Here is a 115,343-nt window from a genome sequence, read left to right on the forward strand (position 1 = left end):
GGGTGGTTTCCGTGGTGGGGACCGTCGTGAGGGTGGTTTCCGTGGTGGCGACCGGGACGGCTCGCGTCCCAGTGGCCCGCGCGAGGGTGGTTTCCGTGGCGGTGACCGCGACGGTGGCTTCCGCGGCGGTGACCGTCGTGAGGGTGGTTTCCGTGGTGGGGACCGGCCGAGTGGACCGCGTGACGGCGGCGCGCCCCGCGAGGGTGGCTTCCGCGGTGGGGACCGCGACGGTGGTTTCCGTGGTGGGGACCGTCGTGAGGGTGGTTTCCGTGGTGGCGACCGGGACGGCTCGCGTCCCAGTGGCCCGCGCGAGGGTGGTTTCCGCGGCGGTGACCGCGACGGTGGCTTCCGCGGCGGTGACCGCGACGGTGGCTTCCGCGGCGGGGACCGCCGTGAGGGTGGTTTCCGTGGTGGCGACCGGCCGAGTGGACCGCGTGACGGCGGCGCGCCCCGCGAGGGTGGCTTCCGCGGCGGGGACCGCGACGCTGGTTTCCGTGGCGGGGACCGTCGTGAGGGTGGTTTCCGCGGTGGTGACCGCGAGGGTGGTTTCCGGGGCGGTGACCGTCGTGAAGGCGGGGCGCCTCGCGAAGGCGGCTTCCGTGGCGCGCCTCGCGAGGGTGGCTTCCGTGGCGGCGACCGGGACAACTCTCGGCCGAGTGGGCCGCGTGCGGGCGGTGGCTTCCGTGGCGGTGACCGCGAGGGTGGCTACCGTGGCGGCGACCGGGCGGGTGCTTCCCGGGCCGACGAGCGGCCGCGTCGCGAGGGCGAGTTCCGCCGCGACGACCGCGCTGGCGGCTCGGAGTCGTTCGAGGGCGGGCGTATCTCTGCCCCGGCCCTGCCGGACGACATCCTCGCGACCGACCTCGACAAGGACGTTCGCGCTGAGCTGCTCTCGCTGAACAAGCCGGTCGCCGAGACGGTGGCCCGGCACCTGGTCGCGACCGGTCAGCTGATCGACGAGGACCCGGCCGAGGCGTTGGCGCACGCGCTGGCCGCCCGGCGGCTCGCGTCGCGCATCTCCGCGGTCCGTGAAGCGGTGGGTCTTGCCGCGTACCACGCCGGGGAGTGGCAGTCGGCGATCGCCGAGCTGCGCACGTACCACCGGATGAGTGGTCTGCAGAGCCACCTGGCCGTGCTCGCGGACTGTGAGCGGGCGCTCGGCCGGCCGGAGCGGGCCATCGACCTGTTCCGCGGCGCTGACCGGGAGAAGTTGGACCCGGCCGTCGCGATCGAGCTGCTCATCGTCGCCGCGGGCGCCCGGGGTGACCTCGGGCAGAAGGACGCCGCGGTCGCGATGCTCCAGGTCCCGGACCTCACCAGTGAGGCCACGGTGCCGTGGACAGCTCGGCTGCGGTACGCGTACGCCGACGCGCTGCTGGCCGTGGGTCGACGCGAGGAGGCCCGCGAGTGGTTCTCCCGTGCCGCTGACGTGGACACCGAGGGCGAGACCGACGCCGCCGAGCGGCTGCTGGAACTCGACGGCGTGGTCATCGAAGGCGACGACGAGGACGAGGCCGCCGAGGAGATCGCCGCGGGACCGGGTGCTCCCGGCGCGGTTCCGGCCCAGCCGGACGCCGACCTGACCGGCGACGAGGACAACGACGACCGCGACGACGAAGACGAAGACGAAGACGACGAAGACCGCGACGACGAAGACGAAGACGACGAGGACTTCGACGACGACGAGCGGGACGGTGCTGTCGGCCGCCCTGGCGACGACGAGGACTCCGTCGACGAGGACGAGGACTTCGACGACGACGAGACCGGCACCGCCACGGCGGACACCGTCGCCGGCGGCGTGACGTCCGGCGACGCGGCGAATGGCGACGCGGCGAATGGCGACGCGGCGAATGGCGACGAAACCGCCCCCACCCGGGGCGACGAGTCCGAGCCGACGCAGCGGTGAACGCGGGCGCGGGGGAGCGGCTGGTCGACGGGTACACGCTTGTCGTCTTCGACCTGGACGGTGTGATCTACCTGATCGACCGGCCGATCCCCGGTGCCGTCGAGGCGGTGGCTCGGCTGCACGACGAGGGGCGGGCGGTGGCGTACGCCACCAACAACGCCTCCCGCCGGTCCAGTGAGGTCGCCGACCTGCTGACGGGGATGGGTGTGCCGGCTCGGCCGGAGGAGGTGCTCACCTCCGCCGCCGCCTCGGCCGAGCTGTTGCGGGACCGGCTGCCCGTCGGCGCACCGGTGCTGGTGGTCGGGGCGGAGGCCCTGCGCGCCGAGCTGCGCGCGGTCGGCCTGACCCCGGTCAGCAAGGCCGACGAGAGTCCGGCCGCGGTGGTGCAGGGGTACGGGCCGCAGGTCGGCTGGGCCGAGCTGGCCGAAGCGTCGATCGCGGTGCGGGGCGGAGCGCTCTGGATCGCCACCAACACCGACCGGACCCTGCCCAGTGGGCGAGGACCGTTGCCGGGTAACGGTTCGCTGGTCGCGGTGCTGCGCACGGCGCTGGAGCGGGACCCGGACGTGGTGGTCGGCAAGCCGGAGTCGGCGCTGTTCGAGACCGCCGCTCGGCGCGCCGACGGTGGCCGGAGCCTGGTGGTGGGCGATCGGTTGGACACCGACATCGAGGGTGCCCGCCGAGCCGGGCTGGACAGCCTGCTGGTGCTCACCGGCGTCCACGGCGTACCGGAGCTGCTGGCCGCCGAACCGCGGCGGCGTCCCACGTACGTCGCGAGGGACCTGACGGGGCTCTTCGACCCGGCTGCCGCGGTGCGAGTCCCGGCCCCGGCGGACGCCGGCGGCTGGTCCGTGACCGACCGCGACGGCACCCTGGAGCTGGCCGGCTCGGGTCGGCCACTGGACGCGTTGGCCGCGCTCTGCGCGGTGGCCTGGTCGGCACCGGAGCCGGCGCTGCCGTCGATCCGCCCGATCGGCCCGGACGCGGCCCACGCGCTGGAGAGCTTCGGTCTGACCGCCGCCGCCTGACCGGGGTGGTCAGAGAAGCTTGCGGAGCTTCAGCAGGTCGAACGGGTTGGCTTTGATCGACACCCGGCGGGAGGTCACCGCGTTGGTGACGTCCAGGTCGCCGCGGACCAGGGCGAGCAGGTCGTCGCTGGACGTGCTCAGCGCGATCTTGGCCTTGGGGTCGTCGCCGTCGGTCAACTCGACAAGTCGACCGCCGGTGATCCGGCCGTGGAAGGCAGTGTCCAGGTCGGTGATCCGGCAGGCCAGCGTGCGGTCCAGGTCGATCCGTTCGCGCACCGTCTCGGCGTTGCGATCCAGCCGGGCGGCCAGCTCCTGCAATGCCTGCCGGCACTCGTCCACGCTGGCCACATCTCCCCCTCGCTGATCGCCACGCCGTCCTCGGCACCGTACCGCACGGCACGGTCCGGGGTGCCCGGTAGCGTGACACCTGCACACCTCGCCCCGTGGAAGGACTCAGGCATGCAGGACGCGTGGCGCGCCTACCTCGAGCTGGCCATGGGCCTGACGGAGGCGCCCCGGAAGAAGGCCCAGGACGCGGCACGTCGCCTCGTCGGCTCCGGCGGCGCGACCGCCGCCCAACTCCAGGCCCTCGGCGAGGAGCTGGTCACCACCGGCGCCGCCAACCGAGAGGCGTTGACCAAGCTGGTCCGGTTCGAGGTCGACCGGGCCCTCGGCGCGGTCGGGTTGGCCACCGCAGACGAGGTGGCCGAGCTGACCCGACGGGTGCGCGACCTGGAACGGCAGCTACGCGAGGCGCGTGCCGCCGAGCCGACGCACGCACCGACCGCCGGCCCCCGGGAGCAACCCGATCCGACCCTCGCCGCGCCGCCCGGTGACCGTCTCGTGCCGTCCGACGGCCCGGCCGGTGCCCCGGTCTCCGCGCCGACGACCGAGAAGGCCGTGGCGAAGAAGGCTGTGGCAAAGAAGGCTGTGGCGAAGAAGGCGATCGCCAAGAAGGCCGTCGCGAAGAAGCCGGCAGCGACGATCAGCCGGACCGACGACGACACCCCGACCCCGGCGGTCATGCCGGCCAAGAAGGCGGCCCGTCCGCAGCCGCCGGACGCCGCCGAATGAGCCAGCCCCATCCGCCGGCTGGTGGGTCGTTCCCGGCCCGGCCCGGTCCGCCGGCTGGCGGGTCGATCGCCGCCCGGCCCGGCCCTCCCGCAGGCGCCCGGCCCGGCCCTCCCGCAGGTGCCCGCCCCGGGCCGCGGCTGGACGTCGGGGACGACGCGGCGCGGCACCCGGCGGTGGACGCCGCGGTGCGGGCCATGGCCAACGCGGCGACGCTGGCCCCGGCCGACCAGATCGCCCAGTACGAGGCGGCCTACGAGACGTTGCGGGAGACCCTCGCCACCATCGACCAGACCTGAGTGGAACGACCAGGCCTGAGCAGACCGGAGAACCACCCATGGCACGTCGTAACCGGCTGGACGCCGAACTCGTCCGCCGCGGTCTGGCCCGCTCCCGGGAGCAGGCCGCCGCGCTGGTCGAGGCCGGCCGCGTCCAGCTGCGTGGGGTCGTCGCGCGCAAGGCCGCCGCGATGGTCGACCCCGCCGACCCGCTGCTGGTCACCGGCGAGGACCCGACCGAGGAGTACGTCTCCCGGGGCGGGCACAAGCTCGCCGGCGCGCTGGCCGCGTTCCGGGCCGGTGGGCTGCGTGTCGCCGGCCGGCGCTGCCTGGACGCCGGCGCGTCGACAGGTGGCTTCACCGACGTGCTGCTGCGCGCCGACGCCGCCGAGGTGGTGGCCGTGGACGTCGGCTACGGGCAGCTCGCCTGGCCGCTGCGCACGAATGAGCGGGTTCGTGTCCTGGAGCGCACCAATGTCCGTACCCTCGATCCGGACGCGATCGGCGGGCCGGTCGACCTCACGGTGGCCGACCTGTCGTTCATCTCGCTGCGGCTGGTGCTGCCGGCGTTGGCCGGCTGCACCCGCGACGACGGTGACCTGGCGTTGATGGTCAAGCCGCAGTTCGAGGTCGGCAAGGACCGGGTCGGCGCCGGCGGTGTGGTCCGCGACCCGGAGCTGCGTGCCGAGGCGGTGCTGGACGTGGCGGCGGCGGCCGCGCGCCTCGGCCTCGGGCTGGCCGACGTGGCGGCCAGTCCGCTGCCCGGGCCCAGCGGCAACGTGGAGTTCTTCGTATGGTTGCGCCGGGGCGCCGCACCAGCCGACCCGCAGCGGGTGCGGGCCGTGGTGGCGGCCGGGCCGGACGGTCCGACGACGGCCGGCGACGTGCCGGGCGTGGCGGCGGCGGAGGAGGTCGCAGGGTGAACACGCGTAGCGAGGGCACGGGCACGACACGCGGTGGTGCCGGTGCGACGGTGGCGCATCGCCGCCCGGTCGGGCGGGTGGCCCGATGAGCCGGACCGCTCTGCTGGTGACCCACACCGGGCGTCGGCGCAGCACCGAGCACGCCCGGTCGGTCGCGGCCGACCTGATCGCGGCGGGTTTCGAGGTACGGGTGGTGGCCGACGAGGCCGACGACCTCGACCTGCCCGGCGTGGTGCCGGTCGCCGGCCCGCAGGCCGCCGAGGGCGCCGAGATCGTCTTCGCGCTCGGCGGGGACGGCACCTTCCTGCGTGCCGCCGAGCTGGCCCGGCCGGCGAAGGCGCCGCTGCTCGGCATCAACCTGGGCAAGGTGGGCTTCCTGGCCGAGGCCGAGATCGACGACCTGGACAGCGCGGTGCGGGACGTCGTCGATCGCAACTACAGCGTCCACGAGCGGCTGACCCTGGACGTGACCGCCGAGTTCGACGGCGGGCCGACCATCGAGTCCTGGGCGCTCAACGAGATCAGCATCGAGAAGGGCGAGCGGGCGCAGATGCTCGAACTGCTCGTCGACGTGGACGGGCGACCACTGTCCCGCTACGGCTGCGACGGTGTCGTGTGCGCCACCCCCACCGGCTCCACCGCGTACGCGTTCTCCGGTGGCGGCCCGGTGGTCTGGCCGGAGGTGGAGGCGCTGCTCCTGGTGCCGATCAGCGCGCACGCGTTGTTCAGCCGTCCGTTGGTCACCGCCCCGACGTCCACCTTCGTGATCACCGTCGACCCGTTCACCACCCTCGCGGTGCTCTCCTGCGACGGGCGGCGCGTCTACGACCTCCCGCCCGGCGCCCGGGTGACGGTGCGTCGGGGTGCGCTGCCGGTGCGCATCGTGCGGCTGCGGGCCCGCCCGTTCACCGACCGGCTGGTCGCCAAGTTCGGCCTTCCCGTGCACGGTTGGCGTGGCAGCCGCCGGTGACCGCGGCGCACACGCTCGGTGGACGGCGGCTGTCCACCTGACGACATGTCGCCGCTACGGCGGCTGGCGACTAGTGACCTGGTGACAGGCTCCGTCGCAGACTCCGATCGGCCCTCGTCCACGGATGGCGGGCCTGGAGGAGTAGAGGAGCACATCGCATGCACTGGTCCCCACGCTGGCTCGCCGTCGGCGCGGTCGGCGCGTTGGTGGTCGGCCTCGCCACACCGGCGTCCGCCGACCCGCCCGCCCGGCCCACCGGCCCGAGGGCGGGCACGCCCGTCCCCGGCGCCGCGCCCGTTCGTCTCACGCTGATCACCGGCGACCAGGTCGACCTGGTACAGGCCGCACCTGGTCGGGTCGCCGCCACCGTCCGCCCGGGACCCGGGCGCGAGCGGATCGTCTTTCAGACCAGGCAGGTCGACGGCGCGCTGCGGGTGCTGCCCAGCGACGCCCTGCCCTACGTCTCCAGCGGGGTGCTCGACGGCAACCTGTTCGACGTGCAGGAGTTGGCCGCCGACGGCTACGGCGACGCCGCGCAGGGCAACCTGCCGTTGATCGTGCGCTACCAGGAGCCGGCCGCCGGTCGGGTCCGGCCGCTCGCCGGCGCCACCGACGCCCGACCCCTGGAGAGCATCAACGGCGCGGCGCTGCGGGTCGGCAAGGGTGACCTCGGCGGCCTGTGGAGCGCGCTCGCCGGCACGCCGACGACCCGGGCCACGGCCGGCGCGCCGCGGCTGGGCGGCGGCATCGCCCGGATCTGGCTGGACGGGCGGGTCCGCCCGACGCTGGAGCACAGCGTGCCGCAGATCGGCGCCCCGCAGGCCTGGGCGGCCGGGCGCGACGGCAGTGGCGTGACGGTGGCCGTCCTGGACACCGGTGTCGACGCCACCCACCCCGACCTGGGCGGACGGATCACCGAGGCGCGGGACTTCTCCAACAGTGGCAGCGCCCGGGACGGTCACGGCCACGGCACGCACGTCGCGGCCACCATCGCCGGCAGTGGCGCCGCGTCCGCGGGGCTGCGCAAGGGCGTCGCGCCCGGCGCGCGGCTGCTGGTCGGCAAGGTGCTCGACGACGGTGGCTCCGGCTACGACTCGTCCATCATCGCCGGCATGGAGTGGGCCGCCCACTCCGGCGCGAAGGTCGTCAGCATGAGCCTCGGCGGCGACCCGACCGACGGCACCGACCCGATGAGCCAGGCGGTCAACGACCTGACCGCCGAGACCGGCGCGCTCTTCGTGGTCGCCGCCGGTAACGCGGGCGCGGCGCGTACCGTCGGCTCGCCGGGCGCGGCCGCGGCGGCGCTCACCGTCGGCGCGGTGGACCGCGACGACAACCTGGCGGAGTTCTCCAGCCGGGGCCCGCGGCTCGGTGACAACGGCCTCAAGCCGGAGATCACCGCCCCGGGCGTCGGCATCGTCGCCGCGCGGGCCGCCGGGACCACCATGGGTACGCCGGTGGGCGACGCCTACACGACCGCGTCCGGGACCTCGATGGCCACCCCGCACGTGGCCGGCGCGGCGGCGATCCTCGCCCAGGAACACCCGGACTGGGCTGCCGGGACACTCAAGGACGCGCTGGTGAGCACCACGAAGGCCAACCCGGCGCTCACCGTCTTCGAGCAGGGTGGCGGCCGGGTCGACGTGGCTCGGGCGCTCAAGCAGCAGGTGTACGCCTCGGCCACCGTCGACTTCGGACGCATCAGCACCGGCACGGCGCCGGTCGAGCGGACCGTGACGTACACCAACGGCACGTCTGTCGCGCAGACCCTGCGGCCGGCCCTGGAGCTGCGCAACCTGGACAGCGGCGCGGCCGAGACCGACGGGGTCGCCGTCAGCTCCGGCGCGGTGACCGTGCCGGCGGGCGGAAGCGTCGCCGTGGCGCTGCGTGCCGACCCGGCGAAGCTGGCCCGTGGCCCGCACGGCGGCTGGCTGGTGGCGACCGGTTCCGACGGCGTGGTCGTACGCACGCCGGTCGGGCTCACCGTCAACGGCCCCCTGCACCAGGTCACCATCAAGGTGTTGGACCGGCAGGGCCAGCTGACTCTCTCGCCGGGGTTGACCCTCTTCGGTGAGCAGACCGAGTCGGACTACTGGGGCTGGTGGCCGGGCGAGGGCACCCTGCAGGTCGAGGAGGGCACCTACCTGCTCACCGCGATGATCGAGCACGGCGCTCCCCTGGACGAGCAGTTGACCGAGGCCGTCGAGCCGGAGCTGGTCGTCGACCGGGACCTGACCGTGGTGCTCGACGCGCGCAGGGGCACACCGGTGCGGATCGAGACGCCGAAGCCCAGCGAGCAGCAGGCCACCCTCAGCTACTACGTGCACCGGGTGTTGGCCAACGGCCGGCAGATCGACCACGGCGTGATGGCCTACAGCACCGTCGGGCAGGTCAACGTCACGCCGACCCGCCAGGTGCGCCAGGGTGAGTTCGAGTTCGCCTCGCGCTGGCAGCTCGTCGCCCCGATGGTGGACGCGACGGTCAGCGGGGTGTCCGGCCCGTCGGACATAAACCTGCTGGGCACCTCACCGGCGCCGACCGGCCGGCGCAAGCTGCCGCTGGTCTGGGCCGGTGTCGGGACCCCCGCCGAGCTGACCCGGGTGCGGGGCGCCGCCGCGCTGCTCAGCACCGACCCGAACCGTTCCGAGGAGGAGCAGATCGCCGCGGCCGCGGCAGCCGGCGCCGCCGTGGTGCTGATCGTTCGGCCGGCGGACATCTCCGCGTGGACGGTGTGGCGCCCGATCGGGGACCGGCTGCCGATCCCGTCGATGGCTGTCGCGTACGACGACGGGCAGCGGCTGATCGCGGCGGCCCGCAGGGGCCGGGCGACGCTCGACCTGACGCTCACCGTGGACAGCCCCTACCTGTACGACGTGTGGCAGGTGTCGAAGGGCCGGGTGCCGGAGCGCATCGTGCACACCGTGACCGCGCAGAACACCGCCGAGGTGACGGCGAGCTACGGCGACACGGGTGCCGGCTGGGCCACCGAGGAGCGGTTCGGCTGGCGTCCGTGGCAGGAGTACTCCTGGAACGACGACCAGCGCATGGTCCGCAACGGCACCACCCGCAAGGAGTACGTCAGCGCCGGGGACAACTGGTGGCAGCACCGGGTCCAGCACAAGCTCATGTTCCTGCAGTGGGGGCAGCTGGCCGGCGGCCTGACCGAGGCACCCCGGCGGTACGCCGCGGACGACCGGGAGACCGAGACCTGGCACGCCCCGGTGCTCCGGCCGGCCGTACCGGCCAGCGGTGCTCCGGTGCCCACCCGCACCGGTGACAGCCTGGACCTGCGGGTGCCGGAGTTCGTCGACGCAGGCGGCCACTACAGCGTCGCCGGCAACAGTGAGGAGTCGGACACCGTCGAGGCGCGGGTCAGCCGGGACGGCACGCCGATCGCCGACCTGTCCGCAGGGTGGGCCCCGGTGCCCACCACGGCGCAGCGGGCCCGCTACCGGCTGGACCTGACCACCAGGCGGTCCTCGGCCGAGTGGCGCTACGGCACCCGGACCGACACGGCCTGGGAGTTCACCTCGGCCCGGCCGGCGGGTGCCGCCGCCACGCCGTTGTCGCTGCTCCAGGTGGACTACCGGGTGCCGGCCGACCTGCTCGGCACGGTCCGCGGCAACCGGCCGCACGAGCTGGGGCTGACCCTGCGTCAGCCCGCCGGGGTGCCCGCGCCGAGGGGCACCAGCGTCCGTGTGCAGGTCTCCTTCGACGGGGGCGTCACCTGGCGCGCCGCGCCGACCAGGGGATCGGGTACCCGGTACACCGCGACCGTGCCGGCCGGGCGCGGAACGGTGTCGCTGCGGGTGCACGCCGCCGACCGGGCCGGGAACACCGTCGACCAGACGGTGCTCCAGGCGTACGGGCTGCGCTGATCGGCTGGGGGTCCGCCGTCGACCGACGGCGGACCCCCCACGGCGTCAGAGCCAGCCGCGTCGGGCGACCTGGAACGCCAATCCGGGCCGGGTGTCCACACCGGCGGCGGCCATCAGGTCGGCGATGCGCCGCTGCACGGTACGCCGACTCACCCCGAGCTGGGAGGCGATGGACTTGTCCGGTACGCCGGCCACGAACAGCGACAGCAGCCGCGCCTCGTCGGCGTCCGGCTGATAACCGTCGCCCGGCTGATCCGGTGGATCCGGACGTCGGCCGTCGGTCGTCGCGACGACGAACGGATCGTCGAGCCGCAACGGGGTGGCCACCCGCCAGTGGCTCTCGAAGAGGGCGAGCAGCGCGTCGAGCAGTTGGCTGCGGCCGATCACGGCGGCGCTCGGTTCGCCGCCGTGGCGGTCGGGCACCAGCGGGCAGATGGCGATGCGGGCGTCCACGATGGCCAGCCGGACCGGCAGTCGGTCCAGGACCCGGGCCTGCTCTCCGGCGGCGACGCCCTTGCCCAGGTCGGCGAGCGCGCCCGGTTCCAACAGCAGGTCACGCTCGTAGATCGCCCGGTAGCGCACCCCGCGGGCCAGCGCGTCGAACTCCTCGACGTTCTCCGGGCCGGCCATCGCCAGGGGGTGGGCGCGGCAGAACCAGAGCACCTCGGCGCGTGCCGCATTCTGCAGATCGCGCAGACGGTCCCGCAGCACCCGACCGCCGGTGATCACCTCGACGAGGTGGTCGACGTGGTGCCGGCGCAGCCCGGACCGGTACTCCTCGGCCAGTTGGGTGACCCGTCGGCGGGCCGCCTCCAGGTCCTCCTGGCGACGCAGCAGCGTCGCGCCGAGGGCGACGTCCGGGGCGGTCGGGCGCAGCGGAGCGTCCGGGTCGTTGTCGGTGGGCTGCACCAGGCCCTTGCCGCGCAGCGCCTCGACCTGGGCGACGACCTGCTCACGGGGCCGACGCAGACGACTGACCAGCTCGTCGATGCGGGCCGTGGTGAGCTGGAGCAGGCAGCGGTAGAGCTCCTCCTCAGCCGAGGTCAGGCCGATCACGTCCAACACGGGGCAGAACTGTACGTCGGCTGGGTACCGGGCGCACCCGGGCCCGTCGGCTGGTCAACTGTCGGGCCTCGCGTCTACTGTCGGTGGCTGTGCTGGAAGAGCTGCGCATCACCGGACTGGGCGTCATCGAGGACACCACGCTGCCGTTGGCCGGCGGCATGAACGTCATCACCGGCGAGACCGGTGCGGGCAAGACGATGGTGGTGACCGGCCTCGGCCTGCTCTTCGGCGGCCGGGCCGACGCCGGGCGGGTCCGTGCCCAGCCGGGCCGGGCGGTGGTGGAGGGGCGGTTGCGCCTGCGCGGGCGGGTCGCCGACGCCGTGCACGCGCGGATCACCGAGGCCGGTGGCGAGCCCGACGAGGACGGCTCGGTGCTGCTGAGCCGCACGGTGACCGTGGAGGGGCGCTCGCGCGCCCACGTCGGCGGCCGGAGCATGCCGGTGTCGATGCTCGGTGAGGTCGGCGAGCAGGCCGTGGCCGTGCACGGCCAGTCCGACCAGCTGCGGCTGCTGCGCCCGGCCGAGCAACGCGCCGCCCTGGACCGGTTCGCCGGCCCCGCGCACGAGAAGCTGCTCGACGCGCTGCGCGAGGCGTACACCGGGTGGCGGCGGGTGGTCGACGACCTGGCCGACCGGCGGCGCAACGCCCGCGAACGCAACCAGGAGGCCGACCTGTTGCGCCTCGGCCTCGACGAGATCACCCGGGTCGATCCGCAGCCCGGTGAGGACGACGAGCTGAAGACCGAGGCGCAGCGGTTGGAGCACGCCGAGGGGCTGCGCACGGCCGCGCAGATCGCCCAGCAGTGCGTGGCGGGCGGTGCGGAGGCCGCCGACGAGACCCCGGACGCGGCGGCGTTGCTCGGCACCGCCCGGCGGACGTTGGAGGCGCAGTCCGGCACCGACCCGGCGCTCGGTGAGTTGGCGGCCCGCCTGGAGGAGGCGGCCACGCTCGTCACCGACGTGTCGGCGGAGCTGTCGGCGTACCTTGCGACGCTCGACGCGGACCCGGCCCGCCTGCAGCACGTCTACGAGCGGCGGGCGGCGCTGCGCGCGCTGACCCGCAAGTACGCCGACGACGTGGACGGCGTGATCGCCTGGGCCGATCGGGCGCGCACCCGACTGTCCGACCTGGACATGTCCGACGACCTGCTCGACGAGTTGGAGCGCGAGGGTCAGCGGCTCGCCGTGGAGGTGGCCGACCTGGCCGGGCGGGTGTCGGCCTCCCGGCAGGAGGCGGCGATCCGCTTCGCCGAGCAGGTCACCGTCGAGCTGGCCGGTCTGGCCATGCCACACGCGCGGATCGAGGTGGCGGTGCTGCCGCGCCCGGCCGGTCGTGCCGAGCCGACGCTGGCGGTCAACGGCGTCGAGGTGGGTGTCACGCCGGACGGTGGTGACGAGGTGGAGCTGCGGTTGCTGGCCCACCCGGGAGCGCCGTCGTTGCCGTTGCAGCGGGGTGCCTCCGGCGGTGAGTTGTCCCGGGTGATGCTCGCCATCGAGGTGGTCTTTGCCGGCTCGGGCGGGCCGCCCACGCTGGTCTTCGACGAGGTCGACGCGGGCGTCGGCGGGCAGGCGGCGGTGGAGATCGGCCGCCGGTTGGCGCGGTTGGCCCGCAGCCACCAGGTGCTCGTCGTCACGCACCTGCCGCAGGTGGCCGCGTTCGCCGACCGGCACCTGGTGGTGGCGAAGGACACCGGCGGGGCGGTGACGACAAGCGGGGTGCGGGTGGTGGAGGACACCGAGCGGGCCCGGGAGTTGGCCCGGATGCTGGCAGGTTTGCCCGATTCGGATCTGGGTATCGCCCACGCCGAGGAGCTTTTGGCCGTGGCCGCCAAGGAAAGGCGGCTGTGACGCCGCGTATTGTGAGCGCAAGCACACCGGCTTGTGCCGACGTGTGCTTCCCTGGGTAGGCGGCCCTGCTCAGGCATGTCGCGACAGAAAAGCCTGCCTCACATGCCAGGATGGTCACGATGCGTCTACCCACGTTGCGCCGAAACCGAAACTCCGACCCGGGCAAGGTCCTCGGCACCGCGCGCCTTGATCGCCGAACGAAACGCCTGGTCGGTCGGCTGCGCCCCGGTGACATCGCGATCATCGACCACGTCGACCTGGATCGGGTCGCGGCCGATTCGCTCGTCGCGGTCGGGGTCGGCGCGGTGCTCAACGCCAAGCCCTCGGTCTCCGGCCGTTACCCGAACCTCGGGCCGGAGGTGCTGGTCGCCGCCGGCATCCCGCTGCTCGACGACCTCGGTGAGGGCGTCTTCGAGCAGATCCGCGAGGGCGACCAGGTGCGCATCGAGGGCAACACGGTTTTTTCCGGCGACGAGCCGGTGGCCCACGGCAGCCTGCAGGACGCCGAGTCGGTCGCCAAGGCGATGGCCGACGCCCGGGAGGGTCTGTCGGTGCAGTTGGAGGCGTTCGCCGCCAACACGATGGACTACCTCCGCCAGGAGCGTGACCTGCTGCTCGACGGCGTCGGCGTGCCGGACATCGAGACGCAGATCCAGGGGCGACACTGCCTGATCGTGGTCCGTGGCTACGACTACAAGGCCGACCTGGACGTGCTGCGCCCCTACATCCGGGAGTTCAAGCCGGTGCTCATCGGCGTCGACGGCGGCGCGGACGCGCTCGTCGAGGCCGGGTACACCCCCGACATGATCATCGGGGACATGGATTCGGTCACCGACGACGTGCTGCGCTGCGGTGCCGAGGTGATCGTGCACGCGTACCCGGACGGGCGGGCGCCCGGCCTGCCCCGGGTCAACGGCCTCGGCGTGCCGGCGATCACCTTCCCGGCCGCGGCGACAAGCGAGGACCTGGCCATGCTGCTCGCCGACGAGAAGGGCGCCTCGCTGCTGGTCGCGGTCGGCACCCACGCCACGCTCGTCGAGTTCCTCGACAAGGGGCGCGGCGGGATGGCCTCGACCTTCCTGACCCGCCTGAAGGTCGGCGGCAAGCTTGTCGACGCCAAGGGCGTGAGCAGGCTCTACCGGCAGAGCATCTCCGGGTCGTCGCTGCTGCTGCTGGTGCTGTCGGCGATCGCGGCGATGGCGTCCGCGGTGGCTGTCTCGACCGTCGGGAAGGCGTACCTGGGCGTGGTCGCCGAGTGGTGGGACAATTTCGTGTTCCAGCTGTACCGGCTCTTCTAGTTCCCGACCGATCAAGAGGCTGCAAGCGTGATCAACTTCCGCTACCACGTGGTGTCCCTCACCGCGGTGTTCCTGGCTCTGGCGATCGGCCTGGTGGTCGGCACGGCCGCCCTCAACGGCCCGGTCGCCGATTCGCTCGAGGGGCAGGTCACCGGGCTGCGCAAGGACAACCAGTACTGGCGCCAGCAGGTCAACAACATGGAGAAGCAGCTCGGGCTGGAAGAGGAGTTCGCCGAGGAGATGTCCCAGGTCGTCCTCCCGGGCGCACTGACCGGGCGGCGCGTGCTGGTGCTCACCCTGCCCAACGGGCGCGACCACACCGAGGGTGTGCTCAAGAAGCTCCAGCTCGCCGGGGCCACCATCACCGGCCGGGTCGATCTGCAGGACAAGCTCGTCAACCCGGACAACAACTCCAACCTGCTGGAGTTGGCCGTCACCGCGGCCCGCCCGACCGCGCAGACCACCGGCCTGCCCGGCAACGGGCACGGCGTGGAGACCTCCAGCGCGCTGCTGGCCAGCGTCCTGCTGGACCGGGCTCAGGGCGTCGCGCCGGTCAGCGACGCCGACCGGCGGGCGGTGCTCGCCGCGTACAACAACGCCGGCTACCTGACCACCGACAACAACAAGGTCACCGGCTCGGCGGAGGCGGTCGTCGTGGTCAGCGGCCAGCCGTACGTCGACAAGGACTCCGACAAGCGGGACGAGTCGGTCGTCAAGATCGCCGAGCAGTTCGACCGGACCGGCGCGATCGTGGTGGCCGGCAACGGCTCCGCCGGCGGCAACCTGGTCTCGGTGGTCCGCGGTGACCCGGTGCTCTCGCAGACCATCTCCACGGTCGACAACGCCAACACCGTGCAGGGCCAGTTGGTCACCAGCCTCGCCCTGGTGCAGCAGCTCACCGAGAAGAAGGCCGGCCAGTACGGCGTCGGCGACAACGCCGCCTCCGGCCTGTTGCCTAGACTGCCCCAGTGAGCGAACGACGTACCCCCGTGTCCGTAACCGACGAGGCGGACGGAAGGGCAGCGGCATGAGCATCCTGGGTCGGCTGCTGATCGCCGGTGCCGGTGCCGCCGCCGCGCGCTACGCGCTGCGCGAGGTGCGCACCTCCCCGGCCGGACCGGCACTGGAGCGCACCAACTTCCGGGGCCGCACGGTGACCCTCGCTGCCGGGCCGGCGCTCGCCGCCGGGGCGAGCGCCGTCGGCGCGTTCGGTGCCACCAGCGGCGCCTCCGGTGGGGCCGCCCTGGTCGCCGGCCTCGGTGCCGGTGGCGTCGGTCTCTACGACGACGTGGTCGGCGCACGGCCGGAGCAGAAGGCGGCCAAGGGTTTCGCCGGTCACCTCGCCGCGCTGCGCGAGGGTCGGGTCACCGCGGGCCTGGTCAAGGTCGTCGGGGTGGGTGCCGCCGGGCTGGGTGCCGCCGCGCTGCTCGCCGCCGACCCCCGCGTCGCCGCCCACCCGCGCCGGCAGCGCCACGGCGCCGTCGGCCGCGGCGTCGACGTGCTGCTCGGCGCCGGTGTGATCGCCGGCACGGCCAACCTGCTCAACCTGCTCGACCTGCGGCCGGGCCGGGCCCTCAAGGCCGGGCTGCTGCTCGCCGCGCCGCTGACCGGCGGCCCGCACGGCGGGATCGCCGCCGGCGCGGCCGGTGCCGCCGCCGGCCTGCTCCGCGACGACCTGGCCGAGGACGTGATGCTCGGCGACAGCGGCGCGAACGCCCTCGGTGCGCTGCTCGGCGTCGCGCTCGCCGCCCGGACCGGCCCGCTCGGCCGGGCCGCTCTGCTCGCCGTGCTCGCCGGTCTCACCGCCACCAGTGAGAAGGTCAGCTTCACCGCCGTGATCCAGCGGACCCGGGGGCTGCGCGAGCTCGACGCACTGGGCCGGCGCGCCGACTGACGTGATCAGACCGGCTCCCCTCGCCGGCGCCGGCCGGTTGGCCGGGGCAGCCGCGCTCATCGCCGTCCTCACCGTGGCCAGCCGGCTCGCCGGCTTCGGCCGCACCGCCGTGTTCACCCTGGGCCTGGGGCACACCGACCTCGGTGGCACCTACGTGGTGGCCAACGCGGTACCCAACTTCATCTTCGAGATCGTCGCCGGGGGAGCGCTGGCCAGCCTCGTCGTACCGCTGCTGGCCGGCGCGGTCGCGGCGGGCGACCGGACGGCCGTCGCCCGGACCACCGGGGCGCTGCTGACCTGGACGTTGGCCCTGCTGGTCCCGCTCGCGCTGCTCGTGGTGCTCGCCGCCGGGCCGGTGATCGGGCTGCTCGGCGACGGGCTGACCGCCGCCCAACAGCAGAGCGGCATCCGGATGCTGCGGGTCTTCGCGCCACAACTGCCGCTGTACGGGGTCGGCATCGTGCTCGCCGGGGTGCTGCAGGCCCACCGCCGCTTCGCCTGGCCGGTGCTCGCCCCGTTGCTGTCCAGTCTGACCGTCATCGTCGTCTACCTCGTGTTCGGGGCCACCCAGGGCCGCTACGCCACCGTCGCGGGGGTCAGCGCCGGTGGCGAGTTGCTGCTCTCCGCCGGCACCACCCTCGGTGTGCTGGTGCTGTCGCTGTCCCTGCTGATCCCGGTCCGCCGGCTCCACCTGGGGTTGCGGCCCGGCTTCGGGTTCCCCGCCGACGTGCGGGCGCGGGTCGGCGGGTTGGCGGTGGCCGGCGCGGTCACCGTCGCCACCCAGCAGATCGCCCTGATCGTCAGCCTCAACCAGGTCACCTACGGCGCGGCGACGAATCCCGCCGTCTACAACCTGGCGCAGACCGTCTACCTGCTGCCGTGGGCGGTGCTGGCGGTGCCGCTGGCCATCGCGGCGTACCCGACCCTGGCGGCGGCGCGGGCAGCCGGCGACGAGGACACCTACCGGTCGACCCTGGCGCCGGCCGTGCGCGGGGTGCTCCTGTTCAGTTGTCTCGGCACGGCCGCGCTGATCGGGACGGCCGGACCGGTCGGGCACTTCTTCTTTCCCGCGGCCACCGCCGCGTCCGCCACCGCCGCGATCACCGGGTACGCCCCGGGCCTGATCGGTTACGGCCTCTTCGCGGTGCTCACCCGGGCGCTCTACGCCCGGGGGGAGACCCGGGCGGCCACTGTCGCCACCGCCGTCGGCTTCCTGGTGGTGCCGGCCGTCGCCCTTCCACTGGGTGCGTTGCTGCCGCTGCGGGACCGGGTGCTCGCGGTGACGTCCGCGAACTCGGTGGGGATGCTGGTCCTCGGGGCGCTTCTGCTCCTGGCGGTGGCGCGCAGCGCCGGCCGTCCGGCGTTGGCCGGTGCGGCCCGTGCCGGGGCGGCCGGTGGCCTCGCCGGAGTGCTCGCCGCGCTCGCCGGGCTGGGCGTCACCCGATGGCTCGACACGCCGGGCGGCGGCACCCCGACGACGGCCGTGGCACTCGGTCAGGGCATGCTGTCCGGGGTTCTGGTTGGGGCGGTGTTCCTCGCGGTGCTCTGGTTCGTCGACCGGCGAGACGTGCAACCGCTGCTCGCCGGGGTGCTGCGGCGTCTGGGTCGGCGGGGGCCACGGGGCGACGGGCCGACGCCGGTCTCCCCGGAGCGGGGCGACGGGAAGGAGACGGCAGCGCGATGACTGAGCCACCTCAGCCTGCCGACTGGTCGGGCAGCGTCGCGTTGGTGCTCGCGTCCAGCACCGGCGGGGTCGGCCAGCACGTCCGGTCGGTGGCCCGTGGCCTCGTCGCGGGCGGCACCACAGTCCTGGTCTGCGGGCCCGCCGCCACCCAGGAGCAGTTCGACTTCACCGGCGTCGGTGCGCGGTTCGAGCCGGTGGAGATCCCGGCCAGCCCGACGCCGGCCGACGCGCGGGCGGTGCTCGCGCTGCGCCGGGTGCTCACCGCCGCCGGGGTCGACGTGGTGCACGCGCACGGCCTGCGGGCCGGCCTGGTCGCCGTGCTGGCCCGTCCGGCCGCCCCGCTGATCGTCACCTGGCACAACGCGGTGCTCGCGGGAGGACTGCGGGGCGGGGTGTCCCGGCTCGTCGAACGGGTGGTGGCCCGGGGCGTCCGGGTGGCGCTGGGCGCTTCCGCGGACCTGGTGCGACGGGCCGCCGAGGTGGGCGCCGCCGACGCCCGGCTCGCCCCGGTCGCCGCGCCGACGCTGCCCGCGCCGCGTCGCCGTCCAGCGGCGGTACGCGCCGAGTTCGGCGTCCGCCCGGACCAGCCGTTGATCCTCTCGGTCGGCCGGCTGCACCCGCAGAAACGCTACGACGTGCTGATCGACGCGGCGGCCCGCTGGCGTACGCGTACCCCGCCGCCGGTCGTGGTGATCGCGGGCAGTGGGCCGGCGTATCTGCCGCTTGCCGCACGGACGTCGGCGGCCCGCGCACCGGTGACCCTGCTGGGGCACCGCACCGACGTGGCCGACCTGCTCGCCGGCGCGGATCTCGCGGTGGTGACAAGCGACTGGGAGGCCCGACAACTCTTCGCCCAGGAGGCGCTGCGTGCCGGCGTACCGCTGGTGGCCACCGCGGTCGGCGGGCTCCCGGACCTGGTCGGCGACGCCGCCACGCTGATCCCCGCGGGCGATGTGGACGCGGTCGACGCGGCGGTGCGGGCGTTGCTGGACGATCCGGCGGCACGCGCCGAGTTGGGCCGGCGGGGCGCCGAACGGGCGGCGACGTGGCCGACCGAGACGGACACCGTGCGCACGCTTGCCGCCCTCTACGCCGAGCTGGCCCCGGACCGCACCGGTCCGGCGGCCTCCCCGGACTCCGACGCCCCGAGAACGGGACACCGGTGATGCTGCGCCGAATCGCCCCCGCCCTGTTGACCGTGCTCGTGGTGGCGCTCGGTGTCACCGCGCTGGCCGCCCGCCCACCCCAGGGCATCCCGCGACGCACCGCCGACTTCGTGGTGCTCGCCGGGATCGCCGGGCTGCGCTGGGAGGACGTCGATCCGCAGAGCACCCCGACGCTGTGGCGGATGGCCCGCGACGGGTCGATCGGCTCGCTGTCGGTGCGTTCCGCGCACCGCCCCACCTGCCCGGTGGACGGCTGGCTGACCCTGGGCGCGGGCAGCTTCGCCGCGTGGAACGGCAGCCGGCCGCCCGACGGTTGCCCGCCGGCCGGGGTGGTCGTGGAACAACCCGACGGCATCGGCGCGAACCTGCCCGACCAGGAGAGCGTGGTGCAGCACAACCAGCAGCGACTGTCCTGGGGTGCCATGCCCGGATCGCTGTCGGAGTCGGTCCGCTGCTCCGTCGCGGTGGGCCCGGGTGCGGCGGTGGCGGCGGCCCGACCGTTCGGCCGCGTCGACAGGTACGCCGCGGCGCTGCCGACCGATCCGCGGACGCTGCTCGGTTCGTGCGTGCTGAGCATCGTCGACCTCGGCACCGTCGAGGGGGACGACCCGGCGGCGCGCGCGTCGCAGGCCCGCGCGGCGGACGCCCAACTGGCCCGGGTGCTGGCCGCACGGCCACCGCGGTCGTTGGTGCTGGTCGCGGGGATCTCCGACACCGCCCAGCCGTCGCGGCTGCACGTGGCGGTCGCCGACGGTCCGGGCTGGGAACGGGGGTGGCTCACCTCGGCCAGCACCGGCCGCGACGGGTACCTGCAACTCGTCGACCTCGCGCCGACCGCGCTCGCCGCGCTGGGCCGGCCGATGCCGGAGCGGCTCTTCCTCGGGCGTCCGGCGGTCAGCACCGACGGTCGACCGGCCGACCTCGCCGACGCGATAAGCGCCCCGGCGGACGCCGATCAGGAGGCGGCCGCCCAGCGGACCGTCTCCGGCCGGTTCTTCACGCTGCTCGCCTGCGTGCAGGTGTTCCTGGCGCTGGCGATCCTGCCGCTGCTGCGCCGTGCCCGCCCGCACGCCGGGCCGACCGGCCCGACCCCCGGGCGGATCGTGGCGGTGGCGGAGCTGCTGCTTGTCGCCGCCGCGTTGACGGTGCCGGCGGCGCTGCTGGCCGACGCGGTGCCCTGGTGGCGGGGCGACCACCCCGGCTGGCTCTTCGCCGGGATCACCGCGCTGCTGGTGGCCGCCGGCACCGCGGCGGTCCGGTTCGTCCCCGGGTACGCGGGCACTCTCGGCCCCCTCGGCGCGGTGGCCGGCCTCACCACGCTCGTCGTCGGCATGGACGTGCTCACCGGGGCCCGACTCCAGCTCAACGGTGTGGTCGGCTACTCCGCGTTGCAGGGCGGCCGGTACGCCGGGCTGAGCACGGTGGGGCTGGGAGTTTTCCTCGCCGGTGCGTTGCTCGCCGGGGGATGGTTCGCCCAACGGGTGCACCGAGGCTGGCGGCCCGCGGTGATGGTGGCCGTGGGCGGTCTCGCCGTGGTGGTGGTCGGCAGCCCGTACCTGGGCGCCGATCCGGTCGGCGCGATCGCGCTCACCGCCGGGGTGAGCGTCGCCGCCGTGATCAGCGCCGGCGGCTGGTTGACGGTCAGCCGGCTGGCCTGGGCCGCCATGGCCGCCCTCGCGGTCGGCATCGGGTTCGCCGTGGTGGACCTGCGGCGTTCGGCGGCCGAGCGGGGCAGCCTGGGCAGGTTCCTCTCCGCGCTCGGCGACGGCACCGGCGGGTTCACCGTGCACCGGTCCAGCACGGAGAACTTCGAGACGTTGGTCAACAGCCCGCTGACCGTGCTGGCTCTTGTCGGTGGGCTGCTCGTGTGGTTCGCCCTGCTGCAGCCGTGGGGCGGGCTGATGCGGTTGTTCGGCATCTACCCGGCGGTCCGGGCCGCGATGGCCGGCACCGTGGTCGCCGCGGTGCTCGGTGGTGTGCTCGACGGCGCGGCGTTTGACGTGCTGGGCGCCGCCGCCTCGCTCGTGGTGCCGATGGCCGCCCTGGCGTCGTTGCGGGTTCTCGGACATGCCGCCGACCGGACCCGCCCGCTGCCGGGCCGCTCCCGCGCGGACGGCGTCGACGAGTCCGGGTCCGGCGGGGCCGGGCCGACCGGCGGGGTCGGTCCGACCGGTGGGGGTGACGGCCCGACCGGTGGCGGCGGGCCGCTGGGCGCGGTCCATCCCCGTCCGATCAGCGGCCCACCCTCGGGCTCGGTGACGGCTGCCGCGCCGCCGGAGACCCCGGACGACTCCACGACCGACGCCGACGACCCGGCGGCACCGACCGCGAGCGGGTCGACGCCGGACGCCGCGCCAACGGTGCCCGTGCCGCCCCGGCAGGTCAACAGGTCATCGACCGAGGTTGCCGCTTCCTGAGCGCGGGCCTGTTCGCGGACGACCCGGTGGTGTCGCAGCCGGGGTGCGGCCTGCGGGTCCCCGCCCGGGAGGTGTTACCGTCGAGTCCCGTGGATCGCGATCACTGAGCTGATCAAGCACGGCGGTCTGCATGACCGCGACGGACGACACGGGAGCAGGCCTTGGCCCCATCAGCACGGACGACCAGGCACATTTTCGTCACCGGGGGCGTCGCCTCCTCGCTGGGTAAGGGCCTCACCGCCTCCAGCCTCGGCAACCTGCTGACCGCGCGCGGGCTGCGCGTGGTGATGCAGAAGCTCGACCCCTACCTCAACGTCGACCCGGGGACGATGAACCCGTTCCAGCACGGCGAGGTCTTCGTCACCGAGGACGGCGCCGAGACCGACCTCGACGTCGGGCACTACGAGCGCTTCCTGGACCGGGCGCTGTCCGGTAAGGCGAACGTCACCACCGGCCAGATCTACTCCGACGTGATCGCCAAGGAGCGGCGCGGGGAATACCTGGGCGACACCGTCCAGGTCATCCCGCACATCACCAACGAGATCAAGTCGCGGATCCTGGCGATGGCCGACCCGGACGAGGACGGCCAACTCCCCGACGTGGTGATCACCGAGGTCGGCGGCACGGTCGGCGACATCGAGTCGCTGCCGTTCCTGGAGGCGATCCGCCAGGTCCGCCACGACCTGGGCCGGGACAACTGCTTCTACCTGCACGTCTCGCTGGTGCCGTACCTGGCGCCGTCGGGTGAGCTGAAGACCAAGCCGACCCAGCACTCGGTGGCGCAGCTGCGCAACATCGGTATCCAGCCGGACGCGATCGTGCTGCGGTGCGACCGGGAGATCCCGGTGAAGCTCAAGGAGAAGCTGTCGCTCTACTGCGACGTGGACACCGAGGCGGTCGTCGCCGCCCCGGACGCCCCGAGCATCTACGACATCCCGAAGGTGCTGCACCGCGAGGGCCTGGACGCTTACGTGGTGCGTCGGCTCGGGCTCTCCTTCCGCGACGTGGACTGGGCCAGCTGGGACGACCTGCTGGAGCGGGTGCACCGCCCCCGGCACACGGTCACCGTCGCGGTGGTCGGCAAGTACGTCGACCTGCCCGACGCGTACCTGTCGGTGAGCGAGGCGATCCGCGCGGCCGGGTTCGGCCACCGGGCCCGGGTGCAGCTGCGCTGGGTGCCCAGCGACGAGTGCGTCACCCCGGCCGGTGCCGCGGCGGCGTTGGCCGGTGTGGACGGCATCCTCATCCCCGGTGGCTTCGGCGTCCGCGGCATCGAGGGCAAGATCGGCACCGCCCGGTACGCCCGCGAGACCGGCATCCCGCTGCTCGGACTCTGCCTCGGCCTGCAGTGCATGACCATCGAGGTGGCCCGGCACCTGGCCGACCTGGACGGCGCCAACTCGCTGGAGTTCGACGAGCAGGCCGCGCACCCGGTCATCGCCACCATGGCCGACCAGGAGGACATCGTTGCCGGCAAGGGTGACCTGGGCGGCACCATGCGGCTCGGGGCGTACCCGGCGACGCTGACCGAGGGGTCGATCGTCGCCGAGGCGTACGGCAGCACCGAGATCAGCGAGCGGCACCGGCACCGGTACGAGGTGAACAACGCCTACCGGGACGCGCTGACCAAGGCGGGTCTGCACATCTCCGGCACCTCGCCGGACGGCCGGCTCGTCGAGTTCGTCGAGCTGGACCGCAGCCTGCACCCGTTCTTCGTGGCCACCCAGGCGCACCCGGAGCTGAAGAGCCGCCCCACCCGCCCGCACCCGCTGTTCGCCTCGTTCGTCAAGGCAGCGGTCACATACTCGCAGGCCGACCAACTGCCTGTCGACCTGGACGGGGCGACGGAGGCCCTGACGACGCGCAAGGCCGCCCGCAACGGCGCCGCGACCAAGGCGTCGTCGGCCTCGTGAGCGAGCGCAGCGAGCGAACCAGCAGGCTCAGTAGCGGGGCGTCTCACGCCGTGGCCGAGCGCAGCGAGGCGACGGCGTGAGCGAGCGCAGCGAGCGAACCAGCAGGCTCAGTAGCGGGGCGCCTCGCGCCGTCGTCGAGCGCAGCGAGGCGGCGGCGTGAGCAACCTGGAGCACCGCTACGAGGTGCGGTCCCGCGAGGAGCGGTACCGGGGGCGGATCTTCGACGTGGTCACCGAGGAGGTGACCATGCCCGGCGGCGGGACCGGGGTGCGTGACCTGGTCCGGCACGTCGGGGCGGTGGCCGTGGTGGCGCTCGACGACGCCGGTCAGGTGGTGCTGATCCGGCAGTACCGGCACCCGGTCGGGCGGCACCTGTGGGAGCTGCCCGCCGGGCTGATGGACGTCTCCGGCGAGGAGTTGCCGGCGGCCGCGCTGCGGGAGCTGGCCGAGGAGGCGGACCTCACCGCCGGGCAGGTCGACGTGCTTGTCGACCTGCACAGCTCGCCCGGGTTCACCAACGAGTTGGTCCGGGTCTTCCTGGCCCGGGACCTCGCCGAGGTGCCGGCCGACGAGCGCCACGAGCGCCGCGACGAGGAGGCCGACCTCCAGATCGTCCGGCTCGACCTGGACGAGGCGGTGGCCATGGTCCTGGCCGGTGAGATCACCAACGCGTCCGCGGTGGCCGGGCTGCTGGCCACGGCCCGCGCCCGGGACACCGGCTGGTCGGCGCTGCGCCGGGCGGACGCGCCGCTGCCCCGCTGAGCGCCGCCGCCGGTCCATCCCGGCGAGGGAGTACGCGCGACGGGGTCCCGCGGTCAGCCGCGGGGCCCCTCGCCGCCGGTCCGCAGCGGCATGCGGCAGATGGGGCGATAATGGCCGAACCCTGTTCCGACGGCGGAGGTGACTGAGCACCGGCGAATCCGCCAGGTGCCCTGACACTCCGTCAGGACACCCGGGCACCGGATGCCACTGTGCTGGCTCACGGCGGCATCGGGCGCGCCTAGACTGCCGCCGGCGGGACCGGTGGACCGTGGTGGCAAAGGGGCCGCCGCGGCACCGAGCAGTCGGGGGAGCGCAGCCCCGAAGAGAGGTGTCTGCATCGTGAAGGTCGGAATCCCACGCGAGGTCAAGAACCACGAGTACCGCGTGGCGATCACGCCAGCGGGCGTCAACGAGTTCACCCGCAGCGGTCACCAGGTCTTCGTCGAGTCCGGTGCCGGTGTCGGCTCCAGCATCACCGACGAGGAGTTCACCGCCGCCGGCGCGACGATCCTCGCCACCGCCGACGAGGTGTGGGAGACCGCCGAGCTGGTGCTCAAGGTCAAGGAGCCGATCGCCGAGGAGTACCACCGGATGCGCGAGGGGCAGGTGCTCTTCACCTACCTGCACCTGGCCGCCTCCAAGGACTGCACCGACGCGCTGATCGACCGCCGGGTCACCGGCATCGCGTACGAGACGGTCGAGCTGCCCGACCGGTCGCTGCCGCTGCTCGCCCCGATGTCCGAGGTGGCCGGCCGGCTCGCCCCGCAGGTGGGCGCCTTCTACATGATGCGTACCGGCGGCGGGCGCGGTGTGCTGCCCGGCGGTGTCTCCGGCGTGTACGCGGCCAAGACCGTCGTCATCGGCGCCGGCGTGTCCGGCATGAACGCCGCCGCGATCGCGCTGGGCCTGCAGTCCGAGGTGCTGCTGTTGGACAAGAACGTCGCCCGGCTGCGGTCGGCCGACGCCATCTACCGTGGCCACCTGCAGACCATCGCCTCCAACGCCTACGAGGTCGAGCGGGCGGTGCTCGACGCCGACCTGGTCATCGGCGCGGTGCTGGTGCCCGGCGCGAAGGCGCCGACGCTGATCTCCAACGAGCTGGTCTCCCGGATGAAGCCGGGCAGCGTGCTCGTCGACATCGCGATCGACCAGGGCGGCTGCTTCGAGGACTCGCGCCCGACCACCCACGCCGACCCGGTCTACAAGGTGCACGAGTCGATCTTCTACTGCGTGGCGAACATGCCCGGCGCGGTCCCGAACACCAGCACGTACGCCCTGACCAACGTCACCCTGCCGTACGCCCTGGAGCTGGCCAACCACGGCTGGCGCGAGGCGCTGCGCCGCGACCCGGCCCTGGCGCTGGGCCTGAACACCCACGACGGCCAGGTCACCTACGGCCCGGTCGCCGAGGCGCACGGCATGGACGTGCTCGCGCTGACCGACGCGCTGGCCTGAGCGGTGGCGGGCTGACCGGCGGCACCGACTCCGGCGCCGGCGTGGGCACACCGCCCACGCCGGCCCTGCGTCGTGCCGTGCGCGGCTACCTCGACCACCTCACCGTCGAGCGTGGACTGTCGGCGAACACGCTCTCCTCGTACCGTCGGGATCTGGACCGCTATCTCGCGACCCTGGCCGACGCCGGCGTCACCGACCTCGCGTCGGTCGGCGCCGGGCTCGTCGAGTCGCACCTGGCGCGGCTGCGCGCGGGCGACGACGCGCACCCTCCGCTGGCGGTCTCCTCCGCCGCCCGCGCCGCCAGCGCGGTCCGCGGCCTGCACCGCTTCGCGCTGCGCGAAGGGCTGGCCGGCGCCGACCCCAGCCGCGACGTCCGCCCACCCACGCCGCCCCGCCGGCTGCCCCGGGCACTCGGAGTCGACGACGTGATCCGGCTGTTGGAGACCGCCGGCCCGGTCACCGCGACCGGCGCGGACGCCCCGCTCGCGCTGCGTGACCGGGCGCTGCTGGAGTTCCTGTACGGCACCGGCGCGCGCATCTCCGAGGCGGTCGGCGCCGCCGTGGACGACCTGGACACCGACGAGGGCACCGTGCTGCTGCGCGGCAAGGGCGGCCGGGTGCGGCTGGTGCCGATCGGCGGGTACGCCGTCGACGCGGTACGCGCCTACCTGGTCCGGGCCCGCCCCGGCCTGGCCGCCGCCGGTCGGGGCACCCCGATGGTCTTCCTCAACGCCCGCGGCGGCGCGCTGACCCGCCAGGGCGCCTGGGGCATCCTGCGCGGCGCCGCCGGTCGGGCCGGGCTGCCCGTCGACGGCCCCGCCGCCGTCTCCCCGCACACCCTGCGCCACTCGTACGCCACCCACCTGCTCGACGGCGGCGCCGACGTCCGGGTGGTCCAGGAGTTGCTCGGCCACGCGTCGGTGACCACGACGCAGGTCTACACGTTGGTCACCGTGGAGCGGCTGCGCGAGGTCTACGCCACCGCCCATCCGCGCGCCCGGGACTGAACCCGGTCGCGGTCGGCTCCGACACGCCGGGCCGGTGCCGAACCCCCTGCTGGTCGGTGGCGTACAGTCGGCATCGGCGCGGACCTCCTGGAGCGACACGACCGGGGTGCGCAGCGGCGCCGCGAAGGACGTCGGACGGCTCCGACGCCGGGTGGGTCGTCGGGAGGGGGCAACGAGCACATGGCTGGCAACGGTGACCGTGCCGAGACCTGGACGTCGGAGCTCCGCGAGCAGCAGGCCACGCTCGGCGCGGACCTGGGTCCCGCGGACCCGGCTGCCTACACGATGCGCAAGCCCATCCCCGAGCCGATGCCCACCGACCGGCACGGGCCGGCGCGCATCATCGCGATGGCCAACCAGAAGGGTGGCGTCGGAAAGACGACCACCACCATCAACCTGGGCGCGGCCCTCGCGGAGTACGGCCGCAAGGTGCTGCTGGTCGACTTCGACCCGCAGGGCGCCCTCTCGGTGGGGCTGGGAGTCAACCCGCACAACCTCGACCTGTCCATCTACAACCTGCTCATGCAGGACGACATCATCGCCGAGGACGTCGTCATCAAGACCGACGTGGCCGGCCTGCACCTGTTGCCGGCCAACATCGACCTCTCCGCCGCCGAGATCCAGCTCGTCAACGAGGTCGCCCGGGAGATGGCCCTGGCCCGGGTCCTGCGCACGGTCCGCAAGGAGTACGACTACATCCTGATCGACTGCCAGCCGTCGCTCGGCCTGCTGGCGATCAACGCGCTGACCGTCGCCCACGGCGTGCTCATCCCGCTCGAGTGCGAGTTCTTCAGCCTGCGCGGGGTGGCCCTGCTGCTGGACACCATCGACAAGGTGCGCGAACGGCTCAACTTCGACCTGGAGCTCGAAGGCATCCTCGCCACCATGTACGACAGCCGCACCACGCACTGCCGTCAGGTCCTGCAGCGGGTGGTCGAGGCGTTCGGCGACAAGGTCTACCAGACGGTCATCACCAAGACGGTGAAGTTCCCCGAGTCCACGGTGGCCGGTGCCCCCATCACGACGATGGACCCGGCGTCCTCCGGGGCACGCAACTACCGTCAGCTGGCCCGCGAGGTGATCGCCGCCCAGTCGGAGCGGTAGCCGGAACGTCAGGTGCCCACCTCGTGGACTACGGTCGTGCGGTGACCGCGCCACCCCTGGACCCGCCCGAGACCGCCGCCACGGCGGTGGTCGACGGTGTGCCGCCCGCGGACCTGGCTGCCGACCTGCCTGCCGAGTCGGCTGCGACCGGCTTCACGGTCCGGCTGGCCAACTTCACCGGCCCGTTCGACCTGCTGCTGCAACTGATCGGCAAGCACAAGCTCGACGTCACCGAGGTGGCGCTGCACACGGTCACCGACGAGTTCATCGCCTACATCAGGGCGATGGGCGACGACTGGGACCTCGACGAGGCCAGCGAGTTCCTGCTCATCGCCGCGACCCTGCTCGACCTGAAGGCCGCCCGGCTGCTGCCCTCCGCCGAGGTCGAGGACGAGGCCGACCTCGCCCTGCTGGAAGCCCGGGACCTGCTCTTCGCCCGGCTGCTGCAGTACAAGGCGTACAAGGAGGCGGCGGCACACATCGCCGAGTTGGAGGCGGTCGGCGGCCGACGGTATCCGCGGGCGGTCAGCCTGGAGGCCCGCTACGCCGACGCGCTGCCCGACCTGGTGCTCGGCATCGGCCCGCAGCGGCTGCTGAAGCTGGCCGTGAAGGCGATGACCCCGAAACCGGTGCCGGAGGTCTCCATCGCCCACGTGCACATGGTCCGGGTCAGTGTCCGAGAACACGCGGCGATCCTCACCGCCCGGCTGCGCCGGGCCGGCACGGCCACGTTCTCGCTGCTCTGCGCCGACTGCGAGGCCACCCTGGAGGTGGTGGCCCGGTTCCTCGCGCTGCTGGAGCTGTACCGGGAGGGCCTGGTGTCCTTCGTGCAGGAGCAGGCCCTGGAGGAGCTGACCGTGCGCTGGACCGGCCCGGCCGACGGCGACACCGAGCTGCACGTCGACGAGTACGCGGGCACCCCGGCCGACCCGGAGTCGTCCGCGCTTGGGCCTGAGCCCGCGGGGGTTGGGCCTGCGTTGGTGGGGGCTGAGTCGGCGGCGGTTGGGGCTGAGTCGGTTGGGGCTGAGCCTGCGTCGGTGCGGGTTGGGCCCGAGTCGGTGCGGGAGGCCGGCGGGCCGGACGGGACGGGAATGACGGAGGGTGCGCGGGATGAGTGACGAGGAACGCAGGGACTCGCTGGCCGACCAGGCTGCCGCCTGGGTCCCCCCGTGGGACCGCCCTCGCCCGCCCGCCGCCGCGAACACCCCCGACAACACCGACGCCCCGCCAGACGAGCCAACCCCACCGCCAGACGAGTCAGCTCCGCTGTCGGTCGAGTCGGCCACGCCTCCGTTGTCAGATCAGGGAGATCTTGGAGGGAAAGCGCCCCTCCAGGGGCCGAAATCTTCCAAGATCTTCGCCGAGCCGAGCGCGAACGCGTCGGGCTCGGAGTCGGGCTCGGAGTCGACGGAGTCGGGCTCGGGTTCGGTGGCGGGGACCGGTTCGGCGGTGGGGGAGTTGGGTGGGGTTCGGGGCGTACCCCGTCGGGAGGGTGTGGGACGGCGGCGGGTGCCGGTCGCGCCGGAGCCCGCGCCGGAATTGTCCGACGCCGAGCTGCGCGGCGCGTTGGAGGCGATCCTGCTGGTGGTCGACGAGCCGGTCAGCGAGTTGGTCCTGGCGCAGGTGCTCGAGCAGCCCGCCGAACGGGTCGGGCCGATGCTCGACGAGATCGCCGCCGGCTACACCGCGGCCGGGCACGGGTTCGAGCTGCGGCGGGCGGCCGGCGGGTGGCGGCTCTACACCCGGCCGGAATACGCTACGTACGTCGAACGGTTCGTGTTGGACGGGCAATCGGTGCGGCTGACCCAGGCGGCGTTGGAGACGCTCGCCGTGGTCGCCTACAAGCAGCCGGTGACCCGTTCGCGAATCTCAGCCATCCGGGGTGTGAACTGCGACGGGGTCATCCGTACGCTGGTCACCCGCGGCCTCGTCGAGGAGTGCGGCACCGAACAGGACAGCGGGGCGTTCCTCTACCGGACCACCACGTTGTTCCTGGAAAAGCTCGGGCTGAACACCGTCGACGAGCTGCCGCCCCTCGCACCCTTCCTGCCCGACGACGTAGAAGAGCTTGCTGATGCGACCCGATAACCGTTCCCCGAAACCCAACGCGCCCGTCTACGAGGGGGCTGAGCGCCTGCAGAAGGTGCTCGCCGCCGCCGGCGTGGGTTCCCGGCGCGCCTGCGAGGACCTGATCTTCCGCCGCCGGGTCACCGTGGACGGGCGGGTCGCCAAACTCGGTGACAAGGTCGACCCGGCCACCGCGGTGATCCACGTGGACGGGGAGCGCCTCCAGGTCGACATCCGCCTGGTCTACGTGGCGATGAACAAGCCGCGCGGGGTGGTGACCACCATGGCGGACGACAAGGGCCGCAACGAGCTGGCCGAGTTCATCGGCAATCGGGTCGAGCAGCGGGTCTACCACGTCGGGCGGCTCGATGCGGACAGCGAGGGCCTGCTGCTGCTCACCAACGACGGCACCCTCGCGCACCGGCTCATGCACCCCTCGTACGAGGTGCTGAAGACGTACCTCGCCGAGGTGGTTGGGCCGATCCCGCGCAACCTGGGCAAGCGGCTGCTGGCCGGCGTCGAGCTGGAGGACGGGCCGGTCAAGGTCGACTCGTTCAAGGTGGTGGACACTCTGGGTAAGAGCGCCCAGGTCGAGCTGAGCCTGCACGAGGGCCGCAAACACATCGTTCGGCGGCTGATGGAGGAGGTCGGGCACCCGGTCACCCGGCTGGTGCGTACCTCCATCGGGCCCATCCGGCTCGGTGACCTGCGCACCGGGCGGATCCGGCGGTTGACAAACGCCGAGGTCGCCGCCCTGTTCAACGCGGTGGGTGACTGACCCCGGGGGTTGCGGGTACGGCTGCCGGTAGGCTCCACCGACGGCCGGGACGCGGCAGTCGGAGGTGGCGTGGATCGCCTCCGGCGGCGTCGCGCGCGGGTCCGCCACGGACCGCGGGCATGATTGATGACGATTGACGAACCGCTTGCGGCGCCACTCACCGGGCGATCCGTGAGGTACGGGCTGAGGAGGACACGGTGCAGGAAAACGTACGGACCGGGCGATGTGTGGTCGCTGTGGACGGGCCGTCCGGTTCGGGTAAGTCGACCGTGTCGCGGCGCCTCGCCGTTGTCATCGGTGCGCGCTACCTGGACACCGGGGCGATGTACCGGGCGATCACGTGGGCCGTGCTGCGCTCCGGCGTGGACCTCACCGACACCGCGTCGGTGGCGAAGGTCGCCGGCGAGGTCAAGCTGCACATCGGCACCCACCCGCAGGGGTACGCCGTGACCGTCGACGGCGTGGGCGTGGACGCGGATATCCGGGGCCCGGAGGTGACCGGCGCGGTTTCCGCCGTCGCCGCGGTGCCGGCGGTCCGCGAGCTGATGGTCGCCCGGCAACGCGAGATGATCGCCAACGCGGGCCGGATGGTCGCCGAGGGTCGTGACATCGGCTCGGTCGTCGCCCCGGATGCGGACCTGAAGGTCTTCCTGACCGCCTCCGAGGCGGCCCGTGCGGCCCGACGCAGCGCCGAGGACGCCGCCGACGTGGCGGCCACCGCCGCGGACCTGGCGCGCCGGGACCGTCTCGACTCGACCCGCAAGGTCAACCCGCTGACCCAGGCACCCGGCGCGGTGGTGCTGGACACCACCGAGTTGGGCATCGACGAGGTCGTGGCGCGGCTGCGTCACCTGCTCACCGAGCGGGGTGTGGCATGAGCGAGCGTGGCGAGCGAATCATCAGGCTCAGTGCGGTTGTGCCTCATGGCGGTCCGGAGCGAAGCGGAGGAGCGGCATGAGCGAGCGTGGCGAGCGAATCATCAGGCTCAGTGCGGTTGTGCCTCATGGCGGTCCGGAGCGAAGCGGAGGAGCGGCATGAGCGAGGGTGCGGGCTGGGTGGAGTTGCGGGAGCCCGACGTCGCCGTCGAGGAACCGAGCGGGCCGCAGCCGGTGGTGGCCGTCGTCGGCCGCCCCAACGTGGGTAAGTCCACGCTTGTCAACCGGATCATCGGCCGCCGCCAGGCGGTGGTCGAGGACGTCCCCGGTGTGACCCGGGACCGGGTGCCGTACGACGCGCAGTGGAACGGCCGGGCGTTCACCGTGGTGGACACCGGCGGCTGGGAACCGGACGCGAAGGACCGGGCCGCGGCCATCGCGGCGCAGGCTGAGACGGCGGTCGTCACCGCCGACGTGGTTCTGTTCGTGGTCGACGCGATGGTGGGCTCCACCGATGTCGACGAGGCCGCGGTGAAGATGCTGCGGCGCAGCGCCAAGCCGGTGATCCTGGTGGCCAACAAGGCCGACAACACCTCCATCGAGATGGAGGCGACCTCGCTCTGGTCGCTCGGCCTCGGTGAGCCGTTCCCGGTCTCCGCGCTGCACGGACGCGGCTCCGGCGACCTGCTGGACGCCATCCTCGCCGCGTTGCCGGAAGCTCCGGCGATCGTCGAGAACCGGCCGCGCGGACCTCGGCGGGTGGCGCTGGTCGGACGGCCGAACGTGGGCAAGTCCAGCCTGCTCAACCGGTTCTCCGGTGAGGATCGGGCGGTTGTCGACTCGGTGGCGGGCACCACTGTGGACCCGGTGGACAGCCTGGTCGAGATCGGTGGTCAGACCTGGCAACTTGTCGACACGGCGGGGCTGCGCAAGCGGGTCGGCAAGGCCAGCGGCACCGAGTACTACGCCAGCCTGCGCACCGCCGGTGCCATCGAGGCCGCCGAGGTGGCCGTGGTGCTGTTGGACTCCAGCGAGCCGATCAGCGAACAGGACCAGCGGATCCTGTCCATGGTGACCGAGGCCGGCCGGGCGATGGTCATCGCGTTCAACAAGTGGGACCTGGTCGACGCCGACCGTCGGTACTACCTGGACAAGGAGATCGACCGGGAGTTGCGCCGCATTCCCTGGGCGATCCGGCTGAACCTGTCGGCGATGACCGGCCGTGCCGTGGACAAGCTGGCCCCGGCTCTGAACAAGGCCCTGGCCAGCTGGGAAACCCGGATCCCGACGGCGCAGCTCAACCAGTGGTTGACCGCGCTGGTGCAGGCCACCCCGCACCCGGTGCGCGGCGGGCGCGCGCCGCGGATCCTGTTCGCGACGCAGGCCGGAGTGGCACCGCCACGGTTCGTGCTGTTCACCACCGGCCCGCTCGACGCGGGATACCAGCGCTTCGTCGAGCGCAAGCTCCGTGAGGAATTCGGGTACGAGGGCAGCCCGATCGAAATCTCGGTCCGCCCCCGCAAGAAGCTCGGCCCCGGCGGTCGAGGCAAGGCGCACGGCTGACCTGATCGCGAAAAATGCCGGATGGGCCCTCGCCGTGGCCCATCCGGCATTTCCCTACCCCACCCTCCTAGGACGCTCTAGGGGTTGTGCGGTGGTTCAGTAACGTCGCGACGCAGGTGGGGCCTGTGCGGACGAGCCGGAGCCGCTGCGCTAAGCTGTACCGGCTGCCGCGGGGGAAACCGCGCGGGGGCGGGACGTGGCGCAGCTTGGTAGCGCACTTGACTGGGGGTCAAGGGGTCGTCGGTTCGAATCCGGCCGTCCCGACAAACAAAAAGCCCTGACCAGCGGAAACGTTGGTCAGGGCTTTAAGTTTGTCTATGGGGTTTTGAACCGCCCCCCGAAAACCCCCCATTTACCGGGGTCGGCAACCAGGTTCGTCATCCCTGCGCATCGTTGGGCAATGCGGGTGTGGGACGTCGTTCGCGGTCGGTGCCGAGTCGCTCGAGGATGTCGGAGACGTCCGGGGCTTGGGCGGGCTTGGCGATGTAGTACGTGGCGGTGACCTCCTCGCTGGAGTGTCCAAGTTGTGCTGCGGCGCTTTTCGTGTCGGTCTCTTCCTTGATGAGGGTGGCGACGGTCTTGCGGAAGGTGTGGGGGGTGACCCAGGCGAGGTCGGTGTCGGCGCGGGCCTCACGCCACTGACGGCGGACGTTGTTGGGGGATAACCAGGTGCCGCGTCGGGAGGTGAAGATCGCGTCGTGGGGGTTGTCGGCGGCGACGAGCTTGCGGGCCATGATCATGCCGACGGCGAATTTGGGTAGGACGACCATCCGCCAGCCGGCGTCGCTCTTGGTCCAGGGTTGGCGGAAGAAGCCCTGGCCTTTGACGAAGACGAGCGTGCCGCAGATCGTCAGGGTGGGGCGTTCGGCGGCGAGGTCGAGGTCTTCCCATCGCAGGGCGAGGATCTCGCCGATGCGGGCGCCGGTGGCGAGCATCAGGTCGACGATGTCGGCCAGATCGCCGCTGTGCCGTGGTCCAGGCTTTCCGGGGATCGGTCGCTGCCAGTCGCGGATGGCCGTCCGGACGGCCTGGAGGTTCTCGTCGGTGAGGGCGACGACCGTGCGGCGGGGTTTGCGGAGCCGGCCGGTGTCGCGTACGGGGTTGGTGGGGATCGCGCCGTGACGAACGGCCAGGGCGAACATCTGGCTCAGGACGACTTTCGCGCCTTTGGCTGCCGAGGGATGGTCCTTGGCGATGTCGCGCAGGAACCGATCCAGGCGCCCGACGCTGACTTCTCTGATTCGGAGGTTCCCCAGGGCGGGCAGGATCGCGTTCCGAATGCTGGTCTGGTATCGCTGGATGGTCTGTGGTGCGATTCGCTGCTCGGCGGTGATCTCTTCGATCCACAGGTCGGTGAGTTTGCTGATGTGGGTCTCCCGGGTGATCTCGTCGTCGTTGGGGGTGGCACGGTCACGAAGCTTGACCTTCAGCGTTCGTTCGGCGGCCGGGCCAGTGGTGCCGGTGGCCTCGATGTCGCGGGTCTTGCCGTCGTAGTCGCGGAACCGCGCTCGGGCGCGGAACCGATTGGGTCCGAGTTTCTGGGTGCGGATCTTGCCCCAGGTGCCGATGGGTAGTTCAGGTCGGGCCATGGGGGTCAGCGCTCCGCGTCGGTGTGGTCGTCGAGCCAGCGTTCGACCTCGCTGCGCCGGTAGCGCAGGGTGTTGCCGACCCGGATGGCGCGGGGTCCCTTGCCTCGGCTGTGCCAGGCGTAGAGGGTGTTCTTCGGCTTGCCCAACCAGGTCGCGACGTCATCGATGGTCAGGAGGGGGTCGGGTCGCCACTCGGCGGGAGTCGGGGCGGTCATCACTGACCCGCCCTGACGGGCGATCCGGGCTGCGGGTATCGCCTGCCGGGATCGGTGGTTGCATCGGGCCGTATGACCTCGGGGGTGGGCTGTGAGTTGGGCGGGCACGGATCGGGTGTCCTTTCAACGTCCCGGCCCGCGTGGGACCGGGTGTCGGTGGCGCTGCCGTTGGGATTGCTGTTCGCCGGGCGCGCCGGGTGTGCACGTCGATCCATCCGGGACGGCGTGAAGGCATCAAGCCGATCAGCGTGCGCACGGGCGCTGGCTGATCGGCTCTGGGTGAAGTCGTGCCGGGGTGACCGCGGGGCGCGGAGGACCACGACGTCTTCGTGCTGGACGAGCCATTGCGGGTCGCCGGTGGCGATGGCGTCACGGGTGTTCTTCTGCTGGAAGAACGAGGCCCTGGGAATGATCACGCTGTCGCGGACGCCGCAGATGAGGGCGATGCATTCCTCGACGAGTTCGAGGCCGGCGTTGATGCCGGCGGCGGCGACCATGCCGGGGATGTCGATGAGTTCGCCGTGGCGGCGGTAGGGGCGGGCGGTGACGACGACGTGTCCGCCGGGCCGCAGGAGCTGGACGCATCCGGCGAGGATCGCGGTGAACCCGTCGGCGAGCTGGCCGTGGCTGCGGTAGGCGAGGTTGTCCGTGCCGCCGTACCTGTGGTTGATCTTGCGGACCTTGCCTCGTCTCGGGCCGGGGGTGCGGACGTGGCCATGGGTGGACGGTCCGTACGGCGGTGAGGTGATCACCAAGGAGACTTGCCCGTGTAGGCTCGCCGGCAGCAGGGACGGCAGCGCGGTGGAGTCCCCGTGATAGATCTCGCCCCGGCCCGGTGTCCCGGCCTGGAGGGTGTGGCGGATGTTGTCCGCTGCCTTGGTGACCCATTCCGCTTCGTACTCGATCCCGACGCCGTGACGGCCGAGACGCATGGCCTCGATGACGGTGGTGCCGATGCCGGCCATGGGGTCGAGCACTACGTCACCGGGGTTGGTGTAGGTGCGGATGGCGTAGCGGGGGATGGTCGGCAGCATCTTGCCGGGGTGCGTCAACGACTCTGGGGTGTACCGGCCGCGACGCAGGTCCCGCGATGTGGTTTGACCGGTGAGCCAGACCGAGCCGAGGTAGCCCTCGGCGAGCAGGGCTGCCAGGTCGGATGCGCTGGGCTGCGGCGGTTCGAGGTCGTTGGGCTCGGCAGGGGGGAACGGCGGACGGGGCTCAGGCACGGGCGTTCTCCTCACCGGTGGCGGTAGTGGCGAACACGAGCAGGTCTCGGAAGGTCGGCAGGTGGCGGCCGGCGAGCAGACGTCGGCCGTCGTCGGCCTCGTCGGGGTGTTCCGGGGCGGTGCGCGGCTCGTGCTCGGGCAGCGGGACGAGGACGGCGGGGATGTGCTGGTGGTAGAAGAGCCCGGCGGCGCGGGCGGCGGCGACGACGGTGGCGCGGCGGCTGAACTCACCCGGTTGAGACTGCGAGGCGGTGAGGCTGACGAGCAGGAACCCGCCGGGGCGCAGCAGAGGCCGCCAGGTACTCATTGCTGTGGCGATGCCGTCTCGGGCGAGGCCCTGTTCGCCCTGCGGCAGGGCCGTCAGGATCAGGTCGACACGTGGGCCGGGGCGTCGCATGGCGTGGCGGGTCCGGTGTTCGGGGGCGTGCGGCAGAAGCCGCACGTGCAGGCCGTGACGACCGGTGACCAGTCGGGCCGGTATCCGGTCCAGGTAGGCGGTCGCGGCGATGGCGGCGGGGTGCGCGTCGAGGTCGAGCACCACGTCGCCGACGCGGGTGTAGCGGCGGATGAGGTAGGCGAGGTGGCTCGGGGATAGCCCGTGCCAGTCCGGCATCCCCGTTCGAGGCGTGCGCGGGACACGGGTGCGGGGCAGGAGCAGCCCAACCGGTGCCGGCTGAGGCCGGTCACCGGGGGCGGTGGAGCTGGGCTTCGGCATGGGCGTGTGGGCCACGTCCGCCGACAAGCGCTGACACTAGGGGATTACAAATCCGAGCCTCGGATTGGAAACCGCGCTCGCTGCCGATCCGGGTGCGTCGCTCGACGCCGCCCGGTTGAACAAGATCCTCGCTGGCTTGAACAAGATCGTCTTCTGCTTGAACACGAGGCGGCCAGCCACCTCGGGACCTTGAACAAGATCGCGATGGGAGGTGAGTGCGCCCGGCGAGCGCCGCTCGTGGCCGTCCCGCTTCATCCCGTGGCTGCATCGTGGGCGCGCGTGTTCAAGGGTGCCGTTCCGGCGTGGCTGCGGCCGGCACAGAGGGACTTGAACAGCCTGACCACGGGTTGCACACCCCGGCTCGGGGTGTCCGCCGACTGACGTCGAGACGCATTGACGGGGACCGACGACGGCCGGGTTGAACACCTGTCGAGACACCTTGAACAAGATCAAGAGTGTTCATGATCTGTTCAAAGCCCCTGGTGGCGTGGTGGCACAGCGCCGACCGGCATTCCCGCCGGACGGCAACGGTCACCACGAGGGAGCACCACCATGGACCGTCGTACCCCCGCTAACGAGCCAGCCGTCTCCCGGCGCGGCGAGACGCTGCTCAACGACATCGAGTACCGATTCCGGCTGATGGAGCAGGGGCCGAGCCCGCTGTCGGTGGACGGCCGCAGCCTCGGCCATGGCCTGCCCAGCCGGGCCATCGCTCTGCCCGAGCTGTCGGCGATCCTGATGCACCCGTCCTGCGGCTACGCCGCCCGGGACGCCGCATGGCGGCTGCTGGTGCAGCACGCCCGTACCGGCGACCCGGCATGGCGTGCGGGTGCGGTCGGCGTCGCGCTGCCGGGCCTGCGGTTCAAGGCATACCTGCTGGCCAAGCTGTCCACCGGCGACGTGCAGGCCGCCATCGTCGAGCACTTCCTCCGCGCCCTCGGCACCGTCGATGTGTCCAAGCCTGGCGTGGTCGGCAACCTGCTTTCGGCGGCGTTCTCCAAGGCCCGCGCCGAGCTGCGCGACCTGGAGCCCGCCTCGTCCGGGGCGCCGAACCACGCCCCGGGGGCGGTGTTGCCGCCGACCCCGTACGGCCACCCGGATCTTGTCCTCGCCCGCGCCGTCAACGCCGGGGCCATCACCTCGCAGGAGGCGGAGCTGATCGGCGCGACGTACCTGGAGGACGTCAGCCTGACCGAGTACGCCGAACGGACCGGCCAGCCCCGCTGGAACCTGTACAAGCGGCGCACGGCCGCCGTCGCCCGACTCAAGGACGCGATCGAGTCCGGCGAGCTGTCCGACCCGTACGCCGACGCGATCAACGAGGCCACCGCAACCCTGGTCCTCGACGCCCCGACCGCCCGGAAGCGTCCGTAAGTAGGCCGCCTGAGCTGCGGCTTTCCAATTCGAGGCCCGGATTTGTAATCCCTTAGTGCGGGACTCTTCCGCGCAGGTGACCTGCTCCGACCGGACCCGTTGACGGCGCTGACACCCCGTACGGTCCCCGGCTCACCGCCTTCCCAGTGAGGAGGACGGCCGCGCCGGTCGGCACCACAGGTCACCCACGAGCGCACCGCCCGGTCCCGCCTTCGTCGCCCACTCGCGCACCCACGCCCCGCTGCGGGCTGCCTAGGCGTGCGCACCGGAGGTGCCCAATCCCATGAATCACAACCCCTTTGCGCGTCCCGAGGCGGCGGCTCGCCGCCGCCTCGGAACCGCCGGGCGGGGACGGCCGTCCGTCCGCCGTCCCCGCCGAGACCTCTCTCGTCCGGCCCGCGCCTCGCTGATGCTGCTCGGGGTCGCCGCGGTGAACATCGCCTTCGTCGCCGCCCCGGGAGCGGCGTACGCGGCCGAGCCCGCCCCGGTGGTGCTTGCCGTCGAGTCGATCACGCAGGTGATCGACAACATCCGTCTCTGGCTGCTCGGCATCCTCGCCGCCTGGGCGACCCTGTGCCTGACGGTGGGGTTCCTGCGCTACACCAGCGGCGAGCCCGGCGAGGTCGAGAAGGGCAAGCTCGCCTTCCGTAGCGCCGTCATCGGCTACGCGGGAGCCCTGCTCGCCCCGCTGCTGGTCACGATCGTCGGTCAGTGGGTGGCCTGATGACCATCCGCATCGTGACCCGCCGCGTAGCGCTGCTGCTCGGCGTGGTGATCCTCGCCGGCCTGACCTTCGCCTCTGCCAGCCCGGCGCACGCCGAGCCCAGCCCGGCACCCGGCCCGCCAGCAACCGCGCCGGGGACGCCGCCGAGCCCTGGCGTGCCTGACCCTGGTATCCGTCCGCCGGGCGTGGAACCGGCTCCGTCCACGCTGCCGACGCCGGCACCCACGCCCGGCCCGTCCCCGACTCCCGGCCAGCCCTCCTACGACGATGATCCGGCCTGGTACGACATCGGAGGCCAGATCCGCAAGGCCGTCGTGGACCTGGTCGTGTGGGTCGCTGAGCAAGCCCTTCAGCCGGTGATGGAAGCCCTCGGCGCGTCGTGGCTGTCGACCCCAGACCTCACCACCAACGAGCACGTCAAGGCGATCTGGACGACCAGCCTGATCGTCGCCAACGGCGTCATCGTGCTGTTCATCGTCGCTGGCGGATTCCTGGTCAGCGCCCGGGAGACCCTGCAAACCCGGTACGGCCTCAAGCAGGTGTTACCCCGCATCGCTGTCGGCGTGGTCCTCGCCAATTGCAGCCTGCTCCTCGGGCAGAAGGCGATCGAGCTGACCAACGCGCTCACCGTGGCCATCGCGGGTAACACGATCGACGGCCCCACCGCCGCGACCGCGATTCGGCAGATCGTGGACAACGCCTTGCAAAGCGATGGGTTCTTGATGGCCCTGATGGCCATCGCCGTGATCGTGATGTGCGTCGTCCTGGAGTTCACGTTCGTGCTGCGGCTCGCCGCGTTGATCATCCTGTTCGGTTTCGCCCCGGCGGCGTTGATCTGCCACGCGAGCCCGCTTACCGAAGGCGTGGCGAACCTGTGGTGGCGCTGCGTCCTGGCCTGCCTGGGACTGCAACTCGGTCAGGCCGTCATCGTCATGGCCAGCATCAAGGTGTTCCTCACTCCCGCCGGGCCGACCGTGATGGGCGTGCCCGCGACCGGAGCCGGACTTCTCGGCGTCGTGGTCTGCCTGACGATGCTGTGGCTACTGATCAAGCTGCCGGGCTGGATGCGTCAGTTCATCCTCGGCCCACTCGGACAGCGCAGCGGCCGAGGACTGCTCGGCCAACTCGTCCACGCCGTCCTGATGATCAAGACGCTCGGCACGGCGGCCGGCTTGCTGGGCGCAGCGAGCACGGCCGGGGGCGGCGGACGGACGGCTCCCCGTCCGTCCGGCCCCCGTCCGTCACCCGGTGGCCCCCGTCCGCCTCGCCCGCCTCGTCCGCCTCGTCCGGGACGGGCTCCCGTCCCGCCACCCCCGCCCGGACCGGTGCCCTTCAGTCACGCCCCGGTCACCCACACTCCGCTGCCCGCGCCGTCCGGGACGACCGTCCCCACCTTCAGCCACCCGGCGGCCCCGTCCACACCATCCGCACCGCCGTCCGGCGGTGTCCCGGCCGCGCAGTTCTCCCATCCGGCCCCGCCCCAGCCGAGTTCGCCGTCCCCGGCCGCACCACCGGCACGCGTCGCCTTCAGCGATGCCACGACGACCGCGCCGAGATCCGCACCCAGCGGTCTGGCACCGGCGGTGACGTTCTCGGCCGCACCAGCGAAGCAGAGCGCGCCACGCCGGGCACCCGTCCCGGTCACGCCGGTGTTCTCCGCAGCTCCGACGGCATCGCCAGCCGGCGGGCCACGACGTGCCTCGACCCCGGGGACACGGCCCACGGCGGCGAGGCGTGCCAGCCCGAGCGGGCAAGCCTCCGGCAACGGAGGAGCCCCGGCGGTTGTGGGCACCACCGCCGCTCGACGGACACCGGCGGCGAGTACGGCCCGGCTTCGTCCGGCGGTCCCGTCCGTACCGCCGTCCCCGGGCGAACGCGGATCGGTCGTCCCGGTCCCGCCGTCGCGCCCGTCCGCGCCTGCGCGGCCGAGGCCGTCCCCGGCGGCCAGTACGTCTCCAGCGCGGTCGACAGCCGTCCGTCCGGGGCCGTCCCCGTCCCCGGTGATTCGGCCGTCCGCGCCGGTCGTCCGCCCGTCATCGAGTTCGAGGGGGGATCAGTAGTGAACCGGCTCAGCGACGAGGCCCCGATGCGGGCTCGGGTGCCCGCCGACATCGAGCGTCCCGACCGGATCGCGTTCGGCATGTCGGGACGGCAGGTGGTGATCCTGGCCGTCACGGGACTGCTGCTCTACGCCGCGTGGACGGCGGTGGCGACGCTCGTGCATCCGTTGGTGTTCTTCCTGGGGGCGATGCCGATCGCCGCCGGGGCGTTCTCACTCGCGGTCGGCCGCCGGGACGGCATTCCGCTCGACGCCTGGGTCCTCGCGGCGCTACGGCACCGCCGCAGTCCGCGTCGACTCGTACCGGCCGACGGGCCGGTCACCCCGGCTCCGGCGTGGGTTGCCACCACCGCCGGGCCGGGCGACCAGCTACCGCTACCCGCACCGCTGCGGCTGCCCGCGAAGGGCATCACCGGCGACGGGCTGATCGATCTCGGTTCGGACGGCACGACGAGCCTGGTCGCCGCCTCCACGGTGGCGTTCGGGCTGCGGACCCCGGGGGAGCAGAACGGCCTGGTGGCCGGGTTCGCGCGGTGGCTGCACAGCCTGGACGGGCCGGCGCAGATCGTGGTGCGGGCGCAGCGGGTCGACCTGAGCTACCTCGCTGACCGGTTCCTCGCCGCTGCCCCGGGGCTGCCGCATCCCGCGTTGGAGGAGGCCGCCCGCGCGCACGTGGCGTTCCTCGATGACCTGGCCGGGCAGCGCGAGCTGCTGCACCGGCAGGTCACCGTCGCCGTGCGCAGCCGACGCGGCGCGCAGCACGCCGCGCACCACGCGGCCGAGGTGGTCCGCGCGCTCGGCGGCTGCGAGGTTCCCGCCCGAGTGCTGGACGGGCCGGACGCGGCGGTGCGGCTGGCGGTCAGCCTCGACCCCACCGCCCCGACCTTCACGCCCTACGCCACATCTGACGGAGGTGACGGCCTGTGAGCCCGCTCTCCGCGCTGCTGCCGAAACGGCGGCGTGCCATGCCCGAGTCGACCACGATCCTGCCCGGCTCGCCGGACGCCGTCGAGGTCGACGGCCGACACGTGCGGGTCGGGGACGGCTACAGCGCCACCCTGGCCGTCGTCGGCTACCCGGCCGAGGTCGGCCCGGGGTGGGCCGAGCCGATCCTGTCCTACCCGGGCCTTGTCGATGCCGCCTTCCACATCGAGCCGCTCGCGCCGGCGGTGGCCTCCGAGCGGCTGCGCAAGCAGCGCGGCCGGTTCGAGTCCTCCCGCCGCCACGACGCGGCCAAGGGTCGACTGGACGATCCCGAACTTGACGCCGCCGCGGTTGACGCCGCCGAGTTGGCCGGCCGTGTCGCACGAGGCGAAGCGAGGTTGTTCCGGCTCGGCCTGTACCTGACCGTCCACTGCGCCAGCCCCGACGACCTCGCGCAGCGGGTGGCCGAGGTGCGGTCCCTGGCCGCCTCGCTGCTGCTCACCACCGCGCCGGTGACCTGGCGGCAGTTGCAGGGCTGGATCAGCGGCCTACCCCTCGCGTTCGACGCGCTCGGGATGAAGCGGGTCTTCGACACCGACGCTCTCGCCGCAGCCTTTCCGTTCACCAGCCCCGACCTGCCCGACACCGCCGGGGACAACGGCATGGGCGTGCTGTTCGGGCTCAACCTGCACTCGGCCGGAGTCGTCGTCTGGGACCGGTGGGCGCAGTCCAACTACAACGCCGTCATCCTCGCCCGATCCGGGGAAGGGAAGTCCTACCTGGCCAAGCTCGACCTGCTGCGCAACCTGTGCCTCGGGGTGCAGGCGTTCGTCATCGACCCCGAAGACGAATACCTCCGGCTGGCCGATGCGGTTGGCGGTACCGTCATCCGCCTCGGCGCGACCGGGGTGAAGATCAACCCGCTCGATTTGCCGACCGATGACGACGACGCCCTCAACGACCGGGCACGGTTCCTGCACACGCTCGTGACCGTGATGGGCACCGGTGACACCGCCGTCAGCGCGCCCCTGCCCGGCGACGAAGCCCGCTCCCTCGATGTGGCGGTCCTCGCGGCGTACCGGGCCAAGGGCATCACCACCGACCCGCGCACCTGGAAGCGACCGGCGCCGCTCCTCGCTGATGTGATGGCCGCCCTGGAAGACACCGACGACGCGGGCCGCCGAGTCGCCGCCCGCCTGCACCCCTACGTCGCCGGCAGCATGAAGGGCCTGTTCGACGGGCCGACCACCACCGTCGCGCAGGGGCACCTTGTGGTCTTCGCCATCAAGGACTTGCCCGAGCAACTTCATCCGGTCGGCACGCTGCTCACCCTGGACACGATCTGGCGCACCGTACGCGGCGCGACCGCCTCCGGCGCTCGCCCGGATGTGCTGCGGATGGTGTTGGTGGACGAGGCGTGGAAACTGCTGTCCGGCGGACGCGGCGGCGTGTTCCTGGAGACCCTGGCCAAGTCCGCCCGCAAGCACGGCGTTGGTCTGACTGTCGTGACCCAGGACGCCGCTGACGTGCTCGCCACGAAGACCGGCCGCGCCGTCGTCTCCAACGCTGCCACGCAGGTGTTGCTGCGGCAGGCGCCGCAGGCGATCGATGCCGTGGCCGAGGCGTTCGGGCTCACCGACGGCGAGCGGGCGTTCCTGCTGTCCTGCCAGCGCGGGGACGCGCTCCTCGCGGCCGGGTCGGCGCGGGTGGCCTTCCACGGTCACGCCTCCGCGACCGAGCACGAGTTGATCGTCACCGGCCCGGTTATCGGCTCGCCGGCCCGCCGCCGCTGACCCCGGCCCTGGCCTTGGCCCACGAGCCTCCCTCCTTCCGTCGATCGGAGTCCCCGATGGTTTCCATCCCTGCCCTGCCCCTGTCCCCGCCTCTGGAGCCCACCGGGTGTGTGCCTGGTCAGGGCGGCGTGCCCGACTCGGTTGTGGGCGAGTTGCTGTGCGGATCCTGGGGCGACCCCACCGACTTCGTATGGCGTCTCGTCCGAGACCGGTGGCCGCTACTCGTCGCTGCCGTGGCGGCGCTCATTGCCATCCGAGTCCTGTGGGCGGTGTGGCGGCGGCGCGTCTGGCGGCGGCATGCCGCCGGAGCACGGTGGCTGCGGATCATCCCGCCCGTGACCGCCACTCCGGCCGCGACGATCGGCCTGTGGCGGCTGCTCGCCACCGTGCTGCCCGCGCCGCGCCGCTGGGCGCTGCGCCCGGCACGGCTCGTCTGGGAAGTCGCCGCCGACCCCGACGGGATGAACTGCGGGCTGTGGATACCGCCAGGGGTCAATCCGACCGCAGTGGTACGGCTGCTGCAACGCGGCTGGCCCGGCGCACGCGCCGAACAAACTCGACCACCAGCCGTGCCCACTACCGGGGCCATTGTTGCCCTCGCGGTCTGGCCCACCCAGCAGGAATGGCTGCCCCTAGTCGAAGACACGTCCCTACCGGCACGCCGGGGCGTGGACGCCGGTGCCCCCGAGGACGACCGGCTCCGGGCCGTTTACGGCGGGCTTGCCTCGGCCGGGCGCACCGGCGGCGCGATCCTGCAAGTCCACCTCGGCCGAGCACCAGCCCACCGGATACGCACGATGCGGCGCGCGATGACCAACCCATCCCGCGCTCGCCGCCCCCGAGGAACCGCCCGCGCTGCCGGGCTGCTCGTCCCTGGACTACGGGCGTTGATCCTCGGCGTCCTGGACATCGTCACCCCCGGCCCGTCGAGCCCGAGGCGGCACAGCCGTGCGACCGAGCCGTACACCGCCGAGTTGGCCCGGCAGGCGCGGGCGAAGTACGCCGACGCACCACACCTGCTCGTTGCCGTGCACACCGTCGCCGCCGGCCCCACCAAGGCCGCCGCCCGCGCTGCCGCTGCTGATGTCAGCTCCGGGTTCGGACTGCTGTCAGCCCACTTCACCCGCCGTCGGCTCCGTTCCGGCGCGCTGGCGGCGGCCGACCGGTGGGTGTCCGAGGCTCGGATGAGCCTGGTGTCGGTGGCGGAAGCCGCCGCCCTCGCCGGGTTGCCCGCCGAGCCGGCCGCCTATGGCCTGCCCGGCGCGGCGTCACGCCGCCGGGCCGCGACCCGCGACATCTTCCGGGCTACCGAGCGGGACACACACCATCGCGCGGCAGAGCAAGCCGCGCCCAACGCCGACGACCCGCCAACCGTGTGGAGTACCTCATGAGCAAGACCAACCCCATCGCCGTGGCTCCTACCCCTCGCCCGCAACGGCGCCGGCTGAACCTGGTGCCGGTCGAGGATCGGCAGGGCCTGGGCGGCAAGGTTATCGGCGTTGCCAACGCCGGCCCCGCGATGCGGGTGGGGATCTCTTTGGCGGACTGCCGGTTCCACATCCATGCACTCGGACCGACCGGCACGGGTAAGACGACGCTGCTGATGCGGATGATTTTGGATGACGTGGAGGCCGGGCGTGGCGTGGCCGCGTTCGACCCGGCCAAGGGCGACCTGATCCGAGACCTCCTGGCCCGGCTGCCCAAATCGTGCGGTGACCGCCTGGTCCTGATTGACCCGGACGAGCGGGCCGCGCCACCGGCGATCAACCTGCTCGACCCGAGTGTGCATGGCGGCAGTCCGCATGACGTGGCCGCGAATCTCACGGCGGTGATGGCGAAGGTGTGGTCGCGGTGGTGGGGCCACCGGACCGCCGATATCTGCTACCACGGCCTGCTCACCCTCGCTCACCTCGACGGCGCCACCCTCGCTCAGCTGCCGCGGCTGCTGTCGGACTCCGCGTGGAGGGCCGTCCGGGTCAACGCCGTCACCGGCAGGTTGAACGCGTGGGAGGGCAACACGTTGGGCGAGTTCTGGGAAGGGTTCAACGAGTTGCCCGCCGCGCAGCGCTCCGGCCTGGTGGCCCCGCTGCTGTCCCGGCTGCGTCTCGTGCTGGCGCACCCGATGGCGAACAGCCTGTTCGGGGTGCCGGCGACCACGTTCTCCTTCGCTGACATTCTCGACGGCGGCATCATGCTCGCGCGGCTACCCAAGGGCGTCATCGGCGAGGACGGCACCCGCCTGGTTGGCTCCCTGCTCCTCGCGGGGCTGTGGCAGGCCACCGCCGCCCGCGCCCGGATTCCCGAGGACGAGCGTCCCGACGCGATGATCGTGCTGGACGAGTGCCACAACTTCCTGCACCTGCCCATCGGCATCGACGACGCGCTCGCCGAGGCCCGCGGCTTGCACACCTCGTTCGTCCTCGCCCATCAGTACCTCGGCCAACTGTCCGGGGACATGGTCGAGGCGATCGACGCCAACGCCCGCAACAAGGTGTACTTTGCCCTCGCCCCCCGCGACGCCATCGATCAGGCCCGGCACCTGCGGCCGTACCTCGATGACGGAGACCTGATCCGCCTCGGCGGCTACGAAGTCGTCCTGCGACCGGTCGCTGGTGGCCGCGTCGTACCACCGGTCACCGCCGACACAGAGCCGCCACCACCTGCCGTCAAAGGGCGTGCCGGCGAGCTGCGCCGTGCGGCCCGCGATCACACCGGCCTTACCGGCGAGGACCGTCGTCGGTTGCTGGGCGAGTCCGCGACCGCTGCCGCAACGGCCGAGCGGTCGACATCCGTCGAGGCAGTGGTGGAACTGGTTGGTCGCAACACCTTCGCTGTTGAGGGCGAGTGGTCTAACGAGACCTCTAACGAGTGGTCCAACGAGGAACCCAACGACCACGAACAGCCAGGTGAACACGCCCCCTTGAACACGCCGTACGCGCACGTGGACGGCGGTGAGGAGGACTCGTGGACCGGAACCGACTGATAAGAGATATCCCTCCTACCCGCACATCTGCCAAGGGCAGTCTTCGCCTCACGGCGTCTGTCGTGGCCGCCGAACTCGGTCGACTCACCCCCCGAGACCGGCTCCTCCTGGACCTGCTCGACCAGCACCGGACGTTCACCACCGAGCAGCTCGTCGACCTGGCCTTCGGCTCCGTCGGTCGTGCCCGCAACCGGCTCAACACCCTGCACAGCAGGGACATCCTTGACCGGTTCCGCCACTACCAGCGGCCCGGGTCGCAATCCTGGCGGTGGACCCTCGGGCCGGTCGGCGCGGCCATCATCGCGGCCGGACGAGACGAGGCGCTGCCCCGTCCGGCCGTCGTACGCGACGCCACCGCACGACTCGCGATGTCACCGACGCTGGCGCACCTGGTGACCGTGAACGGGTTCTTCGTCGCGCTCACGGCTCATGCCCGCACGCACCCCGGCGCGCGATTGGTGCGCTGGTGGAACGAGGCACGCTGCCGTGAGGCGTGCGGCAACCTGGTCCGCCCGGACGGGCACGGCGTATGGGCCGACAACGGGCGGGCGGTGCCGTTTTGGTTGGAGGCTGACCTCGGTACCGAAACGCTGGGCCGGGTGGTGGGCAAGCTGACCGGCTACGCCGCACTACCGCCCCGGCGGGCGTACCCGGTGCTGTTCTGGCTACCCACCGCCGCCCGTGAGACCAACCTGCACGCCCACCTAAACCGGGTCGGGGTGCCGGACGGGGTGACCGTGGCAACCGCCGCCGCCGACCACGCCGCCGCGTCCGGCGGCCCGGCGGGGCCAGCGTGGCGCGTCGTGGGGCACCCCGACCGGGTGAGCCTGACCGGGCTACCCGCGCCGACCGGCGACGGTGGCACGCTGTGGGACGGGTAGTCGGGTGGGTCGCGTCCGGGGTCGCCGTGGTGTTGCTGCTGATCATCGCCGCTACCGCCGGGGTCGTCTCCTCGGTGTTCGGCGGGGGCGGGGGCGGCAGTAGTTGCGCCGGGGTGGTCACCGTGCCAGGTGCCGCCCCGGCGGGGTTGACGGCGGAACAGGCCCGTAACGCCGGGGTGATCGTGGCCGTGGGTGAGCGGTTGCGGGTGCCGGTGCGCGGGTGGGTGATCGCGGTGGCCACCGCGCTCCAAGAATCCTCGTTGATCAACCACGGTGACCTCGGCCCGAACAACGATCACGACTCGCTGGGGCTGTTCCAACAGCGACCGTCGCAAGGATGGGGCACCCCGGAACAGATCATGAACCCCGAATACGCCGCCGGGAAGTTCTACGAGCGTCTCCTCACCGTCCCCGGGTGGGAACGGCTACCGCTCACCGAGGCCGCACAGAAGGTGCAACGGTCGGCGTACCCGGACGCCTACGCCAAACACGAGAAACGGGCAACCGAGATCGTCACGGCCTACACCGGCGGAACGCTGCCCGTCTGCGACGGTGCGCCGATCAGTGCCTCCGGGTGGACCCGTCCGGTGGCGGGCACGGCCGGGTCCGGTTTCCGCACCGGCGACCGGCCCGGCCATGACGGGGTCGACATCATGGCCGCGAAAGGCACCGTCATCCGTGCCGCGTCCGGCGGTGTGGTGGTGCGCGTGCGGTGCAACATCGGGGGCGACTCGTGGGAACCCACCGGCGGCCCGATGCCGTGCGACAGCGACGGCTACCCCGGCCTCGGCGGGTGCGGCTGGTATACGGAGGTCCGCCACGCGGATGACATCGTTTCGCGTTACTGCCATATGGTGCGACAGCCGATGGTGCGCATAGGGCAAACGGTGATCGCGGGGCAGCCAATCGGCAACGTCGGCAGTTCCGGAAACTCGTCCGGCCCTCATTTGCACTACGAGATTCACGAAGGCTATCCCGCCACCGAGAACAATGCCGTTGACCCGGTTCCTTTCATGCGGCAAAAAGGCGTGGCCCTATAAATTCCTGAAGTGACTTTCCGCACAATCCAAGAAGGCCCCGTGGGTTGCCGTGAGCGCCGCGCGTCCGGTCCGCCGGGCGCGCGGCGTAGTCGTTTCAACCCGGAAACCACGACCCCGTAAGACGGTGTGAGCGGCCCCCGCACCGCGCACCCTATGCGGCACTAGGGGGCCGCGCCGAACGCGTCGCAGCGTCGGGCACGGGGCCGTCAAATGGCGTTTCGGACGGCGGTAGCGATTCCTGAATCGAGAATGGAAGCGGCGCGGCGCTGCCCCCGTAAAGAGTCTTGCGCAACGGGGTTGACAATCATCGGGTGCAGAGGGTCCATGGACGTGGGCAACAAAAACCGCCCCGGCGGAACCGCAAACAATGCGCATCACGCGTACGCGGAATCGCTATTTGTCGACCCCTTATGTGGAGGTGTATTGCCATGACCGCAAACATCGTTCTCACCCCCGGCACCGACGAGGCCCGGTCCGCCGTCGCCGAGGCGCTGCGCGATTACCCCGGCGTCACCGCCCGCAAGTTGGCCGGACAAGCCAACCTGCCGCTACCGGTCGTCACCGAGGCGCTCACCGCCATGGAGGCCGCCGGGACCGCCACCCGCACCCCCGACCCGGCCAAGGGCAACCGCAAGAGCGCCGACACCTGGCAGACCACCACCGACCCGGCGGCCGAGGACGCCCCGGCCACCACCACCGACCCGACGGCCGAGGACGCCCCGGCCACCGACGCGACGCCGGACGCGGCCGACGAGCCCACCGCCGACAACGACGGCCCGGCCACCGCCGACGAGCCGACGGCCGAGGACGCCCCGGCCACCGACGCGGCCAGCGACGAGGCCGGCACGGACACGACGCCGGACGCGGCCGACGAGGCGACGCTGCCCGAGGCCCCAGTGTCAGGCGCGCCCGTATCCGGGGCACCGGTCGGCCCGCGTCAGCCCGACCTCAAAGTTTTGATCATGGCGGGGGTGCTGGGTGGGCACCCGGACGGCGTCACCGCCGACGCGGCAATCAACGAGAGCGGCCTGTCCGTCGCGATGGGCGACACGGTCCTCGCCGCAATGGAGGTTGCCGGTGCCGCGCGTCGCCTGCCGGTCGGTGAGGACGGCGAGGAGCTGTGGGTGATTGCCGATGGTGACCTCGCCACGGTGGACCCGGCCAACGCGCCGACGCACACCACGTGCCCGACGTGCGGGCACACCCGCAAGATCCGCCGCCCCTCGGTCCGGCGTGCCGCCGGCACCGGCCGCACCACCGGTGAGATCAACAGCGACGGGTCGGCGAAGTTGGGCAAGAACGAGTTGCGCAACCGGGTTGAGGCGTTCATGCGTGACCTCGGCCCCGGTCACGACGTGACCCCCGGCACCGTCGCCCGTGAGATCGGCGGACGTAGCCCCGGCGCGGTCGGCAACGGCATGCGGAAGATGGCAACGGCCGGGGTGCTGGTGCTGACCCGTGAGGCCCCGGAAACCTACGCCCTCGCCGACGACGCCCCCGCCCCGACCTCCGAGGTCCGCGCGTTTATGGCCCCGTCCAAGGACACCACCGCCGGTGACGAGGCCCGCACCGACGAGGCCGCCGCCGCCCCGGTCGCGGCCTGACCGATCACCCCGCCGGGGCCGGGCACCACGCCCGGCCCCGGCATCCGCACGCCCCCAACAACCGGAAGGGACAACGATCGATGACCACCGCACACAATCACCCCGACCACGGGCAGACAACCGGCCCGGGGTCGCTGCGCTGCCCGGAATGCGAGCAACCGGCCCGGCTGGTGCCGCCGCGTGACTGCCCCCTGAACGGGTTCGCCGCACGTCCCGGCGCGTCACACACCGACGGCACGCCGCTGTGCCCGGTGCCCGGCCCGAACGGGTCGCAACCGGCCGACCCGATGGGCGCGCCGGCCCGGCTGACCCACAGCCGCCCCGGACCGGTGGACGGCCGATCATGACGTACCCGTCCGGCGAGGTGCCAGAGCTGCCGCCCGCGCTGGCCGCGCGTCCCCACGACGCGCGGCGCGGCCTACCCATCCCACCGATCAACATCCATCCCAACCCGACCGACGACGGGTCGCACGTGGACTTCACCACGATCAACACCACCACCTCAACCCGCCTCGCCATCGAGCGCCGGTGCTCGCTGTGCGGTGAGCCGATGGGGTACTGGGTGGCGTTCCTCGGCGGACCTCGGGCCGCTGAGTTGATGCGCTACGCCGACCCGCCGGGGCACCCCGAGTGCATGACCGCCGCACTGTCGCTGTGCCCGCACATCGCGCTCGGTCGGCACCGCCGCGCCCGCGCCGACCGGCCCGGGGCGGGCATCATCCCGCCGGGGTCGCACGGCGACAAACCTGACCGGTATCTGTTGGGCATCACCCGTGACTACCGGACCCGGTTCATCCCCGAACACGGGTTCAGCGTGTACCTACCGGCCCCGTTCAAAACGGTTCACGTGTACCTGTACGGCCCGGACGGGCGGCTAAACCCGGCCACCGACACCCGGTAGGCCACGCCCGGCGGCGGGCGTCAGATTCGCCGCAGAAACCTCGATCGACTCCAACCGATCGTCTTGATCCGCTGGTAGAGGTAGGAAACATTGTTAGTGACGGCGTGGCCGGGGTTGCAATCCCCGGCCCGCCGCCCGCCAACACACAACCTGGAAGGGGTGCCGCCGTGGCACACGAACTGGAAACTCTCGCGAATGGGCAGACGGCCTTCGCCTCAGCGCGGTTGACCGCGTGGCACCAGCTTGGCACCGTGGCCGACGAGTGCATGACCGCCGAGGAGGTCATGAGCAAGGCGTGGCTCGGCGGGTGGGAGGTCCGCAAGATCGCCCTTCAGGGCATCGAGGTCACCGAGCGGGGCGTGACGAAGGTCGACTGCCCCGACAAGTACATGACCGTTCGCACCAACCCGGCCACCGGCGAGACCGAGTACCTCGGGGTCGTCGGTGAGGACTACAGCGTGGTGCAGAACGAGCAGGTCGCCGAAACCCTCAACCTCCTGGTCGACGCCTCCGGCGCGCACTTCGAGACCGCCGGCTCGATGCGCAAGGGACGCTCGGTGTTCGTCACCATGAAGCTGCCCACCGCGATGCAGATCGCCGGGGTGGACGACATGGACCTTTACCTCGCGGCCACCACCTCCCACGACGGCACCGCCGCCCTGCGCCTCGATGCGACCCCCGTGCGGATCGTCTGTAAGAACACGCAGAACCTGGCCTTCGCCCGGTCGGTCAGCTCGTACACCTTCCGGCACACCTCGAACGTCACCAGCAAGATCGCCGAGGCCCGGCAGGCCCTCGGCCTGATGTGGCGCGCGTTCCACGACTTCGAGACCGAAGCCGAGAAGATGATCAACGAGTCGTTGACCATGGGTGAGTTCGAGAAGGTTGTCGCGCAGGTGTGGCCGGTGGCCGACGACACCTCGGACACCGCGAAGAACAACGCGAAGCAGCGCACGGCCGCGTTGCGGTACCTGATCCGGGACGCGGACACGCAGAAGGCGATCAAGGGCACCCGGTGGGCCGGCTTCCAGGCCATCACCGAGTACGTGGACCACTTCGCCCCCGCCAAGACTGACCTCGCCCGTGCCTCGCGGGCGCTGACCGGTGCCGGTGCGGACCTCAAGGCCCGCGCGTTCGAGCTGCTGGCGGTCTGAGATGGCCCGGCACGGGGGCCGGGCCACCACGCCCGGCCCCGGTACCGGCGAGCACCCCGCCACCGGCACCGCACCCGTCCCTACGCCTGCGGCCGAGCCCATGCTCGCGCCGGAGCCCACCGCCGCCTCCATGATCGGGCTGGCAAACGAGGTGTCCCGCCACTTCGCGGCGGCTGAGGTCGCCCGCGCGATGGCCGAACACTCGACCAGCGAGGCCGAACACGCCCACCTGATCGCCCGCGCCGAGCAGTGGGAAGCCCTCGTCAACGAGCAGTGGAACGCACTTTGCTCAGCGATCTGGGCGACAGCACCCGGCGGGGCGACGGTCGAGCGGTTCATGCCGGTCCGGCCGCTGACCAACGGCCACGTCGAGCTGCACACCTACAGCACTGAAGGCCGCCGGCTCGTCGTGCTGCTCACCGGCGCGCAGGCCCTCGCCGTCGGCGCGCACCTGACCGCGTACGGGGCGCTCAGCCTCGACCGCAGCGGCCAGAAACTCGACCCCGGCCTACCCCACGTCAAGGCCGCACCACCCTTCGCCGACGGCACCACCGAGGCGTGCACCGCCCTGGACAACGCCGCCGGACAGCCACCCGCCAACTGCTGACCGCCCCGACGAGCCGCGCGGCCACGGTCGCACCCCGGGCCGCGCGGCACGCCCCGGCGGCATCCCCTCGACATCATCGCGGAGCACCCATGAACAACCCCGATCACCTGTTCACCGTCGCCGCCGAATTCGCCCAGGCGACCGGCAACGCCGAACGCTTCCACGCCCGCGCCGCCAGCGTCACCGGCGACGACCGCATCGTCCTCACGCAGAAGGCGTCCGATTGGGAGGCCATCGCCGCGCGCCGACGCGAGCAGCTGCGAGCCGCGCTGCGCGAGGCCCTGCGCGGAACCCTCATCGCCGAGCCAGACACCGAGCAGCCCGCCGCGCTCTGGCGGCGGCGCCACGTCGAGGTCCGCGCCCGCACCGACGACGGCTCCCGCGTCCGCGTGCGCTGCACCCCGGCGCAAGCCGTCGCCCTCGGCACCGCCCTCATCGGCCTCGCGGCCCTGACCGACCAACTCGGCGGCGGCGTCCTGGGCGAGACCATCGCCACCTTCCCACCCACCCTCGGCCCCACCGCGGAGCCCGAGGCGAGCGGCGAGAACGGGGAGCCGGCATGACGACCTCGATCGACCCCTCCGAGGACACCGACGGCATGGGCGATGGCCAGCGCATCCTCGACGGTCAGCAGCTCACGGGCGCACTCGCTCTGCTCGGCGCGGTCGACCCTGTCTGCGTCGAGGTGCTGACCCGGCTCAACCTGCGGGTTTACCCCGGCGAGCCCGGCGACCGCACGGCCTACGTCGTCCTCGACGTGCATGGCGTCTCGATCGGCGTCAAACGCCGCGCCGACGACCTCTACCTGCACGCCGACACCACCGAGACCGACGACCGGTACATCGCCTTCGAGGTCAACGGCTACGGCGAGACCGACCACACCACCAACCCCTCCCACCCCGGCCTCTGAACGGAGCACCGATGTACCGCTCCTTGGAATACGGCGACACCGCCCGCGTCATCACCCCCGCCGACGCCACCGAATACCGCCTCGGCACCGTCACCGACGTCACATACTCGACCCCGCACACCACCCACGCACGCCGCTACACCCTGCGCTTCCCCAACGGCACCGAGCGCACCTACCCGGCCGACCGCGTTGCTTGGCGTACTCGCGCCGACGACCACGCTGCCCTGGAGGCCGCCTTCACCCAAGCGAGCGCGGCTCTGCGCGACGCCTGCCGCATCGCCCACGACTACAACCCCGACCTCAGTGCGGGCACTGCGAGCCTGCTGCGGAGGCTGGTCGACCTCGCCCGCCTGCGCCTCGGGCTGACCCTCGACCCCGCCCGGCCACACACCGGTACCCAGGACGGAGGCGACCAGTGATGCCACCGCACTTCCCACGTCCCGAGGAATTCGCCCATCCGCCCGAGGCCGCAGCGCTCGATACGGGCATGACGCCGGGCCAGGAGCCGATGTACTGCCGCCGCTGTCGTCGAGGGCTCAACATCCGCTTCAACGACCTGGGCCTGATCGTCGGGTACCTCCACGCGGCCGAGCAACGCGGCCAGCAAAGCGACCACCGCCCCGAGCCCGCACCCATCACCGAGATCCCCGATCCGATCATCGAGTGCGACTTCTGCTCCGCGCCCGAGGCGGCCTGGATCTACCAATGCGCCAACCAGGTCACCGACGCGCGTCGGATCACCGGGCAAGTGGTGTCCGTCAACGACTACCGATCCCGGCACCACGCGGCCAGGGTGCGCCGTACCGACACCGAGCACGCCATCACCCAGGCATGGGGCGAGCGCTGGACGGCCTGCCAGGGGTGCACCGACCTCATCGAGGCCCGCGACCTGTACGGGCTGATCCGCCGGGTGACCGACGCGATGCCCGCGAAGCTCACCCGAGGCAAACACCTGATGCGGACCCGGGGCGAGCTGCACGACAGGTTCTCCGCAGTGTTCGACACCCTCGCACCCAGCCGAGGCCAGATCACCCCCGGCCACCCCCTCGGCATCTGGCCCGACACGACAGAGAAGACGTCATGACCAACGCCGCGCGGCATCAGCGGCCGACGTTCATCCACGCGAAGGCCCAACGCCGCCTCGGCCCGGTGTGCGGAGCCGACGACGAGCCGCTGACCGGCATCACTGACGACCCGCACCTCGTCACTTGCCCGGACTGCGAAGGACTGGTCGAGTTCGACGCGCTACCCGACGACGCCACCGCAGGCGATCCGCGCGTCATCGAGGTACTACGCGAAGTCACACGCGGCAACTGCCGCAAGATCGACGGGGTGATGGTGGACATGACAACCGCCGCCGCGATCCTGACCGTCTACGACGCGCTCAAGCCCGCCACACGGGTGAAACTGGTCGCGCTGCGCATCGACCGAATGGCGCAGGTGGCGTGGCGGCTGCTACGCCCGCACGTCTAGGCCGAGTGGGTCGGTGGCCGGCGGGCACACCCGAGGGTGCGTGCAATTCCCGACCGGCCACCTCGCCCACTTCGGGCCGCCTGCGGACACACGGCCGCTTCTACCCGAGCCAGGGCGTGCCGCCGATCCTACGGCGAGTCCTGCCCTGCCCGCCTCGGCGGCACGGCGGCGGCAGCGAGCGACCACCGGAGGGAGGATGGGGGCGTGGCACGACGCGTGATCGGCGGACGGACCGCCCTCGACCGGGCCGAAGTCGCCGCGTTCACCGGTGCGGCCTACTCCACGGTCAACCACTGGCACCGCCACCGCGCCCGGTTCGACTTCCCCGAAAGTTTCCAACACGACGGCCGCGAGTGGTTCTGGCTCGACGACATCAAGGCGTTCCACACCGCGCACCAGGCGGCGAAGCGCGCCGAGCTGACGAAGGTCGACCGCCGCGGCGACTCCGAAGACCTCATCGGCTCCGGCGCGGCGGCGAGGGTTCTCGGCTACGGCTCGTATCGCAACCTGCCCGACACCCTGTATGACCACCCCGACCGAGTTGAGGTGCTGCGGGACGGGCGGGTGCGCCGTCTGTGGTTCCGGCGCACCGTGTGGGCCGTGGCCGACGCCCGCACGGGCCGGCAGTCCACCGGCCGCACCCCCGGCACGACCGGTGCCCGCAAGCCGCACCCGTACGCCGACGATCCTCGGCTTCCGGTCGCCATCGCGCTCCTGGCCGAGGCCGACCGCACCGGGCGTGACCGGCGCGGCCTCGGCGTCGCGCTCGCTCAGCAGCTCGGCATCACTCAACGCACCGCGCAGCGACTGCTCGCCACCGCACACGCGGCGACCGATACCTCTGCTGGGCAAACGGCCTGAGCACGACAGGCGCCGCCGAGTCCGTCAGCCCGGCCTCGGCGGCACCTGTCCTGCGAGCTGTTCAGTCTTCGTCGTCGTCCTTGGCAGCAGGCCGAGGCGTCGGAACCTCGATCAGGTAGCGCAGCGCGCCGTTGATGTCGGTGTCTCGGCTGTCGGCGGTGCGCTTCAGCACGTCGTACACGTCGTCAGCGACCTCGATCGTGCGGAGGCCAGGCGTTCTGTCGGTCATGTGTGATCCCTTCTGGCAGCGTTCGGCGTGGTGCCCGTACGGGCAGCCGTGCCTATCCACGCTGACCTCGACGGTGCGATCAAGACCGCCGCTGGTCCCAGGCCGGGGTCACGACACACGGTTGGCTATGGTCGCGAGTTCCGGCACCAGATGTCGCTGAGTTTCGGCATCAGTGAAATCTCACCGAGCTCGATGTTCGCGAGTCTGGCGCCACCCCAATTGGACTCACTACGCCCGAGCCGGCCAGCGCACCGCTCACGTACGGTGACGGGTCTCGAAGATGAGGTGCGCTTTGTCTGCGGCATGAGAGTGCACTACAGCGGGTGTCTTGCGTCTGCAGTGGGCACTCACCTGGTCCAGCACGTTGGCTGTCTCGTACGATGCCCGGGTTGGGCCGCCAAGCCCGTTGATTCTGGAAGGATCCGATGCCAGATCGGTTGCGACGCGCGGTCGCCGGTCGCGGACTGCCCGACTCAGCGCAGCAGGAGACCCTGCCTTCTCGATGGTCGGCCGTGCTCGCAAACATCGTGGCGCCGCTAGGTGTGCTAGTCGCGTATCTTTATTGGTTCGCGTATGTTCGGGCAACTGCATACTACGGCTTCTTCGGCGTTAACGGAGCGATCGGCTTGCAGTTCCAAAGCAAGGAGAACGCTGCCGACAGCATCATGGCGCTCGTCTCGCCGGTCGCGGTTGTCGCGGGGCTAACACTGGGAGCGGCAGCATTCCACCGCTCATTCACCGGCTACCTGGAGCAGCAGGGGCGCGGTCGGACTCTGCGATGGCGCGCGGTATTCCTTATGGCTTCGGTGCTTGCAGGAATATTCCTACTGCCGTTCCTGATCGAGTGGCTGCCAGCCGTTCTCCTGGCCGACTGGTCGGGCGGCCCGAGTTGGCCGGAGTATCTTTCGGCCGCGGTGGCAGTGCTGCTCTTCAACTACGCAGCGCATCTCCGAAATCGATACGAGATCCCGGTCGCTCGGGAGCAGCGGCTCGGGCGGCTTAGATCGTGGGCATCGGTGGCGCTCGTCGTGGCACTTGCGACCGCTGCCACCGGCTCGTATGCCTCGGATCTCGGATTCGAGCAGGCGCTGCGTGTCACTCGGTCCGGGGAACTGAGAAGCGTGACCGTGTACTCCAAGGAAGATCAGTCTCTCACCGGCCACGGCATAACGACGACCACGCTACCTGTGAGCGACGGGTACAAGTACCGCTACACGGGTCTCCGCCTGCTGGCGGCCCGGCGCAACCAGTTCATTATTGTGCCGGATGCGGAAAGGGCCGGTCCACCCACGGCCATCCTGATAACGGCGGGCGACGGAGTCCGGATCGAGATCGCGCTGTCCTGACCCCTTACTCGGCACACTGTATTCGGCAAAGGCGCGAGCCTGGCTACGTCCCGGAGGCCATGTAGGCGGCGAGGATGTAGTTGGGGTGCCGGTCGAGGTTCTTGCGGGCTCGGTCGTAGCGCATGGTGGTACGCGGGTCGGCGTGACGAGCGGCGATCTGCACGTCGCGCAGGCTGACGCCGGCGCCGAGCATGGTGGTCACGAACGTGTGGCGCAGCATGTGGGGGTGCATCTTCGGCATCCGGATCCCCGCGATGTGGGCTAGGTGCTTGAGCCGACGAGTGGCGGCGTGTCGGTCCATTCGCCGACCTTGGGTGTTGCGCAGGAGCGGCCCGCTGGTGCGCTCATCGACGGCCCGGTCGATGGCTCGGGCGACTGCGGGTGGCAGCGGGACGAGCACGGCCTTGCCGCCCTTGCCGCGCACCCGTAGGACCCGGTGGCCGTGTTCCTCTCCCAGGTCGGCGATGTTCGACCCGCAGGCTTCGAAGATTCGTAAGCCGAGCAGGCCCAAGAGGGCGACCAGGGCGAAGTCGTTCGGGTTGGCCGACAGCCGGGCGGCGGTGATAAGGGCCTCGAACTGCAGGTGGCCCAGTCCGAGTGTCGGTGACTCGGCCGGCACTGTGGGCCGGCGGACGTAATCGGCTGGCGAGTGCTCCAGGATCGCGTCGATAACACAGACCCGATAGAACCCGACCACGACCGACAGCCGACGGGACACCGTCGAGGGCTGGTACCGGCGAACGTCTTGCAGCCAGCGCACGTACCGCTCGAATTCCACCCGAGCTGCGGAGAGCGGGTCAAGTTCGTGGTCGCTGCACCACCGGAGGAAGACCCGTAGGTCGGACTCGGTATGCACGCGGGTCTGCCCACGGTAGCGGCCCAAGAAGGCGGACACCGCGGCGCGCACGACAAGTTGGTTGGCAGGTACGACACTGGAAGCCGAAGCAGGAGAGGTAGCCATACATCACCGTGCGTCACCACCAACGATGAACGCCAGCCCTCCCGGAGCGGCATGAAAGTATGACGAAGGCGGCGCTCGATGCCTTCAGTCGTCGGCGCTAGGTCTTTGAGGTCAACGGCGTTGATGAGTGAGGCGCGGTCTCAGGCTCGTTGGTCAAGTCAAGTGGGCTAAGTTCCTTGCCTCGCCCCTTCTGGATCAACAGCACGGTCATGTCGCACGTCCGCCGGAGGACGGACCGCAGCTCCCGCCGAGGGTCGCTCCGCTCTACCCGCGTGATTGGTTGCGGGTACACGCTAAGATCATCGAGTGCCACGCAGCTACACGGATCGAACGCTAAAGCTCCTCTTTGGCACGGCGGCTCACTGCGCGTACCCCGGGTGCGCGAGCCCGATCATCTTCGAGGACCGAGGCCTGCTGACCCCGACGGCGCAGATCGCGCACATCCGGTCCGAGTCGCCCGAAGGGCCGCGCCACGACCCGGCGTATACGGACGTCATCAATGGCTTCGAGAATTTGCTTCTCCTCTGCGGCCTGCATCACCCTCCGGTCGACCAGCATGATTCGGCCTACACGATCGAGGAACTGTTGGAGTGGAAAGAGCAGCAGAAACGCCAAGGTGACCGCTTGGTGCGCGACGCGGACCTCGCGGCGATCGCGCGGCGCATTAACGGTGTTCCGCCAGTCACGTCAGACGCGGTGCTTCGCGGTCCGATCGCCCATCTGGGCGAGGCGGAGCGGCTTCAGCAGGCAGAAGATCGGGTGGCGGAGTCGCCTCTGGAGGCGGCGTCGCTGTTCGCCGAGGTGGCGTCGAAACTCGAGGCCTCGCCGTTCGCCCGGCATGCGATCCTGCTCCGGACCCGCCAGTGCGAGGCGCTCGAATCCGGCGGCGACTTCGAATCTGCTGCCGCCCTGCGCCTCAACCTGGGATGGGTTCTCCACACCTACGGAAACTCGTTCGCCGTGGCCGAGCACATACGCAAGCTGGACAGCAATCGCCAACACCTGACCGAGTCGATCCTCCGGTCAATCAGCGCGCTTTCCTACGTCGCCGCATTCGGTTATGAGCGTTCCGTAGACATCGATGACGTCGCTTCCGCTTTTGATGCGCTCAAGAGCACTGACATGAAATATATCGAATGCGCATTGGTGCTCGCGGAGCAATGCATCGTCTGGCGCCGCGCCGACCTCTTGACCACGCGGATGGACCGCCTGCGCGATGCTGCTCTGACTACCCCTCTCGACGATGATCACCTGACGATCCGTGCGCGCATTCTGATGTGCCTCGCCGAAGTGGCCGACGACTGGAGTCAGCTTGACGGCGCTAAAGGGCACTATCCGCCGAACGCCGTCGCATGGATCGCCGCTCGTCATGCGCGGCATCTGGCGATCAAGGGGCGGACGGGCGAAGCGCTCCGGCGATGGCAAGACGCCATCGACGTGGCGGTCCAGGCCGGACTCAACGACTCCGCCGCGTCCTGGCTCTACGCCTCGGCCTGGGTAGCGAGGCAGAACTTCGGCCCGCAACTGAAGGCGGCGGACACTCACCTGGTCGCACAGGCGCTCAAGGTCGGCGGCAGCGGCTCAGTGCTGCCGGAGCCACAGCCGTACGCCTCACGGGCGACGTCCAACATCCTCGACAAGCGGTGGCCCGACGCCCGGCACAACCTGCACCAGCACCTCTCCTATGCGGTACTGGGCGCCGACTGGCAGGAAGAGTTCCTGGCACACCAGCGGTTCGGTGACCTGTACACGGAAACCGGACAGTGGACCGGGGCGATCAGGCACTACGTTTACGGCAGCTACTGGCGGAAGTTGAAGGCCCTGGTTGGCCGGTTGCCCGACGAGCCGCTCGACTTCCATCCACCGTTGGACGATCAGCCGGCCTGGGAACGCGCGGCGTCCTTCCGCTTCGCGTCGGTGGCCGCCGAGCTCATCCCGGAGGAGACGGCCCGGGAGTGGGCAAGCGCGTCGTATCGCGAGCTCACCACGAAGGAGTTCTCGCGCTCACCCAACAACACGTGGGGGCCCGCCTTTGGAGCGTTCGCCGGAACCTGCGGCGCCGCATCGCTGGAAGAGGCAGAAGGATTCCTGAACCTGACGCAGGACCACCTAATCGAGTCGACGCCCGACTCGTTCTTCGCGTTCTATGAGGAATACATCACGGCAGCGGTTGCCATTGCCGAAAGTCACCCTTCGCTGAGCGCCCGGGTGATCGACGCTCTGTGCGATGCCGTGCTGCTGAACAATCATATTGCCGACTACGCGTCCGACAAAGGAGAGCTTCTCTTCCGTTCGAACCCACCACGCGTTTCGCAGCGCCTGGCGTCAGCGGCCTCAGAGGGGAATCGGTATGCCGCTCTCACGCTCGTGCTCGCCGGTAGCGACGTCGAGCCGGTATTGGCGGTTGCTCGCTCTAGCTTCGAGCGCGACTCGCAGCCCTTCGTGTTCAACCCTAGCGTTACCACCTTCGGCACGGCACTGAAGGAAACCGCCCTGTTGGTGCGGACTCTTGACGACACGGACCGGACTACCTTCACCGATGCAATGCTGGACAGGGTGGCCGAGGTGCGCGACGCCGCCGAAAATCGTTCCGATGCCCTCGGAGCGATTCTGTACCTCGCGCCCACGTTGCCGGCGGTGACGCGGTCCGCGACGTTCGACGCGCTGATGAGCTTCGTCCGGGAGCCGACGGAGAGCTTGGTCGCGTTCGGGATCGACAACGGCCCGTTCGCCCGCTTCAAGGTCACCGGTGGCACGCCGCCGCTGGCGGCTCTCGCCTTGCGCGTCGCGGCCGCCCTCGCGACCACACAGGAGCAGTTCACGCAGGTGCAGGAGCTGGCGATCTCCTTGATGTATGGGGCGCGGGACACCGACTGGCTCCACATCGCGCACGCACTGATCGCTCTCCCAGTGGAGTCCCTCCAGATCGACCTCCCGGTCTTCGCCGCGCATCCCAATAAGGCGCCCCGGGCTTTCGCCGCGCGTGTGTGGGTGCGCGGACCCAGCCAGTGGCCCGACCTAGGCGTCAAGCTGGCGAAGGACCCAGAGCCGGCCGTCAGATATGCGCTAGCCAGCTCTCTGAACGACAGCCCCGAGCACGACGAGGTCCGGCACCTGCTCCAGGCCGACCACCGAAGGCTGATTGCCCGAACCGCAAGAACCCAAGCTGGTCGCCCCAGGGCCTGACGCCACGGGTGAAGCTGACGGTTGGTGCCGGACCTACCTCGCGCCGGCCCGCCGCCGGTCACCTCTCGAAACTATCTAAAACGCTCGGTTTCGTAGCGGGGTGGGTGGGTTCTGACCGCTGACGGTCTGGCCGAGCGCCCAGATAGCGTCTTGATGCTGGCGGGCCAGAGCCTTGATCGCTGACGCATGACCACCTCTGCGGCGGATCGAGGCGGTCGGGCCGCCGGTGGCCGCGTCGCCGTGAGCCTGACGCGATCCGCCACAGGTCAGCGCGAATCGCGGCATGAGCGTGGACGCGATCTTGTGGACAGCTCCACCGACCGTCGTGGCAAAGTAGTGCTTCGGACTGCCGTCTCATAGTGCCGCAAAAGAGAATTTCGCAAGACGGCTCAGTCCGCGCTACCAGGACCCCACCGTCGGTTCGTGGATGGGTCGCGAACGGGCTTCGGTGTGAGCAGGCAGGGGCATGTCATTATTTCTCGGTGGCTGTCAATGAGAACGTCGACGTCGAAGCGCGGGTGGCGGCTGTCGAGGTGTGGATCGCCGCGACGAAACAGGCGCTCATCATCGGCGACCTGACCTGGGATGCAGCCTGGCCCGACCTTCGCCGCATTGCGGTCAACTACATCCTTCGGCGTCAGCTCGAAGCGCTTGACGCCACCGTGGTGCTGGCCAAGGTCGGGCTAGGTCATCTGGCAGTCGGGTTTGTCCGGCCCGCGCTCGATGAGTTGCTTTGGATGCTGTGGGTGAAGGATCTGCCGCAGCAGGACGCCCAGAATTTGCTTATGGCCATGGGGTGGTCCGACGGTATCCGCTCACTGCTCGCCCAACGTGCCTACGTCGGTGACGCTGTGATGCAGGAGCTATGGTACCCGGTAACGTTTCTAGACGCCCAGGAGCAGCAGCTAACTCGTGCCAACGCCGAGCTGGCGAAGATCCGCGAGCAGTTCAATTGGTCGGGGCGCCCGCTGCCTAGCGCGAGATGGGTAGCAAAGCAGACGGGCCATGAGGACCTGTACGACTACTTGCATGCCGCCGCGAGTCGGGCCCTACACTTCTCGATGGGCGAGGTTTTGCGCAACGGTTGGGGCGAGCCAGGCGGAAAGCTGGTCACCCTGCAACCAGAATTTCGCGAGTATCGGACCAACTTCGCGCTTTACCAGTTACCTTTGTTGTTCCTCGAAACCGCGGACGCTTGCCAGAAGTTCTTCGAACATGCGGGAGTTGCAGGACGAGAGGACGAGATCGTAGAGAAGCAGATTCTCGCCGCAGCCCAGGCCCTCGGAAAGTTCGGGCGCGTACCGCTCGTCCACGCTCACGAATGGAACCTGACGCCGTATGGCCCGCTGCGCCATACTGAGAAGCATTGACGAATCCTGAGGTCGCGAAACGCATCAGCCGGGCAGGCCGGCGAGTGGGTGAACACACGCCTCCGAGTCAACGAACGAATGTCGATCAAGCCTGACCTCAGTTCCCGGCCAGCTTGACAGCTCGATCCTTCGGAGTTCGCCAATCTGCGGGAGCCCGATCGTCAGCGATACCCGGATTGGGGGACGGCAGGTGCCGTTCCTCGATTCCCACCACGTAGCGGTGCCACCCCGACTCTGCTTGAAACCTTGCCAACCATAGTTCCCAAACGCCCAATGGTTGGTCAGTATCCCGCCGTGCTCGACCTCGGAACCAGACGTCCGAGATGCCGCGTGGGAGGACAATGTCAGCGATGTGCTCGATTGTTCCGTCGTCATAAGAATCGGACAGCCGGTAGAAGTAGTGGCCACCTTCCTTGTGACCCCGTGCCAAGAGGAAGAGGTGCCGCTCATCGGCTGGTTCGGCCAAGAGTTTGTCGAAGTTCTCGCGGGCCCAGTCCTCCGCAAGCATCTCAGAGCAAACCTGCGCCAGCTCGTTCAAGCGCAAGGGGATCGATCCACCCTCGGTCTGGGGCTGTCCTGCCTTCTTCGCGCGTGCCCATTCACCCATCAGGCTTGTGGCTGGTGGTGAGGTGACCTCAACGATGCCCCGGCGCTCCCGGCCATCGACGTACACCCAAGAACCGTCAGGCTTCTTGTCGCCAGCGCCAGCATCCGCGAGCTTGATGTCGACCCCGAGCACCTGCTCTAAAGCCAGAAATGCGATCTCTTCCTCACGGTTTGCCTTCGCCCCGGCCACGTTGCTCATGGCTTGGAGAGTAGCTGGGGCGGGCACGTGAAGCGATACCGGTGGAACCGGTCGACGATATGTCGCAGGAGCGGGTTCCACGAACCTCGACGTCCGCTCTAGGACGAATTAGATAGGCTGGCACACACTGGACGTGGCAGATCCGGGTATCCGATCATCGCTGGGATGGACACCCGGCTCCAACGATGACACCCGGCCGCTGGCGCGCACGGACGGCGGCAGATGAGGCGGTTCAACTCAATTCCGAGCGGTGTGTTCATGTGTTCAAGCTCCTGCTATCAATTAGTCATTCACCGCAGCGTCGGCGTCGCCCCCAGCACTCTCGTCGCTCGGCTTTGGATTAGCAACTTCTTCGCGAAAAAACTTCATCCGCTGCCTTCTCATATAAAGAGCAGACAACTCCTCTCTGTCGCCTTTCAGTCTAGCTGCTATCTCCTCGGGTGAATCCGGATAGTTCCGCAAGAATTCCAAGTGCACGTCAAAATAGCTGTTCGGCTCAAAAATGGCATAAACGCCGTCCAGCGCGACACGACTCAACGGCATTCCCGTGGTGCGAATCTTCACTCCACACTCAGGTTCATCGAAATCTGCCGGGAAGAAAGAAAGGTAGGCCTCGCAGCATTCCCTCTTTCCTTCTCCTTTTCTGATTATCTGAACCCAGTCATCCACCTGCTTTCTCGCGATGACCTGGAAGAGTGCAGATTGGCCCGAGTAGAGGATCTTCTCGCCGTGAATAGTTGTGGCCGGTTCTTTGACTTCCTCTCCCGTGAAGGGGTGGGTGCCGGCATAGAACTGCACGCTTTGCGAAATCACGCGAGCCGGCTCGTTCCCAAAGTTGAACAGCAGCCCATGCGAAACAAAGAAGGCGTCCCAAGCCCAGTGCGGGGTTGAGTCTGCCGAACCCTCGGTCGACCAGTGATCGAGCTTCACTGATGCAGTCATGGACATGGGGGGTAGGGGGGTTGGCAATGCATAGCTGTTCTCCGCCAATCCAGCATAATCATTTTTCTTGAAAATCACTGCCGAGACGCGAGGCAATGAGGCGTCGATCCTCGCTTTTGCGCCCTCCAGCGCTGAGATTTCCGAGGCTTGAATGGCCGTGGACACCTCTGAGCTCGCTGAATACGCCTGCTCTGAGGCTGCGACGGCTTGGCGTTCCGCAGCTTCAGCCTGACTCGCGGCATGGCGTGCTTGGACTTCAGCAGCCCTGGCGCTTCTTTCGCTAGCCTTCATGCTTCGGCGAGATATTAAGGCTGCCCATACGGAGATAGCCAAGGCAAGGCCAGCGAGGGTAATCGGCAGGACTTCTTCGTGAAAGAGGTTCTGCAGCGTTCGCAAGGCATTTTTTATTTCGCCGGGAAGGGTAATGGCCAGCATGGCTCCCAACTGCATCTTCTAACCATAGGGGAAATGCCAGGTTAACGTCCAGAGCCGAGTAGAGAGCAAGGCCGAGCCCTATCCTGATCTTGTGCCCTCAACGTACTCTCATCGGCAGTTCAGGATGCCGGGCCCACGGGACGCCGAACACCGAGCGTGACGGCTCCTCCTACCTGCGCTCACGGACGGCGGCAGATCCGGATGCCATCGGACAACTTTGTCTGCCTGAAGCGGACGCTTGCAGACGCTTGTGACTACGACCGACGTGGACGGCTAGTTGCGCCTCAGCGTCACAAACACGCCGTGATAGGTCTGTGCGTTGGTCCCTGGAACTAACGACACGAATTCCCACCCTTCGCGAGAATAACCATTGATAGTTTCAGTTGCAAGCGGTATGTCCTGAACTTCCCCATCGGTCCAGCTCATGTTCACGTGAATCCAGATGACCTTGTACTCGGGCATTCGTCAATTATTTCGCATTGCTGGTGCGGCATCATCCGCGGTGCGGTCGCCGCGATGAACCGATCGGATGGCAACCGCTCATCGGCAGATCCGCGCACCCCGCACCCGGGTCGCTTCATAGTCATTTGCACGAAGGATGAACGGGCTCCGGAGGGCTACCGCCGGCACCACTGGCGGTCAAGATCCACGAGTAGTGCCGGTTCTCATGAACATCTCGGCACGCGGTGACAGCAAGGTGTCGCCAAAAGTCGCGAACATCTGGCGCCCAATCTCGCGAACGAAGCCACACGGCTCTGTTCGAGGGTGGAGCGTCGCCGCTCACGTTTGGTATGTGCCACTGCGGGGCGTCGCCTCGAGTGGCGGCGTCGGCGGCGCGGAGCAGGGCAACGGCGAGGCCGCGAGCGTGCTCCGGGTTAAGACTTAGTTGTAGGACGCCCTCGGCCGGAACGCTGAACTCGACGTAGGGCCTTCCAGGTCGGCGGGATCGGTGCCGATCCAACTCGGGGCCCCTGTCCAAACGCGACGCGCACGTGTGCCTCAATCAGGAGGCACGCCGGGTCATAGACCTGCACGGTGTCCTCCACGCCTCGGTGTAAGAGTGACCGGGGCGAGAAAGGGTCGGCGTCGTCGTGGCGGCACTCCGTACACCAGGGCGGGCAGTGCTGCTGGTGCGGTGGCCGGGCGGCGCGGGCCGCTCGGGCAGGCTCGCTCACCTACGGCCTCCTCGCGCGTCTGATCGTGTGCGGTGAGCTGGCGATGGCACGTTATACCTTTGCGGTGAAGCGGGAGCCGTTGACCGAACGCGCCTCCTGGCGCAGGGTGGCGAGGAGTTCCGACACGGCGCTGTTGCGGATCGAATGACCGTTCTGGCGTATGCGGCGTGCGAGGGCATCTCGGCTGACGGTCTGGCCTTCGCGGATCAGCGCGTCGCGGGCGTCGCGGGCGGCAGGCAGCAGCGGTACGAGATCCGGGGCAAGATCCACATCGGCGTCGTCCGCGTCGTCGGACGAGTCGTCATCGTGAGATTCCGTGCCGAGGTCGTGACCAGTCTCATTGGTATTTGATTCGTGATCGACCGCCGGGCGTTCGGCGGTGTCAGGAGCCTCATCGAGACGCGACCTATCGACGTCCACATCGACAACGACGTCGACGGGAGGACGCTCGGACAGCGGTCTCCGATCGGGTGGCGGGAATTCGCCGGTGCCGGGCGGGGGCTCGACAGGCGCCGCTGCGGTGCGCTCGGCCGGTGACGGTGCCGCTGCTGCCTCGGCTAGCACGGCGCGCGGATTGCGTTCGGCTTCGCGGCGGCGGGCGGCGAGTTCCACGAGCGATACCGACGCGACGATGATCAGCCCGTCCACCGAGAGCGGTAGGAGATAGGGCACGGTGCCGGTCTCGCCGTATCGGGCGACGACTCCGACCATGTGGTGATAGCTGATCCACGCGGCGATGGCGGCGATAGCCGAGGCGGCGACGACCCGGATGACGCCGAGTGAACGCCGGTGCACGGGTACCCGGGTTACCAGCTCGACGGTGATCAGCAATGCCAACGGTGGCCACGCCGCGATGGCCTGGGAGATCGGGTTTGCTTGCGCGTGCAGGATGTTCGCGGTGACCGAGGCGGCCACGCCGAGTGCCAGCGTCGCCCGCACGGCCCATTGCATCCGCTGGAGCTGGGTGTCGTTCATGGCCGTCCTCCGCTGGCCGGGGCGATGGGTCGGAGCTGCCGTTCGGCGACGCGGCGGGTGGCATGGGACGGTTCGACATCGCCGAGGTCCGCCAGGCGTTCCTCCAATCGGCGCAGGGTGCGCCGCACGGCGTCGGGCCGTTGCTGCCGGCCGTGGATGCGCATGATCCGCTGGTACAGCTCCTCGTTGACCGGGTCGAGGTCGGCGGCGCGTTCGAGGGCGGCGATGGCCTGGTCGGGATGGTCGGGTTCGAGGATCTCGGCGATGCGGGCGTAGACGGTGAGGACCTGATGGCGGTAGCGGGTGGCGTAGTCGGTGGCCCAGGTGTGGTCGTGGCCTTCGGCGAAGTCACCCCCGTACAGCTCGGTTGCCCGGCGCAGCGCGGCGAGCACCGTCGCCTCGTCGTCGGTGGTGGTGGCCTGTTCGATGGCGGTGAGCATCTGCCAGAGGTCCACGGTGACGGTCTCGGGGTCGAGCTGGTACCGGCTGGTGGCGGGGTCGTAGACGATGAACATGGGCTCTTCGTGGCCGGTGGCGGTGCGTAGCACCCGCCGGGCGGAGGTGATGTCCGTTCGGACGCGTTTGACGGCGGCAGTCGGGTCGGTGTCGGGGTGCAGGTCGGCGGCGAGCTGATCGAGGGTGCGGCCGGCGGGGTGGGCGGCGAGGACGGCGAGCGCGGTGTAGGAGCCGCTGCGCATTCCGGTGGCGATCGGACCGGCGTCGGTGGCGACGGTGACCGGGCCGAGCACCCGAAGGCGGACCAGGGCCGCCGCGTCTTCGGGCTGGACCGGTACCGCCTCGTTCGTCTCGACGGTCACCGCGGACGGCGAGATCTCGGCGGGCGGGTCGTCGACGTCGGCGCCGGCCTCGGGGCGGGCTATCGCGTCGGTGAGCATGGAGAGGATGGCGGCGAGGTCATCCGCGCCGAGGGTGGACAGCCGGGTCACCGAGTGCGGTTCGTCGCCGGTGGCGGTGCCCTCGGCGCTGATCTCGACGGTGGGGATGCCGTCGTGCGGGCCGAGGATGACGAGGTGCAGGTCCAGGGCGGCGCGGTGGGTGGCGACGGCCTGGAGGCGGGCGGCGTGCCGGGGGCTGGACTCGATGAGAAGCACGTACGGCGGTTGCGTCTCGGCGTGGTCGGTGCGGGCGTTGAGGTCGGTGATGGTCTCGGCGTCGAAGGTGTCCAGCAGCCGGCGTCGGCCGATCATCTCCTCTTCGGCGTGGGTGACCGCCGCTGCGATGTCGGCGAGCACGATGAGGCGTTCCCCGTCGTAGGCGGTGCCGTCGGGGTCCAGCCCTATCAGCGGGGCACCCGGGGGGAGGAGTTGGGCGAGGAGGTCTGCCGTGGTGATTACTACCGGGCGGGTGGTGACGTTGTCCGTGACGCCGGTGGTCAGGGCAGCGGCGAGGACGGCGCGGGCTGCTGGGATGGCGTTGTCTCCCTTGAGGGCGAGGCCAGGACCGGGCAGGTGAAACAGGCTTACCTCGTTGCCCTCCATGTCGAGGCCGACCGGAGCCGGCACGGCGGGGCTGGTCCGGCGGTGGTCACCGACGGCGGGGCTGGTCCGGCGGTGGTCACCGACGGCGGTGCTGAGGTCGCGGCTGCCGATGGTCTCGACGTGGCTGAGAGACGGCGGTGTCGGGGTGGGTTGCGGCGCAGAGCTGACGGGTGTCGGGAAATTCAGCCGGGCGTGGCGGCGACGGTAGAGACGGAGCAGGACGGCTACTGCGGCGATGGCGGCGGCCAAGCCGAGGCTGATCCAGCCCTGCGTCGACAGTGCGATCCCAGCCTCGTCCCCTGGTTGATCGGGGGGCGATTCGGAGGCGGACGGCGCGCCGTCGGCAGGGACGCTCGGCGTGGTCGGTGCGGGGGTGGGCGGCCTCGGCGTACTCGCTGTCGGGGTGTCGGGGGCCGGTATGGCGCTGGCTGGTGGTACCGGCGATGCGGTCGGCGCGGTGTCGGTGGCCCCGGGTGTCGTGACGTCAGGGCGGTCAGTGGTGGAGGTGGCTGAATCAGGTAATGCAGGTGCTGGCGTGATTTCACGGGCGGGGAGCGCGAGTGTCCATCCGACGTGGATCTCGTCGGGGTCGGTGAGGGCGTAGCCGTTGGCCTGCTTGTGCCCGCGGTTGAGTGTGTAGATCTCCCGCCAGCGGTTCGGGTCACCGAGATGCTTCGCGGCGAGATCCCACAAGGTGTCTGCGGCGACGACTCGGCACGTCTCACCCGGGCCGACGCGAGCCACGTTGGCGCCGGCTTCCTGACGAAGGGCCGGCGGCGTCGCGGATCGGACGGAGGCGGTCAGGGCCGGTGGCGTTTTCAGGGTTTCTGCGCGTGGCACTCGTAATGTGGGTGCCAGCGGGGCTTCCAAGGTGTCGAGGGTGAGTCGCCTCTCGGTTACCGACGAGGGGGCGTCTGGTGGCGGCTCGGCGTCCATCGCGGTGGTGCTGTCGGCGGCAGCGGGCAAAGCGGCCACGGTGGTGACGGCTGTGCTGCCGAGCAGAACCGCCGTGAGCGTTTGCAGTGGCCGAGGTAAGTGCAGCACGACGTGCCAGCGCAGGCGGTCGGCAAGGTACTGGTGGGTGTGATCCGCGATAGCAGTGACTAGGAGCAGCCACAGCAGCCAGGCCCCGACTTGCCCCAGCAAAGCGAGGAAGTCGGCGCTCAATGGCTGGCTCAGCCACACGCGCAACTGGTCCGCCGACACCACCCCGGGGTCGATCCAGCCGGCCCGGTAGAGCACCACCGGCGGTGCCAGCGCGAGCACGAAGGTTCCGGCGCGCATGAGCACTGCTGAGGTCAGTCTCGCCATGGCGTGTCTCCCTCCCGGAGTGCGCAAGGGGTCGGTGAGACAGACCGTAGGAGCTGGAATCGGTGTTGATACCGATGCCGGTGCTAACAGCACCTCACACGGCCTTACGCGGCCTTACACCCGCAGGTCACGGCCTTGCCGTTCCTCCGTGCCTCCCGACGCGGGGGAGTGAGGTGACGATGCGGATTTGTTGCCGCTTCCTCCTCTCTTCACAAACACGCACTTCGATGGACATGATCGCGGTAGACGATTGCCGTCTACCCGATGTCGAGGAGGCCGCTATGCGGACACGACTCTCTGCCCGCTCCCCCGGCGCTGTGCATGCCGTCGCGGCTGCCGCCGTAGTCGTCGCAAGCGCTGGCCTCGTCGGCGTCAGCGTGCAGCCGGCGTCCGCCACGCCTCCGGGCATTCCATCGAAGGCGACGGCACAATCGCAGCTCAATGCGTTGACCGTGGCCACAGAGGGCTCGACCAGCGGCTACTCTCGGGACCTGTTCCCGCACTGGATCACCATTAGCGGCAGCTGCAACACCCGTGAGCAGGTCCTCAAACGCGACGGCACCTCGGTGGTCGTCGACAGCTCCTGCGCGGCCACCTCAGGCCGCTGGTACAGCCCGTACGATGGAGCGACCTGGTCGGCTGCCTCCGACGTCGACATCGACCACGTTGTGCCCCTCGCGGAGGCTTGGCGCTCCGGCGCCAACTCCTGGACCACCAGCCGCCGGCAGAGCTTCGCCAATGACCTGAGCCGCCCACAGTTGATCGCGGTGACGGACAACGTCAACCAGTCCAAGGGTGACCAGGACCCGTCCACGTGGCAGCCGTCGTTGTCGTCGTACCGATGCACGTACAGCAAGATGTGGATCACGGTGAAGTACAACTGGGGCCTGAGACTGCAGTCGTCGGAGAAGTCCGCGCTACAGGCCATGCTCAACACCTGCAGCTCCTGACCTCAACGTCGGCCAGCGGCGGCATCACACGGGATGCCGCCGCTGGCCGGATGCGTCGTTAGAACTCGTCAGCCACGGCGCGATGAGCTGCCGAGCGCACGGAGGGGTACGCGAGCAGACGGACCGAGGCCGGTTCAGGTTAGGCGGGTCGGGCTACTGCCGGCTGACGCCGGTTGCCCTGCTGTCCCTGCTCGGGAGGCTATCGGTGGCATCGTCGTCGAGCCCTGCCTCCGACAGCAATCGCAGGTAGCGGCCCTGCAGATCGGTGGCCGCTTCGTGGTCACCGTGAGCGGTGAGCGCGCTGCGGGCACGGGCGTGTAGGGCTGCGTTGTACGGGTCGATGCGGAGGCCCGCCTGCAACACGGCAAGGCCGCGCTGCGGGTCGGGTTCGGCGTCGGCGAGGGCGGCGCAGGCGTCGATGACACTTCGGCGGGTCGCTTCGCGAACGGGGTCGAGCCATGGCCAGATGCGTCCGGTGGCGAGGTCAGCGGGGTAGGCGTCAACGATGGCCTGCCAGGCAGCGGTGGTGTTGGTGACGGCGCTGGCGGCGTGGTGGATGGCGGCTTGTAGCTGCCACAGGTCGACGGTCACGTTTGCCGGGTTGAGGCGATAGCGGTCGTCGGTGTGTTCGATGACATGCAGCCCGCTGGCATCTCGGATGGCAGTGCGGAGTTCGCTGAGGGTGGTGTAGAGCCGTCCGGTGAGGGACCGGCGGGGGACACCCGGCCAAATGGCATCGGCCAGCTGTGAGGTGTTAGCGCCGGTGGGGTGGCTGGTGGCGAGGAAGACGAGGATCTGGAGGGCGGCGCTGCGGCGGATGGTGAGGGGTTCACCATCGACGAGGAGGGTGGGCTCGCCCAAGACGCGTAGGCGAAGCCGCGAGGTGGAAGCACCAAGCCGGCTGCGGGGCTCGCCTCGGTTCGCCTGCCGCGGCAGGCGGGCCTTCGGTGGCACCACGTGCGGCGGGGGAGGGCCCGGAGTCGCTGGGGCTGGCGGTGCCGGGTCGGGGTGGACGATGACGGCGAGCAGGTCAGTCGCCGCCACCTGGTCCAGGACACACAGTCGAGGTCCAGGCTCTTCGGGGCGCAAGGGGTCGTGCAGATGGCCTGTCGGTGTGGCCCGCCAGGTCGGGCCCGCCGGCCATCCTCCCAGCACAACGACTCGGCCACCGGCCATGGCCGCGACATCAGCGACGTCTCTCACGTCGTGGGTGTCGCACTCCTCTTCCAGCAGGAGGACGATCCTCGGTGAGAGGGCCGACTCGACGAGCCGCGCTGCGTCGTGGATGGTCTCCACGGCAGTGAGCTGCGGTAGACGCCGTGCGAGCGCCAGCGCGCTGCCGCCCAGGAGGCTGGTCAGCGTTGCCCTGGTGGTGACCACCGTTGGGGTGCGGAGGTGATACCCGGCCAACAGGGCGGTGACCAGCAGACCTCGCCCGATCGACAGAGTGCCTGGTCCGCTGACTCCCAGACCACTGACCGGGAGGGCACCGACGAGGTCGGCGAAGCTGCCCGACGGCTCCGATGCAACCGACGGGGCGGGGGCGTCGGCGAGGGCTGCCTGCACGGCCGCGACGGTCGGGGGCAGTCCTGCGGCATCGAGTTCTTCGCGCCGGCGTGGGTCTGGTGGGCGGGGCTGGTAGTCGCGGCGGCGGCGCAGCCAGACGAGGGCTGCGGCAGCAACGACTTGCCCGGCGACCTCATCAGGCAGCCACCCGCCGGTGAGGTGAATCCCGTCATCGCTCGCCGTCGTGTCGTTATTTAGAGGGCTGACCCCGTCGGAATTCTCGGGCGTCCCTGCGGCGAGCGGAGGCGATGGTTGCGGCGGGGCGGTGGTGGCCGTGTTGGTGGCGATGCCGAAGACTGCGGCTCCGGCCATTCCGCTTGCCGTCGCCTGCAGTGGTGTCGGTAGTGGAAGCCGGCGCAGCCATCCCGCGGTCGTGCGCAGACGGGTCAAGACGCGTATGGCGACGGTGTAGGCGAGCAGCAGCCACAGCAGCCACGCTCCGATCGTCAACGCGGCGGTGAGGGTCTGCTCGGTCAGCGGCTGCTGCACCCACGCCCGTACCTGTTCCGGGCTCGGCCATCCACGTACCGGTGGACCGACCAGAAGTACCAGCACCACGGGCGGGCCGGCCAGGAGCGCGAGGACGACCAGCAGCGACATCAGCTGGCGCGGCCACCGCACCTCACCCACCCCCACCCGACGGCCCGGCACCCGCTGATCGCCGCGCAGTGACAGGGCTCGTGGCGGCGGGGCGGACGATCCTGGTCCACAACCGGGCCGCCCACCACATCGCCACCGCCACGGCGTAGCTGACCCCGAGGATGCCGGCGGCCTGGTTGCTGACGATCGCGGCGGTGATCACCGCGACCGGGGCACCGAGTATGAGGCGGAACATCAGCGGCGCCACCAGCGCCATGACCAACCCGACGCCGAGGAGAAGACCACCGACGCGCCCGGAGATGTCGATCCACAACAGCCGATCCGGCCACCTGTCGGCCGTCAGCGAGTATTGGATCAACCCCATGCCGAGTGCTGCGGTGACGATCGATCCGGTTGGTGCGGCGAGCAGCGCCGACCAGCCGCCGTGCGGGGCACGCCATTGTCGGGCGGCCACCATTGCCATCGCTACGGCCATCAGCAAGATCGGAGTGATCGGCCACAACGCCCACCTCAGGAAGGGGCCCACGGGTTCGCCGAAGTACTGGCTGGTGACGACCGCGTAGAGACCGGCAATCGCCGCGCCGAGGCTCGCTGCGGCGAGGATGCCGATACTGACCCTCCCGCCTTCGGTGCGGGTACTCGGTGTCGGGTTCCGTGCGGCAATCACTGAACCAAGGACGGTTCCTGCGGCGAGGCATGCCAGCAGGGCGAACACGGCGGCCATCGTGAACTCGCCCCAGTTCAAGCGCACCGAGCGATACACCAATACGTTGTGCTCTTCGGCGGTCAGCAGACACTGCCAGATCAGGGCTAGTGACGCGAAGCCGGGCACCGCGATTGCCACGGCCCGTCGCACTGGCGGAACCGGCACCTCGACCGCGACCGTCCCCGCGTTCGCCGAGCCAGCGTCGGCAGCGCCCCGGGCCGCGACCAGTTGAGGTTCGGAGACAACTGTGGGGGTGATGCCCGTGCGCTCGGCGACGACTGTGTCCAGGTGCGGCAGGTGTGCGCTGCCGCCGACACAATAGATCCCCGCCAGGTCGCTGGGGGAGAGTTCGGCGGCAGCGATGGTCTCCCCGACCAGCTCCGCCACGCGTCGAATTACTGGCAGAGCAGCATCGACGAGCATGGCCCTGCTCGCGATGACCGGTGCCTGCCCCGCGAGAGGCACCGTGACCGCGGGGTGGACTCCCAAGGTTTCCTTCGCCGCGCGGACGCTCTCCGCTACCGCCCAATCGCCTACGCCGTCGCTGGGCGCGCTCCGAACGACGGTCAGAGCGGCAGCTAAGGCTAGGTCGACGGCGCTGCCGCCAGCGGCAGAGTCCGCGAGGGTCGAGAGGACCTCAAACCCCGCCGGGCCGCGGCGAAGCACTGTCACCTCCGCGCCCGCGCCGATGTCGCAGACCACGATGAACGCCCCAACCGGCAATTGCAGACCGGTCGCGAGGAGATGTTCGGCGACGGCTACTGGAGCCTCGACAAGACGCGGCTGCGCAAGACCCGCCCGATGCGCAGCCTGCCTCATCCAAGTACGCCGGCGCGGCCCCCAATCTGCCGGTACCACCAGCCGGACATCCCGCACCGGCCCGCCGGCAACCCGCTCGGCCTCGGCCGCCGCCGCGCGCAGCGGCGCCGCCGCGAGCGCGAGTGCCTCTACCGGCGTCTCATCGATCACCACGCCGCCCTCGACGGCGCGGCGAGGGCTCGGAATGAGCCTGCTCGGCTGCTCTACGGCGGCCTGCCACGCCCGCTGCCCCGTCCGTACCTCCCCGTCGGGGCCTACGTATACAGCGCTGGGCAGATACGGCAACCCGTCAAACGACAGCGCAGACGCACTGCCGTCAGCCCAGGCAAGAACAGCCACGGTGCTGGCGTCACCACAATCGATTGACAGCCGCGCTTCCCCCGCCTGCATGAAGACAGTCAAACATGAAGATCTCGTTCACGTCATCTGTTGATCACTCAGAGGTAGCTCGGTGCCGCCCCGTCTGCCGGCGATACCGCTACCAGCTGAGTGGGCGTCGCTGGTAGAAGAGTCCCCCGGTCGGGCCGTCTGGTGGCAGCGTGGCAAGCCATACGAAGGTGTCCGCCGCTTCGTCGGGCGTGGAGTTCGCCTTTCCGTAGGCCAGTCGGGTGTCGACCTTTCCCGGGGACGCCGCGTTTACCAAGATGCCGTCGTCCTTGAGCTCAGCTGCGAGGATGCACGTTAGGGCGTTCACCCCAGCCTTCGACACTCGGTAGGAAACGCTACCGGTTCCCATCTCGCCAAAGGTCCCCATGTGGCTGGTGACGTTGACGATCCTGCCGTACCCGCTCTTCCTCATCTCGGGGATGGCTGCGGTGCAGCAGCGCCAGGTCCCCATGATGTTGGTGTCCAGGGTGGCTCGCACCTTCTCGATGTCGGCGCTGGCCGCTGCCTGGCCTCGGTCGATGGCGATGCCGGCATTGTTGACGAGAATGTCTAGCCGGCCGTGCTGGTAGCCCACGTCCGCCATGGCACGAGCGACGCTGGCCGGATCGGCGATGTCTAGTTGCTGTCCGGATGCCGAGAGTCCGTCCACGAGTAGCTCGTTGGCGGCCCGATGTGCGGCTTCCTCGGTACGGGCGGTGACGACCACATGGGCGCCGGTCTCGGCTAAGCCGCGGGCGATGGCCTTGCCGAGGCCGCGGTTGGAGCCGGTGACAACTGCGACCCTATTGGCCTCACTCATGTCAGCAGACTACGCACGCACTCGTCCAGTGCTGCTGCGGCCGGGTGTCGATGCACCACGAGACGACCGTGAATGTCCAGCAATCGGCGGTGGTTGCGTACCGATCGCGTGGCGACGACATCTGGAGCAGCCTGGGCAACGAGGCTGCATGCCTGCTCGACATCTCCGAGATTCAGTACGGAATCGGCACGCCAGATCAGATAGGTTGCGCGGTCCCGGCTGCGCTCGGCCGGTTGGAGTGCGAGGGTCTGTTGAAGCCAGTAGTCGCTGGCTTGGTGGCGCTGTAGAAGCAGGTAGCAGGCCGCCACCTGGGCGGAGTACTCCGCATGATCAAAGTAGCTGGCCCAGGCCGGGCTTGCTTCATCGTCAGCGCGTGACATCTCTGTGTCGGCCTCTGCGAGTCTTCGCTCGCACGCTACCGATTCACCAAGCACTGCATGTGTACGAGCCAAACGCGTAGTGAGCATGGCTCGCACGCGGGCGGGCGCATCCTTCGCCCCAGCTCGCGCAGCGTCGGCCAAACGGAGGGCCTCGGCGGGGCGTTCAGTGTCGACCCGTTGAAGGCTCATGCACTTCAGGATGTTCGCGCCTGCCGCGCGGTCGGCTGCGGAGTGGGCAGCGTGGAGGGCGGTGAACCAGTAACGCTCGGCCGCCGCGTGGAACCCTGCATCGAAACTGGCCCAGCCAGCGATTCGTCCCAACTCGGCGGCGACAACCAGCAGGCGATTGCCGGCACCCTCTGAGTAACTGCTATGTCGCAGGAGATCCGTCACCAGCCGAAGCTCGGCGTCAACCAGCGACCGCACGCTCCCGCCGCCGAGGCTGGCGTCCATGCGGCGCAGGGCCGGCAGCCGCTGTTCAAAGCAATCTAGGAGATCTGTGTCGACGCGGCCTCCCTCAAGCGCTGCGTTGATCTTAGGAGGCTCGGTTGCGAGCCACCGTTCGGCTATCGCAGCAGCTAACCCGGCCTGCATGATCAGAAACCCTCGGCGGTCTAGCACTGCTGGTCCTGCAGTCTCGTCAAGCAAGTCCACTGCTCCCTTGACGGTCCAGGGCGCTGACGCGCTGATTGCGGGACCGGTAGGGAGCCAGTGAGGCCACCCGAGTGCCTTAACTGTTTGCCTATCAACGCCGAGCTCGTCGGCCAATGCGACCTGCGAATCCTCATCTGGCACCACGCCCCATCGCTCCCAGCGCCAAGCCTTCTCGCGCCGGGCTGCAGTGTTTAGACGGCGCGCGATGGCATCGACGAGATCTTGCTGCGTCCAGCTTCGCTGTTCTCGAACGTAGCTCAACGGATGCACCAAGAGCTGACTCCGTGGCGATGGCGTCCGCGTCATCCTGCCTCCCCGATCGTCGCCACCACTCTAGTCCGATCCGGTCAAAGAAACGTGCTCTCAACTGCGGAAACTGCTCGGATTCGGCATGAGACAACAGCGAGACAACAAGCTAGGCGTCGATTTGCTCTGATCGTTCGGCTTTCCTGAACGGGGCAATCCATTTCGGTGTCGACCGGTCGCTGTCGGTGATTGGACTGCGCAGAACTTAGGTCGCTGGCTCGGCGGTGAGGAGGGATGGTCCCGCCCAGAGGCGTTGGCGAGCCTCTGCCTGGAGGTGCCAAGTTGAGGCGGAGAGAAGGGTGACATATCGATGTGCCGGAGAAAGTGGTTTCTTCCTGCCGACGATCGGTCGTTCGACCCCGTGGGCAGCGACGTGACGCGGCACAGGGCGATCGAGGCGCGGGTAGAGACGTGCGCGGGAGGCCCGAAGACCAGTCGGACACTGCTCAGCGCTCATGGTGTCCGCGTGCCCAGGACGAGCCGGCGCAATGGCTGACCTGGGACTCTTCCTGGCGGTCGCCCTCGCCTCGCACGGCCGAGCCGCCGACCACTTCTGGTCGTTTATGGAGGACCGTAGCGTGCGGCTGCTTCCGCATCAGTTTGCGCCGGTGTTCTTCTCAACGCTTGGCCGGGTGGTCGCAGGTCGGGGTGATCCAGCTGGTCGGCGTGCGGCGTTGGCGGTGCTGGGTCGGATGCACCGGCGTTTAGATCTTCAGTCGTATCACGAGACGGCCATCGCGGCTGCGTTGGTCGATACGGTGCGCCAGTTCGCGGGCGAGGGCTGGGAGCCCGAGCTGGCAGGTCAATGGGAGCTTGGTTGTCGTCGGGCGCTGCGGCTCGCGGAGCGGGCGGCGGGGGCGTTGGGCGATGGCCCTCACGTGACGTTCGGCGAGGTGGAGGTGTGTGAGCGAGTCTCCGAGGGCGTCGCGGTGTTGACTGTCCGGCCGATGCGGAGGCTTCGGTATCTGCCTGGTCAGGCGATGCCGGTGTGTACGCCTCGGCTGCCGGGGCTGTGGCGGTGGTATTCGCCGGCGAACGTTCCGCGCCCGGATGGGCGGGTGGAGTTCCACGTTCGTAGCGTTGCCGGGGGTGTGGTTTCGCCTGTTCTGGCCGAGCGGGTTACTCCGGGGGAGAGGGTGTGGCTGGGGCCGGCCTTCGACGTCGGGTTGTCGCTGGAGGCCGCTGGTGACAGCGATCTGCTGTTGGCTGCCGGGGGCACTGGTCTTGCACCGCTGCGGGCGCTGGTCGAACAAGTTGCCGCGTCGCCGAAGGGGCGACGGGTGACGTTGGTGGTGGGCGTGCGGACGTTTCTGGATCTTTACGACGCGGTCGCGTTGGACAAGCTCCAGCAGGCGTATGGCGAGTGGCTCACGGTCGTGCCGGCTCTCTCGAACGACCGTGAAGTGGAGCAGACAGCGCAGGGCGACCTGCTCAGCATGGCTCTGTATCACTATCGACCGGGGCAGGCGGTCTATGTCTGCGGCTCACCGCGGTTGATCGAGGCCGCGCGGAAGCGCCTGCCCCTCGCGGGGATCGCTGCTGACAGCCTGCATCTCGCCGCGACTTTCCATCGCGCGCTCGATTCGGCGCCGTGGGCGTCTCGGCAACGCTCAGCACACGCTGCCCACCTGGTAACCGTGCTGGAAGCGGCCGGCGGCGGCAGTGGGCTCGGCCAATCCCAGGGGGATGCGCCATGAGCTTGATGGAGACGGCGGTCCGCCGCGCGACCGGCGAAGACGTTGACGCTTTGTCCTCGGTCATGGCTGACGCGCTGATGACGCAGCCCATAGGTGTTTGGCTGGTTCCCGATGTAGCCAAACGCGCAGTGGTTCTGCGTCGCTGGGCGCGGCTTGTGCTGTTGCAAGGGCTGGAGCGCGGTCGAGTCGATACGACCGACGATCGCGCGGCGGTGGCGGTGTGGTACGCGCGGTTGGAGCCGCCCCCGCCGGCTGCCGCCTGGGTGTACGACCTCTACAGGCTCCTCGGCCCTCACGCCGCCCGGTTCGCCTTGCTGTATGCCTGTGTCGATGGGCTGCGTCCCCACCGTCCGCATCACCAGCTGGCCCACGTCGCGGTCCGTCGCGGGCACGGGGATGCCGCGCGGGCGTTGCTGGCCGTCCATCACCAGACCCTGGACCGTGCCGGGCTGCCGTCGTGTGCGGAACACAGCAGCGACCGGCCCGGAGACGGCCTGCTCGCAGAAGTCGGCTATCAGCCGCGCTCGCCGGTGCTGCTCGCGCCCGGAGGTCCCGCTCTGTGGCGGATGTGGCGCCCCCAACCTTGCGACGAGCAGCCCCGCGGATCGGCTGGAGGTGAGCTGCCGCGACGAGTCCGCCTGGAGCGCACCGCGACTCCCTTTCTTGGCCGCGTCATCCCGGCGGCACCGGCGCGTTCTCCCTGACCACCCAGTAAGACGCCCGATTCATTACCTGCTGGCGGCGACGTCTCGGCTAGCGGGCCACGTCCTCACACCCTCATGCCGAAGGAAGGCACCCTCATGCTGACCCGAGCCCCTCAGCCCACCACCACACTGCGACCACTGAGTCCCGCCTTGGGGCGCTGGTTGAGGTTGGATGCGCCGAACGCGATTGCCGGCACCGGCACCGACCTCACGCTCGCAGGCGACGTGACGCCGTCGGAGTACGCGTGGGGGTATGCGATCCGGCGCGAGTGGCCAGACGGGGCGCACGACCTGTTCGGATTCACGCCCGATACCCACACCGCGATTCGCCGGCTGCACCGCGACCGAAGCTTCTGGCGCGGCGGCCCGGTACGGCCGACGGCGGTCTACCTCGTGCCCACCAACGCCGCCGAGGTGGACGGGCATCCAGTAGATGGCTGCCGCAGGTCGGAGTGCCCGGACTCCCCGCAGCGGGGGCAGCGGTGAAGTCGGCGCAGGTGCAGGTGGGGCTCGCGCGGCGGACGCTGACGCCGTTCGGGTTGTGGGTGTTCGGGGCGGCGGCGTCGGCGCCCATGGTGGTGCTCACCGGAGGCATCGTCGAGACGTACAAGACGACGCAGGTGACCGCTCTTCCGCTGACCTTCGTGATTGTGGCGGGCACGGTCGCGCTGCTGGCGGTGGGGTACGCGGCGATGGCCCGACAGCTCGGGCACCCGGCGGCCTACTACGCGATCCTCGCGCACGGGCTGGGCCGGAGTTGGGGTGTCGCAGCCGGCATGGTCGCGCTGGTGGCCTACAACGCCATCCAGATCAGCCTGTATGGGCCGTTCGGGGCGACGATGGCTGCGCACCTAGGCGGCGCGTGGTGGGTGTGGGCGGGCCTCGCCCTGGCCGTCGTCGGAGTGCTCGGTGTGCGGGCGATCATGTTGTCGACCCGGGTCTTGGCCGTCGTGCTGGCCGTGTCGTTGCTGATCGTCGCGGCGTTCGTCCTCGCCGGGGTGGGGCAGCCAGCCGGCGGGGAGGTGTCCTGGGACGGCTTCCACGTCTCAGGTCTGGCAGTCAGCGGCATCGGCGGTGCGGTCGCCTTCGGCGTAGCCGCGGTGATGGGCTTCGACGCGCCGGGGTCGCTCGTCGAGGAGGCCGTCGACCGCAGGTCGGTTGGCCGGGCCACCGTCGGCGGGGCACTTGTTCTCGGCGGTGTGTATGCCGTTGCCGCGTTCGCGATGGGGGTTGCGGTCGGCCCTGACATCGTTGGGGAAGTGGCCGCTGATCCGGCGGCCGGATTGCCGTTCTCGGTCCTGGCGCGCCTGGGCAGCTGGTGGACGGCCCTCGCGAACGTGGTGCTGATCTTCGCGATCGTCACGTCGATGCTGGCGTTCCATGCGGTGCTCGCCCGGTACGTGTTCGCGATGGCTCGGGAGAAGGTGCTGCCGGCGGGTCTTGCCCGGACCAGTAGCGCGACCCGGGTCAGTGCGCCGCGTGGCGGGTCGTTGGTGCAGACGGCCGTCGCGGTGGCGGTGGTGGGGGTGTTCGCGGTCAGCGGCGCTGACCCGGTGGCGGTGATGTTCACCTGGTTGTCGGCGTTGGGGGCGATGGGCCTGCTGTGTCTGCTGCTGGCCGCGTCGGTGGCCGCGATGACGGCACCAGCCAGGGTGCGCGGCCCGCAGGCCGGTGCGTGGGAGTGGCGGCTCGCGCCCGCCCTGGGCGTGCTCGGTGGATCGGTGGTGCTCGCGCTGATGGTCGGCAACGCCGGGTCTCTGCTCGGTGCCGCGCCCGGGTCGCTGTATCCGTTCCTGCTGCCCCTGATCCTCGTTGCCACCGCCGTTGCGGGCGGAGTGTGGGCCGAGCATCTGCGGCAGGCCCGCCCGGAGATCTACGCCGGTATCGGCCGTGGCACACCAAAGCGACATGCCGTTCCCGACGCCATGAACCTCTCGATCTGAGGAGGCGATGATGAGGACTCACGCGGCTCCGTCACCTGGTGGACACTACGACGTCGATCCCCTGGACCCGCGCTGGCGAGCGGGCTACCCCCCCGCCGCACCACCTGCCAGTCACCCTCACCCAGAGCTTGCGCCCGCCGCGCCGCTGCCCGGCTACGGCACGGCACCTGTGCCCACCGGGTACCAGCGGCCACCCGACGCCGCCGTGCCCCCGATCCCGCCCCCGGGCCCGTCCGGCTATGACCAGCGCTCTGCCGACGGCGAGATGCCGGCTGACCTGCGTTGGGCTGACCTGCGGCTACAGGTCGTGTACCGGTCCAAGCGGCTGAACACCGGCCACCTTATTGAAGCCGACCAGGCATTCGGGGGGCGAGGCGCGGTCGGCCCTCACGCGCTGATGCTGTTCTTCGTCTCCGACGCCCCCAACGAGCCACACGGCTACCGGTTGCACACCGCGCACCGCACGTGGCCGCAGTCGCCGGACTCCGATGTCTTGCCGCAACTGCTCGCGGATATGACCGAGGTCGCCGCGGACAACATCGCCTCCATCGGACGCGGGTGGAGTCCCCTCGGTCCAGAGGGTTCCATGGTCAACGGCGGGGATATGACTCTGCCTCCAGGCGCGTGGTACGTCGGCGTGGGTGTCAGCACCCTCGACTCCGACCAGGGCCGCTGGTACCAAGTCGCCCGGACACTGCGCGACGCCGCCGCCGCTGGCCGATACATGTCGGCGTTCAACCTCAAAGGTCAGTGCTACGTCCTGTTAACCGACGGCACCGCCCTGTACATCGACCGCGACCCGCAGGCCCGCGTCGGCGACGACGGCGTGCGCTGCAACAAAACCCTCAACCCGCACCGAATCAGCTACTACAACCCGTACGAACATCTCACCGAGCAGGGCGACGACGAGACCCGCGACATCTGGCGGCAGCTCACCGCACTGCACCACACCCTCACCACGCACCTGCTCGCGGGGCGGCGGGCGTGACGGGTCACCAGAGCCTCAGCCTCGCCGACGCCGCGGACCTCGGCCACGCGCCGATCGACGTCACGGCCGTGCTCGACCACCTGATCCAGGAGGCCGACGCCGCCGCTGCGACGAGCATCGGGTTTCCCGGCGCCGTGGACCTCGACTACGGCGAGGTCATGACCCGCCTCGGGAACCGGCTGTGGAACAACATCGGCGACCCGGCAGACCTCGGCGGAGTCGCCCATACCCGAGTGCTGGAGAGGGCCGTCATCGCCTGGGTCGCCGACACCCTCGCCATGCCGCGAAACGACCGGTGGGGCTACGTCACAGCCGGCGGCACCGAAGGCAACCTATCCGCCCTGCACACCGCCCACCACCGCCACCCCACCGCCCGCATCTACTACTCGACCGCCGCCCACTACTCCGTACTCAAGATCGTCCGGATGCTCGGGGCGCGGGGCGTCGTGGTCAACGCCGACGCGGGCGGGGAGATGGACTACGCGCACCTCGCCGCGCAGGTGAGCCGCCGCCGACGCTGGCCCGCGATTGTGGTGGCCACCGCTGGCACGACTCTGACCGAAGCCGTGGACGACACCACCGCCATCCGCGCTGTCCTCAATGAGCACCAGGTCGATGGACACCTGCACGTCGACGCGGCGCTGTCCGGCATCCCCCTCGCACTCGACGGCCGGCTACGCCTCGACGACGACAGTGGCATCAGCAGCATCGCCATCAGCGGCCACAAATTCCTGGGCGTGCCAACGCCCTGCGGAGTTGTCCTCATCCGCGACAGCGCCCGCCACGCGGCTAGCCGCGTCACCTACACCGCCACCCTCGACACCACCATCACCGGCTCCCGCTGCGGCCTGGCCGCCGCCCTGCTCTGGCACGCCATCGCCACCCACGGCCACGAAGGGCACCGCTGGCGAGCCACCCAAGCCCGCCGCCTCGCCGCCTACACCGTCGATCAACTGAACGCCGTCGGCTGGGCCGCCTGGCGACACCCGCACGCCTTCACCGTCGTCATACCCACCCCACCCGAGCAGGTGCGCAAGAAGTGGCTACTCGCCACCGACGGAGCCACCAGCCACCTCATCTGCATGCCCGGCGTCACCCACGGCCAGGTCGACGCCTTCGTCGCCGACCTCACCGCTACCGCACCGCCACTGTTGATCCCGAGACCCCGGGCGGACGGTCTATCCACCCCAAGCAGGACGTCATGAGCCCCATCCCCACCAGCCCTCAGAGCTGCCCCGGCGATGACATGGCCGCACCGCGTACTGTCCTTTCGGGCGGTGTGGACACCCGCACTCCGTCTCTGTCGTCCGTCGCCGCCTCTGGCCGGCGGGCACATCACGCGAAAATCGGGGTGGCCGTCCTCGTCACTGCCCTCATCGCCGGACAGGTCCCACCGCCGCCCAGTCAACAATCGCCGCTTCTACTCGCCGCATCTGACGGTTGTGACGTGCCGTCGCCGCGCGATGACCTCGCCGGCACCGCGCACACCCCGATGGCGACAAAGCTGCGGCCTGGCCAACCGGCCCGCCCGTTCCTGCTCCACCTCGCACGCCACCCAGCAGCGGACCCCTGCGATCGGGCGGTCGGCCGATTCAATCTGGTACACCACCGCGCCTGGTACGACAACGAAGGCGAGCGGAGTACACGGGACATCGTGCGCTGGTACGCCGACGACGACTCCGGCGCGGAGCTGATGACCCAACACCCGAGTGATGGGTCCGGTGCCATAGAGGACTTCTGGCCGCCAGGATGGCTACACGACAGGCATCTGCACCACGCCTACCGCAGCACCGATTGGCTCCGCACCCAGTCGAGCCTGCAAAGCGCGCAGATCAACAGGACCACACAGCTCGTGGTCGGTCTCGCCGCACTCGCCACCTGGCACAGCCCCGGCCCGCAGCAACGTGCCCTCGCCGCGCAGGCCCTCGCAGGCACCACCGGGATGACCGCACACCCCAACACGCTCGACCACGCCGGCCGCACCGGCACCGCCGTAGCCACCACCAGCGCCAACGGCCGTGAGCGGCACCTGCTGATCCTGCACCCCAGCACCGCAACTGTCCTGGCCTACGAACACGCCATCCTCACGCCGACCGGCTGGCGCACACGCGCCTACCTGCTCCTGCTCACCCACACCCACGCACCCCACCGCTATTGGGAGCCACCCGCCACCAACACGCCACCCGTGACCTCCCCAGACCAGCGGGAGATGCCCCGCCGGTCCGGTGTGTGGCTTGTCCCCGCCGAGCACCCCTGCACACCCCAGCGCGAACTAGGAAGGAATCACCACAATGACGACCACCCAGAGCGGCCAACTGCGCCCTGCCCGGCTGCGTGAACTGCTCAATCCGATCATCCGGCAGCAACTGGACCGGCTCGACATTCAACCCGGCCAGCGCGTCCTGGAAATCGGCGCGGGCGGCGGTGAGGTCACCGCCCACCTGGCTCGCCTCGTCGGCCCTCGCGGCAGGGTCACCGCGGTCGACAAGGACACCACCTACCTCAACCCCACAGGTGTCATCGACGTCTATCAGCGGGACCTGAACGGTGACGACCTTCCCGGCGAGCCCGACAGCTTCGACGTCGTCGTGGCCGGGTGGCTGCACGGCGAGCTGCCACACCCCGCAGAGGCGCTAGAGCAGATGATCGCCCGGCTGCGTCCCGGTGGCTGGCTCGTCCTGGCCGACGTCACCGACACCCCGCCACGAGTCTTCTGGGCAACCGACGACGACGCCTGGCTGATCCACACCGTCATGCGACGCGTCTACCGCACCATCGCCGGACTTGACGGTGCCGGCACCTGGACGGCGGAGACCCCCGCCCTGCTCGTCGTCAAGGGCATGCCGCAGGTCTGTACCCACGCGTCCACCGAGACCTGGACCGGAGGCGGTCCCGGATGCCAGCTACTCGCCAACGTGGTCGACGACCTCCGCCCCGTCCTGACCACACCCGAGGTCACCGACGCCGACCTCGACCGGTTCGTCGCGCTCATGGCCGACCCACACGTGCTCCTGGGCTCCTACGAGCGCAGGGCCGTCCACGCCCGCAAGGCGACCGCATGACATGCGCCCCAGGGGCGCGGACAGGGCGCCATCCCGTCCCACAGAGTCTGTGGCAGGCATAACGGAAATCAGCGCGCTCTCCTACGCCAAGAACTTGGGCCACCGGCAGGCCGCCACCTACTACCAGCTATTTCCGACCCGGGTAGTCGCCGTACGACGACTACCCGACCGGCCGCCGCTCCACGAGAGATGGGCGCGGTGGCCTGTCCCGGCCGGCGGCAGGGGTGCCCCCCGTCCCCTGCCGCCCCCGGCCTCACGCTCCGCAAAGTCCGTGCCGGTAGCTGCGGGGGCTACCTGCCCACCCATCATCCCAACTCCCTAGGAGGAACCATGAACGACCTGCTCGCCGTCAGCGACGACCCGTTCCAGCTGGACGTCCAGATCGTCACGGAGGGTCCGGTCGCCGCCGCACTGTTGGCCGACACCGACGACGGCTGCGACACCGTGAAGGGCAGTGACTGCTAGTCGCTTGTCCGTGCCGGTTCCGGTGAGCGATCCGACCGCTCACCGGAACCGGCGACCCCTGAAACCGAGCAAGTTCATGTGTAAGGAGAGGATCGTGGCGGCGAGAAGCAGTCTGTACCGGCAGGTTGATGCCGCCACGATCCGCATCGCCGCGCACTCGTGGCGAAGCGGCGACCGGCCGTGGCCGCATCGGGGCGATGCCGCAGGCATTGATGGCTGGCTGCGGGAGACGTGGAAGCTCCCTGGTGTGGCCGAAGCCGTGTGGACCGCCAGTCCTGAGTTCGCCTCCCGGGTCGAGGCGGTGTGCGCCGGCGGCACACTCGATGCCGGCCGCGGCTGGCGGATGGCTCTGGCACTGGCGCGGTACCTCGTGCGTGCTCAGCGACGGGCAACGCCCTTTGGGTTGTTCTCCGGGGTCGCCGCACTGCGCTTCGACCGCACTGCCTCGGTCGTACCGTCAGGGCGCTCGGCCATCCGGGTACGGCCGGACGCGGGCTGGCTCGCGTCTCTGATCGCGCGGCTCGAAGCCGACCCGCATGTGCGCCGCAACCTGCGTGTGCAGGCAAACAACCTGGCGGTCGGGCAGGGGCGTCGGCTCGCGGTAGGGCGCCGGCCGCACGCCTCGCTACCAGCAGACGGCGTCTCCTCGGTGAGAAACACCGCAGCTGTGCGGCTGGCCGTGTCGCTAGCCGCCGCGCCGGTGTCGTGGACGGAGTTGGTCGACACGGTGACCGCCGCGTTCCCACGAACTCCACGAGGGTCCGCGGAAGCATTGGTTGCCGATCTGGTCGACCACGGTGTGCTGATCTCCAGCCTCCGGCCGCCGTCGACCTGCACCGACCCGCTGCGACACATCCTGGACCAGCTCGCCACCGTGCAGGATGACCACCTCAACGAACAACAGCCCGTCGCGGCCGCACTCGGGTCGTTGCACACCGACCTGCATGGCATCACAGCCGGTACGACACAGCTTCGTGAACTGGCGGACCGGATGCGTCGGGTAATACCGGATCCACAGCCGATCGCGGTGGACCTTCGGCTAGCGGATCAGGTCACCCTGCCGATCCAGGCCGCTGCCGAGATCGCGAGCGCTGTGGGCGTGCTACGACGCTTGACGTCCCATCCGGGCGGCCGGCCGGAGTGGCGCACGTACCGCGCCCGGTTCGTCGACCGCTACGGCACGGCGGCGATAGTGCCGCTGGCGGAGGTGCTCGATCCCCTGACCGGGCTGGGCTACCCGGAACACTTCACCCGCGCGGCCGAAGCACCCTCGGCCTCGTTGTCCAGCCGTGACGAGCGGCTCTTGGCACTGGCCCAGCAGGCAGTGATCGACGGTGTCCACGAGGTGACGCTCGATGGCGCTGCTGTGATGGCTCTGGCCAGCTCCGCGCCCGAAGAGGGCCACATCAGCCCTCACGTCGACGTCACGGCAGAGGTTCGCGCGGCATCGCTGGACGCGCTGGCGAAAGGGCACTTTACGATCGCGCTGACCGGCATGGGCCGCTCGGCAATGGCGACGAGCGGACGCTTCCTCGACGTGCTGCCCGCTCCCGACCGGGAGCGAATGTGCAAGGAGTTCGCGCGGCTACCCGTCGCGGTGGACGGGGCCATGCCAGCGCAATTGAGCTTCCCACCACATCGTCTGCATGCGCAGAACGTACTGAATGCCCCGCTGGTCCTTCCGTGGCTGATTCCCTTGGCCGAGCACCGCCCGGCAACCGAGGACATCATCAACATTGGCGATCTTGGTGTGGTCGCGGGTCGGGACCGACTGGTGTTGGTGTCGATGTCGCGGGGGAGGGTGGTCGAGCCGACGGTGGCGCACGCCGCCGCCTTGCACACGATGCCGCTGCTCGGTCGGTTCCTCGTGGAGTTGCCACGAGCCATGGGTGCCCCGCTGAAGCCGTTCGATTGGGGCGCCGCTTCCTGCCTGCCCTTTCGGCCCGCGCTGCGATACGGGCAAATTCTGCTCACGGCCGCCCGGTGGCGTCTCGACCCGGCCCGCCTGCCCGCTGCGGACGCGAGCGACAGCGAATGGTTGGCAGCCTGGGAGGTAGAGCGTTCGAGGCTGCGGCTACCCGGGTGGGTGCAGGTCGGCAGCGGCGACCAGAGGCTCCGGCTCAACCTTGATCAGGCCATGGATCGGTCCCTGTTGCGTGCCCACCTGGACGCCAGCACCGAACCGATCACCGTGGTCGAGGCGGCGGGTCCGGAGGACTTCGGGTGGCTGTCCGGGCGTGCTCACGAGATCGTCGTGCCGGTCGCCTGCACCGTCGAACCCGCCGTGGCGCCGGCCGTCGTCTCCGCACGAGGCTCGGGGCCGCCGCCCGCTCCGGCCCCGCCGACCATGCCCGGCGCAGGCGCCATTGTGTCCGCGTCGCTGGCCGTCGAGCCGCCAATGATGGACCTGGTCTTACTCCGAGGGCTGCCACCGCTGCTCGCCGACTGGCCCGAGCCGCCGCTGCGATGGTTCGTCCGCCTCCGACGTCCCACGCCGCACCTGCGACTGCGGCTGCACACCGACGACTACGGCCACGCGGCCGTACGGATCGGCCGGTGGGCCGCTGCCCTTCGACGGCAGGGCCTCGCCGGAGACCTGAGCCTGGACACCTACCATCCCGAGTCCGGCCGATACGGAGACGGCCAGGCGCTGGTCGCTGCGCACGAGCTGTTCGCCGCCGACTCCACCGCAGCCTTGGCGCAGCTCAGCGCGCACCCCGAGGGTCAGGTCAATCGGCACGTTCTTACCGCCGCGAGCATGATCGATCTGGCAGCCGCGATGCTCGGCAGTCGCAACGACGCATGTGAGTGGCTGGTCGGCCACCCGGAGCAGGCCGGCCCGACGCCCATCGACCGGCATCTGCTGCGCCAGGCAGTCACCCTCGACCCGACCCTCCTGCCGGAGCCGGTCCAGCGGGCATGGCAGGAGCGATCCCGGGCCGCGGCCCGCTACGCCGACACACTGTCCACCTCTCGCGGCCCACTGACCCCTACCGCCGTGCTCACCTCGCTGCTACACCTGCACTTCGTTCGCGCTCACGGTCCCGACGAACGTGCCGAGCAAGTCACTCATCGGCTCGCCCGCCACATCGCACTGGCGACCGTACGCCGCCGCGTCCGCACCGCAGGAGCGCCCCGATGACTGCCGTGCCCCTCGCGAGTCCACTGCTACGGGCAGCCGAAACGATGGCCTCGTGCATCACCGACACCCTCACCCAGCCACCCCCTCCGGACTTCACGGCGGACGACTACGGGCCACGAAGTACCCGCTGGCACGCCCAATCCCTATCAAGAGGTGCCGCCGGGGTAGCGATCCTGCACGGCGTGCGCGCCCAAACTGGGCACGCAGGATGGGAACCGGCCTACGACTGGCTGCGACACGCGACCACTGACACCCTGAACAACGGCAGCGGAGCAGGACTGTGGTTCGGTGCCCCGGCAGTCACCCACGCGCTGACCACGGCCGCGCCGCACGCCCACCCGGCATCCCTCGACGCGCTCGATCATTCGGTAGCGGATCTGACCAGACGGCGGCTGGCAGCTGCGGAGGCGCGCGTCGCGGAATGCACCCGGCCCACGCTGTCGGAGTTCGACCTCGTACGCGGGCTGACCGGCCTCGGCGCCCACCTGCTACGCCGCGAATCAGACGGACAACTGCTCCGGCAGGTGCTGACATACCTGGTACGGCTCACCGACCCGATCGACGCCGACGACGAGGCCGGACGGCTCGCACCAGGCTGGTGGAGCAGCGACCCGCCCGACCCCGACAGCCCTGCATCAGGCGGGCACGCCAACTTCGGCATGGCGCACGGAATCACCGGCCCCTTGGCGCTCCTAGCGCTCGCCATGCGCCACAACATCCTGGTGCCGGGACAGGCCGAAGCAATCGGCCGGATCACCACCTGGCTGGACGACTGGCAGCAGACCAGCCCAACCGGACCATGGTGGCCCGAGAGGATCACCGCAGCCGAGCTGCACGCCGGCAAGCCCGCGACACGCCGACCGGCTCGGCCATCCTGGTGCTACGGCACCCCCGGCATAGCCCGCGCACAACAGCTCGCCGGGATTGCCCTCCCCGATTCCGCCAGGCAGCAGACAGCGGAAGACGCCCTGGCCCGCTGCCTGACCGACCCCGTTCAGCTCAACCAACTCGTCGACCCATCGCTGTGCCACGGCTGGGCAGGACTCGCCGCAACGGCTTGGTACGCCGCCGTTGACGCCCACACCACCAGTCTGCACACCCACATGCCCCACGTGATGCGCCTGCTGATCCAGCACGCCACCGACGCCACCCCAGCGCGATCCGGCCTGATCGCCGGCCACGCCGGAGTCGCTCTCACCCTGCACACCATGGCCACCGGCACCGACATCCGCTGGGCAACCAGCCTGCTCATCCACTAGACGAGGAGACCACCATGAACGTCGACCTCGGCTCCGACATCGCCCCACCCATCCAGGTGAATTCGGTGAGCCGGTGGCGTCAGGTCAATCTGACCTTCGCCGACTGGCAAACCGCCGAACAGTACGCCGCAACCCGACTCGCCCCCGCGCTAACCAGCGCCGACGACAGCGGTGTGATCACCGCCTTCTGGTTCATCCGCAAAACGCAGACATGGCGGCTGCGGCTCCTGCCCGGCGACCGGCAAGCCAGGGTCTACGCCCTCCTCGCCGACCTCACCACCGACGACCGCATCCGCGGCGTCACCGAGCCCATCTACCTGCCCGAGGCATACGCGTTCGGCGGCGACCAAGCGATGTCGGTCGCGCACACCCTCTTCCACGTCGACAGCCGCCATATCCTCGGCCATCTCGCTGCTGGCGGCGCCCATCGACGCGAACTCGGTGTCGTGCTCGCCACCCGCCTCATGCGTGCTGCCGGACTGGAGTTCGCCGAGCAGGGCGACGTCTGGCGACACCTCGCGATTCGCCGCCACCAATCCAACAAGCCAGGACCGAGCCCTCAGCTGATCGCCGCCGTGCAGCGGCTGCTCCTCGCCGCCGACGACGCGCCGGGTACCCCGCTGGCAGCCACCCCCCAATGGCCGCAAGCCCACGCACGGGCAGGCGCAGACCTCGGCTTCCTCGACCGGCACGGCGCACTGACCCGCGACCTGCGCGGGGTGCTAACCCACCACCTGCTGTTCCTCTTCAATCGGCTCGGCATCTCGGCCGCCGACGCCTGGCTCCTCGCAACGGCAGCCACGCACGTCACCCTCCACCACTCGTCCACCGATGCCTACGACAAGCATCAACCCGCCCAAACAACAGAGAGAAGCACACACATGGTCCACTCGCCTCACGCTTCCAGCACGGCCGTGCTTCGCGAACAGCTCGTCAGCACTTTGAAACAGCGCGGCCACGTCCGCTCGGCTTCCGTCGAGCAGGCGTTTCGCAGAGTGCCCCGAGAGCAGTTCCTCCCCGGTGTCGATGTGGAGACCGTCTACACACGCCGCCAAATCGTCACGAAGCGCGACGCCAGCGGTGCCGCACTGTCCTCGGCGTCGAGCCCAAGCCTCGTCGCGGACATGCTCGAACAACTCGAACCGCACCCCGGACATCGCGTCCTGGAAATCGGCGCGGCTACCGGCATCAATGCAGCCTTGCTGGCCGAGCTGACCACCCCCGGCGGCAAGGTCGTCACCATCGAACTCGACCAAGACCTCGCCGACGGCGCCCGCGCCAGCCTCGCCCGCGCCGGCTACAACACCGTCGACGTGATCCACGGCGACGGAGCCCTCGGCCACCCCGACACCGCGCCCTACGACCGGATCATCGTCACCGCCGGAGCCTGGGACATCTCTACCGCCTGGTGGGACCAACTCGCCGACCACGGCCGCATCGTCGTACCCCTGCGCGTACACGAGAGCGGCCTGACCCGCTGCTTCGCCTTCGACCGCACCGCCGCCCACCAACTCGTCAGCACCACGACACCGCTAGTCTGCGGATTCGTCCCCATGCGCGGTACCGCAGAACACACCGCCCACCACGTACGCCTCGACACCGACGTGGCCCTCAAACTCGACGCCGCCGACCACCCCGACCGACAGGCGCTCAGCCGCGCCCTGAGCCACCCCCGGCACGAACGCTGGACCGGCATCGAAGTCGCCGATGCGGACCCCGTCGGCCATCTCGACCTATGGCTACTCGTGCACACCAGCGCACCGTTCGGCCGCCTCGGCGTCGGCGACACCGCCCGCACCAGCGGACTGGTCACCTCGGCCTACCGGTGGGCCGGAGCCGCCATCTACCACGGCGGCACCATCGCCTACCTCGCCTTCCAACCAACCGGCGAAGGCCACCACGAAATCGGCGCCATCGCACACGGACCAGACGCCGACAAGCTCGCCGCCGAACTCACCAACCTGCTCGACCAATGGGACGAAGGAGGCCGCCCCAACCAACCCACCGTCACCGCCCAACCAGCAGGAATGCGACCTGCCGAGCCCGGCGACATTCAGCGGCCCGACACCACCTTCACCATCTCCTTCTGACGGCACACGCCGGGGCGGGGACCAACTCCGCCCCGGCCACCGCAGGTAGGAGCACCATCAGCCGCCAAGCGCCACCGACCAGACCGTGGTGCCACCCCGCAGCCTCCGCCGTACGTGAGGACACCATGCCCCTGTCCCTCGCATCCACCATCGCCGCCCGTTTCCCCCTCGTCCCCCGCAAACGACCACCAGCCAAACCGCTCGACGCACGAGTGAACCGACTCGCTGCACTCGCCGAGACAGCCCACCGCGAACACGACCCGGAAAAGGCATCCATGGTTTTCAACGGAGCAGCCCTCGTCGCCTCCGACTGCGGCGACGCGGAACTCGCCCGCACCTGGTGCCACCAACACGCGAACCTCTACCTCAACCAAGCCCCGCTCAACGGCCACACCGCCCGCTTCGCCCTCGAACCCGTCATCAACCTCGCCCGCCTACGCATCCGAGACGGCGACGGCGACGGCGCCCACCGCCTGCTCACCGACCTACACACAGCGATCGCCAGCGGTAGGCAGGCGGTCATCGACGACCTTGAGATACATCCGCAGCAACTCACTACTGTTCCCGGCGAACTCCAACAGATCATCAGGTGGCTGCGTCGCGTCCTGCTCTCCGACGGAACCCGTGCCCTCATCCTGGCCGAACGCTGGGCGGATACGTTAACGCACGTACATGAGCACGACGGGATCGGCGCCACGCTCCTCGACGGGAGACAGGCAGCGATTGTCGCCCACCTCATGCAGGGTGACGGCATCGAAGCCGTCGCTCTGCTTGACCGTACGATGATCGAAGAGCCGTGGGAGCATACGGTGCACGGGCTTCTTGAGAGTTGGCATGCGACGACAATCAGGGGCCTTCAACCAACTGACTGCGTGAACTTGAGCGACGGGGCATCGTCTGCCATTTCAGGAGCGGGATCTGCGGTCTTCCGTGTACGCCTCGGTCTCACGACTCTAGACCTTGCCAATGTGGTACCGCGGCACGTCGAAAAGGACCTCCTGAAGCTGCTGACGGCACACGTCATCCGTGATGAGGACGCCAATGCGGCGCACGAACTACTCGATTATCCAGGCGTCGGGTCGGAACACCTCGGACCGCTGAGCCAATTGATCACGGCGAGTGGATTGGGCCGAGGGAGCTTGCCGGATGCGGTACAGGAATCACTGTCGCTATCTCTCGCTCTCGCCGGAACGGTAATCGGCAGCGCGCCTAGCCCCGCGTGACCTGCCGAAAGACGGTCCGTGAATCGGGCCGAGTCGCGGCGAGGTCCAAGCGGCGCGGGAGCAGGGCGCTCGACCTCGGACGATGGCGAGAGTCGAAATCGAGCTTCGGCCAAATGTCCGACGTGGCATACGGAGAAGACGCGACCCGACACTCAGGCCGCGCCTCCTTGAAGGACACATGTCAGCAAACTGGAACGATGCCTCTACCCTGAGTTGTCGATCAACTGCGCCCAGTGGTTGCAGTTCCGTGAGTGGCCCCTGGCTGGAGTCACCCCTGCATGGCTTAATCACATGTTTGTCCGGTCGTGACTTGCGCCGGAACCTCGCTTGATCTGAGTTCTGGGTTCGTCGGTGCATCGCAGGTTGTTAGCTAGCTCGATCGCTACGAGACCCAGGCCGACGCTGCATGCCTGGCAGAGACGCCGTAGCACGTCTGAGCAGCGTCACAAGGCGCCTGCATCGAGAAACCTCGATCCGGCTGCGGCCAGAGGATCTTGACGTCGGGTCAAGGCTCTCGTTCCATGCGCAGCGCAGCCACTACAGTGCCATGGGCACTGGAATGCGAGGAGCAGCTTGTGAGCAAGGAAGAGCTTAACCAGAAGGGCTACCTGTCACCGGAGGGCCTGCGCGGCAAACGCTTCGGCGACTTCGAGGTCTTCGACCTCGGCGCGACGAACGTCGCGACCCTGGCGGAGGCAGGACTCGATTTCACGGTTGCGGCCGCAATTGCCTTCCCTACAAGCAAGTACAAGCCACCGAAGAAGCCCGGCCTGGTACGGCCCGACACCGTCTACGTCCATCGCGTCGCGGACCGCCTGATCCCGATCGCGGTGGCTGAGTGGAAGGACAAGTCCCGCCTCGGCAGCGATGATGATGACCTGAAGGCCGCCGAACAGGCGGTCGTCGGGGCTTTGGCGATGGGCGTCGGGATCGGCATCGTCACCGACGGCCAGCGCTACCGCTACCTGGATGTCGCCGTGTCGGCAGCAGCGCACGAGATCGTCGAACTCACCGAGGTGCGAGACTTCAGCCCTGCCGTATTGGCTGACATTTATCGCGGCGAGAGTGATCTCGTCCGCGACCCTAAGGCCCTAGCCGAGACAGTCTGGCAGACCATCTGGCATGCGACGAAGGCCGAACCGAAGGACTGCCTGCTTACCTTCGTTGAGATCTTCATGCTGAAGTTCCTCAGCGACAACCTGCCGCTAAGCGTTCTTCCGGGCGACTATCGCTTCGACACTCTACTTGTTGGCATCGAAGAGTTTAGCAAGCAAAAGGGTGCCACCCAAATAGAGTATTATGTCGACACCATTCGGCCTCAAATCAAGCAGATTTTTGTCGACCGACTTCGCGTCGACGACGTAGAGGTGCGCCAAATATTCGGCATGGAGACAATTACATCTTACACCTCCATTATCAACGGATTCGCCTTCTTGCGCTCGTCGTCTACAGTGTCGGTATCAAGCTACAATCGGACGTTCTGCGAAATTCTTGACGCATTTCAAAACTTTGGCTCTCTTACCAATATTGAGCCGGAGTTCAAGCTTCGCTTGTATGAGATGTTCCTGCGTCGCAGCGCTCGCCAGCAGCGTCTGGGTCAGTTCTTCACACCAAGAAATATCGTGAAGCCAATGATCAAGATGGCTCAACTAAGCGCGCTTCAAGATGGGGCAGTAGTGCTTGATCCTGCCGCTGGTGTCGGCGGTTTCATTCTTGAGCCACTACTGTTTCCGGATGCGCTGCCTGGGAACGTTCGGTTCGAAGATGGTTTACCCCGACAGCGCGTCAAGTTGGTTGGGGTCGACGTCGACACGGACACCAATATCTTGGCGAAGGCAAACATGCTGTTGCATCTCGCCGAGTCCGTTCGCGATCCGGCTACGACGGCGACAGCCCTGAATCAGGCACTGGTCAATACGTTTATCCTGATGAACACCAACGAGACGCTCGGCGCACTCGAGAACCCTCCACGAGAAGCCGTCGATGTGATTCTTACCAATCCGCCGTATGTGACCCAGGGTTCGGCGATCTATCGCAAAGAGATCGACCACGTCGCGGGACTGCATAACGGGGTTTTCTTGAAAGACTACTACGACAACGGTGGCCTTGGCGTAGAAGCCCTCTTTATTAGATATATCTCTGGTGCACTCCGGCCGGGTGGACGTGCTTTTGTTATCGTTCCACTCGGCCTGCTGAACCGAACCGCCCGCACGATGAAGAAGCACTTGCTGTCTGAATGTAATGTGCTCGCCAGTATTCAGCTTCCACGTGGGGCCTTCTTTAACACTGCCCAGCCGACGTATATCCTGGTACTAGAAAAGCGGCGAGTGCGGAATCAGGGCCGCCCGCCGGTCTTCTGCGGTCTCGCGCGTACCATTGGCGAGACCCTAGATCACGAACGGGTCGCGACCCCGGAGCACAATGATTTGTCGAATCTTGCGGATCTTTTCGTGCACTTCACGACTACCGCGTCAGCGACGAAGGTCGACCGGGCGACTAGTTACGCTAGCAGCCCGATCGCCAAGCTCGTACCCGCGAACGAATTCGGGGTGGACGACCGGTGGGACATCGTTCGCTACTGGACCGACGAGGAGTTCGTGAATCTCGGTGTTCGCACCGAGACCATCGAAAGACATGATTTTATCCGCTTGGCCGAGGAGGAGCTAACTGAGCTGCTGGATGAGTTGCGGCAGGCGCGCGAGGAGCTGAGCGTCTTGACCGCTGGGAAAATGATGACAGTCAAGCTGTCCGACGTGCTCCGCTTTCAGATCCGCTCAGGCGTGCGTATCAGGAACATCGACCTACGCGAGAACACCGGCGAAGTGCCCGTCTATAGCGTCTTCACTCGCCGCGACACCATCAAGGGCCGGATCTCGTCTGAATGGCTGTCCGCACGCGGCATCCGTCCGGAACTGTTCCCCTCGGTGACTGTCATGGCGACCGGCGCCTCCGCGGTCGGCACAGTCTTCTATCGCGAAAACAACTGCGTCATGACCGACGATGTCGTCATAGTGCAGCCTTGGTCGATGGCCGCCGAGCGTGAGTGGAAGAGGCACAAACTGGCCGCCTTCCTATGCATCCCAGCCGATGAGGTCTCCGACGATGACATCGATCAAGAGGAAGTGGGACGTTACATTGACCTCGCAAACCTGGCGGAGAACGATCTTCCAGAGAGCAGCATTGACCTGCACTACCTTGCGGTTGCTCTGAGTCAGACAATCGCGCAGGGCGGCTACCTCTACGAAGCCAAGCTTTATACGAAACGGGTGAGCCAGCTCGTCGTCGAGGTTCCGAGGGGACCCGACGACGCTCCGGACCTCGAACGGCAGCGACAGATCGCGGCGGCAGCGAAACGCTTGGACGGCATCCGCAGTCGGCTTGAAGAGATCGGTCGCTGGAGCAAAGCCGTCCGGCTCTCCTGACGGAGGCGATGAGTGCGCTGCCCGCGAGCCTTGCAGCCCTAGAGGGGTTGCACGTCAGCCAAACTCCTCCGCCTTCTAGCCTCCGTCGAGTGCGCTGACCTACGACGTTCGGCGCGTTCCCGAGTTCGACGGTGGACTCACCGAGAACAACACGCTTGACGGCGGGCGGCGTATCGGACGCCGCCCGCCGTCAGCCACTTCTCGGCACGAATTGAAAACCCATCCAATTCCTGTCCTTATGCGAGCCGGAGGACGGGGCGTGCCCCGATCTGTGCCCGATGCAGCGGCCAAAAGCGGCCAAAGTGGTGATTCGAGAGTCATCCGTCGACGCTCCGCAGCTTTCCCGCTGGGTCCCCCAATCGCTTAGGGCCGGTGGTTGCTTCAGGGCGAGGAGTCAAACTCCGTGGTTCTGGTGCCATCCTTCAGAAGTGCCATTGTGTGATGGGGCAGGTCTGCAAGCGTGGACGCTTGATGATGTAAGGGTCTCCCAGCCTCCGAATAAGAGGAGTCCGGTCGTCATCTACGTATTCGCAAACCTCGCGGGACTGAAGTGCATCCGGTTTATAGTGCTTGACTCCACGGCCATCTTGCCAGAAGATAGCTAGGTCGTGATCATCATGCTTCAGAACGTATCCGGTGGCTACCGGACCTTCGCCCTTTACTGCAAGAATCTCAGGCGGTAGCCAGAAGACGGACGTAGTGCTCGACAAAACTAGTATGACGCCTAGCGCAGTAGTGACCATCGGCGCCCGCAGGCCGGCACCGGCCGCGATGAGCGCGCCCAGGACTGCGCCAGCGGGGGATGCGCTGTTGGCGACAGTGCGGAACCCGGCGATGACCCGACCGAGCATGGCCGCTGGTACGGGCAGCTGCCGCAAGCCGGCGTTGACCGTGGTGATGAGGGTCTGGCACGCACCGATCGCGGCGAGCAGCGGAGCGGCGACCCAAGGGCTGCCGGTGGTAGCGATGATGGGCCAGGCGGCGGCGTGCGCGGCCACCCCGATGACGAGGGCCCGTTCGGCGCTGACCGGCGGGTGATGCGGGCGGCGAGCGGGCCGATGACGACACCGCCGGTGGCGAGGGCCGCGATCAGCAGACCCGAAACCCGTGTCGGTCACGGCCAGGCCGTCCTGGTCGGTGGCGTAGAACACGAACACCGCCCACGCGCAGTTGTAGGCGAGGTTCGCGGCGGCGGCCAGCAGGGCTGGGGTTCGCAGCCTGCGGTGCCGGGCCAGCCACAGCAGGCCGTCCTTCACGGCGCGGCCGATCGGCGCGGTGTGGTCCCCGCTGGCTCGGAGGCCACGGGGAAGCCGGGTCAGCAGAGCAGCGCTGGCGGCGAAGCTGGCCGCGTCGACCGCGTAGGGGACCACCCGGCGGCGGTGAGCGCGGCGGCGCCGGCCGGCGGGCCGATCAGGCTCTTACCGGCGGTGTCGAGCGAGAACATGCGGCCGTTGACCTGATGGAGGGTCTCGGGGTCACGATCAGCCAGTTCGGCGACGGCGGCCTGGAGGGCGATGTCGTGGAACACCTGCCCGATCACGACCACGGCGGCGATGACGGCGAGGACACCACCGAGTTGTGACATCAACGCAGCGACCTGCCATGGCGACCCGGCCTCCGGGCGTAACGTGATCAACTCGGGCTGGGTGTGTGTACGGCTCCTCCAGGTTGAAGACGTGGTCATCGGCTATGAGCGCGCACCGCGTCGGGTCGTGGAGGCGCGTCCGGCTGAGAGGGCTCGTGACAAAGACGGGTTCAAGGCATCGCCATCCTCAAGGAGTTGATGGCTCTCGTCCGCCCCAAGCCCGGCAAGGACGACGGCGAAGACAGGCAGCCCTCGTCTGCAGCCGAGATCCTGGACCGGATCAAGGCCGCGCTCGACAAGGGGGTCGAGCCAGGCTCCGCGAAGTACACCGCCCTCGCGGAGCGAATCAGGCAGCGGCGGGACCGGATCATCCAGAACACCCAGGACGCCCTGGACTTCCTCTCGGAGGCACTCCGGGTCGCCCGCGCTATCGTGAACGCCGGGAAACATCCTGAGGAAGTTGTCGTGCTGGACGACGACCATGTAGGCGTCCTGTCGCGAATCATTCACGACCACGCACCCGCGGGCCTCACCATCACGGAGAGAAACTTGGCCGAGGAGATCGACCAGGCGGTCAACCGGACGCTCACCCAGTCGTGGGACAACGCAGACGACCGCAACCGAGGCGTCCGGCGGGCCACTGCCGCCGTCTTCCGGCGGTACAAGTTGAAGCCGCTCGGGGAGCCATACGACTCCACCGTTGCCTACATCGAAGCCCACTACCTCGTTGACTGACGGCTGCGGCGTTAGGCAACCTGAGGGGCGTCCGCCGGAAAAACTTCGCACGGCTCCGGCCTGACCGACAGGGGCGCTGGCGAGGTAGCGAAGGCGGCCGACCCGTGGACGTAGTAGCTGCACTGAGGAGTTCCATTGCGCAGACTTCTCTAGTTCTAGGGCTTCTTGCAGGGGCTGTCGTCGTAGTGCCTGACCCGTAGGATGACACCATCCAATGTGGCCTCGAGGTCCAGAGCGTAAGGGGTGGGGACGTTTGAGCTCCGTCAGGCGTAGGTCTGGTCAAGCGGACACGGCTGTCCAAGTACGACAGGTGGAAGCGGCTCTTCGATCAGTCTACGTGGAGTCAGGCCTCCTTGATCTTAGTGATCTTGATGGCCAGCCTGAAGAGGAGCGCGCGCCACGCGCGCTTTCCCGAGCGCTCGCGGCACAGGCCGTGCGGATCGTGACGGGTTGGACCCCGCAAGACGCGGCTGCTGCGGTCATTGATGGCGATGCCGATCAGGGCATCGACGCGATCGCTGTCGTGGAGGGCCTCAACCCACAGGTCTTCCTCGTTCAGGCAAAATGGAGCAAGAACGGAAATGCCAAGTCCGAACGCTCCGCGGTGATGGAGTTGCTTGCCGGGTTGCGACTTATTGACGATGAGGACTTCATTCCGTTCAACTTCCGCGGCCGGCCCCTCGCCGAGCTGGCCAAGACCGTCATGTCCCAAGGGCCGGTCCCTGTGACGCAGGTGATCGTGCTGATGCGTGCCGAGCCGGTAACCGCCGGCTTTTTGGCCGCCATCGAGGGCGGAGAAAACGAGTTCAACCGCCATGGGGATGTGCTGGGCAGCCGAATCATCCTGTGCGCCGACGTATGGACCTCCGTGCGTGAGGACATGGTGCCACGACCCGTCGATCTGGAAGCGGAGCTATTCCCGTGGTTCCCCATCACTGTGCCCTACGAGTCTTATCAGGGTGTGGTTCAGGCGGACCAAGTCGCCGATTGGGTCGAACACGGCTCTGGTCTCTTTCACTTGAACATACGGAACCCGCTCGGTCGCACTCCTATCAACAACGAGATGATCGAGACGCTGGTCGACGAACCTGCAAACTTCTGGTATTTCAACAACGGTGTCACAATCCTTTGCGAATCAGTTGAACGCGTTCAGCAAAATATGCGTGCACCACAGTCTCGCCCGCTGCGACTGACGTTGAAGAATGCAAGCGTGGTGAACGGTGCCCAGACAGTCAGGTCGGTGGCGGAAGCCCTCAAGACCGACGAGGAAGCCGCGTCGGCGCAGGTTGGCGTCCGTATCATCGTTACCGGCAAGGCTGTCGAATTCGCCAAACAGGCCACTCAGGCGACTAACCGGCAGAACAGGGTCGAATCTCGAGACTTCATTACCCTGGACCCAGTACAGGCGGCGATCTTAGAGGAAATGCGCGCCGAATTGGGTCTCGATTACAGCGTTCGCCGCGGTGAGCTCGAGCCGGAGCCCGACACGGGGTGTTCGGTCGTGGAAGCCGCGTGTGCCCTCGCTTGCGCCCACCCTGACAGCCAATACGCGGCCCGCATGGCGACGACCCTCGACGTGCTATGGGAGCGAGGGACGCAAGGAATTTACGATGTCCTCTTCCGACCGCAGCCGGGGGTTTACCTCCTCTGGAACGCGGTGCAAATCCTACGCCAAGTCCGGCGGACTCTGCACGACCTGCGGCCCCGGTACGAGGGGCGCGGTGCCGCGTTGGCGGACCACGGTGTTTATCTACTGACGCACCTGGTCTTCCAGCGACTCGACACCGAAGCCATTGACGAGCCTGATCCCCGGCTCGAATGGGCTACACAGACCCTTGATCAAGTCGGCGGCCTAGTGGAGACGCTGCTGCCGACGGTCGCTGCGGTGATCGATGCCCTCTATTCGGACCGCTCTCAAATCCGGTCAGTCTGCGCGGATGTCGACCGCTGCCGGGAAGTAACGCAGAAGGTGCTCACCGGCACTGAGGAGGCAGACAGCACGGCCCGCACCAAGTATCGACGCGTACCACCCACCAAACGCAAGCGCCGTCCTAACGCGGTCTCTGTCATCATCGACCGAGGCCTCCTAGACGAAGGTGCGGCTCTCACACTAGTTACCCCGTTGGCCGCCGAAATCCAAGCTACGCGAGATTGGCTGGCCGCAGACCCTCGACGAGCGCGAGCCACGTGGGTTCCTCATCGTTCCAGGCCGATATTATGGTCAGCTGACGGCCAGCAATATTCGCCATCCGGCCTGATCATAAACATATGGGAGCAGGCTGGCTGGGAAAAACACCCGGTTGCCGTCCAGGGAACCGCACGCTGGACCGTGGATTCGGGCGAGACGCTCACTGATCTAGCCTGGCGTGACCTCCAGGATCAGTGAGGACCCTGCGGTTCCTGCCACTTTGCCGTTCAGGGCTGATATTGGCCCTGGTGCAGACGAGCTGGCATCCGCCGAAGCGTCGCGGCTCTGCAAGCGTCGAGGCGCCAGTTGGGAGCAGGCCGACCGGCACCGTCTTGCTGCCGTCGGAGCCAGCCAGACTAAAGGCAGCCATGGAGTCGTTTGTGGTGATTAAGGAACGGTGAGCGACGGCGGGACAGCACGAGACCTGGCCTATCTGCGCCCGGAGGCGTTGCTGTGTCCGAGCCAGCGTTATTACATACACCGACAGGGCAAGCCCGAAGACCGCCCCGAGCCCACCGACCACACTGAAGACCATGTCGGCAGCGTCGAGCTCGGCCACCACCCCCCACACCCGGAGACCGATCAACATCTGCCCTCCGGCGAGGCACGCCCAGCACCGCCATCGTCACGTCACTGGTCCATCATTGACGGTAACCACAACCGTGGGCAGCCCTCGACAGGACACCAGCTATGCCCCCACCGGCGGCGGCACCCGTCATCCCCATTGGCCAGAAGACGGCTGGTTACGTCGAGTCTCATGTCGCCCGTACAAGCGACATGCGGCCAGCATCCGCGTGAGCGGTGGGCGCAGCCCGGCAGGCCGGCGTCTTAGAGTCGCCGCAGGACAACGCCGCGACGCCGATATTTATGGTGATCACCTACTCTCCCTTGGTTCAGGGGTGCGTAGCGATGGCGGTGGAAGATGCCGAACGCTCAGTGGCGGTAGCGGAATCAGAACCAGAGCGAGATCCCGCCGCATGCGCCCAGCCCGTACTCATACGCCGCCGAAGCGTCTCGAAGGTCCGAAGCTACTTCCTCACCTCTTCACAAACACGTGCATCCATGGGCGTGATCATCAGAGACGGTTGCCGTCCGCCCAGTGCCGAAGAGGCCCTCCTGCGGGTAACCCCAGTCTCTGCCCGTTCCCCACGCATCACGCGCCGGAGCGTCGTGGTCGTCCTTGCCGCCGTCGCCGGCTTGGTCGGCGTCAGCGCGCAGCCGGCGGCGGCTACACCTCCCGGGATTCCATCGAAGGCGACGGCGCAGTTGCAGCTCAACGCCCTGACCGTGGTGACGCAGGGTTCGACGAGCGGCTACTCGAGGGACTTGTTCCCGCACTGAATCACGGTCAGTGGTAGCTGCAACACCCGCGAGCAGGTCCTCAAGCGCGACAGCACCTCCGTCGTCGACAGCTCCTGCGCGGCCATCTCGGGCCGCTGGTGCAGCCCCCACGACGGCACCATGTGGACGGTGGCTTCCGATGTTGACATTGACCACGTCGTGCCCCTCGCCGAGGCGTGGCGCTCCGGCGCCAACTCGTGGACGACCAGCCGCCGGCAGAGTTTCGCCAACGACCTCAGCCGCGCGCAATGCTTCGTACGGCGGCAGAAGGCCGAGCGACGATGTTCGCGTTTGACAACGGGTGTAGGCCTCCGACGCCTTTAGGCCTCACCACCCTCACGTGGGGAGCCGGGTGCTCTGACTCACTGTCGGAAATGCGTCACTGTTGGCTGGAAGCCGCTCCTTTGGAGGAGCTCCCCGCGCGGCTCCATCGAATTTCGCAATCTACGCAAGAATTAGCGAAGACGAATCCGTACCCGTCGGCCTGTCGTTGATGCTGAAGGCGGCCCTCGTTTGTAAGGTTTGGCCGGCGTGTAGGTACCGCAGGACTATCTATCTATCTATCTATCTATCTATATCGCCGGAGGAGGGGGCTTTCTCGCTTGCTGGCAGATTTCAATCAGGTAGCGGGCAGGCCCGTCCACCTGCCTGGGCCACGACGGGAACGGCGACCAGCGCGGTCCCCGCCTGGCGCCAGCTTCCGGAGTGACAGAGGCTCGCCCGTCGGCAGGGAGGGTGCCGTGTGGTGGCCGGTCAGTTGGATGACTGGCGGCGGATGTTCGCCATGAACGTCTGCCATGCTGCGTATGGAAACTCGAGCGGCCCGCCGTCGGATGCTGAGTCGCTAACCTCGATCGAATCCGAATACTTCGCGACGATCACGCAATGATCATCTGTGCAGCGCGAACTGCGCCTCATCCACTCTGGATTCGAAGATGATGTGTTCATGGAATCCGCCTTTTCGTGGTTGGCTCAATGGAGGCTATGGAAGTTACGGATGCTGAGTTTGGGAGCATTAACTGTCGAAGCCGGCAGCATGCGGGCGGAAGTAAGGCGTGGCCGGGCGCAGTTCGCGGTGAGGGCTGGTGCTGCCTGCTCACGTGGAACTTCTACGATCTGTTACGCGGCCGGTCGCTCTGAGTAACAGGGTAGCAGGGGGGGTCCCTCTTTATCGAGCGCTGGCATCGACCCCTCGCGGCTTTCCAGCCGGGCGGGCTGTCTGATAGCTTACGGCTTACAGCCGGCAGCAATCAGCCACTACATGAGTGCAATGTGCATTCATCTTATTCCTGATTGCAGGCTGCAACTTGCTGGTGAGGGGCGCGGAATCATGACGTTCGGGCAGGGGCCGACGACGAACCGTAGGCGCCTGCGGCTCAGCCTGCGGAAGTTGCGGGAGGATCGCGGGCTTACGCTAGAAGATGTCCGAAAGAGAATGGAATGGTCTCTTTCTAAGATTCTCCGTATTGAGACCGGCGCTGTCGGAATTTCCGTCAATGACTTGAAAGTTCTCCTCTCTTTCTACGAGGTGTCTGACCCGGTTACCGTTGAGCAACTGCTGGACCTGGCACGACAGTCTAGGCAACGCCATTGGGCCAGCGAGTACCGTGAAGTGGTCTCGCCTGCTTACATGGACTTCCTCGGCTACGAGGATGACGCGTGCCGTATCACCCAGTTTCACCCGTTGGTGGTCCCCGGCCTCCTGCAGACCGAGGAGTACGCGCGTGCGGTCGTCGTGGCAACGACCCTGACGCCGGTGAACGACAGCGTCATCGAAGCTCGTGTGAGATTACGTTTGGCGCGCCAACGACGTTTGTTCGGAACCCTGCGTCATCGTCGAGTGCGGTTCCTTATCGATGACGACGTTCTTCATAAGTCGTTGTGGGACCAAGCGGTAATTTATTCCCAGCTGAGCCGGCTGATCGATCTCTGTGACCATCCGGAAATCGACATGGGAATTGTTCGAAAGGGTGCTAAGGTTCCAGCGCGGCTGACGGGGCCATTCTCTTTGCACGAGTTTGAATCAAACTTGGATCCAGATGTCGTTTACCTGGACAACATGCCAAACGATGTTGCCTTAGTAGACGATAAGCACGTTATCGATAGATATAAGCGAGCAATCGTAGACCTGTTCCAGCATGCGGACACTGGTGACGACGCGCGGGATCGGCTGCGAGAGATCCGCAACAGTTTCCGACCGTCCGAGAATCGCTCGACCGAGGGCGTTGCTTAGATCCCACTGCTGCGGCAGGCGCGCCGTTCCGGCATGCTGCGGTGTCGACGGTGCCTTCCGCCAGAGGGTCTTCTAGGCGGTGTCACTATAGATTCCGCCCGAATGAGCACGACCAGGCCGCTTGGGATTACTGTGATCACACCTACGGTGACGAGACCTGCTGACAGCGTCCAGACGCCAGCGCCATCGGTCGTCGTTATCACGATCATGGCGAGCGCCGAAATCATCAGCACGGGCTTGACGCTGATTGACCGAGCCAGCACTCGGCTTACCCGCACCCAATGGTCGGAAAGTTTCGGGTCTCCGTCTGCCTGCTGATTCTTGGACGAGAGCGTGAGCTTGGAAACGTGAATCGGGCTTCGCTGCACCGGTGCATACCTCCAATCGGGCCTTAGGCCACTGCAGGTGTGTTGCTTTGTCGAGTTGAGTCTTGCGGATGAGGAGGCAACCTGCAAGGTGCGACACGCCGCATCGCTGCTAGTCATCCTGTCAGCTAACCGCCAGTTGCAGAAAAGCATCCTAGCCTGATGGCGCCTCCCGGGCTGAAGGTCAGCGCGCCAAGCTCCGAAGCAAGTTGATGTTCGAGGTGATGGAGCGCGGGGACGAGCCGACGGAAGAGCACTTCGGCGTTCTTGATGAGCGGTGACAGTCCCGGGTTCGCGCAGCCCTCACGCGTGCCGGCAGCGCCCCACGATCTCGTACCACAGGAGGTGATCCGCCCGCCCGCTCCGCCTGCCGTCGCCATGCCGACGGCGTTGGCGCGGCCTCGACATCACCGAGATGCCCACCGACGGCCTCGCGGACATCGGCACGAACCTCGGCGTCGTCCCACGTCACCCGGGCCAGTAGGTCCAGCATCCCGTCCGGGCCAGCGTGCTCGGCGTGCTCGGCGATGCTCCTGCGGATGATTCAACGCGCCCTCACCGCCGGGCTACCGGCAAGGTGGGTCACCGCGGACGAGGCATACGGGCAGGATTCCAAATCCCGGACCTGGCTGCAGTAGCAGCGCATCGGATACGTCCTGGCCGTGCCCCGCAACCAGCGGATCCCGACCACGGCGCGAAGACCGAGGTCGGCCTGGATCACTATCAGGTGCGTCGGTACGTCGTCTGGTACCGCCACATAACACTCGTTCTGTGCGCCCACGCCTACCTCGCCGTCACCGCCGCCCACGCCAAAAAGGGGGCACTGAATCCGATGACGGGCCTCATACCCCTCACCCTTGGCGAGGTCCGACGTCTCCTGGCACACCTGATCACCACCATCCGAACCTTTGATCACATCCATCGATGGTCACGATGGCGGCGCCGACACCAGCACCGCGCCAAAACAGCCCACTACCAGCGAAGACTCCACCTCCACCAGGTGCGGCTGGAGTATTAGAGCAAGTCGACGCTGGCGGCGATATCAGGCAACGTCACGAAGGCGTCGGCGTGAGCTGGCCGTTCGCCTCGTAGTAGGCGGACGTGAGTGCTTCGAGGAGGCTGTCGGAAATGACATTGAGGCGTTGCCCGTGTCTGATAGGCCCGCCGAGCTCCTGCTCCACCATCGGTATGGCGTTGGGTGCGAGGCGGTTGAACACGGACGGCCACAGTTGGAGGTATGCGGCTTTCGGCTCGCAGTAAATCGTCGCAAGCCCTGAGCCGCCGCGAATCAGACGCGGCAGCAGGGTGGTGATCTCGTTCTTGCCGCTGTAGCTGGACAGTGAGATCAGGTGCTTCGCGTCAAGGGCTTCTGCCCAGTCGATCAGTTGCGCCAGCATCTGTTGGTGCTCCGTCGGTGCTTTCGCCGCAGCGGTACGGAAGTCAGCCGAGCCTGGTTGCGGCGCGTTGGCCTGCCGGGCGGCGGCCTCCGCTTCAGATAGCTCCGCCGCTCTGCGGCCGGGATCGATACGCTGGGGCACCAGTACTCGCGACTGCTCGACCTCGTATGCCGTGACGGTGACGAGATCGATAATGACCTTGTCTGCGATCACCTCCAGATAGCCCACCAGCTGCACCAGCTCGTCAGGCACACTGTCGAGCACGATTACCAGGCGGAATGCTCCGTCTGCGAGGCTACGGGCGAGCCCATCAGCGAACGATGCTGCGTCGACTGATCCCTCCTGGTCGTCGTTGCGAACCGCTTCCACGATGCTCTTGACTCTGCGTTGTGTTAGGTGTGCGCCGAGGGTGGCCGACTCAAGGTAATCAGGGTCGAGTCCCTGCAGGTATGCGGCGTAGGAGAAGACTTGGGCAACCACTGCGCGTCGCGCCTCGGGGTTTCCTGCGAGCTTGACCTCGATGACGACAAGCCGCCCTGAGGACTCCACGGCCACGACGTCAGCGCGGCCGGTACCAAGCTGCACTTCCGTGCCGAGCACGGTCAGGCGCGGAGCCCCGGACAGTGGAAGCATCTGCGGGCCCTCAGCGACCAAGTCGTGCAGGGCCTGCTCCGCCGGATACTGACTTGCAGCAAGCGGCTGCCAGTTGCCGGTTGCGTCGGTGCCCCAGATGGCGGTCACCTGGGGACGTTAGCACCTACGCCGCCGAGGCCGCCGGAGTAATGCCTTTGTGGAGTACCCGCACTAGATCTACTTCCAACGCCGGCAGCAGCTGCCGTTGTCGGATTAGTGACGAGATCTTTCCTGAACCTTTCACAGTGCGTCCAGGTAGTCCGTGGCGACCAGCGTGCGTCCATCAATCCTGCTACCAAAGTGGGCTCTGTGCTTTGCCGGATCGGTGGCCACGCCGAGCTGCGTCAGCGGGCGCTGGTCAAATCGGTTTTGCCACTTCGGTGAACGCGGTGGCCACCCGCAGGCGCGGGTGGGACGTCGAGTTCGAGCGCGTGGTGTCCGCGCCGGAGGTTCTGAACAAGGCGTGCCAGTGACACCGACAATCGTCGGCGGGCGGCCTTCATCACCGTCGAGCCCAACCTCCTCCCACCGTTGGAGGACCCGGGCCAACTGCGCATGGTTACCGCCTCTGCGCGATGCCCGATAATGGAGCGATGGCGCGCAGGATCGGCTACCAGGACGCGGTAAAGCTGCTGGGCGGCGACACGGGACGCGTGGTCCGGCTACTCGACACGCTCACCGGCGCCGGCCTGATCACCCTGCTGGGACCGGTGCCCGGGGTGCTCGGCTGGTTCGACGCTAAGACTGAGCTCAGCAAGATCACCGAACGGCTGGTGGCTGGGTTGGTCGAGCATCGGTCCCACCTGAGCCGTTACGAGCGCACCGAGCGGTTGCAGGCGGCCCAAGCGGTGCTCGTGTTGACCGCTTATTTCGAGGCTCTGGGCGACTCCGGCGAACCGTTCGGGCGACGTGAGTGGCGCCTCACCGCCGACGAGCAACGATCGCTGGGCGGCACCGGCTTCGACGCGGCCGGGTGGAGCGCCGCGGTGCCCGGCCCGGCCGAGTCGCACGATGACTTCCGCACCCGCCTGAGGGCCGACGACTACGTCATGTTGACCAGCAAGGTCGAATCCTTCGTCACCGGCCTGGCTGTCTGGGAAGAACTGAACGAGTCCGATCGAGCGGTCGCCCTCGGCCGGCTTCGGGCGGTCCCGGACACGGCGGTGAAGCGTTACGACAGCCTGCTGATCCAGCTCGCGGCGGAATTCCCCGAGGTCGCGTTCTGGGCTGGGATCCGTGAGCAGTCCGCCGTCCAGGCACGACTGCGCGACATGACGACCGCCCTGGACGCTCTGCGGGAAGTGATGGAGACGATTGCGTCCGGTCGGGGACCCGACGAGCGACGGCGGGCACTCGCCCGCGCGTACGCGGCGGCACTGTCCCGGCCGATCGTCGAGCCAGGCGAGACACCGCCCGGGATCACCGTTCCCCAGCTCGGCGAGGCGTTCCTCCCTCAACTGTTCCGGGCGGTCGACGTCACGGACCGAACCCCGCTGAGCGACGAGGACTGGTGGCAGACCCAGCAAGTCCGGGACGAACTATTCGCATTCCTGGGGCGGTTCCTCACCCAGCCGGACGCCGCGCGGGCGCCGATGCTGGTCCTCGGCCAGCCCGGCTCCGGAAAGTCCGTGCTCGGGAAGGTGCTGGCCGCCCGCCTCCCGCCGACCGACTTCCTACCCGTGCTCGTCCCGCTGCGCGACGTCTCGGCCGTGGCCGACCTCCAGGAACAGATCGAGCAGGCCATCCGGATCGACACCGGCGAGCGGGTCGAGTGGCCGGCCCTGGCTCGCTCGGCCGGCGACGCGTTCCCCGTAGTGATCCTGGACGGTTTCGACGAGCTGCTGCAGGCCACCGGCGTGAGCCAGACCGACTACCTGCTGAAGGCGGCCGCGTTCCAGCGGCGGGAGGCCGACCAGGGTCGACCGGTGGCGGTCATCGTGACCAGCCGGATCAGCGTGGCCGGGCGCGCCAAGCCGGCCGAGGGCACCATCGCGCTACGGCTCGAGCCCTTCGACAAGGTGCGAGTCGCTGCCTGGCTCGCAGTCTGGAACCGCGCCAACGACGCCCGACTCGACCTAGAGACCGTCCTGCGCTACCCCGATCTTGCCGGCCAGCCGCTGCTGCTGCTTATGCTGGCTCTTTTCAACGCGCAGGGTGGCAGCCTGCGCGATGCCGGGCATCTCGACTCCGACTGGCTCTACGAGCAACTGCTCGACCGGTTCGCCCGGCGGCAGGTCGACAAACTGGCTACCGGCTGGACCGTCCGGGAGAGGGACCGTCGGGTCCAGGAAGAGCTGCGCAGGCTCAGCGTGGTCGCGTTTGCGATGTTCAACCGCGGCGCGCAGTGGGTGAGCGAGGCCGAGCTGGGGCGTGACCTGGAGGCACTTCCCGGTCTGACCGGCCGCACGCCGGTCCACTCGGATCCAGCCGACCTGCGCACCCCGCTCGCGCCCGCCGAGCTCGCGGTCGGGTCGTTCTTCTTCATCCATCGGGCTCGCGCGACGTCCGACGACGCGAGACTGGAGACCTTCGAGTTCCTGCACGCCACGTTCGCCGAGTACCTGACCGCCCGACTGATCGTCGAAATAGTGCGGAACATGATCAACCGCGAACGGGCGACGACTATCCCCGCCAGCGGTGCGGTCGACGACGACCTCGCCCACGCGCTGCTCTCGTTCGCACCGCTTGCCAGCCGCCGGCAGATCGTAGTCTTCGTCCGGCGCATGGTGGCCGCATGGCCGGAGGCGGACCGGCAGGACGGGATCGAGCTGATCTTCGGTCTATTCCGGGCGGCGACCCAGGAGCGCGCGCCCCGCGAGTTCGCCGCCTATCTGCCGCGCTCCCTAGGCACGCCGGCGCGCATCGCCGCCTACACCTCAAATCTCCTCATCCTGGCGCTGACCAGCGGCAAGGTTGCCGCGTCACAGCTGTTGGGCATCAATCCCGAGTCCGATCAGCATGGTCACGAGACCATCAACTTGTGGACCAGGATCGCCCGGATCTGGCACGCGGAAGAAGAGGCGAGCGGATGGATCGAACTGCTCTACCTGGTCAAGGTTGACCGGGTTAGGGATCGAGGACGGCGTGATCTCGCACTCTCGCTGAAGGAACGGACCCAGAGTCAAAACGCTCCTCCGGTCGACGTCGCCTGGCTGCTCGGCGACGGCCTCCCGGCGCCCGTTCGTGAATTGAGTAACATCCACTCGATCGTGCGAGGCGGAAGCGCGATCCGGCAGGCCGGGTGGCAGGACCACTTCCTCGCCGACACGGTCAACGATCTCGTGCGCGACGCGGTAACGCCGCTGTGGACGGCCGATCTCAACCTTCTCGGTGACGGCGTCTACCACGGAGTCGGTGGGCAGCCGGCGACTGTCCTCTCGGATTTGATCCGCCTCGTCTTCGGCCGGGCCAAGCTCTCCCAGCAGGAGGCCCGAGACCTGTACCGCGCCGCGCTTGTCTGGCTTCCGCACATCAGTGCCCAGGGACGCGTGGTGTTCTTCCGCAGCATGACCGTCGACGCTGACATCGACGCCGAGACAGTTGCCGATGTTCTGGAGGTCCGATTCCTGGCCCCCGATCAAGAGCAAACGGATCACCTTGACCGGATTCGCTGTGCTGCTGCGCACCTCGACCCTGTTCACGATCCAGATGCCACGCTCCGGCTTGCGAAAGTCATACACAGCATGATGCCCGCCTCGGTCGATGACTGGCCGTTGGTGGTGCTGGACGCGGTGGTCCGGTGGTCTGAGACGGACCCGCCTCTGCCGCCACCCCGGCTCTCCGCGGAGCAGGCCCGCATGCTCGTCGACCGGTTCGGCGCCCGGCGGCCGGATCTCGGGCCCCGCATCGCCACGCTCGTCGATCCGAGCCTGCCGAATTAGCTTCATCGTTTTGGGAGGAGGCTCCTGCATCCGGACTGCCAGGTCGAGCGCTGCCTCCGATCATCATGTCAATTACCGCTGGACCAGCTTGTGCGTCTGCCCTCAGTGTGGGGCCGGCCTCCTCGTTCGCTTCGAACATGACTGCTCCCACCTGCCGTGGGAGGAGCCGTGGGACGTGGACTGGTCGTGGCCGGTTGCCGTTGACGGGGTTCAACGGTTGAAAGCGGTTCTTGTCCGGTGTCCGGAACCGCTGCAGCCGTCGTGCGAGTGCCCCGTGCACCGGTCGTTGCGGGACAGCACCGAGAGGCCACCGTCGCATGAGGTTTCGGTGATGGTCGAACTGACCGAGGATGGGCTGCCGCAGGTTCAGTCAGTACGCACTCTGTCAGACGCGTAGGCCACCGGCGGCAGACTAGGCGGGTGCGATCAGGCCTGACCGCATTCTGGGTGACCCCCCGTTTACCCCCCGAAAACCCCCGGCTGAGGTTAACAAAAAGTGACAAGGGGCGACCACTGCTTGTTCGCGTCTGTGCAGCTCAGCGCCTAGTTCTGACAGTCATTGACAAGGTCGGGATGGTTGCGGATGGTAACAAGGGGTCGTCGGTTCGAATCCGGCCGTCCCGACAGAGTATCGGCAGGTCAGGGGCCTTGATTCACTTCGGTGAGTCGGGGCCTTTTGCCGTTTCGTCTCACAACTTCTCACGTACGCACGTACTGCTGAATTTCAGGCCGCTCGAGTCACCCGAACAGGCCTGATTCGAGGTGCTCTGCCGCCACCTTGAGGTGGCTGCTGTCGGGGTGGACGTAGACCCGTTTGGCGAGCGTGCCGCCGTCGGCGTGGCCGGCCCAGGCCGCCAGCACGACATCGGGTACTCCGGCGCCGGCGAGGTAGGTCAGGCAGGCATGCCGCGCGTCGTATGGCCGAACCTTGCGGACTCCGACCTTGGCCATCAGCTCGTAGACCCGGCGGCGGAGCCAGTCGGTGCGCTGCGGCTGGCCGAGTTCGTTGACCAGGACGTAGCCGCTGTCGGTGTAGGCGTTGCCGGCCTTCAGCCGTTCCTTCTTTTGCAGGGTGTGGAGCGCCTTGAGCGCCTTCGTTACCGTCGCCGGCATCGGCAGGCCGCGTTTGCCGGCCGCTGACTTGGCCTCCTTTTCCTCGATCTCGCCATCGACGAGCGTCCGCGTGTTCTCCCCGGCCGCGATCGTGCCAGCCTCGAAGTCGACATCGGACCAGCGCAGGCCACATACCTCAGCGGGCCGCAGGCCCATCAGCGACAGCAGGCATGGGGCGTAGAGGCGCTCGGCGGTGATGCCGGTCAGGAACGCCTTCACCTCCTCCTGAGTCCAGGGCTTGCGCTCGGCGCTCGCCTCAATGGCGGCCTTCGCCGCTGCCCTGGGGATGGCCACGAATGCTGCGACGTTCCGCACCACGAGTTGGCGGCGAACCGCGACGTTCAGTGCGGTCCGGAGCCGGCCAAGCGTCAGGCGCACCGATCGGACACCTAGCCCCGTACCCGGCTTGCCGCCGCGTCGCCGGCCCTCCGTCAGCATCCAGTCGATCAGCGCCTCAATGTCGGCCTCGGTGACGTCCTGGAGCGGCTTGCCACCGAGACGAGCCCGGACCGGGAGGAGTGCGTCGCGGTAGTTCGCGGCGGTGGCCTTCTCCACGTCGCGGGTGGCGGACGCCAACCACTCGTCGAGGAACTCGTCGACGGTGATCCTGCCGGGTTTGACGTATGTGCCGCGGTCGGTCTCGTGCTTGATCCGGGCGTACTCCGCCTTGGCTTCTTTCCTGGTGTCGAAGGTGTACGTCCGCTGGTCCCGACGCCCGTCCGGCTTGCGTCCGACGTCGAGGACGAACCGGTAACGGGTCTTGCCGCTTCGAAGCGTGATCTTCTTGATCGGGTCCGAGGTGCTCATTCTGCTCCTGCGCCTTTCGTAGATGGGGTTCTCGTCCGGGCTTGAGGCGGCGAGGCTGCACATCCAATGGTACCGAATATTGGTACCAATTTTCGGGCCCGATTTCCGCCTAGTGGCGGATGGCGATAGGCGATGTGAGATGTGGGACCCTCGACTCGTCATGCGGCCGTTCGATCTGCTTGCTGAGGAGTTGAGGTATGCCGCGACAGCGCCCTGTCGCTGACAACCTGCCGCCGTTGCCTTTGCGGGAGAAGCGGGATCAGCAGGTCAAGATCAGGCTGACGCCGTCGGAAATGGAGAGGTTGGGGGCTCTGCGGCCCGACCTGACCCCGCCCGGGATCGTCGCCTTGCTCGTTGACGATGTGCTCACCGGACGGTACCGGCCGGCATGGGCTGCCACTGCACCCGACGAGGATGAACCTCAGCGATCGGCGTAGCGCCGCTCTGTCTCCTCCGGACGGTCGTCACGGACGGTCGTCGGCTGCCGGTCGACGCCGATGAGCCGGAGCAAGTCTGCCGTGCGCACGCGGTACGAGGTTCCGATCCGAAGAACTGGGCAGGGGAAGGCGTTGCTCTTCGCCAGGTCGTATGCCTTTGTGCGGCCAACTCCGAGGGCGCGGGCGGCGGTCGCCAGGTCGATCATCGCAGGAAGTTGCAGTAGCTCGTCCTGGTTGAAGCTGCTGGTGGTCATCACCCTGGTCCTTAGGTCGAGGGAGCCGACGCCAGGCGCGTCTGGCTGGAGAGGCACGGTCTGGCACGCCTCGACACGACCATCCGGTTCGGGCGTTGCTTGTGGCGCTACCCGTTTCTGGTAGCGGCGTTCCCGGGAGCGCCGGTAACACGGATTGCGCTCCAAGGTCGAGCCGTGTTTCCTCGGCGGCTCGGCTGTTCTGTCCCTGGCCTTTGGCCGTCTTGCTTCGTGAGTTCGGCGACGCTTCAGGTTGGCGCTGACGGCTGGCGCCGCCTACGGCTGTGAAGGCTCGGACCGCTACGGCCGTCGTCGGAATTACTGGGGAGCGTCCTCCGGAAACCGCAGCCAAGGGGCCGGGTGCCGGCGTGACGCCGCTTGGCAGCGGTCGGGAAACGCCTCGTCTGGAACCTGACGCCGGTGCGGTAGCCAACGGGCTGCCACCGGTGGAGGTGACGGGATGACGAAGTGCGCCGACGGCGGGCTCGGATGCAGTTCGCGCGACGATGCTGCGCCTGACATGGGTCTCGACGCTCTGGGAGGTTGGGTGCTCGATGTTGGCGCTCTGGTCGCGTTCGCGAGGTCGGACATGTTCGTCAGCGCACTGGTCGCATCGTGCCGTCGGCGCGGGCAGACGGTGCTGATCTGCGAGACGAGTCTCGCTCTAGCGGTGCAGGCGGTACCCGAGCAGCACGACCGTCTCGTGGGTCTGTGTCAGGAGCCGAACACGTGGCTTGCGAAATTCGCCGCCGCTGACAGTGGCGCGGTCGCGGCTCTCCTGCCAGCAGCCAGCGGGGACATCGGACTTGCCCAAGTGGTCTACGAGGCCGCACGACGCGGCTACGCCGTTCTCTCGGATCGGCGCGCCAGCGTCTTGGCGATCGATGGATCGCTGCTCGTTGAGGCTGCGTAGCGAGAACCCTGTCGAGCTGGGCACACGCCTCGATCGCCTTGACTCGTCGCACAGTGTCGTGTCCGCGCGGGCAGGTGTCGGCCGGA

90 protein-coding genes, 1 tRNA gene and 3 pseudogenes are annotated in these 115,343 nt (G+C 69.2%); 70 read left to right on the top strand and 24 right to left on the bottom strand.

Annotated elements, in window-relative coordinates:
• Positions 1-919 precede the first annotated feature (919 nt).
• Together AB0B14_RS17725 and AB0B14_RS17730 are read left to right on the top strand one after the other, a co-directional pair.
• A complete protein-coding gene (locus AB0B14_RS17725; RefSeq protein WP_357523171.1) occupies positions 920-1,906 on the top strand; it encodes a tetratricopeptide repeat protein in 987 nt (328 codons plus the stop codon).
• Positions 1,903-2,934 (top strand): HAD-IIA family hydrolase, encoded by a 1,032-nt coding sequence (locus AB0B14_RS17730; protein WP_357523015.1) that lies wholly within the window; start codon positions 1,903-1,905, stop codon positions 2,932-2,934. Before AB0B14_RS17725 ends, AB0B14_RS17730 begins: the two co-directional genes overlap by 4 nt.
• Positions 2,935-2,943: 9 nt before the next feature.
• On the opposite strand, the gene AB0B14_RS17735 is transcribed toward AB0B14_RS17730, so the two are convergent.
• Positions 2,944-3,282 carry an SCP2 sterol-binding domain-containing protein gene (locus AB0B14_RS17735; protein ID WP_030334914.1) on the bottom strand — a complete coding sequence of 113 codons (339 nt, stop codon included), beginning with the start codon at positions 3,280-3,282 and terminating at the stop codon, positions 2,944-2,946.
• 111 nt (positions 3,283-3,393) lie between these two features.
• Here AB0B14_RS17735 and AB0B14_RS17740 point away from each other — a divergent pair, with 111 nt between their 5' ends.
• The 5 genes from AB0B14_RS17740 to AB0B14_RS17760 all read left to right on the top strand — a co-directional run bounded on the left by AB0B14_RS17740 (position 3,394) and on the right by AB0B14_RS17760 (position 10,054).
• Positions 3,394-4,008 carry a hypothetical protein gene (locus AB0B14_RS17740; RefSeq protein ID WP_357080532.1) on the top strand — a complete coding sequence of 205 codons (615 nt, stop codon included), beginning with the start codon at positions 3,394-3,396 and terminating at the stop codon, positions 4,006-4,008.
• Positions 4,005-4,304 carry a hypothetical protein gene (locus AB0B14_RS17745; RefSeq protein WP_357523016.1) on the top strand — a complete coding sequence of 100 codons (300 nt, stop codon included), beginning with the start codon at positions 4,005-4,007 and terminating at the stop codon, positions 4,302-4,304. The genes AB0B14_RS17740 and AB0B14_RS17745 overlap by 4 nt, the downstream gene beginning before the upstream one ends.
• A 38-nt stretch (positions 4,305-4,342) precedes the next feature.
• On the top strand, positions 4,343-5,206 hold the full coding sequence (locus tag AB0B14_RS17750) for a TlyA family RNA methyltransferase (protein WP_357080534.1): 864 nt from the start codon (positions 4,343-4,345) through the stop codon (positions 5,204-5,206).
• 85 nt (positions 5,207-5,291) lie between these two features.
• Entirely contained in the window at positions 5,292-6,176 is an 885-nt protein-coding gene (locus AB0B14_RS17755) for an NAD kinase (protein WP_357080537.1), read from the top strand.
• 158 nt (positions 6,177-6,334) lie between these two features.
• On the top strand, positions 6,335-10,054 hold the full coding sequence (locus AB0B14_RS17760) for a S8 family serine peptidase (RefSeq protein WP_357523017.1): 3,720 nt from the start codon (positions 6,335-6,337) through the stop codon (positions 10,052-10,054).
• Between the two features lie 45 nt (positions 10,055-10,099).
• Here AB0B14_RS17760 and AB0B14_RS17765 read toward each other — a convergent pair whose 3' ends face one another.
• Positions 10,100-11,119: a helix-turn-helix domain-containing protein gene (locus AB0B14_RS17765; RefSeq protein ID WP_357080543.1), complete on the bottom strand. Its 1,020-nt coding sequence runs from the start codon at positions 11,117-11,119 to the stop codon at positions 10,100-10,102.
• Positions 11,120-11,208: 89 nt separating this feature from the next.
• Between AB0B14_RS17765 and recN the strand changes: the two genes are divergently transcribed.
• From recN to AB0B14_RS17855, 18 genes are all read left to right on the top strand, one after another.
• The gene (recN, locus tag AB0B14_RS17770) at positions 11,209-12,966 is read left to right on the top strand and encodes a DNA repair protein RecN (RefSeq protein WP_357523173.1); all 1,758 of its coding nucleotides are present in this window, start codon (positions 11,209-11,211) and stop codon (positions 12,964-12,966) included.
• A 119-nt stretch (positions 12,967-13,085) separates the two neighbouring features.
• A complete protein-coding gene (gene steA, locus AB0B14_RS17775; protein WP_357080546.1) occupies positions 13,086-14,264 on the top strand; it encodes a putative cytokinetic ring protein SteA in 1,179 nt (392 codons plus the stop codon).
• A gap of 27 nt (positions 14,265-14,291) precedes the next feature.
• Positions 14,292-15,236 carry a copper transporter gene (locus AB0B14_RS17780; protein ID WP_357080549.1) on the top strand — a complete coding sequence of 315 codons (945 nt, stop codon included), beginning with the start codon at positions 14,292-14,294 and terminating at the stop codon, positions 15,234-15,236.
• Between the two features lie 55 nt (positions 15,237-15,291).
• Complete coding sequence (locus AB0B14_RS17785) at positions 15,292-16,158, top strand: hypothetical protein (RefSeq protein WP_357523018.1); 867 nt, start codon at positions 15,292-15,294, stop codon at positions 16,156-16,158.
• A gap of 1 nt (position 16,159) precedes the next feature.
• Positions 16,160-17,842: a lipid II flippase MurJ gene (locus tag AB0B14_RS17790; RefSeq protein WP_357523019.1), complete on the top strand. Its 1,683-nt coding sequence runs from the start codon at positions 16,160-16,162 to the stop codon at positions 17,840-17,842.
• Positions 17,839-19,008, top strand: a complete 1,170-nt coding sequence (locus tag AB0B14_RS17795) for a glycosyltransferase family 4 protein (protein WP_357523020.1) — start codon at positions 17,839-17,841, stop codon at positions 19,006-19,008. The genes AB0B14_RS17790 and AB0B14_RS17795 overlap by 4 nt, the downstream gene beginning before the upstream one ends.
• Positions 19,008-21,425 (top strand): hypothetical protein, encoded by a 2,418-nt coding sequence (locus AB0B14_RS17800; protein WP_357523021.1) that lies wholly within the window; start codon positions 19,008-19,010, stop codon positions 21,423-21,425. Before AB0B14_RS17795 ends, AB0B14_RS17800 begins: the two co-directional genes overlap by 1 nt.
• A gap of 161 nt (positions 21,426-21,586) precedes the next feature.
• Entirely contained in the window at positions 21,587-23,338 is a 1,752-nt protein-coding gene (locus tag AB0B14_RS17805) for a CTP synthase (RefSeq protein ID WP_357523022.1), read from the top strand.
• 156 nt (positions 23,339-23,494) lie between these two features.
• Positions 23,495-24,100 (top strand): NUDIX hydrolase, encoded by a 606-nt coding sequence (locus tag AB0B14_RS17810; protein ID WP_357080567.1) that lies wholly within the window; start codon positions 23,495-23,497, stop codon positions 24,098-24,100.
• Between the two features lie 339 nt (positions 24,101-24,439).
• Positions 24,440-25,555, top strand: coding sequence for an alanine dehydrogenase (gene ald, locus AB0B14_RS17815; protein ID WP_357523023.1), 1,116 nt, complete (start codon positions 24,440-24,442; stop codon positions 25,553-25,555).
• Between the two features lie 41 nt (positions 25,556-25,596).
• Positions 25,597-26,562, top strand: a complete 966-nt coding sequence (locus AB0B14_RS17820; protein WP_357080573.1) for a site-specific tyrosine recombinase XerD — start codon at positions 25,597-25,599, stop codon at positions 26,560-26,562.
• A gap of 180 nt (positions 26,563-26,742) precedes the next feature.
• Positions 26,743-27,666, top strand: a complete 924-nt coding sequence (locus AB0B14_RS17825) for an AAA family ATPase (RefSeq protein WP_030487987.1) — start codon at positions 26,743-26,745, stop codon at positions 27,664-27,666.
• Between the two features lie 23 nt (positions 27,667-27,689).
• Complete coding sequence (locus AB0B14_RS17830) at positions 27,690-28,784, top strand: segregation/condensation protein A (protein ID WP_357523024.1); 1,095 nt, start codon at positions 27,690-27,692, stop codon at positions 28,782-28,784.
• A complete protein-coding gene (gene scpB / locus AB0B14_RS17835; RefSeq protein ID WP_357523025.1) occupies positions 28,777-29,754 on the top strand; it encodes an SMC-Scp complex subunit ScpB in 978 nt (325 codons plus the stop codon). Before AB0B14_RS17830 ends, scpB begins: the two co-directional genes overlap by 8 nt.
• On the top strand, positions 29,741-30,511 hold the full coding sequence (locus AB0B14_RS17840) for a pseudouridine synthase (RefSeq protein ID WP_357080583.1): 771 nt from the start codon (positions 29,741-29,743) through the stop codon (positions 30,509-30,511). The genes scpB and AB0B14_RS17840 overlap by 14 nt, the downstream gene beginning before the upstream one ends.
• Positions 30,512-30,708: 197 nt before the next feature.
• On the top strand, positions 30,709-31,389 hold the full coding sequence (gene cmk / locus AB0B14_RS17845; RefSeq protein WP_357080586.1) for a (d)CMP kinase: 681 nt from the start codon (positions 30,709-30,711) through the stop codon (positions 31,387-31,389).
• A 156-nt stretch (positions 31,390-31,545) separates the two neighbouring features.
• Positions 31,546-32,949 carry a ribosome biogenesis GTPase Der gene (gene der / locus AB0B14_RS17850; protein WP_357080589.1) on the top strand — a complete coding sequence of 468 codons (1,404 nt, stop codon included), beginning with the start codon at positions 31,546-31,548 and terminating at the stop codon, positions 32,947-32,949.
• A gap of 190 nt (positions 32,950-33,139) precedes the next feature.
• A tRNA-Pro gene (locus tag AB0B14_RS17855) sits at positions 33,140-33,213 on the top strand.
• A gap of 113 nt (positions 33,214-33,326) precedes the next feature.
• Here AB0B14_RS17855 and AB0B14_RS17860 read toward each other — a convergent pair.
• From AB0B14_RS17860 to AB0B14_RS17875, 4 genes are all read right to left on the bottom strand, one after another.
• Positions 33,327-34,538, bottom strand: a complete 1,212-nt coding sequence (locus tag AB0B14_RS17860; RefSeq protein ID WP_357523026.1) for a tyrosine-type recombinase/integrase — start codon at positions 34,536-34,538, stop codon at positions 33,327-33,329.
• 5 nt (positions 34,539-34,543) lie between these two features.
• A complete protein-coding gene (locus tag AB0B14_RS17865) occupies positions 34,544-34,753 on the bottom strand; it encodes a helix-turn-helix domain-containing protein (protein WP_357523027.1) in 210 nt (69 codons plus the stop codon).
• The gene (locus AB0B14_RS17870) at positions 34,753-35,904 is read right to left on the bottom strand and encodes a DNA methyltransferase (RefSeq protein ID WP_357523175.1); all 1,152 of its coding nucleotides are present in this window, start codon (positions 35,902-35,904) and stop codon (positions 34,753-34,755) included. The genes AB0B14_RS17865 and AB0B14_RS17870 overlap by 1 nt, the downstream gene beginning before the upstream one ends.
• Before the next feature lie 67 nt (positions 35,905-35,971).
• Complete coding sequence (locus AB0B14_RS17875) at positions 35,972-36,694, bottom strand: hypothetical protein (RefSeq protein WP_357523177.1); 723 nt, start codon at positions 36,692-36,694, stop codon at positions 35,972-35,974.
• Between the two features lie 552 nt (positions 36,695-37,246).
• Between AB0B14_RS17875 and AB0B14_RS17880 the strand changes: the two genes are divergently transcribed.
• The 20 genes from AB0B14_RS17880 (at position 37,247) to AB0B14_RS17975 (ending at position 55,982) form a co-directional block, all read left to right on the top strand.
• Positions 37,247-38,068, top strand: a complete 822-nt coding sequence (locus AB0B14_RS17880) for a hypothetical protein (protein WP_357523028.1) — start codon at positions 37,247-37,249, stop codon at positions 38,066-38,068.
• Between the two features lie 283 nt (positions 38,069-38,351).
• Positions 38,352-38,792 (top strand): pilin, encoded by a 441-nt coding sequence (locus AB0B14_RS17885; protein WP_357523029.1) that lies wholly within the window; start codon positions 38,352-38,354, stop codon positions 38,790-38,792.
• A gap of 314 nt (positions 38,793-39,106) precedes the next feature.
• Positions 39,107-40,852, top strand: a complete 1,746-nt coding sequence (locus tag AB0B14_RS17890) for a hypothetical protein (protein ID WP_357523179.1) — start codon at positions 39,107-39,109, stop codon at positions 40,850-40,852.
• Positions 40,852-41,778 carry a PrgI family protein gene (locus AB0B14_RS17895; RefSeq protein ID WP_357523030.1) on the top strand — a complete coding sequence of 309 codons (927 nt, stop codon included), beginning with the start codon at positions 40,852-40,854 and terminating at the stop codon, positions 41,776-41,778. Before AB0B14_RS17890 ends, AB0B14_RS17895 begins: the two co-directional genes overlap by 1 nt.
• Positions 41,775-43,568, top strand: coding sequence for a DUF87 domain-containing protein (locus tag AB0B14_RS17900; protein ID WP_357523031.1), 1,794 nt, complete (start codon positions 41,775-41,777; stop codon positions 43,566-43,568). The genes AB0B14_RS17895 and AB0B14_RS17900 overlap by 4 nt, the downstream gene beginning before the upstream one ends.
• Positions 43,569-43,903: 335 nt before the next feature.
• Positions 43,904-44,959: a hypothetical protein gene (locus AB0B14_RS17905; protein WP_357523032.1), complete on the top strand. Its 1,056-nt coding sequence runs from the start codon at positions 43,904-43,906 to the stop codon at positions 44,957-44,959.
• Positions 44,956-46,551 (top strand): type IV secretory system conjugative DNA transfer family protein, encoded by a 1,596-nt coding sequence (locus tag AB0B14_RS17910; RefSeq protein ID WP_357523033.1) that lies wholly within the window; start codon positions 44,956-44,958, stop codon positions 46,549-46,551. Before AB0B14_RS17905 ends, AB0B14_RS17910 begins: the two co-directional genes overlap by 4 nt.
• A gap of 62 nt (positions 46,552-46,613) precedes the next feature.
• Entirely contained in the window at positions 46,614-47,432 is an 819-nt protein-coding gene (locus tag AB0B14_RS17915) for a replication-relaxation family protein (protein ID WP_357523034.1), read from the top strand.
• Positions 47,420-48,472, top strand: coding sequence for a M23 family metallopeptidase (locus tag AB0B14_RS17920; protein ID WP_357523035.1), 1,053 nt, complete (start codon positions 47,420-47,422; stop codon positions 48,470-48,472). Before AB0B14_RS17915 ends, AB0B14_RS17920 begins: the two co-directional genes overlap by 13 nt.
• Positions 48,473-48,900: 428 nt before the next feature.
• Positions 48,901-50,076 (top strand): hypothetical protein, encoded by a 1,176-nt coding sequence (locus tag AB0B14_RS17925; RefSeq protein ID WP_357523036.1) that lies wholly within the window; start codon positions 48,901-48,903, stop codon positions 50,074-50,076.
• An 80-nt stretch (positions 50,077-50,156) separates the two neighbouring features.
• Entirely contained in the window at positions 50,157-50,423 is a 267-nt protein-coding gene (locus tag AB0B14_RS17930) for a hypothetical protein (protein WP_357523037.1), read from the top strand.
• A complete protein-coding gene (locus AB0B14_RS17935; protein WP_357523038.1) occupies positions 50,420-50,977 on the top strand; it encodes a hypothetical protein in 558 nt (185 codons plus the stop codon). Before AB0B14_RS17930 ends, AB0B14_RS17935 begins: the two co-directional genes overlap by 4 nt.
• A 167-nt stretch (positions 50,978-51,144) precedes the next feature.
• Positions 51,145-52,131: a DUF932 domain-containing protein gene (locus AB0B14_RS17940; protein ID WP_357523039.1), complete on the top strand. Its 987-nt coding sequence runs from the start codon at positions 51,145-51,147 to the stop codon at positions 52,129-52,131.
• Between the two features lies 1 nt (position 52,132).
• Positions 52,133-52,738 (top strand): hypothetical protein, encoded by a 606-nt coding sequence (locus AB0B14_RS17945; RefSeq protein ID WP_357523040.1) that lies wholly within the window; start codon positions 52,133-52,135, stop codon positions 52,736-52,738.
• An 89-nt stretch (positions 52,739-52,827) separates the two neighbouring features.
• Positions 52,828-53,301 (top strand): hypothetical protein, encoded by a 474-nt coding sequence (locus AB0B14_RS17950; protein WP_357523041.1) that lies wholly within the window; start codon positions 52,828-52,830, stop codon positions 53,299-53,301.
• Positions 53,298-53,648, top strand: a complete 351-nt coding sequence (locus AB0B14_RS17955) for a hypothetical protein (RefSeq protein WP_357523042.1) — start codon at positions 53,298-53,300, stop codon at positions 53,646-53,648. Before AB0B14_RS17950 ends, AB0B14_RS17955 begins: the two co-directional genes overlap by 4 nt.
• 11 nt (positions 53,649-53,659) lie before the next feature.
• Complete coding sequence (locus tag AB0B14_RS17960) at positions 53,660-54,067, top strand: hypothetical protein (RefSeq protein WP_357523043.1); 408 nt, start codon at positions 53,660-53,662, stop codon at positions 54,065-54,067.
• The gene (locus AB0B14_RS17965) at positions 54,067-54,732 is read left to right on the top strand and encodes a hypothetical protein (protein WP_357523044.1); all 666 of its coding nucleotides are present in this window, start codon (positions 54,067-54,069) and stop codon (positions 54,730-54,732) included. Before AB0B14_RS17960 ends, AB0B14_RS17965 begins: the two co-directional genes overlap by 1 nt.
• Positions 54,729-55,121, top strand: a complete 393-nt coding sequence (locus tag AB0B14_RS17970; protein ID WP_357523045.1) for a hypothetical protein — start codon at positions 54,729-54,731, stop codon at positions 55,119-55,121. Before AB0B14_RS17965 ends, AB0B14_RS17970 begins: the two co-directional genes overlap by 4 nt.
• A 216-nt stretch (positions 55,122-55,337) precedes the next feature.
• Positions 55,338-55,982 (top strand): hypothetical protein, encoded by a 645-nt coding sequence (locus tag AB0B14_RS17975; RefSeq protein ID WP_357523180.1) that lies wholly within the window; start codon positions 55,338-55,340, stop codon positions 55,980-55,982.
• A gap of 61 nt (positions 55,983-56,043) precedes the next feature.
• On the opposite strand, the gene AB0B14_RS17980 is transcribed toward AB0B14_RS17975, so the two are convergent.
• Positions 56,044-56,211 carry a hypothetical protein gene (locus tag AB0B14_RS17980; protein WP_357523046.1) on the bottom strand — a complete coding sequence of 56 codons (168 nt, stop codon included), beginning with the start codon at positions 56,209-56,211 and terminating at the stop codon, positions 56,044-56,046.
• A gap of 425 nt (positions 56,212-56,636) precedes the next feature.
• Here AB0B14_RS17980 and AB0B14_RS17985 point away from each other — a divergent pair, with 425 nt between their 5' ends.
• The gene (locus AB0B14_RS17985) at positions 56,637-57,557 is read left to right on the top strand and encodes a hypothetical protein (protein WP_357523047.1); all 921 of its coding nucleotides are present in this window, start codon (positions 56,637-56,639) and stop codon (positions 57,555-57,557) included.
• Positions 57,558-57,600: 43 nt separating this feature from the next.
• Here AB0B14_RS17985 and AB0B14_RS17990 read toward each other — a convergent pair whose 3' ends face one another.
• Positions 57,601-58,413 carry a tyrosine-type recombinase/integrase gene (locus AB0B14_RS17990; RefSeq protein WP_357523048.1) on the bottom strand — a complete coding sequence of 271 codons (813 nt, stop codon included), beginning with the start codon at positions 58,411-58,413 and terminating at the stop codon, positions 57,601-57,603.
• 411 nt (positions 58,414-58,824) lie between these two features.
• Between AB0B14_RS17990 and AB0B14_RS17995 the strand changes: the two genes are divergently transcribed.
• Positions 58,825-61,704 carry a hypothetical protein gene (locus AB0B14_RS17995; RefSeq protein ID WP_357523049.1) on the top strand — a complete coding sequence of 960 codons (2,880 nt, stop codon included), beginning with the start codon at positions 58,825-58,827 and terminating at the stop codon, positions 61,702-61,704.
• 482 nt (positions 61,705-62,186) lie between these two features.
• The gene (locus tag AB0B14_RS18000) at positions 62,187-63,074 is read left to right on the top strand and encodes a DUF5677 domain-containing protein (RefSeq protein WP_357523050.1); all 888 of its coding nucleotides are present in this window, start codon (positions 62,187-62,189) and stop codon (positions 63,072-63,074) included.
• Positions 63,075-63,171: 97 nt separating this feature from the next.
• Here AB0B14_RS18000 and AB0B14_RS18005 read toward each other — a convergent pair whose 3' ends face one another.
• The 5 genes from AB0B14_RS18005 to AB0B14_RS18025 all read right to left on the bottom strand — a co-directional run bounded on the left by AB0B14_RS18005 (position 63,172) and on the right by AB0B14_RS18025 (position 70,216).
• Positions 63,172-63,879 carry a hypothetical protein gene (locus tag AB0B14_RS18005; protein WP_357523051.1) on the bottom strand — a complete coding sequence of 236 codons (708 nt, stop codon included), beginning with the start codon at positions 63,877-63,879 and terminating at the stop codon, positions 63,172-63,174.
• Between the two features lie 282 nt (positions 63,880-64,161).
• Entirely contained in the window at positions 64,162-65,271 is a 1,110-nt protein-coding gene (locus AB0B14_RS18010) for a hypothetical protein (protein WP_357523052.1), read from the bottom strand.
• Between the two features lie 258 nt (positions 65,272-65,529).
• On the bottom strand, positions 65,530-65,718 hold the full coding sequence (locus AB0B14_RS18015; RefSeq protein ID WP_357523053.1) for a DUF4177 domain-containing protein: 189 nt from the start codon (positions 65,716-65,718) through the stop codon (positions 65,530-65,532).
• 764 nt (positions 65,719-66,482) lie between these two features.
• A complete protein-coding gene (locus AB0B14_RS18020; protein WP_357523054.1) occupies positions 66,483-67,406 on the bottom strand; it encodes a DUF2637 domain-containing protein in 924 nt (307 codons plus the stop codon).
• Positions 67,403-70,216, bottom strand: a complete 2,814-nt coding sequence (locus tag AB0B14_RS18025; protein WP_357523055.1) for a BTAD domain-containing putative transcriptional regulator — start codon at positions 70,214-70,216, stop codon at positions 67,403-67,405. The genes AB0B14_RS18020 and AB0B14_RS18025 overlap by 4 nt, the downstream gene beginning before the upstream one ends.
• 281 nt (positions 70,217-70,497) lie before the next feature.
• Between AB0B14_RS18025 and AB0B14_RS18030 the strand changes: the two genes are divergently transcribed.
• Positions 70,498-71,166, top strand: a complete 669-nt coding sequence (locus AB0B14_RS18030) for a DUF1524 domain-containing protein (protein WP_357523182.1) — start codon at positions 70,498-70,500, stop codon at positions 71,164-71,166.
• Between the two features lie 153 nt (positions 71,167-71,319).
• On the opposite strand, the gene AB0B14_RS18035 is transcribed toward AB0B14_RS18030, so the two are convergent.
• The 4 genes from AB0B14_RS18035 to AB0B14_RS18050 form a co-directional block, all read right to left on the bottom strand.
• The gene (locus tag AB0B14_RS18035; protein ID WP_357523056.1) at positions 71,320-73,353 is read right to left on the bottom strand and encodes a hypothetical protein; all 2,034 of its coding nucleotides are present in this window, start codon (positions 73,351-73,353) and stop codon (positions 71,320-71,322) included.
• 1 nt (position 73,354) lies between these two features.
• A complete protein-coding gene (locus AB0B14_RS18040; protein ID WP_357523057.1) occupies positions 73,355-75,010 on the bottom strand; it encodes an Hsp70 family protein in 1,656 nt (551 codons plus the stop codon).
• A 325-nt stretch (positions 75,011-75,335) separates the two neighbouring features.
• Positions 75,336-76,043, bottom strand: a complete 708-nt coding sequence (locus AB0B14_RS18045; protein WP_357523058.1) for an SDR family oxidoreductase — start codon at positions 76,041-76,043, stop codon at positions 75,336-75,338.
• Entirely contained in the window at positions 76,040-77,071 is a 1,032-nt protein-coding gene (locus AB0B14_RS18050) for a transcriptional regulator (protein WP_357523059.1), read from the bottom strand. The genes AB0B14_RS18045 and AB0B14_RS18050 overlap by 4 nt, the downstream gene beginning before the upstream one ends.
• A gap of 800 nt (positions 77,072-77,871) precedes the next feature.
• Between AB0B14_RS18050 and AB0B14_RS18055 the strand changes: the two genes are divergently transcribed.
• The 14 genes from AB0B14_RS18055 (at position 77,872) to AB0B14_RS18120 (ending at position 97,378) form a co-directional block, all read left to right on the top strand.
• A complete protein-coding gene (locus AB0B14_RS18055) occupies positions 77,872-79,080 on the top strand; it encodes an FAD-binding oxidoreductase (RefSeq protein ID WP_357523060.1) in 1,209 nt (402 codons plus the stop codon).
• Positions 79,077-79,784: an N-acetyltransferase gene (locus tag AB0B14_RS18060; protein WP_357523061.1), complete on the top strand. Its 708-nt coding sequence runs from the start codon at positions 79,077-79,079 to the stop codon at positions 79,782-79,784. Before AB0B14_RS18055 ends, AB0B14_RS18060 begins: the two co-directional genes overlap by 4 nt.
• Positions 79,785-79,952: 168 nt before the next feature.
• On the top strand, positions 79,953-80,270 hold the full coding sequence (locus tag AB0B14_RS18065) for a hypothetical protein (RefSeq protein ID WP_357523062.1): 318 nt from the start codon (positions 79,953-79,955) through the stop codon (positions 80,268-80,270).
• 11 nt (positions 80,271-80,281) lie between these two features.
• On the top strand, positions 80,282-81,727 hold the full coding sequence (locus AB0B14_RS18070) for an APC family permease (RefSeq protein WP_357523184.1): 1,446 nt from the start codon (positions 80,282-80,284) through the stop codon (positions 81,725-81,727).
• 169 nt (positions 81,728-81,896) lie between these two features.
• Positions 81,897-82,715: a hypothetical protein gene (locus AB0B14_RS18075; RefSeq protein ID WP_357523063.1), complete on the top strand. Its 819-nt coding sequence runs from the start codon at positions 81,897-81,899 to the stop codon at positions 82,713-82,715.
• Entirely contained in the window at positions 82,712-83,920 is a 1,209-nt protein-coding gene (locus tag AB0B14_RS18080; RefSeq protein ID WP_357523064.1) for a histidine decarboxylase, read from the top strand. Before AB0B14_RS18075 ends, AB0B14_RS18080 begins: the two co-directional genes overlap by 4 nt.
• 449 nt (positions 83,921-84,369) lie before the next feature.
• Entirely contained in the window at positions 84,370-85,053 is a 684-nt protein-coding gene (locus AB0B14_RS18085) for a hypothetical protein (RefSeq protein WP_357523065.1), read from the top strand.
• A complete protein-coding gene (locus tag AB0B14_RS18090; protein WP_357523066.1) occupies positions 85,007-85,777 on the top strand; it encodes a methyltransferase domain-containing protein in 771 nt (256 codons plus the stop codon). Before AB0B14_RS18085 ends, AB0B14_RS18090 begins: the two co-directional genes overlap by 47 nt.
• 330 nt (positions 85,778-86,107) lie before the next feature.
• Complete coding sequence (locus AB0B14_RS18095) at positions 86,108-86,242, top strand: FxLD family lanthipeptide (RefSeq protein ID WP_357523067.1); 135 nt, start codon at positions 86,108-86,110, stop codon at positions 86,240-86,242.
• 94 nt (positions 86,243-86,336) lie between these two features.
• Positions 86,337-89,384, top strand: coding sequence for a lantibiotic dehydratase (locus AB0B14_RS18100; RefSeq protein WP_357523068.1), 3,048 nt, complete (start codon positions 86,337-86,339; stop codon positions 89,382-89,384).
• Positions 89,385-89,428: 44 nt separating this feature from the next.
• Positions 89,429-90,643, top strand: coding sequence for a lanthionine synthetase C family protein (locus AB0B14_RS18105; protein WP_357523186.1), 1,215 nt, complete (start codon positions 89,429-89,431; stop codon positions 90,641-90,643).
• Positions 90,644-90,657: 14 nt separating this feature from the next.
• Positions 90,658-92,733 carry a methyltransferase, FxLD system gene (gene fxlM, locus AB0B14_RS18110; protein ID WP_357523069.1) on the top strand — a complete coding sequence of 692 codons (2,076 nt, stop codon included), beginning with the start codon at positions 90,658-90,660 and terminating at the stop codon, positions 92,731-92,733.
• Positions 92,734-92,858: 125 nt separating this feature from the next.
• Positions 92,859-93,956 (top strand): hypothetical protein, encoded by a 1,098-nt coding sequence (locus tag AB0B14_RS18115; RefSeq protein WP_357523070.1) that lies wholly within the window; start codon positions 92,859-92,861, stop codon positions 93,954-93,956.
• Between the two features lie 575 nt (positions 93,957-94,531).
• Positions 94,532-97,378, top strand: a complete 2,847-nt coding sequence (locus AB0B14_RS18120; protein WP_357523071.1) for an N-6 DNA methylase — start codon at positions 94,532-94,534, stop codon at positions 97,376-97,378.
• A gap of 422 nt (positions 97,379-97,800) precedes the next feature.
• Here the strand turns inward: AB0B14_RS18120 and AB0B14_RS18125 are convergent, their stop codons facing one another.
• The gene (locus AB0B14_RS18125) at positions 97,801-98,748 is read right to left on the bottom strand and encodes a hypothetical protein (protein WP_357523072.1); all 948 of its coding nucleotides are present in this window, start codon (positions 98,746-98,748) and stop codon (positions 97,801-97,803) included.
• Positions 98,694-98,963: a hypothetical protein gene (locus AB0B14_RS18130; protein WP_357523073.1), complete on the bottom strand. Its 270-nt coding sequence runs from the start codon at positions 98,961-98,963 to the stop codon at positions 98,694-98,696. The genes AB0B14_RS18125 and AB0B14_RS18130 overlap by 55 nt, the downstream gene beginning before the upstream one ends.
• 198 nt (positions 98,964-99,161) lie before the next feature.
• On the opposite strand from AB0B14_RS18130, the gene AB0B14_RS18135 reads away from it, so the two are divergent.
• The 3 genes and pseudogenes from AB0B14_RS18135 to AB0B14_RS18145 all read left to right on the top strand — a co-directional run.
• A complete protein-coding gene (locus AB0B14_RS18135; protein WP_357523074.1) occupies positions 99,162-99,698 on the top strand; it encodes a hypothetical protein in 537 nt (178 codons plus the stop codon).
• Positions 99,699-100,035: 337 nt separating this feature from the next.
• Positions 100,036-102,084 carry an AIPR family protein gene (locus AB0B14_RS18140; RefSeq protein WP_357523075.1) on the top strand — a complete coding sequence of 683 codons (2,049 nt, stop codon included), beginning with the start codon at positions 100,036-100,038 and terminating at the stop codon, positions 102,082-102,084.
• Between the two features lie 972 nt (positions 102,085-103,056).
• A pseudogene (locus AB0B14_RS18145) lies at positions 103,057-103,470 on the top strand (hypothetical protein); the annotation flags it as partial.
• Between the two features lie 510 nt (positions 103,471-103,980).
• Here AB0B14_RS18145 and AB0B14_RS18150 read toward each other — a convergent pair.
• On the bottom strand, positions 103,981-104,175 hold the full coding sequence (locus AB0B14_RS18150) for a DUF397 domain-containing protein (protein WP_357523076.1): 195 nt from the start codon (positions 104,173-104,175) through the stop codon (positions 103,981-103,983).
• A 382-nt stretch (positions 104,176-104,557) separates the two neighbouring features.
• Between AB0B14_RS18150 and AB0B14_RS18155 the strand changes: the two genes are divergently transcribed.
• Entirely contained in the window at positions 104,558-105,460 is a 903-nt protein-coding gene (locus AB0B14_RS18155) for a helix-turn-helix transcriptional regulator (RefSeq protein WP_357523077.1), read from the top strand.
• Positions 105,461-106,222: 762 nt separating this feature from the next.
• Here AB0B14_RS18155 and AB0B14_RS18160 read toward each other — a convergent pair.
• Positions 106,223-106,357 (bottom strand): annotated as a pseudogene (locus AB0B14_RS18160) (IS701 family transposase); the annotation flags it as partial.
• 162 nt (positions 106,358-106,519) lie between these two features.
• Between AB0B14_RS18160 and AB0B14_RS18165 the strand changes: the two are divergent.
• A pseudogene (locus tag AB0B14_RS18165) lies at positions 106,520-106,645 on the top strand (IS701 family transposase); the annotation flags it as partial.
• 232 nt (positions 106,646-106,877) lie between these two features.
• Here the strand turns inward: AB0B14_RS18165 and AB0B14_RS18170 are convergent.
• Complete coding sequence (locus AB0B14_RS18170) at positions 106,878-107,963, bottom strand: hypothetical protein (RefSeq protein ID WP_357523078.1); 1,086 nt, start codon at positions 107,961-107,963, stop codon at positions 106,878-106,880.
• 485 nt (positions 107,964-108,448) lie between these two features.
• Between AB0B14_RS18170 and AB0B14_RS18175 the strand changes: the two genes are divergently transcribed.
• Positions 108,449-111,736, top strand: a complete 3,288-nt coding sequence (locus AB0B14_RS18175; RefSeq protein WP_357523079.1) for a hypothetical protein — start codon at positions 108,449-108,451, stop codon at positions 111,734-111,736.
• A gap of 738 nt (positions 111,737-112,474) precedes the next feature.
• Here the strand turns inward: AB0B14_RS18175 and AB0B14_RS18180 are convergent.
• A complete protein-coding gene (locus AB0B14_RS18180) occupies positions 112,475-113,656 on the bottom strand; it encodes a site-specific integrase (protein WP_357523080.1) in 1,182 nt (393 codons plus the stop codon).
• Positions 113,657-114,077: 421 nt separating this feature from the next.
• Complete coding sequence (locus AB0B14_RS18185; RefSeq protein WP_357080596.1) at positions 114,078-114,347, bottom strand: helix-turn-helix domain-containing protein; 270 nt, start codon at positions 114,345-114,347, stop codon at positions 114,078-114,080.
• 457 nt (positions 114,348-114,804) lie between these two features.
• Here AB0B14_RS18185 and AB0B14_RS18190 point away from each other — a divergent pair, with 457 nt between their 5' ends.
• A complete protein-coding gene (locus tag AB0B14_RS18190; protein WP_357080599.1) occupies positions 114,805-115,257 on the top strand; it encodes a hypothetical protein in 453 nt (150 codons plus the stop codon).
• Positions 115,258-115,343: the final 86 nt, after the last annotated feature.

Source organism: Micromonospora sp. NPDC049171 (assembly GCF_040648275.1).
In the GTDB taxonomy this organism is placed as follows: domain Bacteria; phylum Actinomycetota; class Actinomycetes; order Mycobacteriales; family Micromonosporaceae; genus Micromonospora.

Coding starts and splice junctions, on each gene's coding strand:
- AB0B14_RS17930 (WP_357523037.1), top strand. CDS start 50,157: ATGACCACCGCACACAATCACCCCGACCACGGGCAGACAACCGGCCCG.
- AB0B14_RS18010 (WP_357523052.1), bottom strand. CDS start 65,271: ATGCAGTTGGGAGCCATGCTGGCCATTACCCTTCCCGGCGAAATAAAA.
- AB0B14_RS17875 (WP_357523177.1), bottom strand. CDS start 36,694: ATGCCGAAGCCCAGCTCCACCGCCCCCGGTGACCGGCCTCAGCCGGCA.
- AB0B14_RS17825 (WP_030487987.1), top strand. CDS start 26,743: ATGGCTGGCAACGGTGACCGTGCCGAGACCTGGACGTCGGAGCTCCGC.
- AB0B14_RS18105 (WP_357523186.1), top strand. CDS start 89,429: ATGGCCTCGTGCATCACCGACACCCTCACCCAGCCACCCCCTCCGGAC.
- AB0B14_RS17925 (WP_357523036.1), top strand. CDS start 48,901: ATGACCGCAAACATCGTTCTCACCCCCGGCACCGACGAGGCCCGGTCC.
- der (WP_357080589.1), top strand. CDS start 31,546: ATGAGCGAGGGTGCGGGCTGGGTGGAGTTGCGGGAGCCCGACGTCGCC.
- scpB (WP_357523025.1), top strand. CDS start 28,777: ATGAGTGACGAGGAACGCAGGGACTCGCTGGCCGACCAGGCTGCCGCC.
- AB0B14_RS18060 (WP_357523061.1), top strand. CDS start 79,077: ATGAGCTTGATGGAGACGGCGGTCCGCCGCGCGACCGGCGAAGACGTT.
- AB0B14_RS18095 (WP_357523067.1), top strand. CDS start 86,108: ATGAACGACCTGCTCGCCGTCAGCGACGACCCGTTCCAGCTGGACGTC.
- AB0B14_RS17945 (WP_357523040.1), top strand. CDS start 52,133: ATGGCCCGGCACGGGGGCCGGGCCACCACGCCCGGCCCCGGTACCGGC.
- AB0B14_RS18190 (WP_357080599.1), top strand. CDS start 114,805: ATGACGAAGTGCGCCGACGGCGGGCTCGGATGCAGTTCGCGCGACGAT.
- AB0B14_RS18090 (WP_357523066.1), top strand. CDS start 85,007: ATGACGACCACCCAGAGCGGCCAACTGCGCCCTGCCCGGCTGCGTGAA.
- steA (WP_357080546.1), top strand. CDS start 13,086: ATGCGTCTACCCACGTTGCGCCGAAACCGAAACTCCGACCCGGGCAAG.
- AB0B14_RS17750 (WP_357080534.1), top strand. CDS start 4,343: ATGGCACGTCGTAACCGGCTGGACGCCGAACTCGTCCGCCGCGGTCTG.
- AB0B14_RS17960 (WP_357523043.1), top strand. CDS start 53,660: ATGTACCGCTCCTTGGAATACGGCGACACCGCCCGCGTCATCACCCCC.
- AB0B14_RS17800 (WP_357523021.1), top strand. CDS start 19,008: ATGCTGCGCCGAATCGCCCCCGCCCTGTTGACCGTGCTCGTGGTGGCG.
- AB0B14_RS18150 (WP_357523076.1), bottom strand. CDS start 104,175: ATGAACACATCATCTTCGAATCCAGAGTGGATGAGGCGCAGTTCGCGC.
- AB0B14_RS17840 (WP_357080583.1), top strand. CDS start 29,741: ATGCGACCCGATAACCGTTCCCCGAAACCCAACGCGCCCGTCTACGAG.
- AB0B14_RS17785 (WP_357523018.1), top strand. CDS start 15,292: ATGAGCATCCTGGGTCGGCTGCTGATCGCCGGTGCCGGTGCCGCCGCC.
- AB0B14_RS18055 (WP_357523060.1), top strand. CDS start 77,872: ATGGCTGACCTGGGACTCTTCCTGGCGGTCGCCCTCGCCTCGCACGGC.
- AB0B14_RS17795 (WP_357523020.1), top strand. CDS start 17,839: ATGACTGAGCCACCTCAGCCTGCCGACTGGTCGGGCAGCGTCGCGTTG.
- AB0B14_RS18015 (WP_357523053.1), bottom strand. CDS start 65,718: ATGCCCGAGTACAAGGTCATCTGGATTCACGTGAACATGAGCTGGACC.
- AB0B14_RS17985 (WP_357523047.1), top strand. CDS start 56,637: ATGCCAGATCGGTTGCGACGCGCGGTCGCCGGTCGCGGACTGCCCGAC.
- AB0B14_RS17755 (WP_357080537.1), top strand. CDS start 5,292: ATGAGCCGGACCGCTCTGCTGGTGACCCACACCGGGCGTCGGCGCAGC.
- AB0B14_RS17965 (WP_357523044.1), top strand. CDS start 54,067: ATGCCACCGCACTTCCCACGTCCCGAGGAATTCGCCCATCCGCCCGAG.
- AB0B14_RS18135 (WP_357523074.1), top strand. CDS start 99,162: ATGGCTCTCGTCCGCCCCAAGCCCGGCAAGGACGACGGCGAAGACAGG.
- AB0B14_RS18115 (WP_357523070.1), top strand. CDS start 92,859: ATGCCCCTGTCCCTCGCATCCACCATCGCCGCCCGTTTCCCCCTCGTC.
- AB0B14_RS18030 (WP_357523182.1), top strand. CDS start 70,498: ATGCGGACACGACTCTCTGCCCGCTCCCCCGGCGCTGTGCATGCCGTC.
- fxlM (WP_357523069.1), top strand. CDS start 90,658: ATGAACGTCGACCTCGGCTCCGACATCGCCCCACCCATCCAGGTGAAT.
- AB0B14_RS17745 (WP_357523016.1), top strand. CDS start 4,005: ATGAGCCAGCCCCATCCGCCGGCTGGTGGGTCGTTCCCGGCCCGGCCC.
- AB0B14_RS18130 (WP_357523073.1), bottom strand. CDS start 98,963: ATGTCACAACTCGGTGGTGTCCTCGCCGTCATCGCCGCCGTGGTCGTG.
- AB0B14_RS18025 (WP_357523055.1), bottom strand. CDS start 70,216: ATGGCGAGACTGACCTCAGCAGTGCTCATGCGCGCCGGAACCTTCGTG.
- AB0B14_RS18020 (WP_357523054.1), bottom strand. CDS start 67,406: ATGAACGACACCCAGCTCCAGCGGATGCAATGGGCCGTGCGGGCGACG.
- AB0B14_RS17760 (WP_357523017.1), top strand. CDS start 6,335: ATGCACTGGTCCCCACGCTGGCTCGCCGTCGGCGCGGTCGGCGCGTTG.
- AB0B14_RS17970 (WP_357523045.1), top strand. CDS start 54,729: ATGACCAACGCCGCGCGGCATCAGCGGCCGACGTTCATCCACGCGAAG.
- AB0B14_RS17880 (WP_357523028.1), top strand. CDS start 37,247: ATGGACCGTCGTACCCCCGCTAACGAGCCAGCCGTCTCCCGGCGCGGC.
- AB0B14_RS18175 (WP_357523079.1), top strand. CDS start 108,449: ATGGCGCGCAGGATCGGCTACCAGGACGCGGTAAAGCTGCTGGGCGGC.
- AB0B14_RS18155 (WP_357523077.1), top strand. CDS start 104,558: ATGACGTTCGGGCAGGGGCCGACGACGAACCGTAGGCGCCTGCGGCTC.
- AB0B14_RS17955 (WP_357523042.1), top strand. CDS start 53,298: ATGACGACCTCGATCGACCCCTCCGAGGACACCGACGGCATGGGCGAT.
- AB0B14_RS17950 (WP_357523041.1), top strand. CDS start 52,828: ATGAACAACCCCGATCACCTGTTCACCGTCGCCGCCGAATTCGCCCAG.
- AB0B14_RS17980 (WP_357523046.1), bottom strand. CDS start 56,211: ATGACCGACAGAACGCCTGGCCTCCGCACGATCGAGGTCGCTGACGAC.
- AB0B14_RS17865 (WP_357523027.1), bottom strand. CDS start 34,753: ATGACCGCCCCGACTCCCGCCGAGTGGCGACCCGACCCCCTCCTGACC.
- AB0B14_RS17885 (WP_357523029.1), top strand. CDS start 38,352: ATGAATCACAACCCCTTTGCGCGTCCCGAGGCGGCGGCTCGCCGCCGC.
- AB0B14_RS18005 (WP_357523051.1), bottom strand. CDS start 63,879: ATGAGCAACGTGGCCGGGGCGAAGGCAAACCGTGAGGAAGAGATCGCA.
- AB0B14_RS17935 (WP_357523038.1), top strand. CDS start 50,420: ATGACGTACCCGTCCGGCGAGGTGCCAGAGCTGCCGCCCGCGCTGGCC.
- AB0B14_RS17740 (WP_357080532.1), top strand. CDS start 3,394: ATGCAGGACGCGTGGCGCGCCTACCTCGAGCTGGCCATGGGCCTGACG.
- AB0B14_RS17860 (WP_357523026.1), bottom strand. CDS start 34,538: ATGGCCCGACCTGAACTACCCATCGGCACCTGGGGCAAGATCCGCACC.
- AB0B14_RS18180 (WP_357523080.1), bottom strand. CDS start 113,656: ATGAGCACCTCGGACCCGATCAAGAAGATCACGCTTCGAAGCGGCAAG.
- AB0B14_RS18045 (WP_357523058.1), bottom strand. CDS start 76,043: ATGAGTGAGGCCAATAGGGTCGCAGTTGTCACCGGCTCCAACCGCGGC.
- AB0B14_RS17910 (WP_357523033.1), top strand. CDS start 44,956: ATGAGCAAGACCAACCCCATCGCCGTGGCTCCTACCCCTCGCCCGCAA.
- AB0B14_RS18185 (WP_357080596.1), bottom strand. CDS start 114,347: ATGACCACCAGCAGCTTCAACCAGGACGAGCTACTGCAACTTCCTGCG.